The organism is Nonomuraea sp. NPDC050153, from assembly GCF_044460125.1.
In the GTDB taxonomy this organism is placed as follows: domain Bacteria; phylum Actinomycetota; class Actinomycetes; order Streptosporangiales; family Streptosporangiaceae; genus Nonomuraea.
The window spans coordinates 934-113,837 of record NZ_JBITJQ010000022.1; the positions used below are offsets into that span (position 1 = coordinate 934).

102 protein-coding genes and 1 pseudogene (1 of these 103 running past the window's edge) are annotated in these 112,904 nt (G+C 71.7%); 52 read left to right on the forward strand and 51 right to left on the reverse strand.

Features of this window, described 5'->3' with window-relative positions:
• Positions 1-133 precede the first annotated feature (133 nt).
• A complete protein-coding gene (locus ACIBQ1_RS39220) occupies positions 134-1,789 on the reverse strand; it encodes an acyl-CoA dehydrogenase family protein (RefSeq protein ID WP_397284975.1) in 1,656 nt (551 codons plus the stop codon).
• Between the two features lie 31 nt (positions 1,790-1,820).
• On the opposite strand from ACIBQ1_RS39220, the gene ACIBQ1_RS39225 reads away from it, so the two are divergent.
• Positions 1,821-2,537, forward strand: a complete 717-nt coding sequence (locus ACIBQ1_RS39225) for a PaaX family transcriptional regulator C-terminal domain-containing protein (RefSeq protein WP_397284977.1) — start codon at positions 1,821-1,823, stop codon at positions 2,535-2,537.
• Positions 2,538-2,555: 18 nt separating this feature from the next.
• Here the strand turns inward: ACIBQ1_RS39225 and ACIBQ1_RS39230 are convergent, their stop codons facing one another.
• On the reverse strand, positions 2,556-3,569 hold the full coding sequence (locus ACIBQ1_RS39230) for a hypothetical protein (protein WP_397284980.1): 1,014 nt from the start codon (positions 3,567-3,569) through the stop codon (positions 2,556-2,558).
• Between the two features lie 90 nt (positions 3,570-3,659).
• Between ACIBQ1_RS39230 and ACIBQ1_RS39235 the strand changes: the two genes are divergently transcribed.
• Together ACIBQ1_RS39235 and ACIBQ1_RS39240 are read left to right on the forward strand one after the other, a co-directional pair.
• A complete protein-coding gene (locus ACIBQ1_RS39235; RefSeq protein ID WP_397284982.1) occupies positions 3,660-3,929 on the forward strand; it encodes a hypothetical protein in 270 nt (89 codons plus the stop codon).
• Position 3,930: 1 nt separating this feature from the next.
• The gene (locus tag ACIBQ1_RS39240) at positions 3,931-4,977 is read left to right on the forward strand and encodes a zinc-dependent alcohol dehydrogenase family protein (RefSeq protein WP_397284984.1); all 1,047 of its coding nucleotides are present in this window, start codon (positions 3,931-3,933) and stop codon (positions 4,975-4,977) included.
• Here the strand turns inward: ACIBQ1_RS39240 and ACIBQ1_RS39245 are convergent.
• On the reverse strand, positions 4,946-5,434 hold the full coding sequence (locus ACIBQ1_RS39245; protein ID WP_397284986.1) for a carboxymuconolactone decarboxylase family protein: 489 nt from the start codon (positions 5,432-5,434) through the stop codon (positions 4,946-4,948). The two genes, ACIBQ1_RS39240 and ACIBQ1_RS39245, sit on opposite strands and share 32 nt — an antisense overlap.
• A 128-nt stretch (positions 5,435-5,562) precedes the next feature.
• On the opposite strand from ACIBQ1_RS39245, the gene ACIBQ1_RS39250 reads away from it, so the two are divergent.
• A complete protein-coding gene (locus ACIBQ1_RS39250) occupies positions 5,563-6,171 on the forward strand; it encodes a DNA-binding response regulator (protein WP_397284988.1) in 609 nt (202 codons plus the stop codon).
• Here ACIBQ1_RS39250 and ACIBQ1_RS39255 read toward each other — a convergent pair.
• From ACIBQ1_RS39255 to ACIBQ1_RS39280, 6 genes are all read right to left on the reverse strand, one after another.
• Positions 6,157-8,166, reverse strand: coding sequence for a prolyl oligopeptidase family protein (locus ACIBQ1_RS39255; RefSeq protein WP_397284990.1), 2,010 nt, complete (start codon positions 8,164-8,166; stop codon positions 6,157-6,159). The genes ACIBQ1_RS39250 and ACIBQ1_RS39255 overlap by 15 nt on opposite strands.
• Positions 8,163-9,971 carry an ATP-binding cassette domain-containing protein gene (locus ACIBQ1_RS39260; RefSeq protein WP_397284992.1) on the reverse strand — a complete coding sequence of 603 codons (1,809 nt, stop codon included), beginning with the start codon at positions 9,969-9,971 and terminating at the stop codon, positions 8,163-8,165. The genes ACIBQ1_RS39255 and ACIBQ1_RS39260 overlap by 4 nt, the downstream gene beginning before the upstream one ends.
• Entirely contained in the window at positions 9,968-11,629 is a 1,662-nt protein-coding gene (locus ACIBQ1_RS39265) for an ABC transporter ATP-binding protein (RefSeq protein ID WP_397284994.1), read from the reverse strand. Before ACIBQ1_RS39265 ends, ACIBQ1_RS39260 begins: the two co-directional genes overlap by 4 nt.
• A 78-nt stretch (positions 11,630-11,707) precedes the next feature.
• Complete coding sequence (locus tag ACIBQ1_RS39270; protein ID WP_090929771.1) at positions 11,708-11,839, reverse strand: SapB/AmfS family lanthipeptide; 132 nt, start codon at positions 11,837-11,839, stop codon at positions 11,708-11,710.
• 3 nt (positions 11,840-11,842) lie between these two features.
• A complete protein-coding gene (lanKC, locus tag ACIBQ1_RS39275) occupies positions 11,843-14,356 on the reverse strand; it encodes a class III lanthionine synthetase LanKC (RefSeq protein WP_397284996.1) in 2,514 nt (837 codons plus the stop codon).
• 124 nt (positions 14,357-14,480) lie between these two features.
• Entirely contained in the window at positions 14,481-15,578 is a 1,098-nt protein-coding gene (locus tag ACIBQ1_RS39280) for a sensor histidine kinase (protein WP_397284998.1), read from the reverse strand.
• 244 nt (positions 15,579-15,822) lie between these two features.
• On the opposite strand from ACIBQ1_RS39280, the gene ACIBQ1_RS39285 reads away from it, so the two are divergent.
• The 5 genes from ACIBQ1_RS39285 to ACIBQ1_RS39305 all read left to right on the forward strand — a co-directional run bounded on the left by ACIBQ1_RS39285 (position 15,823) and on the right by ACIBQ1_RS39305 (position 22,656).
• Positions 15,823-16,791: an aldo/keto reductase gene (locus ACIBQ1_RS39285; RefSeq protein ID WP_397285000.1), complete on the forward strand. Its 969-nt coding sequence runs from the start codon at positions 15,823-15,825 to the stop codon at positions 16,789-16,791.
• A gap of 39 nt (positions 16,792-16,830) precedes the next feature.
• Complete coding sequence (gene polX, locus ACIBQ1_RS39290; protein WP_397285002.1) at positions 16,831-18,510, forward strand: DNA polymerase/3'-5' exonuclease PolX; 1,680 nt, start codon at positions 16,831-16,833, stop codon at positions 18,508-18,510.
• A gap of 78 nt (positions 18,511-18,588) precedes the next feature.
• A complete protein-coding gene (locus tag ACIBQ1_RS39295; RefSeq protein WP_397285004.1) occupies positions 18,589-19,710 on the forward strand; it encodes a serine hydrolase domain-containing protein in 1,122 nt (373 codons plus the stop codon).
• A 158-nt stretch (positions 19,711-19,868) separates the two neighbouring features.
• Positions 19,869-20,915 carry a sulfite oxidase gene (locus ACIBQ1_RS39300; protein ID WP_397285006.1) on the forward strand — a complete coding sequence of 349 codons (1,047 nt, stop codon included), beginning with the start codon at positions 19,869-19,871 and terminating at the stop codon, positions 20,913-20,915.
• A gap of 142 nt (positions 20,916-21,057) precedes the next feature.
• A complete protein-coding gene (locus ACIBQ1_RS39305) occupies positions 21,058-22,656 on the forward strand; it encodes a wax ester/triacylglycerol synthase family O-acyltransferase (RefSeq protein ID WP_397285008.1) in 1,599 nt (532 codons plus the stop codon).
• Here the strand turns inward: ACIBQ1_RS39305 and ACIBQ1_RS39310 are convergent.
• Positions 22,594-23,139: a TetR/AcrR family transcriptional regulator gene (locus ACIBQ1_RS39310; protein WP_355370415.1), complete on the reverse strand. Its 546-nt coding sequence runs from the start codon at positions 23,137-23,139 to the stop codon at positions 22,594-22,596. The genes ACIBQ1_RS39305 and ACIBQ1_RS39310 overlap by 63 nt on opposite strands.
• Before the next feature lie 126 nt (positions 23,140-23,265).
• Between ACIBQ1_RS39310 and ACIBQ1_RS39315 the strand changes: the two genes are divergently transcribed.
• Positions 23,266-24,195: an aldo/keto reductase gene (locus ACIBQ1_RS39315; RefSeq protein WP_397285010.1), complete on the forward strand. Its 930-nt coding sequence runs from the start codon at positions 23,266-23,268 to the stop codon at positions 24,193-24,195.
• Between the two features lie 96 nt (positions 24,196-24,291).
• Here ACIBQ1_RS39315 and ACIBQ1_RS39320 read toward each other — a convergent pair whose 3' ends face one another.
• On the reverse strand, positions 24,292-25,194 hold the full coding sequence (locus ACIBQ1_RS39320) for a polyprenyl synthetase family protein (protein ID WP_397285012.1): 903 nt from the start codon (positions 25,192-25,194) through the stop codon (positions 24,292-24,294).
• Positions 25,195-25,439: 245 nt separating this feature from the next.
• Between ACIBQ1_RS39320 and ACIBQ1_RS39325 the strand changes: the two genes are divergently transcribed.
• From ACIBQ1_RS39325 to ACIBQ1_RS39355, 7 genes are all read left to right on the forward strand, one after another.
• Positions 25,440-26,771: a cytochrome P450 gene (locus tag ACIBQ1_RS39325; protein ID WP_397285291.1), complete on the forward strand. Its 1,332-nt coding sequence runs from the start codon at positions 25,440-25,442 to the stop codon at positions 26,769-26,771.
• Positions 26,768-27,607, forward strand: a complete 840-nt coding sequence (locus tag ACIBQ1_RS39330) for a terpene synthase family protein (protein WP_397285014.1) — start codon at positions 26,768-26,770, stop codon at positions 27,605-27,607. Before ACIBQ1_RS39325 ends, ACIBQ1_RS39330 begins: the two co-directional genes overlap by 4 nt.
• Complete coding sequence (locus tag ACIBQ1_RS39335) at positions 27,604-29,100, forward strand: prenyltransferase/squalene oxidase repeat-containing protein (RefSeq protein WP_397285016.1); 1,497 nt, start codon at positions 27,604-27,606, stop codon at positions 29,098-29,100. Before ACIBQ1_RS39330 ends, ACIBQ1_RS39335 begins: the two co-directional genes overlap by 4 nt.
• Before the next feature lie 134 nt (positions 29,101-29,234).
• Positions 29,235-31,550 (forward strand): nitrate- and nitrite sensing domain-containing protein, encoded by a 2,316-nt coding sequence (locus tag ACIBQ1_RS39340; RefSeq protein WP_397285018.1) that lies wholly within the window; start codon positions 29,235-29,237, stop codon positions 31,548-31,550.
• A complete protein-coding gene (locus tag ACIBQ1_RS39345) occupies positions 31,547-31,966 on the forward strand; it encodes a roadblock/LC7 domain-containing protein (protein WP_397285020.1) in 420 nt (139 codons plus the stop codon). The genes ACIBQ1_RS39340 and ACIBQ1_RS39345 overlap by 4 nt, the downstream gene beginning before the upstream one ends.
• Positions 31,963-32,340: a DUF742 domain-containing protein gene (locus ACIBQ1_RS39350; protein ID WP_355370435.1), complete on the forward strand. Its 378-nt coding sequence runs from the start codon at positions 31,963-31,965 to the stop codon at positions 32,338-32,340. The genes ACIBQ1_RS39345 and ACIBQ1_RS39350 overlap by 4 nt, the downstream gene beginning before the upstream one ends.
• A complete protein-coding gene (locus ACIBQ1_RS39355; RefSeq protein WP_355370437.1) occupies positions 32,321-32,908 on the forward strand; it encodes an ATP/GTP-binding protein in 588 nt (195 codons plus the stop codon). The genes ACIBQ1_RS39350 and ACIBQ1_RS39355 overlap by 20 nt, the downstream gene beginning before the upstream one ends.
• A gap of 40 nt (positions 32,909-32,948) precedes the next feature.
• Here the strand turns inward: ACIBQ1_RS39355 and pip are convergent, their stop codons facing one another.
• Positions 32,949-33,881: a prolyl aminopeptidase gene (gene pip / locus ACIBQ1_RS39360; RefSeq protein WP_397285023.1), complete on the reverse strand. Its 933-nt coding sequence runs from the start codon at positions 33,879-33,881 to the stop codon at positions 32,949-32,951.
• A 244-nt stretch (positions 33,882-34,125) separates the two neighbouring features.
• Positions 34,126-34,446 carry a hypothetical protein gene (locus ACIBQ1_RS39365; RefSeq protein ID WP_397285025.1) on the reverse strand — a complete coding sequence of 107 codons (321 nt, stop codon included), beginning with the start codon at positions 34,444-34,446 and terminating at the stop codon, positions 34,126-34,128.
• Between the two features lie 307 nt (positions 34,447-34,753).
• Here ACIBQ1_RS39365 and ACIBQ1_RS39370 point away from each other — a divergent pair, with 307 nt between their 5' ends.
• Positions 34,754-36,130 (forward strand): hypothetical protein, encoded by a 1,377-nt coding sequence (locus ACIBQ1_RS39370; RefSeq protein ID WP_397285026.1) that lies wholly within the window; start codon positions 34,754-34,756, stop codon positions 36,128-36,130.
• On the opposite strand, the gene ACIBQ1_RS39375 is transcribed toward ACIBQ1_RS39370, so the two are convergent.
• From ACIBQ1_RS39375 to ACIBQ1_RS39390, 4 genes are all read right to left on the reverse strand, one after another.
• Positions 36,025-36,492, reverse strand: coding sequence for a hypothetical protein (locus ACIBQ1_RS39375; protein ID WP_397285028.1), 468 nt, complete (start codon positions 36,490-36,492; stop codon positions 36,025-36,027). The two genes, ACIBQ1_RS39370 and ACIBQ1_RS39375, sit on opposite strands and share 106 nt — an antisense overlap.
• Positions 36,493-36,685: 193 nt before the next feature.
• The gene (locus tag ACIBQ1_RS39380) at positions 36,686-39,181 is read right to left on the reverse strand and encodes a polysaccharide lyase family 8 super-sandwich domain-containing protein (protein WP_397285293.1); all 2,496 of its coding nucleotides are present in this window, start codon (positions 39,179-39,181) and stop codon (positions 36,686-36,688) included.
• 43 nt (positions 39,182-39,224) lie between these two features.
• Entirely contained in the window at positions 39,225-39,488 is a 264-nt protein-coding gene (locus ACIBQ1_RS39385) for a hypothetical protein (protein WP_397285030.1), read from the reverse strand.
• A gap of 171 nt (positions 39,489-39,659) precedes the next feature.
• The gene (locus ACIBQ1_RS39390; RefSeq protein ID WP_397285032.1) at positions 39,660-40,610 is read right to left on the reverse strand and encodes a LysR family transcriptional regulator; all 951 of its coding nucleotides are present in this window, start codon (positions 40,608-40,610) and stop codon (positions 39,660-39,662) included.
• Between the two features lie 88 nt (positions 40,611-40,698).
• Here ACIBQ1_RS39390 and ACIBQ1_RS39395 point away from each other — a divergent pair, with 88 nt between their 5' ends.
• The 3 genes and pseudogenes from ACIBQ1_RS39395 to ACIBQ1_RS39405 form a co-directional block, all read left to right on the forward strand.
• Positions 40,699-41,622 carry a zinc-binding dehydrogenase gene (locus ACIBQ1_RS39395; protein ID WP_397285034.1) on the forward strand — a complete coding sequence of 308 codons (924 nt, stop codon included), beginning with the start codon at positions 40,699-40,701 and terminating at the stop codon, positions 41,620-41,622.
• A complete protein-coding gene (locus ACIBQ1_RS39400; RefSeq protein WP_397285036.1) occupies positions 41,619-42,599 on the forward strand; it encodes an alpha/beta hydrolase family protein in 981 nt (326 codons plus the stop codon). The genes ACIBQ1_RS39395 and ACIBQ1_RS39400 overlap by 4 nt, the downstream gene beginning before the upstream one ends.
• Positions 42,596-42,802 (forward strand): annotated as a pseudogene (locus ACIBQ1_RS39405) (SDR family NAD(P)-dependent oxidoreductase); the annotation flags it as partial. The gene ACIBQ1_RS39400 and the pseudogene ACIBQ1_RS39405, both read left to right, overlap by 4 nt.
• Before the next feature lie 153 nt (positions 42,803-42,955).
• Here ACIBQ1_RS39405 and ACIBQ1_RS39410 read toward each other — a convergent pair.
• Positions 42,956-44,008, reverse strand: a complete 1,053-nt coding sequence (locus ACIBQ1_RS39410; RefSeq protein ID WP_397285038.1) for a saccharopine dehydrogenase family protein — start codon at positions 44,006-44,008, stop codon at positions 42,956-42,958.
• 82 nt (positions 44,009-44,090) lie between these two features.
• Here ACIBQ1_RS39410 and ACIBQ1_RS39415 point away from each other — a divergent pair, with 82 nt between their 5' ends.
• The 5 genes from ACIBQ1_RS39415 (at position 44,091) to ACIBQ1_RS39435 (ending at position 47,013) form a co-directional block, all read left to right on the forward strand.
• A complete protein-coding gene (locus ACIBQ1_RS39415) occupies positions 44,091-45,077 on the forward strand; it encodes an AraC family transcriptional regulator (RefSeq protein WP_397285040.1) in 987 nt (328 codons plus the stop codon).
• Between the two features lie 318 nt (positions 45,078-45,395).
• On the forward strand, positions 45,396-45,737 hold the full coding sequence (locus ACIBQ1_RS39420; RefSeq protein ID WP_397285042.1) for a hypothetical protein: 342 nt from the start codon (positions 45,396-45,398) through the stop codon (positions 45,735-45,737).
• A 109-nt stretch (positions 45,738-45,846) separates the two neighbouring features.
• Positions 45,847-46,170: a rhodanese-like domain-containing protein gene (locus ACIBQ1_RS39425; RefSeq protein WP_397285044.1), complete on the forward strand. Its 324-nt coding sequence runs from the start codon at positions 45,847-45,849 to the stop codon at positions 46,168-46,170.
• Positions 46,167-46,640: a MerR family transcriptional regulator gene (locus tag ACIBQ1_RS39430; RefSeq protein ID WP_397285046.1), complete on the forward strand. Its 474-nt coding sequence runs from the start codon at positions 46,167-46,169 to the stop codon at positions 46,638-46,640. The genes ACIBQ1_RS39425 and ACIBQ1_RS39430 overlap by 4 nt, the downstream gene beginning before the upstream one ends.
• A gap of 4 nt (positions 46,641-46,644) precedes the next feature.
• Positions 46,645-47,013, forward strand: a complete 369-nt coding sequence (locus ACIBQ1_RS39435; RefSeq protein WP_397285047.1) for a hypothetical protein — start codon at positions 46,645-46,647, stop codon at positions 47,011-47,013.
• 109 nt (positions 47,014-47,122) lie between these two features.
• Here ACIBQ1_RS39435 and ACIBQ1_RS39440 read toward each other — a convergent pair whose 3' ends face one another.
• The 4 genes from ACIBQ1_RS39440 to ACIBQ1_RS39455 all read right to left on the reverse strand — a co-directional run bounded on the left by ACIBQ1_RS39440 (position 47,123) and on the right by ACIBQ1_RS39455 (position 49,823).
• Complete coding sequence (locus ACIBQ1_RS39440) at positions 47,123-48,130, reverse strand: arsenic resistance protein (protein ID WP_397285295.1); 1,008 nt, start codon at positions 48,128-48,130, stop codon at positions 47,123-47,125.
• Between the two features lie 2 nt (positions 48,131-48,132).
• Positions 48,133-48,579, reverse strand: coding sequence for a MerR family transcriptional regulator (locus ACIBQ1_RS39445; protein ID WP_397285049.1), 447 nt, complete (start codon positions 48,577-48,579; stop codon positions 48,133-48,135).
• Between the two features lie 237 nt (positions 48,580-48,816).
• Positions 48,817-49,080 (reverse strand): hypothetical protein, encoded by a 264-nt coding sequence (locus tag ACIBQ1_RS39450; RefSeq protein WP_397285051.1) that lies wholly within the window; start codon positions 49,078-49,080, stop codon positions 48,817-48,819.
• A gap of 17 nt (positions 49,081-49,097) precedes the next feature.
• Entirely contained in the window at positions 49,098-49,823 is a 726-nt protein-coding gene (locus tag ACIBQ1_RS39455; protein ID WP_397285053.1) for a TetR/AcrR family transcriptional regulator, read from the reverse strand.
• A gap of 95 nt (positions 49,824-49,918) precedes the next feature.
• Here ACIBQ1_RS39455 and ACIBQ1_RS39460 point away from each other — a divergent pair, with 95 nt between their 5' ends.
• Genes ACIBQ1_RS39460 through ACIBQ1_RS39470 form a run of 3 tightly spaced genes read left to right on the forward strand, consistent with a single transcriptional unit; the run spans position 49,919 to position 52,458 of the window.
• A complete protein-coding gene (locus ACIBQ1_RS39460; protein WP_397285055.1) occupies positions 49,919-51,325 on the forward strand; it encodes an MFS transporter in 1,407 nt (468 codons plus the stop codon).
• Positions 51,322-51,669 carry a nuclear transport factor 2 family protein gene (locus ACIBQ1_RS39465; RefSeq protein WP_397285057.1) on the forward strand — a complete coding sequence of 116 codons (348 nt, stop codon included), beginning with the start codon at positions 51,322-51,324 and terminating at the stop codon, positions 51,667-51,669. Before ACIBQ1_RS39460 ends, ACIBQ1_RS39465 begins: the two co-directional genes overlap by 4 nt.
• Before the next feature lie 54 nt (positions 51,670-51,723).
• Positions 51,724-52,458 carry a DUF998 domain-containing protein gene (locus ACIBQ1_RS39470; RefSeq protein ID WP_397285059.1) on the forward strand — a complete coding sequence of 245 codons (735 nt, stop codon included), beginning with the start codon at positions 51,724-51,726 and terminating at the stop codon, positions 52,456-52,458.
• On the opposite strand, the gene ACIBQ1_RS39475 is transcribed toward ACIBQ1_RS39470, so the two are convergent.
• A complete protein-coding gene (locus ACIBQ1_RS39475; protein ID WP_397285061.1) occupies positions 52,400-53,389 on the reverse strand; it encodes a hypothetical protein in 990 nt (329 codons plus the stop codon). The two genes, ACIBQ1_RS39470 and ACIBQ1_RS39475, sit on opposite strands and share 59 nt — an antisense overlap.
• Before the next feature lie 131 nt (positions 53,390-53,520).
• Here ACIBQ1_RS39475 and ACIBQ1_RS39480 point away from each other — a divergent pair, with 131 nt between their 5' ends.
• Both ACIBQ1_RS39480 and ACIBQ1_RS39485 read left to right on the forward strand, forming a co-directional pair.
• Positions 53,521-54,582, forward strand: a complete 1,062-nt coding sequence (locus ACIBQ1_RS39480; protein WP_397285063.1) for a beta-galactosidase — start codon at positions 53,521-53,523, stop codon at positions 54,580-54,582.
• A 57-nt stretch (positions 54,583-54,639) separates the two neighbouring features.
• A complete protein-coding gene (locus tag ACIBQ1_RS39485; RefSeq protein WP_397285065.1) occupies positions 54,640-56,121 on the forward strand; it encodes an APC family permease in 1,482 nt (493 codons plus the stop codon).
• Positions 56,122-56,220: 99 nt separating this feature from the next.
• Here the strand turns inward: ACIBQ1_RS39485 and ACIBQ1_RS39490 are convergent, their stop codons facing one another.
• The 7 genes from ACIBQ1_RS39490 to ACIBQ1_RS39520 all read right to left on the reverse strand — a co-directional run bounded on the left by ACIBQ1_RS39490 (position 56,221) and on the right by ACIBQ1_RS39520 (position 65,469).
• The gene (locus ACIBQ1_RS39490; protein ID WP_397285297.1) at positions 56,221-57,840 is read right to left on the reverse strand and encodes a cation acetate symporter; all 1,620 of its coding nucleotides are present in this window, start codon (positions 57,838-57,840) and stop codon (positions 56,221-56,223) included.
• Positions 57,841-57,857: 17 nt separating this feature from the next.
• Complete coding sequence (locus ACIBQ1_RS39495) at positions 57,858-58,187, reverse strand: DUF485 domain-containing protein (RefSeq protein WP_350722185.1); 330 nt, start codon at positions 58,185-58,187, stop codon at positions 57,858-57,860.
• 165 nt (positions 58,188-58,352) lie between these two features.
• Positions 58,353-61,220 carry a glycosyl hydrolase family 95 catalytic domain-containing protein gene (locus tag ACIBQ1_RS39500; RefSeq protein WP_397285067.1) on the reverse strand — a complete coding sequence of 956 codons (2,868 nt, stop codon included), beginning with the start codon at positions 61,218-61,220 and terminating at the stop codon, positions 58,353-58,355.
• A 94-nt stretch (positions 61,221-61,314) separates the two neighbouring features.
• Entirely contained in the window at positions 61,315-62,139 is an 825-nt protein-coding gene (locus ACIBQ1_RS39505; RefSeq protein WP_397285069.1) for a carbohydrate ABC transporter permease, read from the reverse strand.
• Complete coding sequence (locus ACIBQ1_RS39510) at positions 62,136-63,020, reverse strand: carbohydrate ABC transporter permease (protein ID WP_397285071.1); 885 nt, start codon at positions 63,018-63,020, stop codon at positions 62,136-62,138. The genes ACIBQ1_RS39505 and ACIBQ1_RS39510 overlap by 4 nt, the downstream gene beginning before the upstream one ends.
• Positions 63,017-64,273, reverse strand: coding sequence for an ABC transporter substrate-binding protein (locus tag ACIBQ1_RS39515; RefSeq protein ID WP_397285073.1), 1,257 nt, complete (start codon positions 64,271-64,273; stop codon positions 63,017-63,019). Before ACIBQ1_RS39515 ends, ACIBQ1_RS39510 begins: the two co-directional genes overlap by 4 nt.
• A 32-nt stretch (positions 64,274-64,305) precedes the next feature.
• A complete protein-coding gene (locus ACIBQ1_RS39520) occupies positions 64,306-65,469 on the reverse strand; it encodes a trans-sulfuration enzyme family protein (RefSeq protein WP_397285075.1) in 1,164 nt (387 codons plus the stop codon).
• 11 nt (positions 65,470-65,480) lie between these two features.
• On the opposite strand from ACIBQ1_RS39520, the gene ACIBQ1_RS39525 reads away from it, so the two are divergent.
• Positions 65,481-66,515: a LacI family DNA-binding transcriptional regulator gene (locus ACIBQ1_RS39525; RefSeq protein WP_397285077.1), complete on the forward strand. Its 1,035-nt coding sequence runs from the start codon at positions 65,481-65,483 to the stop codon at positions 66,513-66,515.
• Positions 66,516-66,556: 41 nt separating this feature from the next.
• Positions 66,557-68,707, forward strand: a complete 2,151-nt coding sequence (locus tag ACIBQ1_RS39530) for a helicase-associated domain-containing protein (protein WP_397285078.1) — start codon at positions 66,557-66,559, stop codon at positions 68,705-68,707.
• 12 nt (positions 68,708-68,719) lie between these two features.
• Here the strand turns inward: ACIBQ1_RS39530 and ACIBQ1_RS39535 are convergent, their stop codons facing one another.
• From ACIBQ1_RS39535 to ACIBQ1_RS39580, 10 genes are all read right to left on the reverse strand, one after another.
• Positions 68,720-70,207 (reverse strand): cation acetate symporter, encoded by a 1,488-nt coding sequence (locus ACIBQ1_RS39535; RefSeq protein WP_397285080.1) that lies wholly within the window; start codon positions 70,205-70,207, stop codon positions 68,720-68,722.
• A 31-nt stretch (positions 70,208-70,238) separates the two neighbouring features.
• Positions 70,239-70,616, reverse strand: coding sequence for a hypothetical protein (locus ACIBQ1_RS39540; RefSeq protein ID WP_397285082.1), 378 nt, complete (start codon positions 70,614-70,616; stop codon positions 70,239-70,241).
• Positions 70,613-71,362: a LytR/AlgR family response regulator transcription factor gene (locus ACIBQ1_RS39545; protein ID WP_397285084.1), complete on the reverse strand. Its 750-nt coding sequence runs from the start codon at positions 71,360-71,362 to the stop codon at positions 70,613-70,615. The genes ACIBQ1_RS39540 and ACIBQ1_RS39545 overlap by 4 nt, the downstream gene beginning before the upstream one ends.
• A 33-nt stretch (positions 71,363-71,395) precedes the next feature.
• Positions 71,396-72,574 carry a sensor histidine kinase gene (locus ACIBQ1_RS39550; protein ID WP_397285086.1) on the reverse strand — a complete coding sequence of 393 codons (1,179 nt, stop codon included), beginning with the start codon at positions 72,572-72,574 and terminating at the stop codon, positions 71,396-71,398.
• Positions 72,575-72,602: 28 nt separating this feature from the next.
• Entirely contained in the window at positions 72,603-73,007 is a 405-nt protein-coding gene (locus ACIBQ1_RS39555; RefSeq protein WP_397285087.1) for an HIT family protein, read from the reverse strand.
• Between the two features lie 18 nt (positions 73,008-73,025).
• Positions 73,026-73,742, reverse strand: coding sequence for a DUF1838 family protein (locus ACIBQ1_RS39560; protein ID WP_397285089.1), 717 nt, complete (start codon positions 73,740-73,742; stop codon positions 73,026-73,028).
• Between the two features lie 39 nt (positions 73,743-73,781).
• Positions 73,782-74,207, reverse strand: coding sequence for a protease inhibitor I42 family protein (locus tag ACIBQ1_RS39565; RefSeq protein ID WP_397285091.1), 426 nt, complete (start codon positions 74,205-74,207; stop codon positions 73,782-73,784).
• Between the two features lie 47 nt (positions 74,208-74,254).
• On the reverse strand, positions 74,255-74,917 hold the full coding sequence (locus ACIBQ1_RS39570) for a DUF3618 domain-containing protein (RefSeq protein WP_397285093.1): 663 nt from the start codon (positions 74,915-74,917) through the stop codon (positions 74,255-74,257).
• Entirely contained in the window at positions 74,914-75,294 is a 381-nt protein-coding gene (locus ACIBQ1_RS39575; protein WP_397285095.1) for a phage holin family protein, read from the reverse strand. The genes ACIBQ1_RS39570 and ACIBQ1_RS39575 overlap by 4 nt, the downstream gene beginning before the upstream one ends.
• 257 nt (positions 75,295-75,551) lie before the next feature.
• Complete coding sequence (locus tag ACIBQ1_RS39580) at positions 75,552-76,313, reverse strand: methyltransferase domain-containing protein (RefSeq protein WP_397285098.1); 762 nt, start codon at positions 76,311-76,313, stop codon at positions 75,552-75,554.
• A gap of 53 nt (positions 76,314-76,366) precedes the next feature.
• Here ACIBQ1_RS39580 and ACIBQ1_RS39585 point away from each other — a divergent pair, with 53 nt between their 5' ends.
• Both ACIBQ1_RS39585 and ACIBQ1_RS39590 read left to right on the forward strand, forming a co-directional pair.
• The gene (locus tag ACIBQ1_RS39585) at positions 76,367-79,429 is read left to right on the forward strand and encodes an SNF2-related protein (RefSeq protein WP_397285100.1); all 3,063 of its coding nucleotides are present in this window, start codon (positions 76,367-76,369) and stop codon (positions 79,427-79,429) included.
• A gap of 2 nt (positions 79,430-79,431) precedes the next feature.
• On the forward strand, positions 79,432-80,196 hold the full coding sequence (locus tag ACIBQ1_RS39590; RefSeq protein WP_397285102.1) for an SWIM zinc finger family protein: 765 nt from the start codon (positions 79,432-79,434) through the stop codon (positions 80,194-80,196).
• A gap of 21 nt (positions 80,197-80,217) precedes the next feature.
• Here the strand turns inward: ACIBQ1_RS39590 and ACIBQ1_RS39595 are convergent, their stop codons facing one another.
• From ACIBQ1_RS39595 to ctaD, 8 genes are all read right to left on the reverse strand, one after another.
• A complete protein-coding gene (locus ACIBQ1_RS39595) occupies positions 80,218-81,156 on the reverse strand; it encodes a diacylglycerol/lipid kinase family protein (RefSeq protein WP_397285104.1) in 939 nt (312 codons plus the stop codon).
• An 85-nt stretch (positions 81,157-81,241) separates the two neighbouring features.
• On the reverse strand, positions 81,242-83,986 hold the full coding sequence (locus tag ACIBQ1_RS39600; protein ID WP_397285106.1) for an immune inhibitor A domain-containing protein: 2,745 nt from the start codon (positions 83,984-83,986) through the stop codon (positions 81,242-81,244).
• A gap of 146 nt (positions 83,987-84,132) precedes the next feature.
• Complete coding sequence (frdD, locus tag ACIBQ1_RS39605) at positions 84,133-84,474, reverse strand: fumarate reductase subunit FrdD (RefSeq protein ID WP_355370535.1); 342 nt, start codon at positions 84,472-84,474, stop codon at positions 84,133-84,135.
• Positions 84,471-84,854 carry a hypothetical protein gene (locus tag ACIBQ1_RS39610; RefSeq protein ID WP_397285109.1) on the reverse strand — a complete coding sequence of 128 codons (384 nt, stop codon included), beginning with the start codon at positions 84,852-84,854 and terminating at the stop codon, positions 84,471-84,473. The genes frdD and ACIBQ1_RS39610 overlap by 4 nt, the downstream gene beginning before the upstream one ends.
• The gene (gene sdhB, locus ACIBQ1_RS39615; protein ID WP_397285111.1) at positions 84,851-85,585 is read right to left on the reverse strand and encodes a succinate dehydrogenase iron-sulfur subunit; all 735 of its coding nucleotides are present in this window, start codon (positions 85,583-85,585) and stop codon (positions 84,851-84,853) included. The genes ACIBQ1_RS39610 and sdhB overlap by 4 nt, the downstream gene beginning before the upstream one ends.
• On the reverse strand, positions 85,578-87,311 hold the full coding sequence (gene frdA, locus ACIBQ1_RS39620) for a fumarate reductase (quinol) flavoprotein subunit (RefSeq protein ID WP_397285113.1): 1,734 nt from the start codon (positions 87,309-87,311) through the stop codon (positions 85,578-85,580). Before frdA ends, sdhB begins: the two co-directional genes overlap by 8 nt.
• 5 nt (positions 87,312-87,316) lie before the next feature.
• The gene (locus ACIBQ1_RS39625) at positions 87,317-87,550 is read right to left on the reverse strand and encodes a hypothetical protein (RefSeq protein ID WP_397285115.1); all 234 of its coding nucleotides are present in this window, start codon (positions 87,548-87,550) and stop codon (positions 87,317-87,319) included.
• Between the two features lie 33 nt (positions 87,551-87,583).
• Positions 87,584-89,251, reverse strand: coding sequence for a cytochrome c oxidase subunit I (gene ctaD, locus ACIBQ1_RS39630; protein ID WP_397285299.1), 1,668 nt, complete (start codon positions 89,249-89,251; stop codon positions 87,584-87,586).
• 360 nt (positions 89,252-89,611) lie between these two features.
• On the opposite strand from ctaD, the gene ACIBQ1_RS39635 reads away from it, so the two are divergent.
• Together ACIBQ1_RS39635 and ACIBQ1_RS39640 are read left to right on the forward strand one after the other, a co-directional pair.
• Complete coding sequence (locus ACIBQ1_RS39635; RefSeq protein ID WP_397285117.1) at positions 89,612-90,421, forward strand: TIGR03619 family F420-dependent LLM class oxidoreductase; 810 nt, start codon at positions 89,612-89,614, stop codon at positions 90,419-90,421.
• Between the two features lie 95 nt (positions 90,422-90,516).
• Positions 90,517-91,722 (forward strand): aminotransferase class I/II-fold pyridoxal phosphate-dependent enzyme, encoded by a 1,206-nt coding sequence (locus ACIBQ1_RS39640; RefSeq protein WP_397285118.1) that lies wholly within the window; start codon positions 90,517-90,519, stop codon positions 91,720-91,722.
• Position 91,723: 1 nt separating this feature from the next.
• On the opposite strand, the gene ACIBQ1_RS39645 is transcribed toward ACIBQ1_RS39640, so the two are convergent.
• Entirely contained in the window at positions 91,724-92,275 is a 552-nt protein-coding gene (locus tag ACIBQ1_RS39645; protein WP_397285120.1) for a hypothetical protein, read from the reverse strand.
• 119 nt (positions 92,276-92,394) lie between these two features.
• Between ACIBQ1_RS39645 and ACIBQ1_RS39650 the strand changes: the two genes are divergently transcribed.
• From ACIBQ1_RS39650 to ACIBQ1_RS39680, 7 genes are all read left to right on the forward strand, one after another.
• A complete protein-coding gene (locus ACIBQ1_RS39650) occupies positions 92,395-93,756 on the forward strand; it encodes an FAD-binding oxidoreductase (RefSeq protein WP_397285122.1) in 1,362 nt (453 codons plus the stop codon).
• 206 nt (positions 93,757-93,962) lie between these two features.
• Positions 93,963-96,272 carry a protein kinase gene (locus ACIBQ1_RS39655; protein WP_397285124.1) on the forward strand — a complete coding sequence of 770 codons (2,310 nt, stop codon included), beginning with the start codon at positions 93,963-93,965 and terminating at the stop codon, positions 96,270-96,272.
• A gap of 66 nt (positions 96,273-96,338) precedes the next feature.
• Positions 96,339-96,977, forward strand: coding sequence for a TetR/AcrR family transcriptional regulator (locus tag ACIBQ1_RS39660; protein WP_397285126.1), 639 nt, complete (start codon positions 96,339-96,341; stop codon positions 96,975-96,977).
• A 53-nt stretch (positions 96,978-97,030) separates the two neighbouring features.
• A complete protein-coding gene (locus ACIBQ1_RS39665; RefSeq protein ID WP_397285301.1) occupies positions 97,031-98,563 on the forward strand; it encodes an acyl-CoA carboxylase subunit beta in 1,533 nt (510 codons plus the stop codon).
• Positions 98,560-100,488: a biotin carboxylase N-terminal domain-containing protein gene (locus ACIBQ1_RS39670; protein ID WP_397285128.1), complete on the forward strand. Its 1,929-nt coding sequence runs from the start codon at positions 98,560-98,562 to the stop codon at positions 100,486-100,488. The genes ACIBQ1_RS39665 and ACIBQ1_RS39670 overlap by 4 nt, the downstream gene beginning before the upstream one ends.
• Positions 100,485-101,246, forward strand: coding sequence for an enoyl-CoA hydratase-related protein (locus tag ACIBQ1_RS39675; RefSeq protein WP_397285130.1), 762 nt, complete (start codon positions 100,485-100,487; stop codon positions 101,244-101,246). The genes ACIBQ1_RS39670 and ACIBQ1_RS39675 overlap by 4 nt, the downstream gene beginning before the upstream one ends.
• A complete protein-coding gene (locus ACIBQ1_RS39680) occupies positions 101,243-103,039 on the forward strand; it encodes an acyclic terpene utilization AtuA family protein (RefSeq protein ID WP_397285303.1) in 1,797 nt (598 codons plus the stop codon). Before ACIBQ1_RS39675 ends, ACIBQ1_RS39680 begins: the two co-directional genes overlap by 4 nt.
• On the opposite strand, the gene ACIBQ1_RS39685 is transcribed toward ACIBQ1_RS39680, so the two are convergent.
• Positions 103,028-103,891, reverse strand: coding sequence for an ROK family protein (locus ACIBQ1_RS39685; protein WP_397285132.1), 864 nt, complete (start codon positions 103,889-103,891; stop codon positions 103,028-103,030). The two genes, ACIBQ1_RS39680 and ACIBQ1_RS39685, sit on opposite strands and share 12 nt — an antisense overlap.
• 27 nt (positions 103,892-103,918) lie before the next feature.
• On the opposite strand from ACIBQ1_RS39685, the gene ACIBQ1_RS39690 reads away from it, so the two are divergent.
• The 5 genes from ACIBQ1_RS39690 to ACIBQ1_RS39710 all read left to right on the forward strand — a co-directional run bounded on the left by ACIBQ1_RS39690 (position 103,919) and on the right by ACIBQ1_RS39710 (position 107,445).
• Positions 103,919-104,725, forward strand: a complete 807-nt coding sequence (locus tag ACIBQ1_RS39690) for a GNAT family N-acetyltransferase (protein WP_397285134.1) — start codon at positions 103,919-103,921, stop codon at positions 104,723-104,725.
• A gap of 120 nt (positions 104,726-104,845) precedes the next feature.
• Positions 104,846-105,859, forward strand: a complete 1,014-nt coding sequence (locus ACIBQ1_RS39695) for a phosphotransferase family protein (protein WP_397285136.1) — start codon at positions 104,846-104,848, stop codon at positions 105,857-105,859.
• Positions 105,860-105,945: 86 nt separating this feature from the next.
• Positions 105,946-106,200 carry a hypothetical protein gene (locus ACIBQ1_RS39700; protein WP_397285138.1) on the forward strand — a complete coding sequence of 85 codons (255 nt, stop codon included), beginning with the start codon at positions 105,946-105,948 and terminating at the stop codon, positions 106,198-106,200.
• Positions 106,201-106,257: 57 nt separating this feature from the next.
• The gene (locus ACIBQ1_RS39705; RefSeq protein WP_397285140.1) at positions 106,258-107,109 is read left to right on the forward strand and encodes a helix-turn-helix domain-containing protein; all 852 of its coding nucleotides are present in this window, start codon (positions 106,258-106,260) and stop codon (positions 107,107-107,109) included.
• A 69-nt stretch (positions 107,110-107,178) separates the two neighbouring features.
• Positions 107,179-107,445, forward strand: coding sequence for a hypothetical protein (locus ACIBQ1_RS39710; RefSeq protein WP_355370593.1), 267 nt, complete (start codon positions 107,179-107,181; stop codon positions 107,443-107,445).
• A 103-nt stretch (positions 107,446-107,548) separates the two neighbouring features.
• Here ACIBQ1_RS39710 and ACIBQ1_RS39715 read toward each other — a convergent pair whose 3' ends face one another.
• On the reverse strand, positions 107,549-109,933 hold the full coding sequence (locus tag ACIBQ1_RS39715) for a GMC family oxidoreductase (RefSeq protein WP_397285142.1): 2,385 nt from the start codon (positions 109,931-109,933) through the stop codon (positions 107,549-107,551).
• 196 nt (positions 109,934-110,129) lie between these two features.
• On the opposite strand from ACIBQ1_RS39715, the gene ACIBQ1_RS39720 reads away from it, so the two are divergent.
• From ACIBQ1_RS39720 to ACIBQ1_RS39730, 3 genes are all read left to right on the forward strand, one after another.
• Positions 110,130-111,191 carry a hypothetical protein gene (locus tag ACIBQ1_RS39720; protein ID WP_397285144.1) on the forward strand — a complete coding sequence of 354 codons (1,062 nt, stop codon included), beginning with the start codon at positions 110,130-110,132 and terminating at the stop codon, positions 111,189-111,191.
• Positions 111,188-112,105 carry an acetoacetate decarboxylase family protein gene (locus ACIBQ1_RS39725; protein WP_397285146.1) on the forward strand — a complete coding sequence of 306 codons (918 nt, stop codon included), beginning with the start codon at positions 111,188-111,190 and terminating at the stop codon, positions 112,103-112,105. Before ACIBQ1_RS39720 ends, ACIBQ1_RS39725 begins: the two co-directional genes overlap by 4 nt.
• A 105-nt stretch (positions 112,106-112,210) precedes the next feature.
• Positions 112,211-112,904, forward strand: the 5' portion of a protein-coding gene (locus ACIBQ1_RS39730) for a peroxidase family protein (protein ID WP_397285148.1). 1,247 nt of this gene lie beyond the right edge of the window; only the first 694 of its 1,941 coding nucleotides appear in the window; its start codon is at positions 112,211-112,213; its stop codon lies off the right edge, out of view.

Genomic DNA, 112,904 nt, shown 5'->3' on the forward strand with positions numbered 1-112,904 from the left:
TGGGCGGGGGGGGCGCGTGTGTGGGGGGGGCCCCCCCGCCCCGGCCCCCAACTCCTCCCCCGTTTTGTTTTATCCCCCCGCCGCGGGGGGGGCGGGGGGGGGGGGGGGCCCCCCCCCCCCCACCACAGGTTCGTCAGAGGGTGACCGCTCCCGTCAGGAGATCCTCGAAGTGGTCGGCGGCGGGGGCGTCGATGCCGCGCAGCGGGCCGTGGTCCACGAGGTGGGCCTCGGCGTAGAGCCGGGCGACCAGCGCCTTGCGCCCCTCGTCGAGCCCCCAGGTGGCCTGGTCCTCCAGCAGGGCGGCGGCGTACACGTCGGCCATGAACTGCGCCAGCGGATACAGCCGCTCCTCCGCCACCGCGGGCTCCAGCGCGGCCCACGCCGAGACGGCCTTGGCGAGGTCGTCGATGCGGGCCTGCACCAGGTCGGAGGTGGCCAGGTCGCGCAGGCGGTCGAGGAAGGGCACGTGGGCCTGCTCCTTCACCATGGCCCGCCGCACGTCGAGGCAGAGGATGTTGTCGCCGCCCTCCCAGATGGGGTTGACCTGGGCGTCGCGCAGGAGGCGGGCCACCGGCCACTGCTCGATGTAGCCGTTGCCGCCGTGCACCTCGATCGCGTCGCTGGCCGCCGTCACCCCGAGGCGGGCGGCGCGCAGCTTGATCAGGGCGGGGGCGAGGCGCAGGCGGGGGCCCACGAGGCCGTCGAAGACGAGCGCCTGGGCGGCCTCGACCTCGACGATCAGCTCGCCCAGCTTGCGGCGCATGAGCGGCTGGTCGATGAGCGGCCGCCCGAACGCCTCGCGCGCCCTGGCGTAGCAGATCGACTCCACCAGCGCGCGCCTGGCCGCGCCGACGCCCATCATGGCCACGCCGAGCCTGGAGGCGTTGGTGAGCTTCATCATGGTCCCGAGCCCGGAGCCGGTGCCCTCTCCGAAGAGCGGAAACGCCTCCGCGCCGGTGAACTCGATCTCCGCCGACGCGACCGACCTGGTGCCGAGCTTGTCCTTGAGCCGCCTGATCCGCAGCCCGTTGCGGCTACCGTCCCGCTGCTCCCGCAGCACGAGGAACGGCGCCACGTTCCCGTCGGGGCGCCTGGCCAGCACCACGAACGCGGATCCGTTGGCGTTGGAGGCGAACCACTTGAAGCCGGTCAGCAGCCACGCGTCGCCGGCGGGCACCGCCGTGGCCTCCAGCGCGGCCAGGTCCGAGCCGCCCGTCCGCTCGGTGAACATCTGAGCGGCCTCGCCGGAGTAGTAGCCGTTGGCGAAGATCTCCCGTACCCGATCGCGTACGTCCTCGGGCGCGTGCTTCTCGGCGAGGGAGACCACCATGTCCCCGCCGGTGCCGAGCGCGCAGCCCATCCCGATGTCGGCCTGATCGAGCAGGTACGTCCAGGCGGCGGCGAGCGCGGCCGGGTTCGCCCCGTGCGCGCGGGCCTCGGCGGCGAAGGACGGCGAGGTGAAGTTGTCCTCCATGAGCGCCCGCCGGGCCGCGTGGAACGACGCCGGCATGACGACCTCGCTGACGTCCCTGCCCCACTTGTCGTACTTCTCCAGCCGCGGCGGGTTGCGGTCGGTCTCCTCTGCGCACTCGGCCACGAGCCCGCCCATCAGCGCGCCCAGCCGGTGAAGGTGCGGCTCCGCCCAGGCGAAGCCCTCGCCCAGGCGGCGCCGCATGAGCAGGCGCAGCGTGGGATCGCAGGTCCACCAGTTGCGCCCGGCGGCGCCCTGGTAGCGCTCGGTGGCGTAACGGTCGCTGCGGTCGAAAGGTTCGATGAGATAGCGCCCCATACTCGCGAGTGTTACATATACTCGACACGCGATGGAAGAGCGTAACAATCTGAGCGCCAGATCGGCCGTGCTGAGCGCGCTGCTGGGCAGCCACCCGCCGCGGCTGCCGGCCCGGCATCTGGTGCGCATCGGCGCGCTCTTCGGCATCGCCGAGGGCACCGTCCGGGTGGCGCTGTCACGCATGGTGGCGGCCGGCGACCTGCTCCAGGACGACCGCTTCTACACGCTGTCGGAGCGGCTGGTCGAGCGCCAGGCCAGGCAGGACGAGAGCCGCGACCCGCACACCAGGCCGTGGGACGGCACGTGGGAGGTGGCCGTGGTCACCGCCGAGCGACGCGCGCCCGCCGACCGGGCCGCGTTCCGGGCCACGATGACGGCGCTGCGCCTGGCCGAGCTGCGCGAGGGCACCTGGATGCGGCCCGCCAACCTGGTGCGCGCGTGGCCCGAGGCCGTCACGGCGCAGTGCACGCTGATCGACGGCCGGCCGCACGCCGACCCCACTGCCCTGCTGTGGGACCTGGACGGCTGGGCGGCCGAGGCCCACCGGCTGGAGCGGTCTCTCGAAAGGGCCGGGGGGCTGGCCGAGGGCTTCCTGGTCTCGGCCGCCGTGCTGCGCCACCTCCTGGCCGACCCGCTGCTCCCGGACGAGCTGCTGCCGGCCGGCTGGCCGGGCGCGGAGCTGCGGGCCCGCTACGACGACTTCGACCGCCACTACCGCGAGGTGCTCTACCGGCACCTCCGGGACTGAGCGGCCTTGCAGCGTCCCCTACAGGGGCACGCCGAAGATGATCCGCCGGTTCCTGAACTCGGTGACGCTCCACAGCTTGCCGCCCTGCACCGTCAGGTCCTCGGGCCCGACGGGGAGCTGCCGCGTCTGCAGCTTGCCGTCGGCGTGGACGAGCAGCTTGCCGTTGGCGTTGGCGCCGGCCGCCTGGCTCAGGTACCACTTGCCGCCCCACGAGATGGCGCCCTGGATCCTGGGCTGTCCCATCACGAAGGCGTCCTCGGGCTCGCCGCCGGACAGGCCCAGGCTCCAGCGGCCCACCCAGCCGCCCGGGTCGTTCTCGCGGTACTCGCCGGTGACCAGCCGCGGCGTGCCGCCGCTGCGGTCGATCGAGACGAACGAGAAGAGCGGCCCCGGCTTCGCGATCTTCCAGAAGTCGGTCTGCGGCATCACGTACCGGTAGCCGAACGCGTGGAACTTGCCGCCGTGCCGCCCGACCTGCTTGGGGTCGCCCAGGTCGTTCTGGGCGGTGCGCAGGTCGAGCACGCGCGTCAGGTCGAAGACGCGCAGCCCTCTCTTGGTGTCGGCGACGTAGACCAGGTCGCCGTCGCACGCGACGCCGCCCGCGTGGATGTTGATCGGCCCGTACGAGCCATCCGGCTTCGCCTCGACCAGCAACGCATGCTGATATTTCAGGGTCTTGGGGCTGAGAAAGGACAGCCTGATGCCCCGCTCGCCCGCCTCCGGCTTGAAGTACCAGGTCGCCAGGAACGCCGGCACCCCGATGGAGCCCGACTCGTCGGAGCAGGTCAGCCCCTGCGGGTACCAGTCGACCGTGTCCTGGTCCTTGTCGTCGAAGGCGTACCACTCGGGCGGTCGCGGGCTCATCGCCCCGAGCGCGCTCGACGCCCCCTTGCGCACCGCGAGCCGGTTGGCCTGCGCCAGCACCGCCTCGACGCCGACGCTGTCGATCTCCCCCGCCAGCTTGGCCGCCCCTTCGGCCAGGTCGCCCGTCTCCCGGCGCAAGGCGAAGGGCGCCTTGTCCGTCGGTGCCATCCCCGTTGCCGCCATAACTCCCTCGCTTTGCCGTCCCTTGACCTAGTTTGACGGAAAGAGTGCGACGGAAGTTTGCGTTCAGGGCCACAAATGCACCGGAAGTCCCGAGAGGGCAGGCTCGCGGTAGCGCCGTACAAGTGCCCGCACTTCGCCGAGCTGTGGGCCAGGTACGGGGTCGAGATCCGCAGGGAGCAGCGCAAACAGGTCACGCACCCGGTGGTCGGCACCATCGACGCGATCTGCCAGGTCATGCCCGTGCCCGACCGCGACGATCTCCGCCTCGTCCGCTACACCACCGAACCCGGTTCGCCCTCCCACCAGGCCTTGCGCGACCTGCGGCAACTGACCCTAAGCTCATGAGATGCGAGCCGTTGCGTTTGACATTTTCGGTGGTGAGCTCGACGTGCGCGAGCTGCCCGACCCGTCCCCTGCCGTGCACGGAGCGGTGATCAGGGTCGAGGCGACGGGGCTGTGCCGGTCCGACTGGCACGGCTGGCAGGGGCACGACCCCGACATCAAGGTCCTGCCCCACGTGCCGGGCCACGAGCTGGCGGGGGTGGTCGAGGCGGTCGGCTCCGACGTGCGCGGCTGGCGGCCGGGGGCGCGCGTGACGGTCCCGTTCATCTGCGCCTGCGGCTCGTGCCCGTCCTGCGCCACCGGCGACCAGCAGGTGTGCGAGCGGCAGACGCAGCCCGGCTTCACCCACTGGGGCTCGTTCGCCGAGTACGTGGCCATCGACCACGCCGACGTCAACCTGATCGCGATCCCCGAGGACATGGCCTACGCCACGGCGGCCGGGCTCGGCTGCCGCTTCGCCACCGCGTTCCGCGCCGTGGCGCAGGTCGGCGAGGTGCGGCCGGGCGAGTGGGTGGCGGTGCACGGGTGCGGCGGCGTGGGCCTGTCCGCCGTGATGATCGCGACGGCGGCCGGGGCCCGCGTGGTGGCCGTGGACATCAGCACCGACGCCCTGCACCTGGCCGAGCAGGCCGGGGCCACGCACTTCGTCAACGGTTCGGCCGGTGACGCGGCGGCCCAGGTCAGGGAGCTGACCAGGGGCGGCGCCCACGTGTCGATCGACGCGCTGGGCAGCCCGCAGACCTGCGCCGCCTCCATCGAGAGCCTGCGCCGCAAGGGCCGCCACGTGCAGGTGGGGCTGCTGCCGGGCGGGCCGACGCCGGTGCCGATGGCCCGCGTGATCGGCCACGAGCTGCGGCTGCTGGGCAGCCATGGCATGGCCGCGCACGCCTACCCGCCGATGCTGGAGATGATCAGGGCCGGGATCCTGCACCCCGACCAGCTCATCACCCGCACGATCGGGCTGGCCGACGCCGGCAAGGCGCTGGCCTCGATCGGCTCGGTGCCGGGCGTCACGATGATCACTCCTCGATCTCCACTCGGAGGGTCCTGAGCACGATCGCCAGCATCGTGTAGTGGGCCACGAGCACGACCAGCTCGATCCTGTCCGGCTCGTCGTAGCGGTCGCAGAGCGCCGTCCAGGTGGCGTCGGTCAGGTCGCCTGCGTAGTGGAGGTCGTCGGCGACCTGGAGCACGAGCTGGTCCTCGACCGGCCAGAGGGCGTCGGGGTGGCTGACCGACGCGATCTCCAGGTCGGTGAGCCCGGCCTCGCTGCCCAGGCGGGCGTGGTGGGCCCACACGTAGGCGCTGCCGGTGTGGTAGGCGGTGCGCAGGATGGCCAGCTCCCGGTCGCGGGCGGGCAGCGTGCCGTCCAGCAGGACGCCGCCGAAGCCCAGCCACTCCTTGTAGAGCGCGGGGTGGCGGGCCAGCGTGGTGAACACGTTGTGCGGGTTGGCCTTCGTGAAATCGTCCCATTCTTCGGGCGGGAGGGGGCGGACGCGTGGTTCCATGTCGTTGACCATTCCCCAAAAGCGCAGGTTTGGTCTGACGGTTATTTGGCAGGACTTTTCACATCGGGGTCAATAAGTCAGGATTAGGGAGCCCGCAGACGTTGCAAGCCGGCCGACCGCAAGGACGCATGGTGATTCGAACGTTGCTCGCTGAGGACATGAACTTGGTACGCGGGGCGATCGTGGCGCTGCTGGCTTATGAGGAAGACATCGAGGTCGTGGCCGAGGTCTCCAGGGGGGATCGCATCCTGGCCGCGGCCAGGGCGACCCGGCCGGACGTCGCCGTGATCGACATCGCGTTACCCGGCAAGGACGGGCTCACCGCCGCCGGCGAGCTGCACGCGAAGCTGCCCGAGTGCGGGGTGCTCATCCTGACCGGCGTGGGCACGCCGGGCCTGCTCAAGCGGGCGCTCGAGGTGCACGTACGGGGCTTCATGGCCAAGGACGCCCCGCCGGACCGGCTGGCGGACGGGATCCGGCGGGTGGCCGAGGGAGAGCGGGTCATCGACTCGGAGCTGGCCATCGCGGCCATGCGGCCCGCCGAGGCGCCGCTGACGCCGCGCGAGCTGGACGTCATCGGGGCCGCGGCGGACGGGGCGTCGATCGGGGAGATCGCCGCGTCGCTGTTCCTGTCGGAGGGCACGGTGCGCAACTACCTGTCCAAGACGTCGGCCAAGCTGGGCGCCCGCAGCAGGATCGACGCCATCCGCATCGCCAGGGAGTCAGGCTGGATCTAGGCCCCATACATCCAGGCCCGTGTGCGCGGCCAGGAAGGCGAGGGCGTCGGCCGCCAGGGCCACCGACCTGCCGGCCGCCCGCGCGCCGTGGCCCACGTCCGGCTCGTGTCGGAGCAGGATCGGCCGGTCTCCGCCCGCCGCCCACTGCAGCGCGGCGCACATCTTGCGCGCGTGCATCGGGTCGACCCGCGTGTCGCCCGCCGAGACCGTGAACAGCGTCGGCGGGTAGTCCGTACCCTTCCTGACGTGGTGGTAGGGCGAGTAGGCGAGCAGCCACGCCAGCTGCTCGGGGTCGTCGGGGTCGCCGTACTCACCGGTCCAGGAGGGGCCGAGGCCGCCGAGGTGGTAGCGGGCCATGTCGAGCAGGCCCGCCGAGCACACCGCCGCCGCGAACAGGCCGGGCCGCTGGGTGAGGGCCGCGCCGACGAGGAGCCCGCCGTTCGACTCGCCCCAGATGCCGAGCCGGTCCGGGGTCGTCCAGCCGTCGGCGATGAGCTTGTCCGCGGCGGCGGCGAAGTCGTCGAACACGTTCTGCTTGCGCTCCAGCATGCCGTCCCTGTGCCACTGCTCGCCTTCCTCGCCGCCGCCCCTGAGGTTGGCGACGGCCAGCACGCCGCCCGCCTCGACCCAGGCCAGGGAGTCGGCGGCGTAGCCGGGCAGGAGGGGGATGCCGAAGCCGCCGTACCCGGTGAGGATCGTGGGGCGGGGGCCGCCCGTCGGCGGGCCGGCCACCACGACCATGCGGACGCTGGTGCCGTCGGCGGAGGCGTACTCGATGTGGTGGCTGCGCACGTCGGGCCGGCTCACGCGGCCCGGCGCGGCCGACCAGAGGGTGGTGGCGCCGGTGCGCACGTCGTGGCGCCAGACCTCGGGGGGCGTGACGGCGTCGGTGTAGGCGAACCAGGCCTCCGGGCCGCCGCCGGGGCGCGAGGTCAGCGAGGTGACCGTGCCGCTGCCGGGCAGCGGCACGGAGCCCAGCCGCTCCCCCGTGCGGGCGTGGTGCACGGCGATCTCGGCCACGGCGTGCCGGGTCCTGGCGACGAGCAGCCTGTCGCCGTCGAGCACGGTGAACGCGCCCAGCACCGCCTCCGGGTCCTCGGGGATCAGCTCCCGCCACGCGCCGGGCACCCCGGGGTCGGCCACGCAGAGCCTGCGCCGCGGCGCGTCCCGGTCGGTGACCAGGTAGAGACGACCGTCGCAGGCCACCGCCGCCGCCAGAGCGCCGGGTATGGGACGGGGCTCGCTCAGGCCGCCCGGTTCGGACTCACCCTGAGCGACCGACTCGAGCTCGCCCTGGCCGCCCGGCTCGGCGAGCCAGAGCGAGCCGCCCGCCGAGATCGTCAGCCAGCGGCCGTCGGCGCTGATCTGCACGCCGTAGCGGACCGGCCCTCTCGTGAAGACGGGTACGTCCGCCGCGTCGCCGATCCTGTGCAGGTAGACGCCCTCGTGGAAGCGCACGTAGTAGAACGCCGCGCCGCCCGGCAGCCAGGCGACCGCCGAGTAGCGGCAGCCGCCGACGGGCCCGTCCACGACGGCCCCGGTGTCCACGTCCCTGACGTACAGGTCCGCCTTCTCGTCGCCCCTGCGCGAGATCTGGTACGCCAGCAGGCGCCCTTCCAGGTCGGGCTGCCAGTCGTCCAGCGTCGTGAGCCCTGTGGGGTCGAGTTCCATGGGGTCGAGGACGACGCGGTCGCCGCAGTAGAGGACCGGGTGCTCCTGGGAGGTGGTCTGGCGCAGGTGGAAGCTCCGCTCGCCGCGCCAGAGCGGCGGGGTGACCAGGCCCGCCTCCCTGAGCTCGGTGAGCCGGGCGCGGAACCGCTCGCGGTGGGGCAGGCGGGCGGCGCCGTCGCGCCACAGCCGGTCCTGCTCCGCCAGCCAGGCCCTGGTGGCGGGGGCGTCGGGGTCTTCGAGCCAGCGGTACGGGTCGTCGATCCCGCCCGGCGTCGAGCTGCCGGGGAGGCGTTCGGCGTGCGGGTATTTGTCCAGAAATTTCATAACACGGGCTCCGGGTGCCAGTGGCCGGCCAGGTCGGCGTAGAGCGGAGAGGTCCTGATCAGCTCGTCGTGGGTGCCGATGGTCACCCGCGTCCCGTCCATGAGGAGGATGCGGCGGGCGCGCAGGGCGGAGGTGAGGCGGTGGGCGACGACGACGAGCGTGCCGCCGCGCCGCGCGAACGCGGTCTCCGCGCGGGCCTCGGCGGCGGGGTCGAGGTGGCAGGTGGCCTCGTCGAGGATGACGAGGGGGGCGGGGGTGAGGTAGGCGCGGGCGAGCGCGATGAGCTGGCGCTGCCCGGCCGACAGCGCCGCCGGGTCGAGCCGGGCCCCGTAACCGCCCAGCTCGTCGACCAGCTCGCGCGCCCCGACGGCCGCGACGGCCTCGTCCAGCCTCGCGACGAGCTCGGAGCGCGCCCCCTGGGCGGCGTCGGCCACCCATCGCGGGGGTGCCTCAGGGTCACCCGCCGTTCGCGGGGTGGCGTCGGCGGTTGCGCCGAGTGCGGTGAGGTTCTCCAGAAGGGTGCCGCGGAAGACGTACGCCTCCTGGGGGATCAGCGCGCGGACGGCGGGGTCGACCTCGTCGGCGGGGACGCCGCCGACCAGGACCTCGCCCGTGCCGGGCCGGAGCAGGCCGCTGACCAGGGCCGCCAGCGTGGACTTGCCGGCCCCGCTGGGGCCCACGATCGCCAGGTGGTCGCCCTCGGGGATGGCGAGGTCCAGGCGGTCGACGACGGGGGCGGAGTGCGGGCCGTACGCGAAGGTGACGGCGGCGAGCCGTACGTCGCAGGCGTCGGGACGAATCCTTGGCCGGGGCGGCGCGGCGGGCGGGGCGGAGGCGGCGATGCGGCCGAGCGTGGCGGCCAGCCGGATGCCGCTGACGCCGAGCCCCTGCACGAGGCCGCCGAGCGCGGGGGCCAGGGACTGCGTGACGTACGCGAGCGTGCCGGCGATCACGCCGGGGCCGAGGCCGCCGTCCAGCAGCCATGGGGTGCCGGCCAGCACGAGGACGACCGGCAGCCAGCCGCCCACGGCCAGGGCCGCGGTGCGGGCGGCGGTCACCCCGGCGAGCGCGCGGGCGGCGGCGGCCTGCGCGCCGACCTGGCGTTCCAGCCGCCCGGCCACGAGTTCGCGCAGGCCGCACGCCTCGATGTCGCGCAGCCCGCCCGCCATGGCCGTCATCTCGTCGGCCAGCCGTTCGTCGGCCAGCAGGAACGCCCGCTGCCTGCGTGCGAGGGCAGGCAGCGAGGCCAGGAACAGCCCGAGCCCGGCGGCGAACGGCGGGAGCACGAGGGCGAGCGTCTGCGGGGCCAGCGTCACCAGCCCCAGCACCACGCCGGCCACCGTGAACACGAACCCCCTGACGGTAGTGACGACGGCCGCGAAGGCGTCCCTGGCCAGCTCGACCTGGAGCGTCGCCCGGGCCACCGCGGCGCTGTCGCGGCTCGTGGCCCGGCTCAGGGTCCCCTCGACGACGTGCGTCAGGAGGTCGTCCCTGAACGGCTCCGCCACCGCCGCGACGCCCAGCACGACCTGCCGGGCGGCCACCGCCCCGACCAGCCACGCGACGCCGAGCGCGGCCAGCCACGCCAGCCCGGTCACGGGCTCGGCCCTGGCGAACCCGTCCTCGATGGCCCGGGCGACGGCGTGCCCGATGAGGAACGCGGGCGCCGCCTCCAGCACGGACCAGAACCCGATCCTGGCCAGCCGCCGCGGCTCGCGCCCCAACGCCCGCCAGAAACCGACCCGCCCCGGCCCGCCGCTGTCCTTGGCCCGCGCCGCGTGCCGCCGTCGGCCGGGGGCCGTCATGGCGTCGCTCCCTGGAAGACGGCCCGGTAGGCCGGATCCTGCCACAGCACGTGGTGCGGCCCCCGGGCCCGCACCCTCCCGCCCTCCAGCCAGACGACCTGGTCGGCGCGGGCGGCCGTGGCCAGCCGGTGGGCCGCGATCAGCCGGGTGCGGCCCCGCCGGCCGGTGGTGAGCGCCCGCCCGACCTCGCGCTCCGTCACGGTGTCGAGGCTCGAGGTGGCGTCGTCGAGCACCAGCAGCCGCTCCCCCCGCGCGAACGCCCTGGCCAGGCCGATCCGCTGCCGCTCGCCGCCGGACATCGGGGCCTCGCGCAGGGGTGTGCCGTAGCCGAGCGGCAGCCGCCGGATGAACGTGTCCGCGCGCGCCGCCTCGGCCGCCTCGGCCGCGGAGGGCCCGGCGGCCGTCGTGATGGCCTCCCCCACGGTCTCGCCCACCAGGACCGGGCGTTCGAAGGCGTACCCGATGGCGCTGCGCAGTTCCTCCCTCGGCAGTTCGGGCAGCGGGACCCCGTCGAGCAGGACGGCGCCGCGCTCCGGGTCGGTCAGGCGGCCCGCCAGGGCGGCCAGCAGGGACTTGCCCGACCCGGACCGTCCGACCACGGCGGTCACCGAGCCTCCCGGAAGCGTGAGGTCCCCGACGGTCAGGCCGTCCACCGCCACGTCGCGGAACTCGACCGTGCCCGGCCCGGCCGGGAGCGTCCGCGTGCCATGCGTGACAGGAGGGAGTTCGAGGACCTCGGCCACCCGTCCGGCGGCCGCCCGTGCCCGGGCCAGCCCGCCGACGAAGCCCAGGGAGGTGCTGAGGGAAGCCCCGAGCACGGCGTAGCGGGCGGCGGCGTACAGCTCTCCGACGGTGAGGCGGCCGGAGGCGAGCATGAACCCGCCGACGATCAGCACCGCGACCTCCAGCAGCGGCACCACGAGCCCCGACTGGACCGCGGCCCCGGCGTTGGCCCGCCACAGCGACATGCCGTGGGCCCGCAGCCGGGGCAGCGGCTCCAGCACGCGCCGCGCTTCCTGGGCGGCGCTCCCCGCCGCGGCGATCGTGCGCGCCCCCTCCATGGCGTCCACGAGCCGGGCGGCGATGTCGCCCTGCACCTCCTGGTACCCGCCCGAGATCACCGTCGTCGCGCGGAGGAAGGCACGCAGCACGAGCAGGATGGCCACGATGCCCGCCCCGAGCGTCAGCGTCAGGACGGGCGCGATGAGTGTGAGCGCGACCAGCGCGCCTGCCGTGGGCACGAGCAGCGCGAGCGCGCCGGTCACCGTCTCGGGGGCCCGGCCCGCCTCCTCGGCGTTCAGCCCGGCCCGGGTGACCAGCTCGCCTTCGGGGAAACGCCGGGTGGCCGCCGGCCCGGCGCCGAGCACGTGGCGCAGGACCCCGAGGCGCAGCCTGGCCGCGGCGAACGCGCCGCAGGCGCCGCGGGCCCAGACGCCGAGGCTCTCGCACAGCACGACGGCGGCGACGGCGCAGGCGCAGAGGATCAGCCAGAAGGTGCCGTCCGGCCGGCGCAGGACGAAGGTGTCCACGGTGCGGCCGACGAGGTACGGGACCGCGAGCTCACCGGCCGCGCCGACGACCGCCGTGACGGCCAGGACGGCGGGCCAGGGGCCGCCGCGCCGTACCGTGCCGATCACCAGCCGGTCTCCCGCTCGCACCCGATGCCTCCCCTTGCCGTCGGCTTGATGTCGGTATCCCCGCGCCGTCCAGGACGGCGCGGGGACCGATATCGCGGATCAGTGGCAAAGTGCGACACTGAGGTTGCTGGGCTTGCCTGAGTGACACGAGAGAACCGTCAGCGTGCTGCCACCGCTGGCGACATCGCCGGCCGCGGGGGCCTCGAGACCCTGCAGGTCGAGAAGTACCATTCGTTACACCTCCTTCCGGGACTCGTCGGGGGCGGGCCGCTCGGGGGCGGCCGCCAGGAACGGCAGGTGGCCAGGCTGGTCGCCCAGGGCCGTGCCGAGGGCGAAGAGCACGCCCGCCGTTCCGGTCGCGAAATCCATGGAGAGGCGCAGCAGCTGGTCGCCGGGGAACGCGAGCCCCCCGCCGTACGGCAGCGCGTGCCATCTCAAGCCCTTGACGTGCTCGCGCGGGTCGCCCGCGCCGGCCGCGAGCAGGCCCGCGCGCCCGGTGAACAGCCCCGACTGGACGAAGAAGCCGGCGTGCCCGGTCAGCCGCAGCTCGGCCAGCGCCGTCGCGAGCTCCTCGTCGTGCTGGTGCGCGAGATAGCGCTCCAGCACGAGGGCGATCCCGGCCGACCCCTCGTCCAGGTACGGCAGCAGCCGCCAGCCCTGGTTCACCTGGAGGGAGCCGTCCACGGAGTGGCGGCAGCGCCGCAGGTCCTGCCGGAGCGCGGTCGCCGCCAGGTCGAGCAGGGCCCGGTCCCCGGTGTGCTCGTACGCGTGCAGGAACAGCAGCGCGGGCCCCGACGAGCCGTACATGAGCCCGGCCCTCGGATGGGAGCCGCCGCTGAGCTCGGGGACGGGTCCGGCGAGCCGCTCCGCGCAGATGTCCGCGGCGCGCAGGGCGAGGTCGGCGCGGCCGAAGCCGAGGAGGTTCAGGCCGATGCCGGACAGGCCGGAGAACAGGGCCGACTCCAGCCGCTCCCATTTCTCGCGCAGGCAGACGTCGACCAGTTCGTGCGCGGGCTCGTGGTGCCCGAGGAGGCCGAGCACGTACGCGATGCCGTGCAGCCCGTCGTACAGGCCGAGCCCGGAGCCCTGGACGGGGCGGAGAGCGCGGTCGCGTAGCCAGCGCTCGTACTCGGGGAACGGCCCGAGGCCGGCGCGGTGCAGCGCGAAGAGCACGCCGGCCGCGCCGTGGGCCAGGTTGAGCCCGCCGCCCGGCCGGAACTGGGCCACGTCGCCGGGGAACAGCCGGTCGTCGCGCGCGGGCGTGGCGCTGGCCACGATGGCCCGGCACATCGCGTCCCGCAGTTCGGGCCAGGCGCCGGGCATATTCACGGGGTCGCCGTCGGCGCCGATGGTCGCGACGGCCGCGTCCACCGTCTCCGGCGGCACGGGGAACGTCTCCTTGACGATCTCCCCCAGGTCGGCGGCCTTCGCCCGGTGCAGCGGCAGCATGATCGTGCACTGCGGGGCGAACAGGCCGAGCCGCAGACAGGCCAGCGCGTACCGGTCCACGTCCACGCCGTGGCGGTCGGCGGGCGCGATGAAGGCGGGGTGGGCCAGCGCGGCGCGGGCCCCGTCCGCGGTGAGGGTGGCGACCTCGTAGTCGATCAGCGCCACCCGGCCGTCGGCGGTCAGCAGGATGTTGTCCGGGTGCAGGTCGCCGAAGACCACCCCGCGCTCGTGCAGCGACTCGACGGCCCGCTCCACGCTCTCCAGCGTCTCGACCGCCCACGCCGTGTAGTCGGCCAGGTCCGGCTCGGTGCGGTCGGCGCGGGTCAGCGGGTAGCGCTGCACGAGCCGCCGCTGGAGCGGCGTCCCGTCCACGAACTCCTGCACGAGGAAGTCGTGCTCGCCCAGGGTGAAGTAGTCGCGCAGCGCGGGCGCGGCGGGCAGGCCGGACAGGCGCCGGAGGATGTCGCGCTCGTGCCGGAGCCGGGTGACGGCGTCGCGTCCGGCCGCGTCGAGCCCGGCGTGCGGCCGGGCCTCCTTGAGCACGACCCGCTCGTCCGTACGCGTGTCCCGCGCGAGGTAGACGCCGCCGCCGTTGGAGAAGTGCAGCACGCTCTCGACCCGGTACGGCAGCCCGGCCGTCGTCACGGCGTTGCGCGCGGCCAGATGCGGCTCCAGGAACCCGGGCAGCGTGGTCCACGGCGGCACCGAGAACGTCGCGCCGCGCACGTCGGGCACCAGCCGCCCGTCCCCGTCCTCGACGGCCAGCACGCGCTCGCCCGAGCCGGACAGGCAGTGCCGCTCGGCGAACCCGCCGTACCTGACGAACAGCGGGCCGGCGCCGTAGCGCAGGTCGCTGAGGATGTACGGGCCCTCGACGTCGCGCAGCAGCTCGTCGAGCTCCTTCAGGACGAGCTCCAGCTGGTCCTCGTCCCGCGGGTAGACGGTGATCAGCTTGCCGCTGGACGCCCGGGAGGCGGCCTTGGAGTTGACCATGACGAGCACGGGGGCGCCGCGCAGGAACTTGAACGCGATCCGGCGCGGCACGCAGTAGTCCCACACGGCGGCGATGGCCTGCTCGGCGTCCTCCACGCGGGCGGACACGTGGATCTTCCAGCCCTGGGCGGGCAGGGGCGGCTCGTTGCCGGGGGCGAAATAGCACCAGGTGTCGGTCAGGGCGGTCGACCAGCCGGCGGGCATGGGTTCGCGCAGAAGGGGAAAGTCGGCGTCTTCCGCCGTGCCGTGTTCGAGCGAGTCGTAGAAACACGGGTCCACAAGGCAGTACAGCTCGTACTTGTCCATCTGGCGCCGACCTCCAAGGCGTTGTCCCTTAGAGATTGCCGCCGGGGGGCGATTCGGTCTAGTTACACATAACAACACCAAAATATGGTTATTGAAATTGCATTTGTGTGTTTTTCACAATTGGCTATTTCTTTCGTGGGACGTAGGCGCTGAAGGTGAACTGCCCGGTCCTGGAGGACGTGGCCTCCAGCCAGCCGCCGAGGTCGGAGACGCGTTCGGCCAGGTTCAGCAGGCCCTGCCCCGCGTCTCCGGGGCGGCGCCGCGGGCGCACCCCGTCGTTCCTGATCGTCAGGCGGACGAGCTGGTCGCGTTCGAGGAGCTGGATGGAGCACTGGCGGGCCTCGGCGTGCCTGAGGACGTTCGTCACGCCTTCGCGCAGGGCGTGCGTGAGCGCCTCCTCCACATCGCCCGGGAGGTCGCGGCAGGACATCTTGACCTGGCAGCGGACCCGTCCGGACTCCAGGAGCGAGCGCGCGGAGCCCAGCTCCGCCGCCAGGGAGGAGCTGCGCAGGCCGTGGGCGACGGCCCGGACGTCGGCGGACAGGCCGCGCAGCAGCTCCAGCGTCTCGGACGCCTCGCCGTGCGCCCGCTTGTCGCCCTCGGCCACGAGCCGCTCCAGGAGCTGCGCCTTCAGCACCAGGGCGGTGAGCCGGTGGCCGACCAGGTCGTGCAGGTCACGGGTGAAGCGGCGGCGCTCCAGGGCGACGGCCTCGCGCATGACCCCGGTACGCGCCGCGGTCAGCCGGGTGACCCGCTTGGCCAGCGTCGCCAGCGCGTACTCGACGACGCCGATCAGCGGGGCGGCGAGCGCCCAGGCGGGGTCGACCATCGTCCGCTCCGGCGCGGCCAGCATCACCGGGCCGCAGGCCAGCGCCAGCGCCACCAGCACGATCGAGCGGATCCGGCCCGCCGTCACCAGCAGCGCGCCCGACAGCAGGGCGCACACCGGGGTCCACGCCGCCCCGAACACCGTCAGCGGCAGGTACGTCAGCCATGCCTGCACGGCCACGATCCACCACGCGCCCGCCCGGCGTACCGGGGTCTCCATGACGAACTTGACGTGCAGCGTCAGCAGGACGAACAGCGTCACCCCGCCGGCGACCCCCGTCCCCGACCGCACCAGCCCGAGCTGGACCGGCACCGTCACGCCGACCATCGCCGCCGCCAGCCCGAGCGCTCCCAGCCGGCCGGGGTTCTTCAGTTTGGAACGTGCCCACGACACGAGTGCACGGTGTGTGCCCACCTCACCCCCGGTATGCGGTTGGATGGCCCGGTCCGGCCGTGTCGCGAGCGCGCCCGCCGTCGTCCCGCGTCTCCCTAATCGACCCGATCGGGCTCGTCCCTGTAAAGGTCGGTGCCGCTTTTGGACACCCATGACTTCCCGTCGGGCCGCCGGTTAACCAGACCGATCCGTTTCCTCCCACCCGGGGCCCGGACCACCGCAAGACCGACTCTATGGTGGGCGTATGGATTACACCCGACTTGGCGACACAGGTTTGAAGGTCTCGAGGATCTGCCTGGGGATGATGAGCTACGGCGACCCCGCCAGGCAGGAATGGGCGCTGGCACGCGACGAGGCCGAGCCGATCATCCGCAGGGCGGCCGACGCGGGTGTGACCTTCTTCGACACGGCGGACGTCTACAGCCAGGGCGCGAGCGAGACCGTGACCGGCGAGGCGCTGCGCGCGATCTTCCCCCGCCGCGAGGACTACGTGCTGGCCACCAAGGTCTACTTCCCCATGGGCAGGGGCGCCAACGACCGGGGCCTGTCGCGCAAGCACATCCACGCGGCCGTCGACGCCTCGCTCCGGCGGCTCGGCACCGACCACGTGGACCTCTACCAGATCCACCGGTGGGACGACGAGACGCCCGTCGAGGAGACCATGGAGGCGCTGCACGACGTGGTCAAGGCGGGCAAGGCCCGCTACATCGGCGCGTCGAGCATGTGGGCCTGGCAGTTCTCGAAGGCGCAGCACGTGGCCGAGCGGAACGGGTGGACGAAGTTCGTCTCGATGCAGAACCACTACAACCTCCTCTACCGGGAGGAGGAGCGGGAGATGCTGCCGCTCTGCGCCGACCAGGGCGTGGGCGTGATCCCGTGGAGCCCGCTGGCGCGCGGCGTGCTGGCCAGGGCCGGCTCGTCCGCGACGACCGCGCGGACGGGGTCCGACGGGCGCATCGACTTCCTGTACGACCCGGAGAACGACAAGGCGATCCTCGACCGGGTGGCGCAGGTGGCCGGGGAGCGCGGCCTGCCGTCCGCCCAGGTGGCGCTGGCCTGGCTGCTCCACCAGCCGGCCGTGACCGCGCCGATCGTGGGGGCCACGAAGGACCGGCACGTCGACGACGCGGTGGCGGCCGTGTCGGTGTCGCTCTCGGAGTCGGAGCTGGCCTTCCTCGGCGAGCCGTACCGCCCCCGTGAGGTGCGCTTCTGACCGTCCTGGATTGTCGGGGCCGACCTTTAGGGTTGTGCCATGCGGGCAAATGAGGAGGCGGCGTCGGCGCTGCAGGAATACGCGGAGTTGTTCGCGCTCTGCGGCGGCGACGCCTTCCGGGTGCGGAGCTACCAGAAGGCGGCCAAGGCCATCGCCGGGTTCCCCGAGGACATCTCGGTGGTCGACGTGCGCAGCGTCCCCGGGGTCGGCGAGGCCATCGCCAAGAAGATGGAGGAGTTCCTGCAGCGCGGGAGCTTCCGGCAGCTCGATGACCTGCGCGGCCGGGTGCCCGAGGGCGTGCGCGCGCTGACGCGGGTGCCGACGCTGGGGCCCAAGACGGCGATCATGCTGTTCGAGGACTTCGGCATCGACTCCACGGTGGCCCTGCGCGAGGCGATCACCTCCGGCCGCCTCGACGGCGTCAAGGGCCTCGGCCCCAAGACCCTGGCAAACCTGCTCAAGGGCATCGAGCAGCTGGAGCAGTCGAGCCGCCGCGTCCACGTGGGCGTCGCCATGTCGCTGGCCGAGCAGGTGATGGCCTCGCTGGAGGCCGAGCGCATCGCGTACGCGGGGTCGCTGCGGCGGATGAAGGACACGATCGGCGACATCGACATCCTCGCGGTCGCGCCCGAGTCCATCATGTCCGGCTTCCGCGCCCAGCCCTATGTCGCCGAGGTCATCGCGGCGGGCGACAAGAAGACCTCGATCCGCACCACGTCCGGCATCCAGGTCGACCTGCGGGTGGTGCCCGCCGAGTCGTGGGGCGCGGCGATGCAGTACTTCACGGGCTCCAAGGAGCACAACGTCGCCATCCGGGAGATGGCGGTGAAGAAGGGCTGGAAGCTCTCCGAGTACGGGCTGTTCGAGGGCGAGCGGGTGATCGCCGCCGCCGAGGAGGAGGACATCTACGCCGCGCTCGGCATGCAGTACGTGCCGCCGCCGATGCGCGAGGACGGCGGCGAGGTCAAGGCGGCCCTGCGGGGCGAGCTGCCGGAGCTGGTGGAGCTGGGCGACCTGAAGGGCGACCTGCACACCCACACCGACCTGACGGACGGCATCGCGTCGCTGGAGGACATGGTGGCGGCCGGGCACGCCCGCGGCTACGCCTACTACGCGGTCACCGACCACGCCCCCGACCTGGCGATGCAGCGGATGACGCTGGACAAGGCGCTGGAGCAGCGGGGGCAGGTGGCCGCGCTGCAGCAGAAATATCCCGACATGCGGATCCTGCACGGCACGGAGCTCAATATCGCGCCCGACGGGTCGGTCGACTGGCCCGGGGAGGTGCTCGCCGGGTTCGACGTGTGCGTGGCCTCGGTGCACTCGCATTTCGGGATATCGCGCGAGGAGATGACCCGGCGCTTCATCGCCGCCTGCGAAAACCCGTACGTGGACATCATCGGGCACCCGACGACCCGCAAGATCGGCAAGCGTCCGTCGGTGGACGCCGACTGGGACGCGATCTTCCGGGTGGCCGCCCGCACCGGGACCGCCATGGAGATCGACTCCTTCCCCGACCGGTCCGACCTGCCGTCCGACCTGGTGCGGCTGGCCAGGCATCACGGGGTGAAGTTCTCGATCGACAGCGACTCGCACGCGATCCCGCACCTGGCCAACCAGCGGTTCGGGGTGGGGCTCGCGCAGCGGGCCTGGCTGACCACGGACGACGTCATCAACACCTGGCCGCTGGACCGGCTCCTGGCCTTCCTGGGGCGCTGAGCCGCGCCGCCGGCGGAAACAGCCAGGAAACGCCTGCCGCCCTACAAATGATCCCGGACGCAACGAAGGGATCATCACATGAACCACGCCACAAAGGCACGCCTGGCCTGCGCGGTGCTGGCGTTGGCCACCACCGCCGCACTCGCCGCCCCGCCCGCGACCGCGACCGCCGCCACCTCGGAGGCGGGGGACGTGCAGCGGGCCCTCGACGCGCTCGCCCGGACCGGCGGGGTGGTGGGGACCATCGGGGAGCTCTACGTGGACGGCAGGCGCGTCGGCCGGGGCTCGGCGGGTTCGCGGCTCCTCGACGGCGTGGGCGGGCGGGTCCCCGCCGGCTCCCGCTACCGGATCGGGTCGCAGACCAAGCGGCTGACGGCCACGGTGGTGCTCCAGCTGGTCAAGGAGGGCAGGCTGGGGCTGGAGGACAAGCTGAGCGACCTCCTGCCGGAGGTGGCGAGCCAGGACGCCGTGGAGCGGGCCGGCGAGATCACGGTACGGCAGCTGATCCGGCACATGTCCGGCATCCCGAACTGGTTCACCCCCGATCTTGTCGACATATACGACTTCACCACCTATTACCCGCCGATGGAGCTGGTGAAGAAGTCCCGCAGCCGGCCGCGCACCGGGGAGCCGGGCGAGAAGTACTTCTACTCCAACACCAACTACATGCTGCTCGGCATGATCATCGAGAAGGTGACCGGCCGCTCGCTGGCCGCCGAGTTCGCCCGCCGGTTCTTCGTGCCGCTCGGAATGAGCCGTACGTACCTGCCGGTCAGGCCGCCGGAGGGCATCAAGGGCCCGCACGGGCACGGCTACAGCACCGACGCCGAAGGCACAGTGCGCGACATGCACCGGCTCAACGCCAGCTTCGGGTACGCCGCCGGCGGCGTGATCTCCACCGCCCGCGACATGAGCACGTTCCATCGCGCCTTCTACCAGGGCAAGCTGCTCCCGCCGGCCCTGCAGAAGCTGATCACCGACCCGCCCGAGAACACCCCGACCCTGCCGCCCCTGTGCGGAGGCGACCCCGAGCTGCGGGCGAACGCGGGCGGCACCGCCGGCTTCACCGCCGTCACCTTCAGCTCCACCGACGGGCGCATCCAGTTCGCGACGTCCACCACGACGAGCGATCAGGACCCGGCCGCCATCAGCCGGGCCATCAACCAGGCGGCGGAGGCCGTCCTCTGCCCCGGAAAGTAGGGCCGGGCCCCCGGTTGTGCGAGCGCAGGCTGGGGGTAAGGAGTTTTGGAACGTTCCCGTACCGGTTGGACAGATTTTGGCAAGGGGGGCGCCACAGGACGGCCTGAAGAGATTAAATGGTTTCCAGGTAGGAAATAGCTCTTACGGAGGCGGTGTCCATGGAGCAAGCACTGGCGACAATCGTGAAGCCGCTGCCCGACCACCTGTTCAGGGTGCACGGCGCGAGCGCGGAGATGCGCTGGGAAGCCATGGCGGGGCAGGGATACCACACTCCGAACGATCGGTTCTTCGTGCGGAACCACACCTCCACACCGCTCATCGACGCCACGACCTGGCGGCTCCGGGTGCACGGGGCGAGCGTGCGGTATCCGCGCGAGTTCGGCTACGACGAGCTGCGGGCCATGCCGTCCCGCACGTTCGACCTGGCGATCGAGTGCGCCGGCAACGGCCGGCGCTTCTACGGCACGCAGCAGCACGACGCCGCGCCCGGCACACAGTGGGGGCTCGGGGCGATCGGCGTCGCGCGGTGGCGCGGGGTGCCGCTGAGATACCTGCTCAAGGCCGTCGGGGTGCTTCCGGGCGCGGTGGACGTGCTGGCCACGGGGCTGGATGCGCCGTTCGAGGGTTACGGGCACGTACGCAGGCCGCTGCCGATCGACAAGGCCATGGACGACGTGCTCGTCGCCTACGAAATGAACGGCGAGCGGCTGCCGCCCGACCATGGATTTCCGGTGCGGCTGGTGGTGCCGGGATGGGTGGGAATAGCGTCGATCAAATGGCTGGGTGAAATTGAAGTTTCACCGGCGCAGATTTTCACGCCGTGGAACACGGTCTTTTACCCGGACGCCACGGCGCAACCGGTGAAGAGCGCGTTCGAACTCACCTGGAATGCGCGCCTGCCCGTCTCCGGCCCGCACATCGTGCACGGACGGTCATGGTCCGGGCGGGGCCGGATCGTCCGGGTCGAGGTCAGCTTCGACGCCGGACTGAGCTGGCGGCCGGCCGAACACCGCGGACAGCACCTGGTCAGCGCATGGCTGCCATGGCACATTTCATGGGCCCCCCGGCGCACTGGGGCGCGCGTGCTCATGGCGCGCGCCACCGACGAGACCGGGGCCACGCAACCCCTGGTCACGCCGCGACACCCGTTCGGGTACCACTTCGACGCGGTCGTGCGACATCCCATTGACGTGGTCAATGGATAGGTAATTGTCACCGACCGGGGCTGAGCTGGACATTCGCTAAAAGCCGGTGCGGCGCACCTGAATTCATCTGAAAGACTCTCGCGGAAACCTTCCGGAAATCCCGTCGTGTGATGCTGCACAGATCACGGGAAAAGGAGAGCAGATGCGCCAGCTGACCGCACTCGACGCCCAGTTCCTCAATGTCGAGACCGCGACCACGGCCGCGCACGTGGCCGGGCTGGCGATCCTCGACTCGGCCGACGGCGCGGTCAACCGGGGCGCGCTCGCGGTGCTGCTCCTCGAACGGCTCCACCTGTCGCCCGCGCTCAGCCTCCGCCTCGCCGAGGTGCCGCTCGGGCTGGACCATCCGTACTGGGCCGAGGACCCCGAGTTCGACCTCGGCAACCACCTGTTCGAGCTGACGCTGCCGGCTCCGGGGGACGACTGGCAGCTCGCGGACGCGGTGGCGGAGATCCACGCGCGGCGGCTGGACCGGGCGCACCCGCTCTGGGAGATGCACCTGATCAACGGGCTGGCGGACGGGAGGGTGGCCGTCTACACCAAGGTCCACCACGCGGCCATCGACGGCGTCTCGGGCGCGGAGACGCTCGCCACCCTGCTCGACCTCACCCCGGACGGCCACCTCAAGCGGCGGGGCATCCCGACCGCGAACGCCGACCGCCCCCGCCGCCGTACGACCAACGCCGCCGTCCATCTCGCGAACGGCGGCGGCCATGCCTCGGACGGCGGCCCCGCGCAGGCCCTGGCGCGGCGCATTCCCGGGCTGCCCGCACAGGACGTCCCCAGCGTGGCCGGGATGCTGGCCGGGGCGGCCAGGCGGACGGCGACCCACCCCGTGCGGGCCGTCCAGTCGGTCGTCAGGGCGGCCGAGGACCTCGACGCCATCCCGCTCGCGGCGGGCCTCCCGGGCGCCAGGCTGATCGCCAAGGCCGCGCGGATGGTCTCCGGCGACCGGCACGACCGCCCCGAGCTGCCCAGCCTCGCCGTCCCCCGCACCCCGTTCAACGGCCCGATCAGTGCCCGCCGCCGCCTCTCTTTCGGCTCGCTGTCGCTCAAGGACGTCAAGAACGTCGCCAAGGCCCACGGCATGAGCGTCAACGACGTCGTCATGGCCCTGTGCACCTCGGCACTGCGGTCCTGGCTGCGCGAGCGCGACGCGCTGCCGGAGGCGCCGCTGATCGTCGCCGTCCCCGTGGCGGTCCGTACGGCCGCGGCCAAGGAGCGGGTCGGCAACCAGATCTCCGCCATGGTCGCCCCCATGCCCACGAACGTCCCCGACCCCAGGGAGCGGCTCCAGGCCGTCGGCGCCGTCATGGGCCGGGCCAAGCGGCGGTTCGCGCTGGCCCCGGCGACGTGGCTGAGCGAGCTGTGCTCGGTGCTGCCCGCCCCGCTCACCAGCCTGGCCACCCCGGCGATCTTCCGGCTGGCGGGCCTGGCCTGCCCGCCCGTCAACCTCATCATCAGCAACGTGCCGGGCCCGCAGTTCCCGCTGTACCTGTGCGGCGGCAGGGTGCTGTCGTACTACCCGATGTCCGTGCTGACCGACATGAGCGGCGGCCTCAACATCACCTGCTTCTCGTACGACGGCATGCTCGACTTCGGCGTCGTGGCCTGCCCCGAGCGCATGGACGACGTGTGGGGGCTGGTCAGCCACCTGCGCAAGGCGCTCGACGAGTTGCTAGACGAGCGAGTGGGCGATGAGTTCCGCGACGGCGTCGGGATCGATCTGGTGACCGGTTAGCTGGCAGAGGTTCTCCTGGTAGAGCAGGACGGCGGCGAACGTGGCCGCCGCCACCTCCAGCCTGGCCGCGTCGCCGCGCGCCCCGGGCAGCGCCAGCTCCAGCGCGAACCTGGCACGACTGATCAGCTCGCCGTTCAGCCGCCCGAGCCGTTCCTTGACGGAGCCGTGCGTGTCGGCCTCCCTGAACAGGATGCGCCGCATCGCCGGCGAGGCCCGCAGCGGGAGGCCGCGGGCGAGCTTGGACAGCGTCCGCGCCGGATCGCCCGGCACGGCGTCCACCTCCCGCCCCTCCTCGACCAGCGTGCGCTCGTCGACCAGGGCCACCAGGACGTCGATCTTGCGCGGGAAGTAGTGGAAGATCAGCCCTTTGGGCACTTTCGCCAGCCGCGCGATCACCGCGGTCGGGGTGGCCTCGTAGCCGCCGCCCGCGAACAGCTCCTCGGCCGCGTCCAGGATGCGCGTGCGCGCGTCACCGATCACCACAGCTCGCACCATAGCGGCAGCCGTGACTTCACCGCCATCCCGCGGAAGCGAGACCCCCCTGTCCACCCGCCGCCGATCGAGGGGGTGCCATCGGGCCTGTTCAGGGGAGGTGCGGATAATGGCGGAATGAGATCGATAGGCACGACGGAACTGTCCGTTTTCCCGATATCGCTTGGTACGAATGTCTTCGGCTGGACCGCCGACAAGGAGTCCGCTTTCGCCGTCCTGGACGCGTACGTCGAGGGCGGCGGCAACTTCATCGACACGGCCGACGTCTACCCGTACTGGGTGACCGGCGAGTCCACGTCAGAAATGATCATCGGCGAGTGGCTGCACGTCCGCCGCAACCGCGACTCGATCGTGCTCGCCACCAAGGTCGGCATGCTGGAGGGCCTGACCGGGCTGGCCCCGGCGACCATCCGGGCGGGGGTCGAGGACTCGCTGCGCCGGCTCCGTACCGACTACATCGACCTCTACTGGGCACACGTGGACGACCGCGACACGCCGCTGGTGGAGTCGCTGGCGACGTTCGACGCGCTGGTCCGCGAGGGCAAGGTCCGTTATGTGGGGGCGTCCAACTACGGCGCGGACCGGCTGGGCGAGGCCCTCAAGGTCTCCGACGACGAGGGGCTGACCCGGTACGTGGCGTTGCAGCAGCAGTACAACCTGGTCGAACGCGGCTACGAGGGCGAGCTGCGGGACGTGGTGGCCCGGGAGGGGCTGTCCAGCACGCCGTACTTCGGGCTGGCGCGCGGCTTCCTGACCGGCAAGTACACGCCGGGGGTGACGATCGACAGCCCGCGGGCCGGGCTGGCGGCCGAGTACCTGCAGAAGGAGCACGGGCGCCGGGCGCTGGAGGCGCTGCTCAAGGTGGCGGCCGAGCAGGAGGCGGCCCCGGCCACGGTGGCGCTGGCCTGGCTGGCGGCCCAGCCGACGATCACCGCCCCGATCGCCAGCGCGAGGGACGTGGCGCAGCTCCAGCCGCTGCTTGCGGCCGCCGAGCTGACGCTGACGGACGAGGAGATCGCCCTCCTGAACGAGGCCTCCCGCATCTGAGGCACCGGCTCCGGCGTTCGCCGGGAGATCGGGCCGCCCCGCCCGCCGTTCGTCCCCATGGGCGGCGCGGGGCCACCGGGCCGCACTCGCGCGCTGTCAGCGGGCGCGGTCCGACAGGGACAGGCACAGGGCGCGCAGGTCGGTGGCGTCCGGCAGGTGCTCGTCCATCACCGCCACCGCCGCCGCCACGTACCGCTCGGCCAGGGCCTGGGCGGCGGCCCGGCCGCCGGCCTCCTCGATGAGGCGGGCGGTGTGCCGTACGGAGTCCTCGTCGGAGACCCCGGCCGAGAGGAGGTCGGAGAGTTCGCGGGCGGCGGGGTGGTCGGCGGCCAGGGCCGCGAGGACGGGAAACGTCTTCTTGTCGCGCCGCAGGTCGGAGTGGACGGGCTTGCCCGTGACGCGCGGGTCGCCCCAGATGCCCAGCATGTCGTCGACGATCTGGAAGGCCACCCCCAGATCGCGCCCGACCGCCCACATGCGGTCGGCGAGCTCGGGAGCGCCGCCCAGGGCCACCCCGGCGGCCGCGGCGGCCCCCAGCAGGCTGCCCGTCTTGCCCGCGACCATCTCGGTGTACTCGGCGATCGTGACCGCGTTGGGCCCGCGCCACGGCCGGTTCTCGAAGGCCATGTCCGCGGTCTGCCCGTTGACGAGCTCGACCAGCGCCGCCGACAGGTGCCTCATCGCCTCGGGCCGGCCCGCGAGCTGGTTGACGGCCAGGGCCAGGAGCGCGTCCCCGGTCAGGAGCGCCGGCCCCACCCCGTACGCCTTCCAGAGCGCCTCCCGGTGCCGCCGCCGCTCGTCGTGGTCGATGATGTCGTCGTGCGCCAGCGAGAAGGCGTGCACGAGCTCCACCGCCACCGCGGCCGGGAGCGCCGACTCGGCGGTGCCGCCCACGGCCTCGGCGCTGAGCATCGCGATGGCGGGCCGCACACCCTTGCCGCCGTCCCCGTGATACGGCCTCCCGTCGGCATCCGACCAGCCCAGAGCGAACGCGGCCATCCGGGCGCTCCATGGATGCAGGCCCGATACCGCCTCGCGGAGGGCCGGCTCGAGCAGGCGCCGACAGCGTGCCTCGGCGGTGTCGCCTGGGTAATCACTCAGATTCAAACGGTACTCCAACCCCGGTACGATCTTGAATCTACATGCACGAGCATGTGATACTCCACCCCGATAGTTGACGTTTGTCAGGAAATGTCCGTCGTTTGAGATGGGCATCATGGAGGTTCGCAGTGTCGCTGGGCGGCGTGTCGTCGCATAAAGCCAGAACCCTTCCCTTCCTCCGATCGTTGGCCAAGTACTCGCGAACACCCGTTCACGCTTTCGAAGAAGCGAGCGACCGCGCGGGTGGCGCGCTCGTCCGGCTGAACATGGGACCCTTCCGGCCGTACCTCGTCACCCACCCGGATCACGTCCAGCACGTCCTGAAAAGCAACCAGCCCAACTACGTCCGGGCCGGCATGTTCTGGGACCCGCTGGCACCGCTGCTCGGCCAGGGCATCCTGTCGGAGGGCGCGGGCTGGGCGGCGAGCAGGAAGATCCTTCAGCCGGTGTTCACCGCCAGGTACGTCAACTCGCTCACCTCGCGCATGGCGCAGATCATCACCGGGCTCATCGACGCCACCGTGGTCCCCGGCCGGCGCTTCGACGTCGCCGAGGTCGTCTCGGCCCTCATCCACCCCACGATCGTCCGGCTGTTCCTGGGCGCGACGATCTCCGACGACGACATCGACCGGCTGGCCCCCGCCTACGACACGGGCGTCACGGCCAGGTCGATCAGGCTGCTGCTCCCGTCCGTGCCGGAGCGCTTCCCGCTCCTCGGCGACCGGGCGTTCAGGCAGGCGATCAAGACCATCGACGAGGTCGTCTACCCCCGCATCCGCTACGCCAAGGCGCGCGGCGGGGCGGAGGCCGACCTGGTCTCACGGCTGGTCAGCGCCCGCCAGGACGAGCCGGACGCGGACCGGCTGATCAGGGACGACATGGTGGCCATCCACGGCGCCGCCACGGAGACCTCCGTCACCGCGCTCACCTGGGTCTGGCCGGTGCTGGACGCGCATCCGAAGATCGCCGCCAGAGTGTACGAAGAGGTGGACCGAGTGGTCGGGCGAGGGCCGGTGACGGTCTCGCACCTGCCCGAGCTCACCTATTTGAAAATGTTCATGGACGAACTTGTTCGTCTCTACCCTCCGGGCTGGATCCTGCCCCGGACGGCGGCGGGGGCCGATCGCATCGACGGCGTCGAGATCCCGGCCGGGGCCACGATGGTGCTCAGCCCCTACCTGACACACCGGCTGCCGGAGTTCTGGGATCGGCCCCTCGAGTTCGACCCGGAACGGTTCGCGCCGGGGAACGACCGCGCGCGGCACCGGTACGCGTACTTCCCGTTCGCAGCGGGGCCGCACGTCTGCCTGGGACCGCACCTGTTCATGATGGAGGCGCTGCTGCTGATCGCCGGGATCCTGTGCAAGTACCGTCCGGTGTTGCACACGACCGGGCCGATCACCCCCCGCCTCGCCTCGACGCTACGACCCCCCACCGGGCTGTCGATGACGCTCGTCCCGGCGGGGCCCGCGTGAACGGCCTCGACGTGGCGGGCGACCTGGGCAGGACCAGCGCGCTGGCGGTCGAGTGCGCCCGCCGCCTCGCCGTGCACGCCGCCGAGCATCCGGAGCTCTTCCCGGCCAGGCCGTTCGACGCGGGCTTCTTCCACTCTCTGGGACTGGTCGGCGCCTTCGGCTCTCCCTGGGCCGCGGCGGAGGAGTTGTGGGCGGTCAACCGCGCCGCGCTGTGGGTGTTCGCGGTGGACCTGCGCGTCGATCACGTGGCCACCTCACGCGACGAGGTGGCCGCGCTGGTCGTGGAATGCCTGGCGGTGGCGGACGGGCAGGCGCCGCGCAGCGCGCTCACCCGGGTGCTCGCCGAGCTCCGCGACGGCTTGGGGCGCGATCCTCGCTGGCGCGACCAGCTCCAACGCATGCTGACCGCCATGCTCAAGGAGTGGGAGTGGCGCGAGTCGAAGGCCCGGCCCACCCTGGAGATCTACGTCGCCAACGCCGACAGTTGCGGCTCCTCGTTCGTCAACCTCTCGCACTGGCTCCACACCGGCGACGCGTGGACCCTGGCCCATCTCGACCTGGTCCGCCAGGCGGGTGACGAGGTGCAGCGTTACCTACGGCTGCTGAACGACCTGGCCACGTACGACAGGGAAGCCCGCTGGGGCGACGCCAACGCGCTGACGCTGGGCGCCGGGCGTGACGAGGTGGCCCGGCGCATGGCGCGGCACGCGCGTACGGCGGCCGGGCTGATCGCCCCGATCAACGAGATCAGCCCGAGGACCGCGCTCTATCTGGAGCGCCAGATCGGCTTCAACGCCGGCTTCTACGGCGTTTCGGATTACTGGGGAGAGCTGTGAACATCGCCCAGGAGGCGGACGCGCTGATCGCCACGCTGATGGCCACGCCGTGGGGTCAGGTGTCCGCCTCGATCTACGAGACGGGGCGGCTGGTCACGCTGGCCCCGTGGCTGGCCGGGCATGACGAACGCATCGACTATCTCGTACGGACCCAACGACCGGACGGGGCATGGGGCGCGCCGGACGGTTACGGCGTGGTGCCGACGCTGAGCGCCACGGAGGCCCTGCTGACCGCCGGGGCCACTGAACCGGCCCGCAAGGGGCTGGCCGCGCTGCGCCGGGAGCTTCCGCGGGCGGCGGACCTGCCCGACATGCCGGCCGCCGACCTGATCGTCCCGGCGCTGATCGCCCTCATCAACGCTCACGGCGTGGGCGAGCCGCTGCCGCTGCCTCCCGGCCTGGACTCATCCCGGATCGAACGCGTCCGGCGCGCGGTGTCCTCCGGTGCCAGGCCACCGGAGAAACTGCTGCACGCGCTCGAGGTGGCGGGCCTGGCCTCGGGCGGCCGGCACTCCATCCGGCCGACGGCGATCGGCACGGTCGGCGCCTCCCCCGCCGCGACCGCCGCCTGGCTCGGCAGTGGCGCCCTCCTCGACGCCGACTCGGCCAGGCGGCATCTGGAGGCGGTCGTCACCAGATACGGCGGGCCGGTCCCCGTCGGGCTGCCCATCACCGTGTTCGAACGCGGCTGGGTGCTGAGCTGGCTGGCCCGCGCGAACGTGCCCGTCGAGGTGCCCCCGGAGATGGTGGCGGACCTCAGGGCGGCGATCGGCCCCAGCGGCACGCCGGCGGGACCGGGGCTGCCCGCGGACGCCGACACGACCTCCGTCGCGCTGCACGCGCTGGCACTGCACGGCATGGCGCGCGATCCGGAGAGCCTGCTGGCGTTCGACGCAGGAGGGCACTTCTGCACGTGGCAGGGCGAGGACGGCTTCTCCATCAGCGTGAACGCCCACGTGCTCGACGCGTTCGGCGCTTACGCGGCCTCCCGGCCGGACCGGGCGGAGGCGTACGCGGAGGCGCGGGAGAGGCTGGCGCGCCTGCTGGCCGAACGGCAGCGGCAGGACGGAAGCTGGGATGATCGCTGGCATGCCTCGCCGTATTACGCCACACTGAGTTGCGTGCTGTCGCTGAGCGAATACGCCGGCCCCGGCTTCGCCCCCGCCGTGGCCAGGGCCCAGGCGTGGGTGCTGGCGACGCAGCGCCCCGACGGGTCGTGGGGCCGCTGGTCGGGCACGCCCGAGGAGACCGCGTACGCGATGCAGCTGTTGCTGCTGCCCGAGGTGATGCGCGGTCGCGAGGTCGAGGAGGAGCACAGGCAGGCCGCCACCCGCGGCTACGCGTATTTGCAGCAGGCAGGCGAAATGTCGGATTACCCGTCTCTATGGCATGACAAGGACCTTTACACGCCACTGGCAGTAGTTCGAGCGGCGATCCTGGCGGCCCAGCATGTCTATACGAGCCTAGCGCTAACAGGACAGATCCGGATGTAATACCACCGATCGGGATTTCCCCGCCTTGAGCGGGGTTTGAGGCATTGCTAAGGTATCCCGGTGCCGAATCTAAGAAATGGCCTCATATGCCTTGACATCTGGCTTAACGTAACCCCCGACCTGGACGGCTAAATATGCGTTTGCGCAACTTCGGCGTGCGGACAAAGGTGACAGCGCTGCTGGTGTCGCTCGTCTCGTTGTGGGCATTCGCCGCCTGGGTCACCCTGCGCGAAGGGGTGAACCTGCTCGGCGCCACGACCGTCGACAGCGGTGCGGTGCAACCCAGCGAGCGCCTGCTCGCCGAACTGCAGCGCGAGCGCCGGCTCACGGTGGTGTCCCTGGGCGCCGGCGAGCGCGGGCCCGACAAGTTGATGCGCGATCAGCGCGCCAAGACCGACGCGGCGCACAAGGAGCTCGTGGAGTCGGCGACCAGCGCCACCGTCCAGTTCGCGGCCGACGCCCCACTGGCGCGCCGCATCGACGAGGCGCTGAAGACCGCCGAGGGAATCGACGCCGTCAGGAAAGGGATCGACGGCGGGCGTTCCGACCGCGGCCGGGCGGCCGAGTCCTACAACCAGCTCATCGACTCGCTCTACCGCATGTTCGACTCGGTAGCCGCGCTTGACGACAAGGAGATCGCCAGGGACGCCCGCACCATGCTCGCCATCAGCCGGGCGAGCGAATATCTGGCCCGCGCGGACGCGCTGGCCGCCGGCGCGCTGGCCAGGGGAGGGTTCACCCCGTCGGAACACGTCGAGTTCGTGGAGTTGACGGGCTTCTACCACACCTCACTCGACCAGTCCGCGGTCCAGCTCCCGGCCGAGGACGCGGCCGCCTACAGCGCCTGGGCGAAGAGCCGTCCCGTGGCCCAGCTACGCACGCTGGAACAGCGGCTCGCGAGGGAGTCCGACGGCTTGGCGCCGACGGTGACCGCCGCGGAGTGGCGCACGGTCACCGAGTCGGCCCGCAGCGCGCTGGAGAAATTCATCACCGACGGCGGTGACCGCCTCGTCGACCGGGCCGTGCCCGGTGCCGTCGGTGTCATCCTCCGCCTCGTGCTGGCCGGAGGTCTCGGCCTGATCGCGGTCGTCGCCTCGATCGTGCTGTCGGTCACCACCACCAGGCAGCTGCTCTCCCAGTTGCAGAAGCTGCGTGACTCCGCGCACGAGCTGTCCGACGACCGGCTGCCCGGCGTCGTCGAGCGCATCGGCCGCGGCGAGGACGTCGACCTGGCCAAAGAGGCACCCGACCTGGACTTCGGTGACGACGAGATCGGCCAGGTGGGCCAGGCGTTCAACACGGTGCAGCGCACCGCCATCAGCGTCGCCGCCGAGCAGGCCGAGCTGCGCCGCAGTATCCGCGACATCCTGCTGAGCCTGGCCCGCAGGACGCAGGGCCTGGTCCACCGGCAGCTCACCGTGCTCGACGTCATGGAGCGCCGCGAGACCGACCCCGAGGAGCTGAAGGAGCTCTTCCGGCTCGACCACCTCGCCATCCGCATGCGCCGCAACGCGGAGAACCTGATCGTCCTGTCCGGCTCGGCCCCCGCCCGTACGTGGCGCCGCTCGGTCCCCATGGTGGACGTCGTCCGCGGCGCGCTGGCCGAGGTCGAGGACTACACCCGCGTCACGCTCATGCCCATGGGCGACGTCGTGCTCGTCGGCCGCGCCGTCGGTGACGTCATCCACCTGCTCGCCGAGCTGATCGAGAACGCCGTGTCGTTCTCGCCGCCGTACACGAACGTGCAGGTCAGCGGCCAGCTCGTGGCCAACGGGTACGTGATCGAGATCGAGGACCGGGGCCTGGGCATGAAGCCCGAGGACCTGGAGTCCGCGAACGAGCGCATCGCGGACCCGCCCGAGTTCCGCATCACCGGCACCGCCCGGCTGGGCCTGTACGTGGTCAGCCAGCTGGCCAGGCGCCACGAGATCCAGGTGGTGCTCAAGCCGTCGCCGTACGGCGGGACGACGGTCGTGGTGCTGCTGCCGCAGGAGCTCGTACAGCTCGATCCCACGCCCGAGCCGCAGGACGGCGACCGGCGCGAGCGGCTGCCGCGCAGGACGCCCGCCGTGGCCACCGCGGTGCGGCCGGTCACCGGGGAGAACGTGCGCACGCTCAAGCCCGCGCGCCCGGTCCCGGTCCCGGCACCCGTCCCCCAGCCTTCCCCCCCGGTCACCGCTGTGGAGACACAACCCGAAACGCCAGCCGAACCGGAGCAGAGGCCTGTGACCGAGTTCACGTCCAACGGGCTGCCCCTCCGGGTGCCCCAGGCCAACCTGGCGCCAGCGCTGCGGGACGACACGCCCACGCAGCCCGACTTCGAGGAGGACGATGACGAGCGCTCGCCGGAGGAGATCCGCGCGATGATGGGATCTCTGCAGTCAGGCACCCGTCTTGGCCGCACCGAAGCCGCCAAGATGCTGGATGAGCAGTCTGGAGATGAGGCATGACCCCCACCTCCGGCACCGACCTGAACTGGCTGCTCGACGACCTCGTCGGCCGTATCAAGGAGGTCGAGCACGCCATCGTGCTGTCGTCCGACGGTCTGCTGATGGCCTCGTCCGCCGCGTTGCAGCGGACCGACGGAGAGCACCTGTCCGCCGTCGCCTCCGGGCTGCAGAGCCTGGCGAAAGGCGTCTCGGACCACGTTTCCGGCGGCGCCGTGCGGCAGACGGTCGTGGAGTGGAAGAACCAGTTCCTCATCGTGACCATGGCGGGCGAGCGCGCCTGCCTGGCCGTGCTGTGCGCGCAGAACGCCGACATCGGGCTGGTCGCGTACGAGATGGCGATGATGGTGGCCCGCGTCGGCCAGTACCTCACCTCAGGCGCCCGCAACGCCGAGGCAGTCGCCAGGAGCGACCGGTGAGAGGCGCGGACGAACCGACGGATGAGCACTGGGTGGATCCGGAGATCATCCGGCCCTACGTGGTCACCCGTGGCCGCACGCAGCCCGCGCACGGACGGTTCGACCTGATCTCCATGGCCCTGGCGGTGGGCCCGCCGCCGGGCCCCGACGCCGGGCTCGATCCGGAGCACCTGCGCATCCTCCAGCTCTGCCGCGAACCGAAGTCGGTCGCCGAGATCGCGGCATACCTCAACCTGCCGGCCGGCACGATCCGGGTGCTGCTCGGCGACCTGTTCGACCGCGAACTCGTCTCTGCCCAGGAACCACAATCCGAGGTGGACATGCACGACATGAAGATGTACAGGGCGGTGCTCGATGGCCTTCGTTCGCTCTGAACGTCCGCGCCTGCCGACGGCGATCAAGATCCTGATCGCGGGCGGCTTCGGCGCGGGCAAGACGACGATGGTGGGCGCTGTCTCCGAGACCCGGCCGCTGCGCACCGAGGAAGTCCTGACCGACCGCGGGATAGGGGTGGACGACCTCACGTCGGTGGAGGCCAAACGCACCACCACCGTGGCGATGGACTTCGGCCGGATCACGCTGGGCAACGACTACGTCCTGTACCTGTTCGGCACACCCGGCCAGGAACGCTTCTGGTTCGTGTGGGACGAGCTCGCGGAGGGGTCGCTGGGGGCCGTCATCCTGGCGGACACGCGGCGCCTGGCCGACTGCTTCCCGTCGGTCGACTACTTCGAGCGGCGGGGGACGCCGTTCGTGGTGGCCGTCAACTGCTTCGAGGGATCGCCCTCGTTCGAGCTGGACGAGGTACGGCTGGCGCTCCAGCTCAGCCCCTCCGTCCCCATCATCCTGTGCGACGCCCGCAAGCGGGACTCCTCCCGCGAGGTCCTGATCGCCCTGGTCAAGCACTCGGCCCGGCTGCGCGCCGAACCGGTCGGCAGCTAGCGCGAACCCTGGGAGGCGCCGGACCGCCTCCCAGGGCCTTTCAGCGGAACCGGTCCGTCGCGGCGATCATCTCCGACAACATGTCGCTCCCGCCGTGCCCCTCGTCGATGACCACGAGCTCGCTGCCGGGCCAGTTCTTGTGCAGCTCCCAGGCGGTCTCCGGGGGCCCGCTCACGTCGAGCCTGCCGTGGATGAGCACGCCCGGGACCCCCTCCAGCAGGTGGGCCTGCTCCACCAGGTCGCCCTTCTCCGGCAGGAAGCAGTCGTTGCCCCAGTAGTGGGTGACCAGCCGCGCGAACGTCATCCGGAAGGCGGGGTCCTCGAAGTGCGGGTTCGGCTGGTACCGCGGGTCGAGGCTCACGTGCGTGTCCTCCCATGCGCACCAGTCGCGGGCGGCCTGCTCGCATGTGCTCGGGTCGTCCAGGAGCCTGGCGTAGGCCGCGGCCAGGTTCCCGTCGCGGTCCTGCTCGGGCACCCCGTCGCGGAAGCGCTCCCACTCCCGGGGGAAGACCCGTCCCACGTCCCGGGTGATCCACTCGATCTCCTTGCGGCGCCCCGCCGTGACCGCGAGCAGGATCACCTCGCTCACCCGCTCCGGGTGCCGCTGCGCGTAGGCCAGGCTCAGCGTCGAGCCCCACGAGGCCCCGACCAGCTGCCACCTCTCGATGCCCAGGTGCTCGCGCAGGAGCTCCATGTCGGCGATGAGGTGCTCGGTGGTGTTGACCGACAGGTCGGTCTCCGGCAGCCCCGCGTCCGGCGTGCTGCGACCGCACCCCCGCTGGTGGAACTGGACGATCCGGTACGCCTCGGGGTCGTGGAAGCGCCGCCAGTTCGCAGAGAAGGCGGCCCCGGGACCGCCGTGCACGGTCAGCGCCGGCTTGCCCGCCGGGTCGCCGCTGACCTCCCAGTAGATCTGGTTGCCGTCGCCCACGTCGAGCATGCCCTGGTCGTACGCCTCGATCGGAGAATACATAGGCGCAAAGGTAACGCCCTTCCGGCCGGACCGATCACCCGGACGGAGGTCGACGTCATCCGGTCGACCGCGGAGCTGCTGCTCCGCCAGACCCGATCGATGTACGGCGAATCGGACGGCCGGCTCTCGACCTCCAAACCCATCCGCGTCATTCCCCCTCGCCCCGTCCGGCGCCGCTGCGGGTCCATCGACGGTAACACCCGCCGCGCCTCGAAGCCCTCACGTGGCGGAGCTCCGGGCGTCGCTAGCCGAAGTTGTTGGTCTGTTCGTTGTGGTCGCCGATCTGGACGCCCTTTCCCTCGCGGATGTGCACCACGCCGGGCGTCCCCGGCGGCTCCGTCCGCGCCCCGGGCTCGCCCTGCGCGGGTGTCTGCCGCTGCCTGGCCCAGCCGGTGACGGCGAGCGTGACGGCGACCAGCTCGCAGAACGCGGCGATCACCCCGGCCGGTCCGGCCGCCTTGTCCACGCCGGCGACCGCGACGTACGCGCCCAGCCCCACCGCGATGACCGCCCCGGCCGCCGCGGCGCTCCACATCAGCACCCGCCACTTCATATCTCGCATCATTCGCCCGCATCATGATCGATGCCTATATGGGGTTGGTTGTTAAGACCTTTCCGATACGTGGCGGGCGGGGTTATCGGCTTGACGGCGGGCGCCGGGCGAGAGAAATGTGGAATGCCGCGGGCGGGCGTCATGACGACGTCCGGGGCGGCGACCGGCGGAGGGGCCAGGGGGACGGGTCGACGTGGGCGCGTACAGGGGATATTCCAGGGAGCCGGAGTCACGCTCGGCGAGGTCGGCCCAGCAGGCGGCTCGGTCGCGGCCCGCTGAGTCCGAGGCCGCTCCGCTGTGGCACGGCACGTCGGCTGACATGGCGGCGGCACAACGCTCCAAGAAGCCGCAGGAGCGGGTCGCCGACCGGCTCGACCGGCTGACGGAGGAGGCGGACAGGCTGGAGAAGCACGCGCCGACGGCCCATCGGTCCGGGCAGGCGCAGGAGCTCCTGGGCAAGATCAGGAGCCTGGAGACGGAGCTGCGGCGACAGCCGCGGCGGCACTCGCTCACGACCATCTTCGAGCCGAAGGACACGCCTTCGGCGGAGCTGCTGGCGAGGACGTCCGGCCTGGCGAGCCGGGTGGAGGCGCTCATCCCCCGGGCGCCGGGCTCGCGGCCAGAGAGCGGGCGGAGGCTACGTTGGTGGGAACTGGCCGATACGCGGCCGCAGCCTGCGGACCCGCAGCCGGCCCCAAGCCCGCGACGGGCCCGGCGGCCGCAGCCCACGGGGCCGGAACCGGTCCCCAGCGCGCGACCGGCCCCGGGCCCGCGATCCGGACGGGGCGAGGTGATACCGCCGAAGGGGGCGGGTTCCGCGACCGCCGTCGGGTCGGAGACCGTGCTGACCGTCGGGCGGCAGTCGTCGGCCGGTGTCACCGTCAAGGAGACCCTGCTGGGCGAGCGAACGCGCAAGGTGGACATCCGCGGCTCCTGCGGCGTCGTGGTCGGCTCCGGCAACCGGCAGCACAATCACTTCCACTACCACCTCGCCGACCGCCCGGTCTCCCTGAAGCAGGTGCTCACCCCGACGCCCGCCCACGAACGCGCCCTGGCCAACCTCATCCGGAACCCCGACAGCGCCCGCGCCAACCACGCCATGCGATCCCTGCTCGGCAAGGAGGCGGCCAAGGTCTTGGCCCGCGGCGACGCCGTCACCACGAAGTCCGCGCCGAAACCCGTACGCCTGTCGGGGGTCCTCGGTCCCGGCGGCGAGATCGCGGTGCGCGGCTCCAAGGGCGTCGTGGTCGGCCGGGGCAACGTCCAGAACAACCACTTCCACTACCGCCTCGAACAACCGGCCGCGCTGCTCTCCCGAGCCCTGGCCGAGAACGCGGGGGCCATGCGGGCCATCGGCCGGATGTACCGGGACCCCGCGAGCCGGATGACCGGCCGGGACCTGAGCACGATGCTGACGCGGCTCGTCACGGCGAAGACGCAGGTGGCCGACGTCGTCCGGGACCGTGGCAGCAGGACGGAGCGCGTGGCGGACGGCCGCGGCGTCATGCTCGGCTCGGACAACGTCCGGACCGACGAGATCCACTCCCCCGATCACCAGGTGTGGAGCAGGATCCTCAAGGGCGCGGTCGATCAGAACGTCCCGACCAGTGCCGACACCACGCCGTCGGTCGACAGGGAACCGGGGCAGAGCCTCCAGTCGCCTTCGTCGCGTGACCTGAGCAGGGACCGGTGGTAGCCGTCGCGCAACACGCCGACGGCTAACTGAGCCCTGCGTACGCCGAAGCTCTTGCCGCGCCGCCACCTGCCGCGGAGAGTCACGACGGCCACCTCGGTCACCAGCACGCATCCGCGTACGTCGTCCGGCCAGGTCACCCGGGCCAGCTCCGTCCTGAGGTCGCCGGGGCCGAGCGGGGTGAGGGGGATGGCCAGGAGGGCGTCCGGCGGAAGCTCGTTCAGCGGGTCCAAGGGGTAGGCGACGTCGAGGTAGGTGTCGCGGTCGGTCAGGGCGTACACGCGGTGCATGCCGTCCCATCCCTCGGCGGCGGCGTCGCGCGCGGCGGCGATCACCGCGGCCATCAACGCATCGTGATCGGCCACGGACGCATCATCCCGCTCGACGGGCCGGAGGGAAAGCGGTTCCTCCCGGCCGTTCCTCGATCCGGTTCAGGGGAAAGGCGGGAAATGCCCCCGATGCGCGGGCGGGCTACAGTCTCCTTCCACGTGGCGCCCGGCCTCGTCGCGTGCGTCCGGGACGAGGAGGAGGAGCGCCGCTCCAAGTCGTGGGTGGGACTCAGCGCAGGGTGGCGGTGAGGGTGCGGCCGTAGGCGTGGCGGGTCGTCGCCTGGATCAGGGTGCCGCCCGGCACGCGCCGCACCGTCACCCCCTCGTCGGCCGTGACGAGCCTGAGGGGCGCGCCGGGCAGGACGACGCTGACGCGGTCGCGGCTCATCGTGGGGTCGGACAGGGCGACGAGCGTGCGCTCGCCGGACCTGACGATGACCGAGGCGGGGCCGTCGACGATCAGGTGACCGGCGTGGCGGGGGCCGTCGGTGAAGACGTTGGCGGCGACGATCCCCAGCGTCTTGTGTCTGACGGCCTGCACGTGCCGGTCGTTCGCCAGGACGGTCAGCGGGCCGGCCGCGTAGCGGCGCAGGCGGGCCTCGGTGGCGTTCGGGACCAGGGCGTAGGCGAGGGCGGGGACGTCGCCGGAGGCGGGGTGGGCGACCGAGGCGGTGAAGACGTTCTTGGTCACGGCGGTGTCGGGGTTGGAGGTACGCACGACTCTGCGGCTGCGGGTCACCGTCTCCAGCCCGGCCGCGACGGGTTGCCTGGTGAGGAAGGCGTAGCCGATCGCGGTGGCGCGGGTGCCGTTGGCGTAGCGCAGCCAGCGCGGCGGCGTGGTGTCGCCCGGCCGCCAGGCCCGGCCGCCCCAGCTCTCGCCGGTGAGCGCGACCGCGTCGCCCGGCGCGGCGATGCGGCTGTCCACGGTGGTCACCGCGTCGCGGCCGCCCTGGCCGGAGACGCCCGCGGCCAGCACCACGATCTCCTCGTCGAACATGAACCAGGACTTGGTCGCGCGGGCGTCGCGGTAGGCGACGAAGTCGTCGGGCAGGGTGCCCGCCTGCTTGGCGGTGTAGGCGACGTCGTCGGACTGGACCATGCCGGCCGCGCCGTACGCGCCGAGCGTCGCGCCGCCCGAGAAGGCGTTCCCGGCGCGGGGGAAGTACACGTAGGTGTTCTGGGACTCCGAGGAGGAGGTGAAGTTCAGCGGGTGCCCCGGGTTCTCGTACCAGAACCGGCCGTACAGGTCGGGCACCGTCCGCCGCTCCTCCACCGGCGCGGTGACCCCGGCCAGCCGGTACGGCGAGACGGCCGTGTAGTAGTCGACGCCGAAGACCTCGCGCTGGTCCTCGCCCGCGAGGTAGAGGTAGTGCGCGCCGTCGCCCTGGAACCAGGGCATGAGGTTCTCGCCGTTCATGTACTCGTACTTGCTGATCCGCTCGGAGCTGCGCGCCAGCGCGAAAGCGTAGCCGGGGCGGCGGTGGACGGTCCTGTCCATGGAGTTGAACGCCACGCAGCGCTCGGCCGGGTTCAGGTCGGCGCCCGCGATGGCGGAGTCGGCGCGGATGGCCGCGTAGCGGGCGACGCTGACCGGGGAGACGAAGGCGGCCGTGTCGGCGGCCGGCAGGAACCTGACGTACTTCTTCAGCGCGAGCGCCTCTGCGCTCCCGACGTGGTCGGCCAGGTCGGCGATGGCCTCCACGACCACCCCGACGTCGGCGTAGCCGGTGGTGGTGCGCGAGACCGCCCGTCCCTTGACGATCTCCATCATCCACCCCTCGAAGATCAGCGGGGCGAAGCCGTCGGCGACCCAGCGGTAGACCACGCCGGCCAGGTCCGAGGCGCCGCCGCTCGTCGCGCCTTCGAGCGTCTTGAGGGTCTGGACGACGCGGGTGAGCAGGGCCTTCCCGTACGAGCCGGTGTAGGCGACCGAGTGATGCTGGATGAAGGAGCCGTCGCGGTAGTAGCCGTCGGTGTTCCCGTGCTGGAGGTCGTACGGGTCGATCGTGGCGAAGACGGTGGCCTGGTCGGAGATGGCCTTGCCGACCCGGGCGTCGTCGCCGGTGAGCGCGCCCTGCAGGATCCGGTTGGCGGTGAGGTCGGCCAGGTTCGCCCCGGTGTGGAAGCGCGAGTCGAGGTCGACGTCGCCGTTCTTGCCGTTGCGCAGGTAGGCGTCCATCGAGGCGAGGTACGTCGCCGTCAGGTCGGGCCGCTCCTCCCGCACCCGTTCGGCCAGCAGGGCCAGGGTCCTGCTCACGTGGGTGGGGATGCCGATCTCCCAGTTGTGCCAGTTGCCGTAGTAGCCCGCCGCCTGGTCGCCGAAGTAGCGCTCGTGCAACCACTGCAGGCCGTCGAGGACCCGCCGCTGGGCGGCGGCGTCAGCGTCGAACTGGCCGCCCGGCGTGCGGGTCGCGAGCGCGATCTCGTACAGGTACTGGTAGGCCAGCCGCAGGTTGGCGTCGTCGGTGCCGAGCCTCAGGCCGGAGAACAGCTCTCCGGCGCCCGCCTGGTCCATCGCGGTCAGCCGCTGCCGGGCGGTCCCGGTGATCGAGGCGAGCTTGGCGGCGACCTCGGGCCGGGCGTTGACGTCGGGGGTGCCCGCGAGGATCGCCACCGTGTTGGCGATCAGCCGCGCGTGATCGATCCCGGCGGCGGCGCGAGAGGGGGTGGCCGCGGCGAGCAGACCGGCGGCGGGGAGCAGGGAGAGAACCTGGCGGCGGGACATGTGCGGCACGGCGAGCTCCAGGCCGTTGGGGGATATGCCGGGCTCACCTTACATGATCTCTTTCGTCCGTCCGGGGAACGCGGGTAGACCACGCCCACCGGTCCCCCGCCTTGGCCAGCTCGTCGGTGGTGAGCTTGTCGCCCTCGCCGCGGGCCTGGACCAGGCCGGCGGTGAGGTCGTCGCCCGGTTCGCGCTGCCTGCGCTCCACCAGCTCGTGCAGGAAGGCCTGGAGTTCGTTCTGCGTCGCGAACGCCACCTCCGGCGGCGGCGACCCGGTCGTGCTGACCCGGCGCGGCCCGGGCCGCAACAAGGCGCTCGCAGGGTGAGGTGCCTGATCGGCTCGTCGGCTGCACCGCGGGCCCGCTGTTCCGCGTCTCGATCAACGGCCGCGGCGGACCATTGTCGTACGACGCCGCTCACCACCGGAGCGGCTGCGTCGCCGCCGACGTTCGAGCGGCCCGTTGGCCGGCCAGGCTCCTCATGATGTGGTCAATGCGCTGGCGTCCGTGCTGTGGCGCTCGGGTAGCCAATCGCGGGCGGGATCGTGTTCCAGCCACCGATTGCGCTCGGCCTCCGTCACGAAGGCGCTGGTCAAGGTGTCCAGCAGTGGGTGGCCGCCGTTGCCGCGCCAGAGCAGTGACCAGGCGTACAGCGGTGTGGGGTCGATCAGCGGGACCGAGCGGATCGCCGGGTGCGGCGGGAGGGGCAGGTCTGCGGGCAGCAGGCTGAAGCGGCGCGGGGCGACTGCCAGGTCGGCCAGCAGGCGGTCCAGTCCCAGGTTCGTGCCTTCGGCGTGCTCGTGGATGCCGAAGGCCATGGCGAAGCGGTGCAGGAAGTCCAGCCGGTGAAGCGCGCCGGGGGTCCACAGCACGCCGTCGCGCAACTGCGCCGGACGGATCGCGGGCGCGTTCGCCAGCGGATGATCGGCGTGGAGGATGGCGTCCACGGGTTCCAGCCGTACCAGGCGATGGGTCAGCCCGGTGGGCAGCGGCGCGTGGACGCGGCCGAAGGCGGCGTCGATGTCGCCGTGCAGCAGCGCGTTGATCACCGAGGGCAGGTCGCGGCCGTGCCCGAGTTCCCATCGCAGCGGCTCGCCGGTCGCCACCTGGGCCAGGGTGCGCATGGGCGCGTACAGGTGGCCCCACACGTCGATCCGTAGCGGGCGGTGCGTGTCCAGCGCAGCCGCCACGGCCAGGTCGGCGGCGGCCAGCGCCTGCCGGGCGGGCTCCAGGAAACGCTGTCCGGCCTCGGTGAGGCGCACCCCCTGGCCACCGCGGTCGAGCAGGCGCCTGCCGAGCGTGGACTCCAGCCGTGCGATCCTTTTGGACAGTGCCTGCTGGGAGATCGACAATTCCTCGGCCGCGTGGCCGAAGTGAAGTTCGTCAGCCGCCCGTACGAACGCGCGCACCTGCGCCAGGTCGAAGTCCACGGCTGTCACCATAGGCGACAACCCATGGTTGTCGGCTCCTCGCGTTCGTTGTTGGCTCAGGCGATCCGCTCGCCGGTTTCATAGCCGCATGCGTAGATTGATCCCTACGGGAGATGCCTCGCGGCCGGTGGAGTTCGCCCAGGCCGCTCAACCTGTGCCCGCCCCGGACGAGGTGCTGATCAAGGTTGAGGCGTTCTCCCCGAATCGCGGGGAGACGTTCCTGCTGGAGGAGCCGGAGCCCGGTCTGCTGCCGGGCAAGGACGTAGCAGGGCTGGTCGTGCAGGCCGCCGCCGACGGCTCCGGCCCGCCGGCCGGCAGCCGGGTGGTGGGCCATCCGCCCATGGGCGGCTGGGCCGAGTACGCGACCGTGCCGACCCACTCGATCGCCGTGCTGCCCGACAGGCTCACCACCGTGCAGGCGGCCGCCCTGCCACTGGCCGGGATCACCGCGCTCCGGCTGCTTCGCACGGCCGGCGCCGTGACGGGCAGGCGGGTGCTGCTGACGGGCGCCTCCGGCGGAGTGGGGCACTACCTGACCGAGCTCGCCGCCGCGGCCGGGGCGGAGGTGACCGTGGTGACCGCCACAGCAGAGCGCGGCGCGCGCCTGCGCGCGCTGGGTGCGGCCGCGATCGTGCACGACGTGGACGAGACGGACGGGCCGTTCGACGTGGTGCTGGAGTCCACCGGCGGCAACGCGCTCCCTGCCGGGCTGGCCCGGCTGGTGCCGGATGGCCTGCTGGTGTGGTTCGGGCAGGCCAGCCGTACCCCTGCGACGGTGAATTTCTTCGATCTGCTGGCTGGGGCGCAGAACGCCGTGATCCGGCACTTCCACTACGCGGGCGCGCCGTACGGTCCTGACCTGGCCACCTTGGTACGTCTGGCGGCCGGCGGGCGGCTGCACCCCGAGATCGGCCGCACCGCCGACTGGAGCCGGACCGCCGACGTCCTGGTCGACCTGCGGGAACGCCGGATCCGCGGCAAGGCCGTACTGACGATCGGAGCATCGCGATGAGCGCCGCGGACTTCGCCGCCGCCAACCTGTCACGCGCCACCGGAGCCGGGCTGGACCCGCACGAGTACCTGCGCGTCACCGGCGAACTGACGGACCTGGACCAGTGGGGCGAGGCCTTCATGCGCGCCGCACGCGAGCACGTGGCGCGCGCCGTGCAGGCGGCCACGGCGATCTCAACGGGCGAGCACCTCCGGGCGGCGGCGCGCTGGTTCCACTTCGCCACCCTGGGACCGAACCTCCAGAGCGCGCTCGCGGCGGCCGAGGCCGACACCACCATGGGACGCGCGCTGGAGGTGCTGGAACCGCAGGCTCGCCGGATCGAAGGGCCGGGCTTCACCGGCTGGTTGCGCGGCCCCGCCGATGCCGCCGCGACGGTCGTGGTAGTGCCCGGGCTGGACTCCGGCAAGGAGGAGTTCCACGACGTCGTCACCGCTCTGCTGCGCCGGGACCTGGCCGTGTTCGCCATGGACGGGCCGGGACAGGGCGCGCTCGCCTCCACCAGCACCGTCCGCGCCGACTACCACCACGTGATCGGCCAGGTCATCGACACACTCCGCCCGCGGAACGTGGGACTCGTCGGGCTCAGCCTCGGCGGCTACTACGTCGCCGAAAGCGCCGCCCGGGAGAGCCGCGTCGCGGCCGCCGTCACCGTCAGTGGCCCCTTCCGGCTGCACTGGGGCCTCCTGCCACCTCCCGTACGGGATCTCCTCATCCAGCGGGCCGGTGGCGAAGAAGCGGCCCGCCGCTTCGCCGGCCAGGTGGACCTGTCCGCCCTCGCCCCGCAGATCACCTGCCCGCTGCTGGTCATCGACGGCGGCCAGGACGTCATCCCCGGCGTGACCAACGGCGAGCCGCTGGCCCGCCTGGCACCGCACGGGCGCTACCTGTCCCTGCCACATGGCGACCACCTGCTCGGCAACGCCCGCCCCGACTGGCTGGCCACGGCCGCCGACTGGGTCTCCGGAGCACTCGCATGACACGCTTCATCGACAAGACCGCCCTGATCACCGGCGGCACGAGCGGCATGGGACTGGCCGCCGCACACCGCCTCATCGCCGAGGGCGCCCACGTGATCGTCACCGGCCGCACCCGGCAGCGCGTGGACCAGGCCACCGCCGTGCTCGGCCCGCGCGCTCTCGGCGTGGTGGCGGACACAGCCGACCTCAAGGCTCTGGACGCCCTGATGAACACCCGCAGCCGAGCAGCAAGATCCCTCCGGTTCCCGCGAACCCAAGGGTCAGAACCGTCCATAGAGCTGGGCCTGATCGGGATCCGACGATCCTGCCCAGACGATCACACACCGTGGCTGATCGTTACCGGAGAAGGCTCATTGTCAGGTTGCCGGCGCGTCCTCGATGATCCACTGGATCCCATGCGGGATGAGAAAGTCGAGGAAGGCGGTCGGGTGGTAGGCCTGGGCGGGTGCGAGTACTCCCGGCTTGGCAGGGTCGGCGATGAGACGGCGGGCGCTTTCGACGGCGATCACCGCGGTCGTGCCGTAGGTGTCAGGGCCCTGGACGATGCCGCGGGCCCGGCGGCCGTCGGTACTGGTGGCGTCGAGTACGTAGGTGAAGTGCTGGGTGCGGCGGCTGCCCTCATCGGGTCCTTCCGGCAGGCTTTCGATGATCTCCGCTGTGAGCGGGGTGTTCAGCTGGTCACCCAACGCCGCCTCGGTCAGGCCCTCGACATGCCGGACGCGGATGTGGCGGGGAATGGTCACCACCTCAGGCACCGGGAAGGCCATCACCGGGGTTGCGTTCGACTGTCCGGGCAGACTGATCGCGGTGTGGCGGGCAGGCATGCCGGGGCGCCAGTCGCCGTCGTAGTAGGTCATACCTCCCGCCTTGATGGCGTCGATCGTTTCGAGCAGCGAGCGCAGCGAGCCGCGCGACATGCCGCCGCCCCCGACGATCACGTGGGTGGTGATGATCTCTTCGACCGATTCAAGGTGGTCGGCCAGGATGTGGGCCATGAGGTCCACCGGGACGCAGCCGTCGTTGGCGGCGGGTACGACGGTGACCCCGGCGTTCTCCGCCTCCGTGGTGAAGGTGTCGAAGATCTTCTTGATGTAGAGCTGCTCGCCTGAGGTGTCGACGTAGTGACAGCCGGCGGCGATCGCGGCGCGGACCACGGCTTCACCTGAGGAGGTGAAGGGTCCGGCGCAGTTGATGACGCCGTCGCAGCCGCGGAATGCGCGCGCCAGCGCCTCATGGTCGCTGGTGTCGGCCACGCGTCGTTCCGCGTCGGGGAGGCCGACCGCTGAGGCGGCCTCCTCCAGGCGCGCGAGATTGCGTCCGGCCAGGACTGTCTCGATGTCGCGTCGTGCCAGTTCGGTGAGCACGAGCTTTCCCTGGTATCCACTCGCGCCATAAACGGCGATCTTCATGTCGTCTCCTCATGATGGGAGCTGCGCGGTTGCTCAGCCCATCAGCACAGTAAGGCGCTGATACAAGACGATTGAATGCGTGATGCGCTCTGGAGTTTGCGTCATCGTCTTCGCCGAGGTCGTCGTTGGTTACACTGGCTGCGTGGATGTTCTGTCTGATGTGGTGAGTGCGGCGCGTACCGGTCGACCCCACTCGGGCCGGGTGACCAAATCCGCTCCCTTCGCCGAGCGGTTTCCGGCGGTGCCGTCCGCCGGGTTCCACATCGTTCTCCAGGGAACGTGCTGGTTTCTCCCCTCGCAGGGTGAGCCGATCGCGCTCGGGCCGGGCGACGTGGCGTTCCTGCCGCGCGGATCCGCACACGGTCTGGCCGACGAACCGTCCACCCCGGTGAGCGAGCCGCCCACAACGCTCACCGGAGTCCATGGTGGCCGAAACGACGAGACGTCAGCCGACCGGCCGCCGACGGTGGTCATGCTCTGCGGCGCCTACCTCCTGGACGGATCCTGGCCACATCCGCTCCTGAACGACCTGCCCGAGGTCATCCACCTGCCGACGCGGGTAGGGCGCCACAGGGAACTCCGCGCCGCGGTCGAACTCCTCGGCGTGGAACTGGACAGCGATGCCCGCCCAGGCTCCGACACCATCCTGCTCACCCTGCTGGATCTTCTCCTGCTCTACATCCTGCGCGCGTGGTTCGAAGAACAGCGCGTCTCCGGCCACTCCGCCACCGGCTGGGCCGCGGCCCTGCACGACCCCGCCGTCGCCGCCGCCCTCCGCGCCATCCACGCAGACCCCAGCCGGCAATGGACCGTCGAGGAGCTGGGCGCGCAGGCACGCCTGTCCCGCGCCGCCTTCGCCCGGCGGTTCACACATCTGGTCGGCCAGCCACCGCTCACCTACCTGACATGGTGGCGGATGACCACCGCCGCCCGGCTCCTGCGCACCTCCGACGCCCCCGTCAACACGATCGCCCAGCAGGTCGGCTACAGCTCGCAGTACACCTTCACCCATGCCTTCAAACGCCAGTACGGGTCACCCCCCGGCAGCTACCGGCACCACGCCGGCTGAAGCACAACACCCGACTCCTGCGCCGCACCTCGCCTCCGCGCGGCCAGACCCGATCAAGTACGCGACGGCGCTGCGGCTGCGGACGGCCGAAACCGAGCAGGTGCTGCGCCGTTTCATGAAGGGGAACGGTCCCAAGCATCCGGTGTACCTGTCCCTGGAGGAACTCGGCCGGGTCGTTCGGAGGTGTTCATTAATACCCAGCTCCCTCAAGCCGTGCTGCGAGATCCGCAGTGGGCCGGCAAGCTCACGGAGGAAGACCGGAACAGGCCGGCCACAGGACTTGCATCCGGTACCTAGGTACAGGTTTACCGTCGAGGTATGACACAGAACGTCGCCCCTGACCTGGGATGGGCTCCCTCAGCGTGCACCCTGCCCACCGCCGAGCAGCCGCTGCGGGTGGCCGAGTTCGACGCCTTGTTCGCCGACGCGGTCCAGGCGGTGCAGCGCCCCGAGCAGACGCGGCTGCGGCTGGAGCTCGTCTTCAGCCCGGACCACGCCGCCCGGGCCGCCGAACTGGCCGCGCGGGAGAACGGCTGCTGCTCCTTCTTCACCTTCACCCTCACCATCGCCGACGGCAGCCTGGCGCTGGAGGTGGCGGTGCCGACCGAGCACATCGAGGTGCTGGACGCGCTGACCGAACGCGCCGGCGCCCGTTCGTGAGGCGCGGCGGGTATCGGTCGCGTTCCGCGGCTGGGAAAGGAGGCTGGTGATGGAGGGCGTCACGCGTGAGGACCTGCTCGCGCTGATGAAGAGCGGGGATGTGTAACTGGTGGAGGCGCTGCCGGTCGACGCCTTCGCCGCCGAGCACCTGCCCGGCGCGCGCAATGTGCCCGATCAGATGTCCGCCGAGCTGGCCGAGAAGGTCGCGCCCGACCGGGCGGCCCCGGTGGTGGTCTACTGCTCGGGTCCGTACCGCAACCGCTCGAAAATCGCCGCCGCGGCGTTCGCCCGGCTCGGGTACGCCGACGTACGCGTCTACGCGGGCGGCAAGGAGGACTGGGCGCAGGCCGGGCCGGCCTTCGAGGGCAGCCGCGCGAGCACCGCCGGCGGCGCCCTCATCGGTGGGGCCGCCGGGGCGGGACGGCCGTCATGAGGCAGGACATCGTGCTGCGGGGCGGCCCGGAGCCGTACCTGCGCAGCGGGCAGGTGGCCGAGCAGGCCGGGGTCAACCTGCAGACGCTGCGCTACTACGAACGCCGCGGCCTGATCGCCGAACCGCAGCGCAGCCCCGGCGGGCACCGCACCTACCCGCCGGAGACCGTCACCCTGCTCACGGTGATCAAGGCCGCGCAGCGGCTCGGCTTCACCCTGGAGGAGGTGGCCGAGCTCCTCGACACCGGCCGGCGTGGCCACCCCACCCCCGACCTACGCGAGCGCGCCCGAGCCAAGATCGCCGAGGTTGAGGCGAAGATCACCGACCTGACCACCATCCGGACCGCGCTGCAGCAGGTGGTCCAGGCGGGCTGCGACAGCCTGACCCACTGCACCTGCCCCGACTGTCCCCTGCCGTTCGCCGGCCTGGCCGAAGGCAGCCGTGCCCCCAACACTCCCGAGGAGAGCTGACGACGTGAGCACCCACGACGACCACCGCGCGTCCACCGGACCCGTCACAGCGCCCGTCACGGTACCGCTCACCGCACGCGGCAGCGAGCCGGGCGAGCGCGCCCCTGAGGGTGGCGGGCCGCCGCTGCGCAGCAAGGTCACCGCCGCCCTGGCCGTGCTGGCGTGCGCGGCGTGCTGCGCGCTGCCGGTGCTGATCGGCGTCGGCCTGCTGACCGGTGCGGGCGCCGCGCTGGCCGAACAGACGCTGCTGGCCGTGGCCGGGCTGCTGATCGCCGCCGCGGCGGGCATGTGGTGGCTGCACCGCCGCCGGGCCTCGCGCACGGCCGTCGGCGCGGACAGTTGTGGCTGCGGCGCGCGTGGCTGTGGATGCTGACCTCTTCCGCACGACACCAACCCACCTTGGGGAGCATCATCCCGCGGCAGAGGCAGGCCCGGCCTGAAGCGGCGTTCGCCAGGGGCAGGCAGGGCAGAGGGGGAGATGGTCAGCGACCGGCTTGCAGCGTCGCCGCCTCCTCCCGTCCGGTCGCGCGGGGATCGCGTGCGAGCCTGGGGACGAGGCGGACCAGGACGACCATCGCCACCAGTTCGACCATCGTCTGGGTGACCACCGCCAGCGGGGCGATGTCGAGCGCGGACGGCAGGGCCAGAGCGAGCGGCAGCACGACCAGGGAGTTGCGGGTGGCCACGGAGAACATCACCGCCCGCGTGCCCGGAGCATCCAGGCGCGCCGTACGACCGGCGAGCCTGCCCACGGCCACCGCGAGCACCACGAAGGCGGCATACAGCGGGACCACCCGCACCAGGGCCAGTGCCTGGGATCCGACCGCGGCGATCTGGGAGCCGATGACGACGGCGAGGGTGGCCATCATCAGCGGCACCATGGCACCGGCCATGACCTCCTCGACGATCCGACCGGCCCGGTGCCGACGGGCGATCGGCTGCACGCTCGCCGCGGCGGCCAGCGGGGCGGCGATGAGCACGCCGAACGCCTCCAGGAACGGGGTGATCTCGACCACGGCGAGCACGTCCGAGCCCGCGAAGGCCAGCAGATAGACGGGCAGCATCATCATCTGCACGAGCATCAGCAGCGGCGCGGCCGCGAGCAGGCGCGCGCGGGCTCCGCCGGCCAGGCCGGTGAACACGATCACGTAGTCGATGCACGGGGTCAGCAGCACCAGCAGTACCCCGAGCAACAGGCCGCGGTCATCGGCGACGAACCGGGACAGGCCGTAGGCGAGCGCCGGCACGATGACGAAGTTGGCCACCAGCACCGTGCCGAGGAAGCGCACGTCCCGAAACGCCCTCCCGACCTCGACCAGCGGCACGGCGAGGAACGTCGCGAACAGCAGCAGCGCCAGCACCGGGTTGATCGCGTGCTCCAGCGCCGGAGCGGCCTGGGGGGCGGCCGGCCCGGCGAGCGCGCCGGCGACGATCGCGGCCAGGTACAGGGGGATCTGGTGCTTGTCCCACCACGCCACCACGTGACGCATGCTCACTGTGCTCCTTGTGTCGTCTCATCCGGGGTCAGGCAGCCGCGTCCCCGCTGGTCCAGCAGCATGCATTCGCTGCGGCAGGAGACCCCGCTGTCCGGGCAGGCCGCGACCCGGCGGGTCGCCGCCACGAGCCGGTTGCGCAGCAGGCGCAGGTTGGCCAGGTGGGCGTCGACCTCGCGCAGCCGCTCGGTCAGCTTGGGATGCAGCGCCTCGCGCACCTGCGTGCAGGTGTCACCTTCGACGACCACCAGCAGCTGCGCAATCTCCGGCAGCGACAGGCCGAGCCGTTGGGCGGCCTCGATGAACGACAGCCGCTCCAGCACGCTCTCGTCGTAGGCGCGGTAGCCGTTGGATTGCCGGTGGGCGTTGATCAGCCCGATCGTGTCGTAGTAACGCAGTGTGGTCGCGGGAACGCCGGACCGGGCTGCGACCTCGGAAATGCGCACGTCGCCAAGGCTAAACGTTCGAGTCGACTCGAAGGTCCAGCGCGCCGCCCATGCCGTGCGTGATCGCATTGCCGTGTGCGATGCCCACGGTGAACCGGCGCCTTGGTCCGAGCGTGGTTCAGACAACCTCAGCCATGTACGTGATAATCGCCTCTTCGATGAGCGATCATGGCCGCCCGCCGATCAGGAGAATCTCCCGCCGGGGCGGTGCGCGACTCCCGCACGTTATCCGGTACATCATCCGGGCCGGTGCGACGAGCGCCGCCGGGTGGCCGGCATGAGCGCGGCGCCGAAGGTCGCCGCCCTGCGCGGCGGGCACGTCACCAACCGCGTGCAGGCCGTGACCGCGCTGCCGGCCGCGCTGCCGTCCGCGCTGCCGTCCGCGCTGCTCGCCCCCACTCCGCCCCGGAGGCGGCTGAAGCACCGGCGTGCCACGACGGGCAGGCCGGAGCAGCGGACCCTGCGGCCATGGTGGCGAAAGCGCGGGTCGGCGACGCGCACGAAGAATCCGGCGGACGTCAGGCGGGTGGGGTCAGGCCGAGGGACGCGATCAGGGCGATCATCTCGTCGTGGTAGATCGCGGCCGGGTCGAGGGTGAGCGTGCGCAGGTGGCCGTAGATCTCCAGCGCGACCAGGCCGTGCATGCGGCCCCACACCCGTAGCGTGAGGGCCACCGCGTCCGGCGGCAGGCCCGGGAAACCGGCCTGGATGTCCGCCGCCAGGCCGGGGTCGAAGTCGGACCACCCGTAGGAACCGGAGCCCGAGCCCGCGCCCGAGCCCGAGCCGGGCCCGGTCCAGGCGGCCGCGACCAGGCCCGTGAGCCCCCGGCACGCCCGGTGCTCGGCCTCCTTCGCCGGACCGTCCTCGGGGGGCTGGTAGCCGGGGACCGGGTCGCCGTAGATGAGGCGGAAGCCCTGCGGGTTGGCCAGGGCCCACTCGCGCACGGTCTGCGCCCAAGCCAGGACGCGGCCGCCCGGATCGCCGGCGGGAACGGCGTCGCGAGCGGCCTCCGCCCTGTCCACCAGGGCCGTGTAGAGGTCGGCGATGAGCGTGGTGACCAGGTCGTCGCGGGTGGCGAAGTAACTGTAGATCGCGCCGGCCGTCATGCCCATCTCGCGGGCGATGGCGCGGAGCGAGATGGCGTCGGGGCCGCCGTCCGCCATGAGCTTGAGCGCGATCTCCTTGATCTCCGCCGTGGTCTCCGCGCGCAACCGCTCGCGCCTGCTCATCGTCTGATCACCCACGCTTGACAGTCTACAGCGTTGGGCTACTGTTCCCCGTGTATAAATTGAACGGCGTGTAGTAACTTCTCGCCGTGCACAAGAAGGGGACCTCCCAAGTGACACGTGCCGCCTCTCGCGGGCCGACCGACGCGGGCCGTTCCGGGCCCAGGCTGGCGCTTCTGGCGTTCACCCAGCTCATCGTGGCTCTCGACTACAACATCGTTTACGTGGCGCTGCCCGACATCGGGGCGGCGCTGGGATTCAGCGCGCGGTCCGTGCAGTGGGTGGTGAGCGCGTACGCCATCGGGCTCGGCGGGCTGCTGCTGCTCGGCGGCCGGGCCGTGGACAAACTCGGGGCCCGGCGCACGTTCGTGCTCGGGCTCGCGCTGTACGGCGTGGCCTCCCTGGCCGGCGGGCTGGCCCCCGGCTCCGGCGTGCTGATCGCCGCCCGCGCGGTTCAGGGCGTCGGCGGGGCGCTGCTCACCCCGGCCACGCTCGCGCTGATCTACCGGGGGTTCGAGGAGGGGCCCGCGCGCAACCGGGCGCTGGGGGCCTGGGGCATGGCGGGCAGCGCCGGGCTGGCCGCCGGGTCGCTGCTGGGCGGCGTGCTCACCAGCTCCCTGGGCTGGGAGTGGGTGTTCTTCGTGAACGTCCCGCTGGCCGCCGGCGCCGCCCTCGCCGCGCCCCGGCTGCTCGGCTCCGACGGCCGGCCCGCCTCCGGGCTGCGCGGGTTCGACGTGCCGGGCGCGCTGCTGGCGACGGCGGGGTCGACGCTGGTGGTGTTCGGCCTGGCGAGCGGACCGGAGGCCGGATGGGGGTCGGTGCGCGGCGCCGGGTCGCTGGTCGCGGGCCTGGCGCTGCTGGGGCTGCTGGTCCTGGTCGAGGCCCGTGGCCGGGACCCGCTGATCCCGCTGCGGCTGGTCCGCCGGCGCGGCCCGGCCACCACGATGGTGGTGATCGCCCTGTTCCAGGGCACGCTGGGCGGCGCCTACTACGTGCTCACCTCGTACCTGCAGCCGGTCCTCGGCTACAGCGCCCTGGCCGCGGGGCTGACGTTCCTGCCGCTCACCCTCGTCTGCATGGCCGCCGCGCTGAAGGCCGCGCCGGTGATGCTCGGCAAGTGGGGCATCCGTACGACGCTCAGCGCCGGGATGCTCGGCGCCGGAGCCGGGATCGCCGTGCTGACCGCGGGCATGCCCGCCGGCGGCGGCTTCTGGACGCTGATGCCGGGCAGCCTCCTCTGGGGATTCTCCGGCGGCGTGGCCTTCGTCGCACTGTTCGCGGCGGCCGGCGCCGGGGTGGCGCCGGCGGAACAGGGCGTCGCGTCGGGCCTGGCCAGCACGGCGAAGGAGGTCGGCGGCGCGATGGGGCTGGCGGTCTTCGTGGCCGTCGCCACCGCCTCCACCGACGTACTGGGCGGGCTGCACGCGGCCGGCTGGGCCGCGGCGGCCGCCGCCGGCCTGGGCGGCCTCGCCGCCCTGGCACTCGAACCGAACCGAACCACTGAAGGAATCACGTCATGATCGACGACCTCATCGGCAAGTACCTGGACGTCTGGAACGAGCGCGACGCCGGCGCCCGGGACCTCCTGATCAAGACGGTGTTCACCGACGACTCCGTCTACTCCGACCCCGACCACGCCGGGCTGCGCGGGCACGCGGAGCTGTCCGCGGCCATCGGCCGCGCCCAGGAGAACTTCGGCGACCTGGTGTTCACCCTCGGCACGCTGATCGGCGCCCACCACGACATGGCGCTGTTCACCTGGCGGCTCGGCGCGCCGGGCGCGGACACGCCGGTGGCCACCGGCTATGACGTCGTGGAGTTCGCGGGCGACCGCATCAGCCGCGTGGTCGGTTTCTTCGAATGAACTCCTGTCAGGCTGGATTGACATCAGCTCGCTTGTCAGTCTAGCTTGACAGGCATGCGAACTCTCACACCTGCGGGCCCCGCCCCCGTCGCGGGGCCCGGCGACCCGACGCCCAGGCGGCTGCTGCTGTGCGGGGTGGTCGCCGGCCCGCTGTTCACCCTCGCGTTCCTGGTCCAGGGCGCCCTCCGCCCCCATTACGACCCGCTGCGGCACCCGGTCAGCTCGCTCGCGCTGGGCCCGTCCGGCTGGGTGCAGGCGGTCAACTTCGTCGTGGCCGGCCTGCTCACGCTCGCCTTCGCCGCCGGGCTGCGGCGGACGCTCCGCAAGGTCTGGGGCCCGGTCCTGGTGGGGATCTGGGCGGCCGGGCTCATCGGCGCCGGGGTGTTCACCGCCGACCCGGTGAGCGGCTATCCGCCGGGCACTCCCGGCCTGCTGCCGGAGTACGGCAGCGGGCACGCGGCGCTGCACGACTACCTCTCGCTGGCGGGATTCGCGGCGCTGGTGGCGGCCTGCCTGGTCTTCGCGGCCGGGTTCGCGCGGGAGCGGGCGCTCGGGTGGGCGGCGTACTCGGTCGCCAGCGCGGCCGGGTTCACGGTGGCGATGGCGGTGGCCACCATCGCCTTCACCCAGAACCCGGCGCTGGTCGCCCACGGCGGGCTCTTCCAGCGCGTCGCGGTGACCATCGGCTGGGCCTGGCTGACCCTGCTGGCGCTCCGGCAGCTCCGGCAGCTCAGGCGGCGACCCGCCGGGCCGCGAACACCAGCAGGACGACCGCGCCGACCGTCATGATCGCGTTGCTGACCAGGTCGGCCGCCGGGCTCGCGGGCACGATCGCCTTCCATGGGAACGAGTGCCATGCGTACGTGAGCACGGCCCCCGCCGCGAGCGCCAGCCGGTGCGAGTCCGACCAGCCGGACCGGTGCGACCACCGCCCCACCAGGACGCCGACCCCGGCGAACAACGCCAGATAGAGCAGCACGCTCAGCCACGCCGGGACCGACAGCCCGGCCAGCCAGGGCGACAGGCCGGTGGGGTCGCACGCGTAGAGGAGCACGAAGAACGCACCGGCCACCAGGGCGAACGCGAACACCGCCCACGGACCGGGCACCGCGCCCTCGGCCGCGGGGGCGCCGCGGCGCAGGCGCAGGCCGAGCACGATGAGCGCCACGACCAGCACACCGGCGCCGACATACTGGACCGGGGACGCGAACCAGCCTTCGAGCATCGCCTTGGCGACGCCGCCCAGCACGAAGAAGAGCACGAAGACCGCCGACACGACCCGCAGGCCGGTCTTCCCCAACCACGGCGTGGTGCCGCGCGATCCGGCGAGCGCCTCCACCACCGCGATCGGGGCGCTGATGCTCCAGATCGTGTGCACGCCCACCATGAACATCAGCCAGGGCACCCCGGTCCCCAGCGCGGGAACGTAACCGTAGTCGAGGATGCGGACGTTCGCCCAGTTCTCGTTCCAGAGCGTCTGGGTGAAGACCGCCTCCTCGAAAATCCCGAACGCCAGCGCCCACGCCAGGATCGACGGCCAGCCGCGCCCGGTCCGCCGGGCGACCTCGCGGATGACCAGCGCGCCGGCGCCGTACATGAAAGTCGTGGAGATCACCGCCACGACGTTGATGACCGGGATGTTCCCCATCAGGAACTCGGCGGTCAGAGGCGCCACGAACCACAGCCCGATCGCGGGCGCCACGCGAACGAGTAAGGGCATCCGGTGAGTTGTTGTCACGACCTCCAGATAACACCACTTCAAGTAAAGTTACAACTGATGTAAATATATCTGTGATGTAACCACCCGGCTGCCGAGCCCATTCAGGTGGTGTGGACGATGGTCGGATACCCGTGCGACACACCCCCTGGGACAGGCCCGAGACCCGGCCCGCCATGGCCGACGCCGAGGACCCGCGCCCCGGCCTGGCCCTGACCAGCCGCTCCCTCTGGCGCGACGGCCGGAGATGGATCCGCGTGACGGGCGAGCTGCACTACAGCCGGGTGTCGCGCGAGCGCTGGCAGGACTCCCTGCGCCTGGTGAAGGCCGGCGGCGTGAACGTCGTCTCCACGTACGTCTTCTGGATCCACCACCAGGAGCACGAGGACCGCGAGCCGGTGTTCGACGGCGGGCTGGACGTGGCCGCGTTCGGCGACCGCCTGGCCGGCATGAACGCCACCATCCCGCCCCAGACGCCGCTGCGCTGGTCCCTGCGCTCGGACGGGCGCGCCGGGTTCGTCTTCGTCAGCAACCACCAGCCGTACGAGCCGCTGCCGGCCCGGAGGGACGTGGTCTTCGACCTCGAACTCGACGGTGCCCAGGTGCGGTTCCCGCACCGCCCGGTGGACGTCCCGAGCGGCGCGTTCTTCTGCTGGCCGGTCAACCTGGAGGTCTGCGGCGTCACGATCAACTGGGCGACCCTCGGCCTCCTGACCGTCGTGGAGGGTCCGGTCCTGGTCCTGACGAAGACGGACGGGGTGCCCGCCCACCTGTCGCTGCCGGCGGGCACGTCCGTCAGCGGCCATCCGGTCCTGGAGCGGGACGGCGAGGTGATCCTGGAGGACCTGCCGGGCGGCCGCGTGCCCGTCACCGTGGAGACCCCGGACGGGTCGCGGCTGCGCCTGCTCGTCCTGGACGCGGCCGACGCCCTGCGCGCCTGGACGCCGGGCGGCCGGCTGGTCCTGTCCGACGCGGACATCGTGGAGGCGGACGGCGCGCTGACCGCCGTCACCACCGGCCCCGCCACCGTGGAGATCTTCAAGGACGGCGCCTTCGAGCGCCACGACCTCGACCACCCGCGGGCGGGCGCCCCCGCTCGACGCCGGTACCCCGGCGTGGCTGCCCGAGGCCGCGCGGGGATCGGGCGCGCGCATCCTGTCCGCCACGGTGATCGACCACCGGGCGCACGTGCTTGACGCCGGCCGCGGCCCGGCGGATCTTTGCAGGTAGGAGATCCGCCGGGAGGTCGCGCCATGGCCGAGAACGAGCTGCTGTCCGAGCGGGTGGCCGGAGGGATCCTGCCGCGGGTGCTGACCACCTTCGACATGGTGGCGATCTTCGTGTCGATCGTGCTGTTCATCACGAACGCCGCCGTCATCCAGTCCGCGGGCCCGGCCGCGTTCGGGTGGTGGATCATCGCGTTCGCGCTGTTCCTCGTCCCGTGCGCGATCGTCACCGGCCAGCTCGGCGCCATGTTCCCCGGCGAGGGCTCCATCTACCTCTGGACGACCAAGGCGTTCGGGCCGTTCTGGGGGTTCTTCGCCGGGTTCTGCGCCTGGTGGCCGGGCGTGCTGGTGATGGTGGCGACCGGGACGCTGACGATCTCGTTCCTCGGCTACGTCTTCCCCGGGCTCGGGGCGCTGCCGGTGCCGGCCCAGGGCGGGCTGATCGTGGTGATCCTGCTGCTCGCGGCCGTGCTGGCGGTCCTGCGCTTCCGGCTGACGCAGAACGTGGTGAACGTCGTCTTCCTGGCGTACGGGCTGGCGATCCTGCTCATGTTCGTGGCCGGGATCGCGCGCCTGGCCGCGGGGCACCCGGCGGCCACCGACCCGTGGGACTTCGCGGCCTGGAGCCCGTCGGCCGAGCACGGACTCAACTTCGCGAACTGGAGCTTCTTCGGCCTGGCCGTGCTGGCGCTGCTCGGCGTCGAGGTGCCGCTGAACATGGGGGTGGAGATCAGGCAGGAGCGGGCCGTGACCCGCTACCTGCTGTGGGGGTCGCTGGCCGTCATGGTCGCCTACCTGGTCGCCACCTGGGGCGTGATGGTGTCGGTGCCCGCCGGGGAGGCGGCGAACATCACCTCCGTGGCCGAGGCGGTGGGGATCGGGCTGGGCGACTGGGCGGGCAAGCTGGTCGCGCTCGTGCTGGCGGCCATGTTCTTCATCATCACCGTCGTCTACAACTACTCCTTCGCCCGGCTGATCTTCGTGTCCGGGCTGGACCGGCGGCTGCCGAAGGCGGTCAGCCACGTCAACGCGCACAAGGTGCCGGACGTGGCGGTCTGGATCCAGACCGCGCTGGCCGGGATCTTCACGGTGGTGGCGTTCATGGTGGTGCCCTTCACCGCCGCCAGACCCGCCGACGCGCAGACCGAGGTCTACAACGTCCTGCAGGCCGCGGTCACCGTGATCTGGTGCCTGTCGATCGTGGTGCTGTTCGTGGACGTGCTGATCATCCTGCGGCGCTACCGCGACCAGTTCGAAGCGCGGCGGCTGGCCTCGCCCGCGGTGTTCTGGGTGGCCTCCGTCGTGGGGGCGCTGGCCTCGCTCGTGGGCGTGGTGGCCACGCTCTCCGGGTCGTGGACGCCGCTGATCTCCAACGACGCGGGCAAGGTCACGCTGTTCGGGGCCGAGATCGCGTACGGGATGTGGTTCTGGCTGGTCGGCGGGATCGCGCTGGCGTCCTTGCTGGTGGGCGCCCTGCTCTACCTGGTCGGGCGCCGGGCGCCCGCCTGAGCCGGTTCCGCACGGCGAAGGGCCCGGCCTCGCGGGAGGCCGGGCCCTCGGGTGCAGGCGCCTTCGGGGGCAGGGGTGGAGGCGCCTTCAGGGGGAACGTCAGTGCTGGGTCGCCTTCTCCGCGCCGACGCCGGTGAGGGAGCGGACCTCCATCTCGGCGTACTTCGCCGCGTTGTACTCCTTGCTGAGGATCGTGCCGAGCCACCCGCACAGGAAGCCGATCGGGATCGACAGGATGCCGGGGTTGCTCAGCGGGAACCAGTGGAAGTCCACGCCGACGATCAGCGCGGTCGGCTTGACGCCGGCCGGGGGCGCGGGCGCCGAGACCACCGGCGAGAAGATGACCAGGACCAGGGCCGAGATCAGGCCGCCGTAGATGGCCGAGACCGCGCCCGTCGTGTTGAACCGCTTCCAGAACAGGCTGTAGAGGATCGCGGGCAGGTTGGCGGAGGCCGCGACGGCGAAGGCCAGGGCGACCAGGAAGGCCACGTTCTGGCCCTGGGCCAGGATGCCCAGGCCGATCGCGACGGCACCGATGACCAGGGCGGAGACGCGGGCCACCACGACCTCCTGGCGCTCGCTGGCCTGGCCGCGCTTGAAGACGTGCGCGTACAGGTCGTGCGAGAAGCTGGAGGAGGAGGCCAGCGTGAGGCCCGCCACGACGGCGAGGATCGTGGCGAAGGCGACGGCTCCGATGAGCGCCAGCAGGATCGTGCCGCCGACCGAGCCGAAGATCTCCTGGCCGATGCGCTCTGCCAGCATCGGCGCGGCCGTGTTGCCCGCCGCGTCACCGGCGACGATCGCGGTCTTGCCGACCAGGGCCGCGGCGCCGAAGCCGAGGACGAGGGTCAGCAGGTAGAACACGCCGATGATGCCGATGCCCCACAGGACGGACTTGCGGGCGTCCTTGGCGGTGGGGACGGTGTAGAAGCGGATGAGGATGTGCGGCAGGCCCGCGGTGCCGAGCACCAGGGCCAGGCCCAGGCTGATCAGGTCGATCTTGCCGGCCAGCCCCTGGGCCTCCGTGCCGTACTTCAGCCCGGGGATCAGGAAGTTGCCGGGGTTCGCCTTGGGGCCGCTGGTGGTGGCGGCCTGGCCGAGCAGGGCCGACAGGTTGAAGCCGAACTTGCCCAGCACCAGCACCGTCACCAGCGCGGCGCCGCCCATCAGCAGCACGGCCTTGACAATCTGCACCCAGGTGGTGCCCTTCATGCCGCCGAAGACCACGTAGACGATCATCAGCGCGCCCACGCCGACGATGGTCCACGCCTTGCCCGCCGGGGAGGTGATGCCGAGCAGCAGGCCGACCAGCGCGCCCGCGCCGACCATCTGGGCCAGCAGGTAGAAGATGCTGACCACGATGGTGGACACGCCCGCCGCCGTGCGCACGGGGCGCGGGCTCATCCTGAAGGCCAGCACGTCGGCCATGGTGAACTTGCCCGAGTTCCGCATCAGCTCGGCGACCAGCAGCAGCGCGACCAGCCACGCCACCAGGAACCCGATCGAGTACAGGAACCCGTCGTAGCCGGACAGCGCGATGATGCCGGCGATGCCGAGGAAGGAGGCGGCCGACATGTAGTCGCCGCCGATGGCCAGGCCGTTCTGCACGCCGGTGAACGACCGGCCGCCGGCGTAGTAGTCGGCGGCCGTCTTGGTCTGGCGGCTGGCCCAGAACGTGATCCCCAGGGTGGCCGCGACGAAGGCGAGGAAGAGGATCATCCCCAGGGTGTGGGAGCTCACTTGGTCTTCTCCTCAACCTCATGACGGAGCTTGTCGGCGATCGGGTCGAGCTTCTTCTCGGCGTGCCTGGCGTACGCCCACGCGATCAGGAACGTCGAGACGAACTGGAGCAAACCGAAGACGAGGCCGACGTTGATCTCGCCGAGCAGCTTGATCCCCATGAAGCCGCGCGCCCAGCCGGACAGCACCACGTAGAGCAGGTACCACGCGAGGAACGCCACGGTCATCGGGAACGTCCAGGCGCGGAATCGCCGTTTCAGATCCTGGAACTCACTGCTCTCCTGAACTTCCTCATAGACCGATGCGTCATGTTCTTTAGTCGTCACGAGACCTCCACTGTGATGCGGATCACGCCCAACGTAAGAGCGCAACCTACCCGTCGTGGAGGCCCCTAGTGACGTTGTTCGGCGAGTCGCTGAGGTCCGGCGATTAGTTGGAGATGGCTTGCGATGAAAGGTCCGTTGCGTGCGACGAGCGGTCGGCCGTTCCTTTCATCGGGGTTCTTCCAAGGAGAGCCCGAACAGGTGGAGCTGGGGCCGGGTGAGCGCGGGCAGGGTGAGCGAGCGCAGCTCCCTGGCCGGGTCGAGCGTCGCCGGCACCTCGAACAGCCCGACCCGCAGCGAGTTGACGCCCGTGCGGCCGTGGCGGTGGGTGCAGCGCAGCACCTCCGAGGACCCCGCCCCGGGCTGGCCGCCCCAGTCGGGCAGGACGAACGGCACCTGGGCGGTGGTCCCGTCGGCGTACGTCGCGGTCAGCGTGGAGGTGACGGCCCCCGAGCTCGCCGCGCCCAGGAGCCGGACCTTGGCGTACCTGCCGGACGGCACGGTGATCGTCTGTCCCTGGCCGGTGACGTTGTTCCTGGCGCCGTCCCCGTACGCGGGGAAGACGAAGCTCAGGCCGTCGTGGGCGAGCGGCCCGGCGGGCGGCAGCTCCTCGGCCGGATAGGTGTAGCCGGACCCGTCGAAGTCCCCGTCCGTCATCGCCTCGTGCGTGGAGACGCCGTCGTTGTCGGCGTACGCCGAAAGGTCCACCGGCGTGGTGGGCCCGGGAGGCGGGATCGGCGGCAGCCCCCAGGTGTCCCCGGGCTTGCTCACCGGCACAGGTCCGATGACCGGATCGGGCCGCGCGCCCGTGTGGACGAGCACCTCGCTCCCCTTGCGCAGCGCGATCTCGACGACGCCCTCCCCCAGGTCCTTCACCGGAGCCGGCCGCCCGTCGGGGAGCACGGCCGTGACGGGCCCGTCGAGCCCGTGCCTGAGCCGCAGCGGCGCCCCCGCCAGGCTCCTGACCCGGATGAACGAGGTGCGGCCCCCCTTGCGCACCGCCGACACCAGGAACGCGCCCTGCGTCCGGAAGTCGTGGATCGCGACGTCCGCCCACGCGGCGGGCACGGCCGGGAAGACGCGGACGATCCCGCCCCAGCTCTGGCAGAGCATGTCGTGGAGGGACTGGGCGGCCGACAGCGGCGTCTCGATGACCGGCCCGGCCTCGGCGTAGTGGGTGTTGGCCTGGCACGGGTAGCGGCTGGCCGGGTCGAAGAAGCGCTCCAGGTAGGACAGCGCGCTCTCGCCCCGGCCCATCATGGCGTAGAGCGAGGCGGCGCCGGTGAAGCTGTAGCCGCGGTGCGCGCTGGTCAGCGACTGCCAGTGGGCGACCGACTTCTCGATCAGCGCCCGCTGCTCCAGCTGGTCCCAGTTGACCAGGTAGAGGGGGTAGATCATGAGGAGGTGGGAGTAGTGGCGGTGCGACTGGTCGTACGGCGTGCTCCCGCCGATCATGAAGCCGTTGGCGTCGGCCGGGTAGTCGACGAGCGTGTCCAGCACCTCCCGCCACCTCGCCTTGAGCGGGTCGTCGATCCCGAGCCGCTCTGCCGACTCGATCAGCGTCCGGCAGCCCCACCGGATCAGCGCCAGGTCGTAGTTGGTGTCCTGGGGCGGTGTGACGGGATACTCGGGTGAGAGCGTGCTGGGCAGGTGCAGCCTGCCGTCCGCGCCGGCGGCCAGGAAGTGCAGGTAGTAGTTGATCGCCCGCCGCAGCAGCGGGAAGACCGTGTCACGCAGCAGCTTGTCGTCCATGGTGTGCCGGTAGGTCAGCCACACGTTGTGCAGCGCCCACGTGAGGTCGCCCACCTCGGCGCCCGAACCGGGCGTGCCGACGCCCCGGGTGCAGAACATGTCGGAGCTGCGCCCCACCCCGGCCGAGTCGGCGCGGTAGGCGGCGGGCACGTTGGCGACGAGCTGGTCGCGGTTGCGGTCGAGCGTGCTGGTGAGCGAGTCGAGCTCCAGGTGGTTGGAGCCGTGGATGAGCCAGTATTCGAGCTGCACGTTGAGGTTCCACCACACGGCGGGCCACGGGGTGGACTCCAGCCAGGGGCCGGTGGTGGCCATGACCGGGCCGCCCGCGCGGCCGGCGGCGGCGACCTTGTAGAGCTGGATCCAGTAGAAGCTCTGCAGCCGCTGGTCGGGCAGGGAGACGAAGCTCTTGCCGTAGAACTCGTGCCACCAGTCGCGGTGCCGCTTCTTCATGATCCCGTACGGCGGCGCGTTCCGGACCTTGGCGAGCGCGCTCTCCTGGGCCTCGGTCGCGGACGGGAAGCTGTGGCCCACGGCGACCAGGAGCGTCCCGTCCTTGACCCGGTAGGCGGTGGCGGTCTGGCCGCCGCCGGTCAGCGGCTGGAGCACCTGCTCGACGTCGCCGGCGGTCGCGGTGGTCCAGGGCGGGTGCGGCGTGTAGCCGCTGGGCGGGGCCTCGGCGACGGACCGGGGGCTGACGGCGTCCTCGGGGTGGAACGTCCAGCGGACCTGCTCCTCGCCGTCGGCCTGCGCCCTGGCGACGAGCAGCTCGTCGTGGACGAACGCGGAGAAGGACAGCTTTCCCTTGTCCGTGGTGACGGTGCCGGTGACCTCGGCGTCCCACAGGCTGAGCCGCCAGTCGACGGCCGTGATCGCGCCGACCGGGTCGAGGGTGACGTGGCCGACGGGCAGGCGGCAGGTGCCCCAGCCGCTGCCGAACTGGGGCCGGTGGTCCTGGACGCGGCCGTGCTGGACGGTGAAGCGGATCTTGTTCTGGCCGGGCTCCTGGTAGACCATGCTGCCCAGCAGCCCGTCGCCGAGGAACGGGCCCTCGTACCAGGACCTGGGCATCCTGCCCCAGAGCAGGTCCTGGCCCTTCATGAACTCGGCCCAGCGCACGCGCTGCCGGAGCTGCCAGCCCCGGGCCGCCGGTCCGGCCCTGCCTGTTTCGGTGCTGCCGGTTTGGGCGCTGCCGGTTTCCGCGAGCGCCGGGGCGGCGGGGACGAGGGCGAGCCCCAAGCCGCCGATCACGGCGCGGCGGGTCGGGTCGTCGTTGGGGGGTGTCATGCGGGACCTCACAGACGAGACATCGGGTCTTTCGCCTGTATGACACGCAAGATGACCTTAGTCAAGGGCGGTCAACCGAAATACATCGGATGCATCACCCCTTAACGGCGCCCGCGGTGAGCCCTTCCACGATGTAGCGGCGGATGGCGGCGAACAGCACGAGGGTCGGCAGCACCGAGATCACGGTGGCCGCGGCCATCGAGCCCCAGTCGATGTCGTACTGGGTGATGAAGGAGTTCATGGCGACCGGGACGGTCTTGGCGTCCTCGCTGTCGATGAACGTGATCGCCAGGAACAGCTCGTTCCAGCACTGGACGAACGCGAAGATGAACGTGGCCGCGATGCCCGGCAGCATGACGGGGACGACCACCCGCACCATGGCCACCAGCCGCGAGGCGCCGTCCACCTGCGCGGCCTCCTCCAGCGCGACCGGCACCCGCTCGTAGAAGCCGCGCATGATGATCGTGGAGAACGGCACCAGCATGGCCACGTACACCAGCATCAGCCCGGCCAGCCGGTTGAGCAGGTCGAGGTCGGACATCAGCAGGTAGAGCGGGCCGAGCGCGATGAACAGCGGGATCATCTGCGTGACCAGGAACGCCAGCATCAGCGCGCCCCTGCCGGGGAAGGCGAAGCGGGCCAGGGTGTAGCCGCCCAGCACGCCGATCGCGGTCACCACGCCGGCCGCGACGAGCGAGACGAGCAGGCTGTTGAGCAGGTACGCGCCGAAGTCCGCGAACGAGAACAGCTCCTCGTAGTGCTCGAACGTCACGTTGCCCGGCCAGTACCTGAGCGGCATCGAGAAGATCTCGGACTTGGGCTTGAGGGAGGTGACGACGATCCAGTAGAGGGGGAAGAGGGTGATCAGCAGCCAGGCGCCCAGCACGACGACCTTGGCCGCGTTGCCGACATGCTTCATCGTGACTTCTCGAATCTCGTCGCGTTCAGGTAGAAGACGCTGAAGGACAGCAGCAGGCCCAGGATGAGCAGGCCCACCGCGCCCGCCCGGCCGTAGTCGCCGCCGATGACCTGCTGGATGAGGAAGGTCGTGATGATGTCGGTGCCGCCGGCCGGGCCGCCGCCGGTCATCGAGTAGATGAGGTCGGGGAAGTTCAGGATCCAGATGATCCGCAGCAGCACGATGAGGGCGAGCGTGGGCCGGATGTGCGGCAGCGTCACGTGCCAGAACTGCCGCAGCCGCGAGGCCCCGTCCACGTCCGCCGCCTCGTAGAGCTCCTTCGGGACCGACTGCAGCGCGGCCATGATCATGATGGCGAAGAACGTGACGCCGTACCAGATGTTCGCCACGATCACCGACGTCATCGCCCACCCGGGGGTGGCCAGGAAGCCGATGCGCTGGTCGATGAGGCCGGTCCTGAGCAGCAGGTCGTTGAGCACGCCGAACTGCCCGTTGAACATCCACCGCCACAGCAGGCCGATCAGGAACCCCGACATGGCCCAGGGGAAGAACACCCACGCCTGGTAGAGGCCCCGGCCGCGGAATTGCCGGCGCAGCAGCAGCGCCAGCCCGAAGCCGAGGAAGAACTGGAAGAACAGCGACACGGCCACCCACGTGCCGGTGTTGCGCAGCGCCGTCCAGAACCGGTCCTCGGCCAGGACGGCCCGGAAGTTCTCCAGGCCGACGAAGGGCGTCGAGGTGATGTCGAACAGGTTGTAGCGCTGGAAGGCGATCACCGCGCCGCGGATCATCGGGTAGTACGTGAACAGGGTCACGAAGACCACGCCGGGCAGCAGGCACAGGGCGATGAACCTGGCCCGGCGGGCGGTGAAGAGCCTCATGAAACCTTCTTGGCCTGGTCCGTCCAGAAGGCGTCCCACGACTTGAGCACCTCGGCCGTGGTCTTCTTGCCGGTGATCAGGGCCTGCACGTCCCGGTCGGAGTCGACGAGGAACTGGCTCCAGCCCGGGTAGTCGACGGGCCTGATCGTGATCACCTGCTTGGGGTCCTGCTGGGCCTGCAGGTACGCCTTCCACGCGCCCTGGGAGAACTGCGGGTCGCTCTGGGCCTGCTTGGAGATCGGGATGAGCGAGTTGCCCTTGGCGAAGGCGATGCTCTGCTTGGCCTCCGACAGGAACTGGACCAGCTTGACCGCCTCCTTCGGGTGCGTGGTGAAGGAGGTCGCGCCCCATCCGGCGTAGCCGACGGGCTGGAAGGCGTATCCCGAGGGGCCCTTGGGGATGGGGGCCGTCGACCAGGTCGTCATGCCGCTGTCCTGGACCGTCTTGATCACTTCGGGGTCCTGGATGAGCATGCCGGTGACGCCCGAGGTGAAGCCCTGGACCATCTCGGGGTAGCCCCAGGAGACGGAGTCGGGCGGCGACGCCTCCTTGAAGATCTTGACGTAAAGGTCCATGGCCTGGGCGGCCTCGGGGGTGGAGAAGATCGTCCGTTTGTCCTTGAGATAGAACGATTTTTCGGGATTCAGGGCTTCGCCGTTGTACGCGCTGACCATCATGACCGCGTAGTCGGCCCCGCCCTTGCCGCCCCGGAAGGAGTAGCCGAACCGGTCGCCCGAGGTCATCTTCTTGCCGGCCTCGTAGAGCTCCTGCCAGGTGGCCGGCGGCTGGGTCAGGCCCCAGTCCGTACGGTAGAAGAGCGTGCGCTGGTAGAAGCCGTACGGGATCAGGTACGCCTTGCCCCCGACCTCGACCGCCTTCTTCTGGGCCAGCTCGGTCAGGTCCGACCAGCCGGGCCACTCCGTGGTGGGCAGCTCGGCCAGCCAGCCGTTGTTGGAGAAGGACTTGGCCGTGTGGTCGCGTACTTCCAGCACGTCCAGGTCCTTCTTGGTCTGCAGGATCTGGGTGATCTTCTGGTCGGCGCTGTCGAGTGGCGGTGAGATCAGCTCCACCTTGATGCCCGGATTGGCCTTCTCGAAGTCGTTCAGCAGGGTTTTGATGAGCTTGGTGCGTTCGGGACTGGTCAGGCTCTCGATCATGCGGAGCCGTACCTCTCCCGAGGACGACGAGCCGGAGCCGCAACCGGCGAGCAGCAGCGTGGTGGCGGCCGCGGCCGCCAGGAGGGGGGTTCTCATGCTGAGCCTCCAGCTTCAGACAGCGCTGTCAGTCACGCTAGGCGACCGACCCCCTCCAGCGCTAGACCGAGGTCCTTGATCAACGCGTCCGCGGGCTCCAGACCGACCGAGAGGCGCACGAGGCCGACGGGGATGCCCATGGTGGCCCGCACGCTCTCCTCGGTGGACAGGGCGGGGGCGTTCACCAGGCTCTCGAAGCCTCCCCAAGACACCCCAATCCTGAAATGTCGCAACTTATTGAGGAAAAGGCCGACCTCCTGGCGCGACTCCGTGTCCAGCACGAGACTGAACAGGCTGGAGAAGCCCGACATCTGCTGCTTCGCGATGGCGTGCCCGGGATGGGAGGCCAGCCCGGGGTGGTTCACCGCCCGCACGGCCGGATGCCCGGACAGGAACTCGGCCACGGCCAGCCCCCGCTCCTGGTGCGCGGCCATCCGCACGGGCAGCGTGCGCAGCCCCTTGATCACCTTGGCCGCGTCGTGCGGCGACATGGCGGCCCCGTAGAGCTGGTACTCGGTCAGCGCCAGCGGCCTGATCAGCCGGGAGGGGCCCACCACGACGCCGCCCACGAGGTCGCTGTGCCCGCCGATGTACTTCGACAGCGAGTGCACGACGAGATCGACGCCCATGGTCAGCGGCTTCTGGAAGATCGGCGTGGACCAGGTGTTGTCCATCACGCTCACCAGCCCGCGCTCCCGCGCCCACGCCGTGACCTCCTCGATGTCGACCACGGCGTAGGCCATGTAGGAAGGCGACTCGAAGTACAGTAGACGGGTGCTCGCTCTGATAGCGCTGTCACACTCCGCGAGGTCGTTCACGTGCGTATGGGTGATCCCGAACTTCTCCAGGTAACGCAGGAACTGGGTGGTGGGGCCGTACACTGCGCCCAGCACCAGCACGTGGTCCCCGGTCTTGACGAGCGAGGAGATGGTCGCCGAGATGGCTCCCATTCCCGACCCGAAGCACTTGGCGCGCTCTCCCCGCTCGAGCGCGGCGAGCTTACGCTGAGCGAGGTCGACGGTCGGGTTGGTGCCCCGCCAGTAGACGTAGCGCTCGTCCTCGCTCCTGATCGCCTCGCCGAGCTCCTCCGCGGTCGCGAAGGTGAACAGCGAGTTCTCGAACACCGGCGGGTTGACCGCGCCCAACGCCCAGGGCTCGTCCTCGCCCAACCGGCCACAGATCCATTCGTCATCCATGGGGGCAGACTATGACAACCAGGGATCTGGGTGACCGGGCGGCCTCGCAGGGCGAAACCACCCGCAAGCCCACCATGGCCGACGTGGCCCGGCACGCGGGCGTGAGCCTCAAGACCGTCTCCCGCGTGGTCAACCAGGAGCCCCACGTCAGGGCCTCGCTGCAGGAGCGCGTGCAGGCGGCGATCAGCGCGCTCGGCTACCGCCGCAACGAGGCCGCCGCCCGCCTGGCCAGGGGCGCGACGATGCTGACGCTCGGGCTGGTGATGGAGAACATCTCGAACGAGTTCTACTCCCGCCTGGCCGCCGCCGTGGAGTCCGCCGCGGCCCGGCACGAGGCGCTGGTGGTGTTCGGCTCGTACGAGGAGAGCGCCGACAAGGAGCGCATGCTCATCGAGTCGATGTACGCGCGGGGCGTGAACTCCCTGATCGTCGTCCCCTCCGCGGCCGATCACTCGTGGCTGGCCGAGCACGCCTCGCTCACCACGGTGTTCGTGGACCGCGTGCCGCCGGGCCTGGACTCGGCGGACGTGGTGCTGCTGGACGACGTGCGGGGCGGCCGGGCCGCGACCGAGCACCTGCTGGCCCGCGGCCACCGCCGGATCGCGCTGGTCTCGGACGACGAGGGCGTGAGCTCGGTCCACGACCGCGCCACCGGCTACCGCGCGGCCCTGCGCGCGGCAGGGCTGACGGCCGACGACGCGCTGACGGTCCGCGGGCTCTTCGACCCGTGGCGGGTCTCCCACGAGGTGGGCCGCCTCCTGGACCTCCCGGACCCGCCGACGGCCTTCTTCGCCACCAACAACCGCGCCGCGATCGGCATCCTGCAGGCGCTGCGGGAACGGCCGGAGCGGCCCGCGTACGTGGGCTTCGACGACTTCGCCCTCGCGGACGTGTTCAACCCCGGGGTGACGGTGGTCCGCTACGACACGGCCCGCCTGGCCCGCAGCGCGGTGGACCTCCTGCTGAACCCGTCGCCGGCGCCCCGCCGCGTCAAGGTCCCGGTCGAGCTGGTGGCCCGGGGCTCGGGCGAGTTGCCGCCTGGCTGAACACCGTGCGTGCGCGGCGCCGGTCTCGCTAGGGTCGAGGTGTGTCTCTTCCCGCCGCCGACCTGGCCCGCCTCCTTCACAACAGGCCGGAGCTGGCCGCCGCCCCCTCCCCCGAGGCGCTCGAACGCCTGCTGGCGGCACCGGAGCTGGCCGTCCCCGCCCTGCTCGCGCTCGACGCCGACTGCCACCTCGCCAGCCAGGCGCTGCAGGTCCTGGGCGGCGAGGCCAGCCGCGCGGCGCTGGCCGAGCTGGTCCACGACCCCGGTGACCGGCTCGGCGAAACGCTCGAAACCCTGGCCGCCTGGGGCCTCGTGGTGCTCGACGGGGACGGCGAGGCGGGCACGGTGACCTCGCCGCACCGGCCGGGCCTGTGGGCGAACCCGTTCGGGCTGGGCCGGCCGTTGCGCGAGCTGACCGCTGAAGATCTGAAATCCCTGGTCAAGGGCCTGGGCGGCAAGCCCAGGGGCCGAAGGGCGGAGGTGCTCGCGAAGGCGGCGGACATCGTCCGCGACGGCCCGGCCCTCCGGGCACGCGCCGCCACGTTGCCGCCCGCGGCCGTGAGGCTGCTGGAGTCGATGGCGGGCGGGCAACCGGTCTACCAGCACGCGGTCTGGTACGGCTCCGGCGAGGTGGACCATCCGGTCACACGGCTGGCCGAGGCCGGGTTCGTGGTGCGGGACGGCTGGGCGTACGAGCTGCCCATGGAGGTCGCGCTCGCGCTGCGCGGCGACGGCTGGAGGCCCGAGCTCACGGGCCAGCCGGACGTGCCGTCCGCGGAGCTCGCCGGGCACCCGGACGGGCTCGCCGCCGCGCTGGCCGCCGTGGACCGGACGGAGGCGCTGATCGAGCTGGCGGGGGCGCAGCCCATCGCCGAGCTGAAAGCGGGCGGGGTGGGCGCGCGGGAGCTGAAGCGGACGGCCAAGACGCTCGGCGCTCCCGAGCAGGCGGTCGCGCTCTGGCTCGACCTCGCCTTCGGCACCGAGCTGATCGCCTCCGAGACGGGCGAGAGGCTGGTCAGCACCACCCTGGCCGACACCTGGCTGGGCCTGGACCCGGCCTCGCGGTGGAAGGCCCTGGTGGACACCTGGCTGGCCGTGCCGCAGGCACCCACGTTCCGGGTGACGGGCTGCTGCCCCGAGCACATGACGCCGCAGGCGCCGCCGTACCAGTTCGAGTGCGGGGCCGGCGAGATCCGGCGGGCCACGCTGCGCGTGCTCCAGACGCTTCCTCCCGGGCGGGGATCGACCCCCGAGGGGTTGCTCCCGGCCGTGGAGTGGCGGACGCGGGCGGCCAAGGAGTTCGCGCAGGCCGCCACCGAGTTCGTCGCCGCCGCCCTGCGCGAGGGCGAGCTGCTCGGGATGGTCCACGAGGGAGCCCTGACCGAGCTCGGCCGCGCCCACCTCGACGGCGCCGAGGTGGCCGCCCGCTTCCCCGCGCCGTCCCGCACCGTGACCCTGCAGAACGACCTGACCGCGATCGTCTCGGGGGTGCCCGCGCCCGAGCTGACCGCGTTCCTGAACGGCTGCGCCGACCTGGAGTCACGCGACCGGGCCAGCGTGTGGCGTTTCTCGCAGAAGAGCGTGCGCCGGGCCCTGGACGCCGGGACGACGGCCGACGCTCTGCTGGAGGAGCTGGCCCGCGTCTCCGCCAAGGCCGTGCCCCAGCCGCTGAGTTACCTCGTCGGCGACGTCGCCCGCAGGCACGGCGCGGTCCGCGTCACCTCCGCCGCCTCCGTGCTGACCGCGGAGGACCCGGCGCTCATCACCGAGCTGTGCGGCACCAAGGCCCTGCGCAAACTGGCGCTGCGGCCCATCGCCCCCACGGTCGCCCTGAGCGCCCTGCCTCCCGACGAGACCCTCCAGCTGCTGCGGGAGAGCGGCCACGCCCCGGTCGGCCTGGCCCCGGACGGCACCATCAAGGCGGAGCCTCCCCAGCGCCGCCGCCTGCCCGTGGAGTCCGAACCGGTGCTGGAGGCCACCGCGATCCTCCGCGGCGGCGACCCCGCCACGCCCGCCGAGGCCCTCGCCGTGGCCTCCGTCACCGGCGAGCCGATCGTCGTCGTCTGGCAGCGGCGCGAGCACTACATGGAGGACATCGAGCTCACCCGTGGCACGGTGTCCGGCTACTGCCACGACTGCGGCACCGACCACACCTTCCAGCGCGCCCGGATCAAGGAGGCGTACCTGCCCTGATCGCCGGCGGGATCACGACGAGCGGGGGCGCCAGTCGCCGCGGTCGAGGTCGAGGTCCTCCGGGGTGTGCAGCCTGACCATGGTCCTGGCAACCCCGGGCGGCACGCGGTGCGGGGTCAGGAACGACACCGACACCATCACCGCGAACGCGATCGGCACCGTCCACGCCGCCGGCTGGCCCAGCAAAGCCCCCGCGAGCCCGTCGTACGGACCGGCGACGATCGTGACGAGCACGGCCGCGCACGCCAGCCCGCCGCCCACGAACAGCCCGGCCAGCGCCCCGATGGTCGACAGGCGGCGCCACCAGATGCCCAGCACGAGCAGCGGGCAGAACGACGAGGCCGCCACCGCGAACGCCAGCCCCACCACGTCCGCCACCGGCAGCGCCCGCGCCCACAGCGCCAGGGCCAGCGGCACCGCCACCGCCATCAGCGTGGCGATCCTGAACGAGCGCACGCTGCCCTTGAGCAGGTCCTGCGCGATCACCCCCGCCACGGACACGGTCAGCCCCGACGAGGTGGACAGGAACGCGGCGAACGCCCCCGCCGTCACCAGCGCCGTCAGCAGGTCGCCCAGCGTGCCGCCGACCATCCGCTCGGGCAGCGTCAGCACGACCGTGTCCGTGCGGACCAGGTCGGGCGCGTAGAGGCGGCCGAGCCAGCCGTACACGGCGGGCAGCAGGTAGAAGGCCCCGAGCAGCGACAGCACGACCAGCGTCGTGCGGCGCGCGGCCCGCCCGTCCGGGTTGGTGTAGAAGCGCACCAGCACGTGCGGCAGCCCCATGGTGCCCAGGAACGTGGCCAGGATCAGCGAGTACGTCGAGTACAGCCCGTATTCCTTGCCCCCGGCCAGCGGCACCTGCCAGGTGGCCGCGTCCTGCGGGCTGACCGAGGGCGCGCCGTCGGCCTTCCACGCCATCAGCAGGAACACCAGCGGCAGCGCCAGCGCCGTCAGCTTGAGCCAGTACTGGAACGCCTGCACGAACGTGATCGACCGCATGCCGCCGGACAGCACGTTCACCGCCACGACGACGGCGACCAGCAGCCCGCCCACCCACACCGGCGCGCCGGTGATCTCCCGCAGCACCAGGCCCGCGCTCTGGAACTGCGGCATCAGGTAGAACCAGCCGATCAGCACGACGAGCACGCTCGCGGTGCGCCGCACGGCCATCGACTCCAGCCGGGCCTCGGCGAAGTCCGGCAGCGTGTACGCGCCCGAGCGCCGCAGCGGGGCCGACACCAGCACGAGCAGCACCAGGTACCCGCCGGTCCAGCCGACGGGCAGCCAGAGCATGTCCACGCCGAACGACAGGATGAGCCCGGCGATGCCCAGGAACGAGGCCGCCGACAGGTACTCGCCGCCGATGGCCGAGGCGTTCCAGAGCGGGCTGACGGTGCGGGAGGCGACGTAGAAGTCGGAGGTGGTGCGGGAGACCCTGATCCCGAACGCGCCGATCAGCACGGCCGCCACCACGACGACCAGCACCGCCGCGAGGCTCATGGGCCCGGCTCCGCCGCTCGCGCGCGCCCGATCATGGACGCTTGACCAGTTCGGCGAAGTGGCGTTCGTTGCGCTCGGCCTGGCGCACGTACAGCCAGGCGCCGATGACGAAGGCGGGGTAGATGAGCCCGGCGAGCACCGCCCACGGGAGCGGGACGCCGAGCAGGTGCACCGAGCGCAGCTCGGGGATGAGCAGGAACAGCAGCGGCAGCCCGCCGACCACGCACGCCAGCACCGTGCAGACGAACAGCGCCAGCCGGACCTGGGTGCGCAGGAACGAGCGCATGTAGACCTCGCCGAGCCGGGTCTGCTCGTCGATCTCCCGGGTGCCCGGGTAGCGCGGACGGCGGGCGGCGGCCGTGCGCGGGCTCGTCACGGCCACCCGGCGCCCGGGACGCGGTTGACTCATTGCGACCTCGCCTTCCTGGCTCTGCGCACCAGCAGGTCGCGCAGCTCGCGGGTGTGGCGGCGGCTGACCGGCAGCTCGGTGTCCCCGACCCGCACCGTGCACTTGCCCGAGTCGATGTGCAGCTCCTCGATGTGCTTGACCGCCACCAGATGGCTCCGGTGCACGCGGACGAACCCCGCCGAGGCCCACCGCTCCTCCAGGGCGGCCAGCGGGATCCGCACCAGGTGGCTGCCCGTGGCCGTGTGCAGCCGCGCGTAGTCCCCGTGCGCCTCCACGTAGATCACGTCGGCGCTGGACACGAACCGGGTCACCCCGCCCAGCTCGACCGGGATCGTGTCGGTCTCCCCCACCTCCGCCGGCACGTCGGCCGAGACCGCCACCCGCCGGATCGCCTCCGCCAGCCGCTCCGGGCGTACCGGCTTGAGCAGGTAGTCCTCGGCCTTGATCTCGAACGCGTCCACGGCGTGCTCCTCGTACGCCGTCACGAACACGACTCTGGGCGGGTTCGCGAACTGCGACAGCAGCCGCCCGAGCACCACCCCGTCGAGCCCGCGCATCCGGATGTCGAGGAAGACCGCGTCGATCGGCCGGCCGTCGGCGATGGCACGGTCGAGCAGCCGCAGCGCCGCAGCGCCGTCCCTGGCGGTGGCCACCTCGCCGATGCGGGGGTCGGCACGCAGCAGGTACGAGAGGTCTTCGAGGGCAGGCTGCTCGTCGTCGACCGCGAGGACCCGTAGTTGCGCCATAGACAGTGATAAAACCGACAAGAAAGATCGAGGTCAACGGGCAGAGACGCCTGGGTGATATTTCGGCAACCTGACGTTGACCTTGGTGCCCGCTCCCTGGGCCGTCTCGACCACGAGGCCGTACTCGTCGCCGTAGACCTGGCGCAGCCGCTCGTCCACGTTCGCCAGCCCGACGCCGCCCGAGGCGGGGATGTCACCTGCGAGGATGCGGCGCAGCCGGTCGGGGTCCATGCCGAGCCCGTCGTCCTCGACGCTGATGCGGCACTCGGCCCCGGCGTCCTCGGCGATGATCGTGATGCGGCCGACGCCGTTGCGGCTCTCCAGGCCGTGCCTGACGGCGTTCTCGACGAGCGGCTGCAGGCACAGGAACGGCACCGCGACCGGCAGCACCTCGGGCGCGATCCGGAGCGTCACCTGGAGCTGGTCGCCGAACCTGGCCCGCTCCAGGATCAGGTAGCGGTCGATCGAGCGCAGCTCCTCGGCCAGCGTGGTGAACTCGCCGTGCCGCCGGAAGGAGTAGCGGGTGAAGTCGGCGAACTCCAGCAGCAACTCCCTGGCCCGCTCCGGATCGGTGCGGACGAAGGAGGCGATCGTGGTGAGCGAGTTGTAGATGAAGTGCGGCGAGATCTGCGCCCGCAGCGCGCGTACCTCGGCCTCCATGAGCAGCGTGCGCGAGCGGTCCAGCTCGGCCAGCTCCAGCTGCGAGTCCACCCACCCGGCCACCTCCTGCGCGGCCCTGACCAGGCCCGCCGAGGCGTCCTGCCCGTAGGCGGCCAGGGCGCCCACGACCCGGTCGTCGGTGGTGAGCGGCACGACCACGGCCTGGCGGATCGGGCATTCGAGCAGGTCGCAGTCGATGGTCAGCACCTGGGTGCGGCCGTCCTCCAAGGTGGCCGCCGCGTGCTCGAACGCCTGGTCGGCGTGGTGCTCTCCGGCGCCGTCGTACACGAGCAGCCGCTCGCGGTCGGTGATGGCCAGCGCGGCCGAGCCGAGCAGCGCGCGCAGGTGGCGCGAGGCCCGCTCGGCGCCGTCGGCGGTCAGCCCGGCCCGCAGCGGCGGCCCGGCCAGAGAGGCGGTGTGCAGGGTCTCGAACGTGGCCCGCTCCGCCGGGCTGGTGCCCAGCTCGCGGCGGCCCCGCATGACCCGCCAGAGCACGATCGCGGGCACGCTGACGAGCACCGCGACCACGGCGACCCCCACCACGTACTCCACGCCGCCAGAGCCTAGCTCAGGGCTTCGCTCACAGTGCCTTCGCTATCAGGTCGGCGAACGACTCGGCCTCCTCGGCGGACTCGTACGTGGTGCGCGGCCAGAAGAAGCCGCGCAGCCCGTCCTTCTTGTTGCGCGGGACGATGTGCACGTGCAGGTGGGGCACGCTCTGGCTGACGCGATTGTTCATGGCCACGAACGTGCCGGCGACCTGCAGCCCCTCCTCCACCGCCCGGGCCACGGCCTGCACCCGCTCGAAGAACGGCCCCACGTCGGCCAGGTCGGCGAGCGTCTCCACGTGGACCCTCGGCACGACCAGCACGTGCCCCTTGAAGACCGGCCGGACGTCCAGGAACGAGACCGCGACCTCGTCGGAGTGGACCATGGTCGCCGCTCGCTCACCCGCGATGATCTCGCAGAACAGGTCAGTGCTCACCGCCCGACCCTATCCGCCTCATCCGCGGGGCTGTCGTGCCCGCTTCGCGAAGGCCGTCCAGCTCGTCACGTTGGGCGCCGACCACTCGGCGGGGGCGTGCAGGAAGTGCTCGCCCACCCGCTCGCGCAGCCGCTGCGGCACCTCGGCCACCTTGGCGCCCCTGCAGTGGTAGACCAGCCCGCCCCCGCGCTGCCCCATCGCCATCCACGGCAGCCACGGCGAGACCCGGCACCACGAGAACACGCACGGCACGTCCGGCACGCCCGAGTCCAGGTCCTTGGCCGAGGCGAAGAACTGGAACAGCTCCAGCGCCCGGTAGGTGTCGCTCGCCGAGTTGTCGGGGTAGTCGGCGACCTTCAGGGGCGAGGGGTAGGCCAGGCGGATGTCGATGTTGTAGATCACCTGGTCGCCCAGGCGGGTCGTCGGCACGGGGTAGGCGCCGAGCCGCTGGTTGACCGGGTCGTTGAAGACGTGCAGCACCTCGACCGCCCGCTCGGTGAACGGGTTGTCCCAGGTGTCGAGCACCTCCCTCGTCCTCGGGTCGAGGTAGAGGGCGGCCTCCCTGGTCAGCAACTGCCAGCCGCCGTCGGCCTCGACCGCCCTGGCGACGTTCAGGCCCTCGAAGCCGAACAGGTGGTGCGGCCCGCCGTCGTCCTGCCAGCCGTACACGTCGCCGGTCCAATAGGAGATGGTCTCCGCGCCGTCGGAGGAGGCGCGCACCCGGATGAAGTCCATGATCCCCACACTAACCGGCGGCCATCCACGGCGCCGGGCTCACCTGACCGTCACGGTGAAGACGGCCTCGCCCGACTGCCGCCTGCTCTGCTCGTCGGGCGGCGTCGTGGACTGGCCGCACCGCCAGCAGTCGTACAGTTTGATCTCCGTCGTGCCCGGGCGCTTGCTGTTGAACACGAAGTAGGTCGTGCCCCCGGCCCCGACCCCGCCGCCCTCGGTCTTGTGCTCCTCGCTGATGAACGAGGCGACCTTCGGGTCCGGCACGGCCACCAGCGACCAGTCGTCGCCGACGGACGGGTTGTCGGCGACGACCAGCGAGAAGCGCTGGCCGGAGCGCAGCTCGACGGGCACGGTCGTGCCCTTGGCGCCCTTGACCAGCGTGCCGAAGTCGCTCACCGCCGAGCCTCCGCCGCATCCCGTCACCAGCAGGGCGAGGATGGCGGCGGCGGCCGTTCGACGAATCACCACGGCAGGGTATCGGCCCCTGCGGGCGCCGGCCGTACCCGTCCCTCCTATCCGAACGGGCGGCGGCGCCGCATCATGCGCGGGCGACGGTGCCGCCGCAGCATCATCCGGCGGACGACGAAGGCGGTCACGGCGCTCGCCGCGGCGACGAGCAGCACCGGCCCCTTCCGCACCCGCCCGGCGGCGTCCTTGACCTGGTGAGGCGTGCCCTCGCGGACCTTGCCCGCCACTTCCGACGCCTTCTCCTTGACGGACCCGGCCATGCCCGCCGCCATGCCCGCGGCCCTGTCCTTGGCGGCCTCGGCCGCGTGGGCGGCCCTGGCCTTCACGTCGGTCTTGGCGGCCAGCGCCGAGACGGTGTCGCCCAGTTCCCTGCGGGTCTCCTCGATCTCCTTGCGCACGTCGGCCTCTTCCCGGTGTACCGTCGCCCTCTGCGTGCGGCGCGTCCCGCCGCGGTGGTGGCGCGGCGACTCCGCCTCGGCCCACTCGCGTTCCAGTGCCTCGGTACGCTCCTTGTCGAAGGGGGCTTCGGGGGGAAATGTCTCGTGTGCCATGCGCTCCTCCTCCACCCGCCGGGCGTTCTCGGCCGCGCCCGGCCGGGTCGGTGGCACGTTGATGGACTCGCGTTCGGTCGGCGTGCCCACCATTGCCCTGCGGGCGCCGACGTCTCCGGCGTGTTGCTCGCGATGTCCCGGGTCGGTCTCACTCATCGCCGTGCCCTCTCCTTGACCATGTCGAAGTCGGCCCTGACGCTCGCGATGGTCTCCGACGGGATCGGCGATCCGACGCGTCGTACCTGGCCCTTGCCGACCAGGCCGAACAGCGCGGCGATGACGAAGAGCACGCCCGCCACGATGAGGGCGGCCGCCCACGCGGGCAGCACCAGGGCCAGAAGCAGGATGACGGTGGTCACGAGTGCGGCGGCGCCGAAGAACGCGGCCATGCCCGCCGCGCCGAACAGCCCCGCGCCGAAGCCCGCGTGCTTGCCCTTTTCCGCCAGCTCGATCCGCGCCAGGCGGAATTCGTCCCTCACGAGCCTGGAGAATTGCTCGGAGAGGTCGTTGACCAGCTTGTGGGTGTCATTCACGACGCTCGCCTCCTCCGCTGAGGAAGGCGACTACCCAGACAAACGGCCCTCTATCACGCGGTTTTACCGCTTGGCGACCCTCAGTAGGAATCCCAGGGCCGACAGCACCGGATCCTTCTGCGTTTCACACCAGTTGTCCGGCTGCTTGGGCTTGCTCCACGGAGACGGGAGCTCACAAGAGGGAGCCTGCGGCTTGGGCCGCTCGCACCACGATCCGGGAGGGTTCATACCGAACATGCTACAACTTCAGGTGCGGCTTATATAAGCCTTTCCTCACCTTTTGCGCAGATGAGGTGGACCAGCGCGGCCACCCTCCGGTAGGGGTCGGTCCTGCCCGCGCGCTCCTCCGCCGCCAGCACGTCGCCGATGTCCTCGGGGACGGGCGCGTCGTTGGGCGCGGCGTCGCAGAACACCCGCACGCCGTACCACTGCCGCACCTCCAGCCCCTGTACGGCCAGCCGCCGCGTGAGCTCGTCGAGCCGGTCGGCCCTGGCCGGGACGCCGAGCCTGTTGACGTAGCCGGTGCCCTCGAACGCCCGCAGCGCCCGCGCCCAGTCGCCCATGAGCCCGTCGCGCATGGCGAGGGCGTCGCCGTTGCGGACGAGGAGCGACAGGACGCCTCCGGGCGCGAGGAGGCGGGCGAGGTCGGCGAGCAGCGGGTCGGGGTCGGCGAAGTACATCAGCACGCCGTGGCACAGGACGACGTCGAAGCTCCCCGGCCCGAACAGCTCGCGTAGCCGCTCTGCCTCGGCCTGGACCGTCCGGATGCTCATGCCCGGCTGGATCCCGGCCTCCAGGAGGCGGAGGAGGTCGCGGGAGGCGTCGAGGGCGGTGACGTGGTGGCCTCTGGCGGCCATCCTGAGTGCCTGGGTGCCCTGACCGGAGCCCACGTCGAGGATGCGGCAGGAGGTCTTGGGGAGGTGCTCGGCGAGCTGGCGGGTCACGAGGTCCTGCCGGACGACGTCACGCAGCGTCCCCAGCCCGGCCGACCATCTGCCCTCTGCCCCGGAGAACCTCATGTCCAGGATCCTAGGCGGACCCGATCTCGTGCGGGTGGCGGTAACCTGCCGGGGTGCTGGTACACGGGGTCTGGGCGGGCGGCGGGCTCGCCTTCTGGGCGGAGATCGCCGAGGCCGGCGACGCGTCCCCCGGGGCCGCCCCGCGCCGGCAGCAGCGTCAGGCGGGACCCGCGCCCCACCCGTTCGCCGCCCCCGCGTCCGGCGTCGCCGCCGCGCTCGGCCTCGACGACCCGCCGTCGCGGACGCTGGAACTGCTCCTGCCGGGCTCGGCCAAGGAACCGCTGCCCTCGCCCGAGACCGGCCGCCTGCCGGAGACGACCCGGCCGCGCCTGCGCCTCTGGCAGGTCCCCGCCGTGCTGCCGCCCACCGCGGAGGCCCTGCACGTGCCGGCGGGGCACACCGGCACCGCGACCATGCGCCACTGGGCCACCGTGGTGGCCTTCGCCCGCGACCTGGTACGCCGCGGCCGCGTCATCCCGCAGCTCGTCCCCTCCCCCACGAGCCCCGACCGCGCGCCCGACGGCCGGGAGCCCAATGACCGCGAGCCCAATGACCACGGGCCCAATGACCGCGAGCCCAATGACCGTGCGTCCGACGGCCGCGCGCCCGACGATTCCATGGCCATGTGGGCCGTGCCGGAGGCCGGTGCGCGGGCCGTGTGGCGGCCGGTGGTGACCGGGGCCGACGCCGGATACCTCCGGGAGCTGGCGCTGGCCATGCCGCCCGCCTGCCGTACCTCCCGCGTCGAGCGCCCGTCCGCCGGCGTCCTGCGCGAGGCCCTTGAGGCGTTCACCGACGCCCTCGTCCGCCAGGCCCTCACCGAGCCCCTGCTCGCCCGGCCCAGGACGCTCCACGAGCGCTGGCTGGCCGCCCTGACCGGCCCCGCGCCCGAGTGCCCCGACGTGCCCGAGCTGCGCCGGGAGCTGGAGCGCTGGCGCGAGAGCGTCGAGTCGGCGCAGGGCGCGACCCGGGTGTGCTTCCGGCTGCTGGAGCCCGCCGGCACCGAGGACTGGCGGGTCGAGCTGGCGCTGCAGGCCGCCGACGACCCCAGCCTGTACGTCCCGGCCGCCCACGTCTGGAGCGGCGGGGCGGTGACGGGGCTGCCCGGCAGGCCGGAACGCGAGCTGCTGGCCGGGCTGGGACGGGCCGTCAGGCTCTATCCCGAGCTCGACCGCGCCCTGCGCGGGCCCGCGCCGAGCGAGCTGACGCTGGACACGGCCGGCGCGTTCGGGTTCCTGCGCCAGGCGGCGCCCCTGCTGCAGGCGGCCGGGTTCGGGGTGCAGTTGCCGCGCTGGGCCGGGCGTACCCGGCTGGGGCTGAAGCTGACCACCAGGACCAAGGCGCAGACGGCGGCCACCGGCCAGGGGTTCGGCATGCGGGAGCTGGTCGACTTCCGCGTCGACCTGGCGGTGGGCGACGAGACGATCAGCGAGGAAGAGCTGGCCGAGCTGGCCAGGCTGAAGGTGCCGCTGGTCCGGGTGCGCGGCCAGTGGGTGGAGCTGGACGACCGGCAGCTCAAGGCCGCGCTCAGGGCCGTGGAGGGCGCCCGTACGGGTGAGGCGAGCGCCGCCGACCTCCTGCGCCACGTGGTGCGGGAGGACGACGCCGAGCTGCCGCTGCTGGAGATCGACGCCGACGGCGTGCTCGGCGACCTGCTGTCCGGCCAGGCCGAGCGGCGCCTGACGCCCATCGCGACCCCCGCGGGGCTGGAGGCCACGCTGCGGCCCTATCAGGAGCGCGGCCTGGCCTGGCTCAGCTTCCTGTCAGAACTGGGCCTGGGCGGGGTTCTGGCCGACGACATGGGGCTGGGCAAGACGATCACCACGCTGGCCCTGCTCGTCCACGAAGGCGCCGGCGCGCCCACGCTCCTCGTCTGCCCGATGTCCCTGGTCGGCAACTGGCAGCGGGAGGCCGCCAGGTTCGCGCCCGGCCTGCGCGTCCATGTCCACCACGGCAGCGGGCGCGACGCGGGGCTGATCCCCGGCGCCGACCTGGTGATCACCACGTACGGCACCGCCCAGCGCGACCTCGAGACGCTCAAGGGGCACGAGTGGCGCAGGGTCGTGTGCGACGAGGCCCAGGCGATCAAGAACAGCGGCACGCTCCAGGCCCAGGCCGTGCGGTCGATCCCCGCGGGCGGCCGGCTCGCCCTCACGGGAACCCCGGTCGAGAACCACCTGGCCGAGCTCTGGTCGATCATGGAGTTCGCCAACCCGGGGCTGCTGGGGCCGCGCTCGCGGTTCAGGACCCGCTTCCAGGAGCCCATCGAGGCCCGCCAGGACGAGCAGGCCGCGCGGGCGCTGAAGCGGGCGACCGGCCCGTTCATCCTGCGCCGCGTCAAGACCGACAAGTCGATCATCTCCGACCTGCCGGAGAAGCTGGAGGTCAAGGAGTGGTGCCCGCTCACCACGGAGCAGGCCACGCTCTACCAGGCGGTCGTGGACGACATGCTGGCCAAGATCGACGACAGCGAGGGCATCGAGCGGCGCGGCCTGGTGCTGGCCGCCATGGCCAAGCTGAAGCAGGTCTGCAACCATCCGGCCCACCTGCTCAAGGACGGCTCCCGCCTGGCGGGCAGGTCCGGCAAGCTCATCCGGCTGGAGCAGCTGTCCGAGGAAATCCTGGCCGAAGGCGAAAAGGCCCTGCTTTTCACGCAATACGCCGAGTTCGGCACCATGCTGCAGCCGTACCTCGCCCAGCGGCTCGACACCACGGTCCTGTGGCTGCACGGCGGCCTGCCGAAGAAGACCCGCGACCGCCTGGTCGACCGGTTCCAGAACGACGAGGAGCCGATGCTGTTCGTGCTGTCGCTCAAGGCGGCCGGGGTCGGGCTCAACCTGACCGCCGCCAACCACGTCGTCCACGTCGACCGCTGGTGGAACCCGGCCGTCGAGGACCAGGCCACCGACCGGGCGTTCCGCATCGGGCAGCGCAAGAACGTGCAGGTGCGCAAGCTCATCTGCGCGGGCACCCTCGAAGAGCGCGTCGACCGGATGATCGAGCGCAAGAAGGCCCTGGCCGAGCGGGTGGTCGGCACCGGCGAAGACTGGCTGACGGACCTGTCGACCGAGGAGCTGCGCGAGGTGTTCAGGCTCACGGCGGAGGGGGTGGGCTGAGGATGCCGGACTGGTTCCAGGCCACCGGGCCGATCAAGGTCGAGGGCGGCATCAGGGCCCGCACGCGGCGCGGCACCATCGGGTCCACGTGGTGGTCCAGGCGCTTCATCGACATCCTGGAGCGCATCTGCGACAAGGGCCGGCTCTCGCGGGGCCGCGCCTACGCCCGCCAGGGCCAGGTCCTGTCGATCGACCTGTCCCCGGGCGAGGTCAGGGCCGCCGTCCAGGGCTCGCGGCCCGAGCCGTACGAGGTCGTGATCAGGGTCGAGGCGTACGGCGAGCGACGCTGGGCCGCCATCGAGGAGTCGATCGCCGAGCAGGCCGTCTACCGGGCCAGGCTGCTGGCGGGAGAGATGCCGGCGGAGATCGAGGAGCTGTTCGCGGCGCTCGGGATCGACCTGTTCCCGCGCGATCTCGACATGGACTGCTCGTGCCCCGACTGGGGGTTCCCGTGCAAGCACCTGTCGGCGGCGCTCTACCTGCTGGCCGAGTCGTTCGACGACGACCCGTTCCTGGTGCTGGCCTGGCGCGGCCGGACCCGGGAGCAGCTGCTGGGGTCGCTGGCGGAGGACGCCCCCGGGCCGGAGGTGCGCGACGTGCCGTTCGCCGACCGGCTGGCCGACTTCTACGCCCCCGGCGCCACGGCGCACCGCCCCGAGCGCCGCCCGGCGGCCGTCGCGCCGGACCTCCTCCTGCGCGTCTTCCCGCCGCCCGCGGGCCTGGCCCGCCCGCTCAGCCCGGCCTACCGGCGGCTCGCCGACTCCTGACCTCGCCCCGCCGGCGGGTGGTCAGCGGTCCTCGAAGGAGGCGGGCACCATCACGCGCACGCCGTTGGGGACCACGCGGAGCCGGATCGGGGTGCGCAGCCGCACCTCGCCGTCCACGTCGGCGGCCATCGGCGGGTCGGTCTCCAGCAGCATCTCCCGCGCCACCACGAACGGCCCGCCGGCCATGCTGCGCCATCGCCCGGTGGTCGCCCTGATCAGGGTCTCGCCGAGCAGGCGCAGCTTCTTGCCCGAGCCGAGCTGGTAGGCCACCAGCATGCCGTTGTCGATGCTGATGTCCTTGGCCACCTGCCAGCCGCCGTGGAAGCGGCCGTTGGCGATGTTGAGCTGGTGGGTGAGCAGCTCGTGGCGCTGCCCCTCGACCGTGATGTACGCGCGGAACGGCGTGTGCCCCGGCAGGATCGTCAGAGCGGTCAGCGGGTAGGCCGGGCGCCCCACGATGCGCTTGAGCCACGGCTTGACCTTGCCCGCCACCTCGACGGACACCCCGAAGCTGGCCAGGTTGGCGAAGGGCCGGTCGTCCGCCATCCCCAGGTCGATGTCGGCCACCTTGCCCTCGGCGAACACCCTGATCGCCCCCGCCAGGTCCAGCGGCAGGCCGAGGCTGCGGGCGAAGTTGTTGGTGGTGCCGAGCGGCAGCACCCCGAGCGCCACGTCGCGGTGGGCCACATGGCGGACGGCCGAGGAGAGCGTGCCGTCGCCGCCGCCCACGACGAGCAGGTCGGGCTTGGTGGCCAGGGCGGCGTCGAGCAGCTCGCGCAGCCGCTTGGGGTTGTAGACCGACAGCTCCACCAGCGGCTCGAAGCCGAGGTTGTGGATCTGCTCGATCACCTCGAAGTAGTGGCGGCGGCCACGGCGCGAGCGAGTGTTCACCACCACTGCCACCTTGCGATCCCTCCGGATCGCCTCGGTGTGCTCGTCCTTGGTGCGCAATTCGCTCATGGTCACCAATGGTAGGCGCAGACCGCGCCACCTATGGCCGGACTAGGAGGGCCGCCGGGACACATCCCGGCGGCCCTCGTGATCGTTACTTCTTCGGCGGGACGACCTGGACGATGGCGCCCAGGTTGCCCGGCAACGGGCTCACCAGCTTGAACTGGACGCCCAGTGCCTTGCCCTCGTCACCGGGGTTGCCGGTGCCGAGCACCGAGCCGGCGGCCACCTGGCCGTACAGCTCGGTGGCGGGGGTGCCGTCCTGGTGCACCACCCGGCTGCTGTAGGTCTGGTCGCCCTTCGACGGCACGACCGCCGAGGCGTCGAAGTCACGGTAGTAGAGACCGGTGCCGATCACCTCGAGGCCCGGGAACCAGGTCTTCGCGTCGGTGAAGGCCGGGACGCCCTTCTGCGCGGGCAGGTCCGTGCAGTACGCGCTGAACGGCTCGTCGGCCGCCTCGATGCACTCCTTGAACGGGTACGTCTTGCCGAACCCGAACGCGGCGTTGGACGACTGGACGCGCCCCTGGAGGTTCTTCTGCAGCGTCGGGTCCTTCTCGGCCGCGGTCCCGGTGCGGCGCAGCGGGTCGAAGTGCGAGTCCACGACCAGCAGGCTGCCCTTGGGACCGAGGCTCGGCGGGAGCCGCAGGGTGTTGCCGATGTTGTTGTTGATGAACGTCGAGTCGCGGTACCACACCAGCAGGCCCGGCGCGTTGTACTTCAGCTTCTGCACCTTCCACGCCCCGTCGCGGAGGTAGTCGGTGTCGTAGGTGTACTGCAGGCCCTTGTCGAAGCCGTCGAAGTTGCGCCACTCGGCCAGGTAGAACCGGGAGATCTCGCGACTGCCGTTGTTGCGGGTCCAGCCCTGGCCGCTGGTGTTGGTGAACGTGCCGCCGACGGCCTTCCACCCGTTGTCGCCGTTCTCGACGTCGTCGCTCCAGACGGCCGTGCCGCCGTTGGTGAGCTGGAAGTCGTCGGCGTGCCAGCCGCGCTCCTGGAAGGCGGCGTCGGTGTTGTACGTCAGCCGCAGCTTGATCGTCTTCCCGGCGAACGGCGTCAGGTTGACGTAGTCGTGCCGCCAGCCGCCGCTGTCGCCGGTGAGGCCGTACTTCTTCTCGCCGAAGGCGTGCAGGTTCTTGTTCGGGTCCGGGTAGTCGTCAGGCGTGCTGACCTCGGCGCCGGCCTCGTCGAAGATCTTCTGCTGGGCCCAGGTCTGGCCGCCGTCGGTCGAGACCTCGACGAAGCCGTAGTCCCAGTCCTGCTCGATCACATAGTTGTTCCACATCCAGAGCTTGAGATCGGTCCCGGCGGGGACGGGCAGGTCGCGGGTCACCGTGAGGTTGGCCCAGTCCTGGTCCAGGCCGCTCCACCAGGCGTTCGAGCCGCTGTGGACGTCGATCATCTTGAGCGGTGTGGAGGCCAGGTTGACCCGGACGCCGTCCTCGGTGAACTTGGGCGTGCGCGAGGACTGTCCGACCGTGACGAGCTTGGAGGCGTCGCCCGGGTCGAACGTCTTCGGGTTCGCCCAGCCGAGCACCCACTTGTCCCACAGGCCCATGTGGGACGGCATCGACTGGAAGATCGGGCCGGAGTGGGAGCCGCTGGACATCAGGTCCCAGAAGTCCACCGCCGAGCTGGCCTGGCCCGAGGTGTCGTAGAGGTCGGGCAGGCCCAGGTCGTGGCCGTACTCGTGGGCGAAGACGCCGACGCCGGAGTCCTCGGGCTGCACGATGTAGTTGGAGATCCTCTTGTCGGTGCCGGGGACCTTGTAGCCGCCGGCGACCGCGCTGGAGTGGGCCCAGATCGCGTACGTGCCCTCGGCGCCGCCGTCGGAGGACTTGTCCTTGCCGGCGTGCACCAGCACCAGGTGGTCGATCACGCCGTCGGGCTCGTTGAAGTTGCCGTCACCGTCGGCGTCGGCGACGTCCTCGACGTCGTAGTCGGCCCACGGGAAGGCCGGCTGGGCCTTGACCAGGCTCTCCACCACGTCGATCGGCAGCTGCTGGGCGCCGCGCGGGTTGTCGGGGTGGCCGGACATGTCCTGCGGAGGACCGCCGCAGGCCGCGGCGCCGTACCAGGCCTCGGAGTGCGGGACCTTGATCCAGCCGACCGCCGAGCCGGTGACGGAGTAGGCGCCCTTGGACATCTCCTCGTACATCTTCTTCATCGTGTAGCCGGAGATGTCGATGCCGGGCTTGCCGTCGCGCGGGTCCTTCAGGTCGGGGCGGACGCGCTCGGTGATGCCCTTGTCGGTGTAGAGCATCTTGTTGAAGTGCGCGGGGCTGAAGTCCTTGACCCAGAAGGAGTTGTTGTCCTTGTGCGGCAGCGCGGCCGGGTCGGGGATGTTGTTGTGCAGCGGCCCGTTCTTGAGCGTGCCGGGCGGCTCCACCACGCAGTCGTTCGACTCGCTGTTGGTCGTGCGCAGCCGGTTGAAGCCCGAGAAGTCGTCGTTGGCCTGCTCGTTGAACTCGACGAGGATCGTCAGGAGCTTGGCCGTGCGGGTCTGCTTGGAGTTCTTGAAAATCCATTCAGCGGGATTGCGGCCGGTCCTGATGGCCTGGTTCTCGCGGGCCGCGAGAATGCGGCCGGCGGCCGGATTTCCACTGGTGAACTTTCGGTCGAACTTCTGTGCCGGAGTGAGCGAGCGCTGGTTCTTGTCGTTGACCGACGGCTCCTGCGGGTCCTTCTCGACCGCCGGAGGAGCGTAGTTGATGTACTGGTCCGCGGCCGTGGGCTCGTAGTTCGCGGCAGAAGCCGCTTGAGCCGTGGGCGCGGACAGGGCGGCGCCGAGAAGGGCGACCACCGGGAAAGCTGCTAATAAGCGCTTCGTGCTGGGCACCAGGAACCCTCTCTGCCCGGGATGGCCGGGCGCATGGCCATAGGGGTGTGCAATGCCGGACGCTAGAGGGTAGGTCAACGAATCGTAAAGTGCGTTGTTGAAACGTGATCAAAGGGGGACATTTAGCACATCGTTGACGCAGGGGATCAGAACAATATGAGACCGGCCGCAATCCCGCCCGCGACGGCGCCCCCGTAGCAGATCACCGCTATGACCAGGTCGAACCTGGCGATGCCGAGCACCTCCTCGCTGGTGAACCTGATCCGGTGCGCGGCGTGGAAAAGGCACAGCACGGCGACCCCGAGCAGGGCGAGCCGCACGAGGACGTGGCCGAGCAGCGCGCCCAGGTGCTCGGCGGAGGGCCAGTCGACCACTCCGAGCGGCATGAGCACCCCGAAGAGCAGCACGAGCACCGGCAGCACGAGCGCCGCCACCACTCCCCCGCCGCTGAAGAGCAGCCACAGGTACGGCTCCAGGGTGCGTCTCATGGCGACCTCAGGACGAAGAAGGCGATCAGGGCGGAGATCACCACCCAGGCCGAGTGGTTGCCGCCCTGGATCATCCAGGCGGGCACCCGCCAGCCGTCCAGGCGGACGACCGTGGCCTTGGGGGCGAGGTTGAGGAACGTGATCGTGTGGAAGACGGTCGCGGCCAGCGCGAGCACGTTGATCGCGATCATCCACGGCCGGGCGGCCAGGGCCGCGAACTCCTGGAGGCTCCCGGTCCGCACCGCGTCGACGAACATCAGCAGGAAGACGATCGACCAGGCCACGAAGACGCTGGTCAGCTCGCGCAGCACGAAAACGCCGTAGTGGCGGGTGCGGACGAACCACAGGCCGTCGCGCGGCGGGCGGTAGGCGGTCGTCATCGCCTGCTCCACGGCAGGACCGAACGCAGGGCGGCGGTCAGCTTGTAGCGCTGGATGGCCTCTGCCGGGTCCACGTGCTTGGGGCAGACCCGCGTGCACTCGCCGACGAACGTGCACCCCCAGACGGCGTCGTCCTGGTTGAGCACGTCGAACCGGTCGCCCATGTCGCGCGAGTCCAGGTTGTAGCGCTGGGCGAGCGCGATGGCGGCCGGGCCGAGGAAGTCGGGGTCGAGCACGTAGACGGGGCAGGCCGAGTAGCAGAGCAGGCAGTTGATGCACATGCTGTACTGCTTGTACGCCTCCAGCTGCTCGGGCGTCTGGGCGTACTCGGCGGTCAGCGGCAGCTCCTCGCCCTCCCTGATCAGCCAGGGCCGCACGGACGACAGCTTGGCCAGGAACCCCTCGATGTCCACGACCAGGTCCCTGATGACCGGGAAGCCCTTCAGCGGCTCGATCCTGATCGGGCCCCCGCCGTACTCGGTGAGGAAGGTGCCGCAGGTCAGCCTGGGCTCGCCGTTGACGGTCATGCCGCACGAGCCGCACACGCCCATCCGGCACGACCAGCGGTACGACAGGCTGCCGTCGAGCTGGTCCTTGATGTAGTTCAGGCCGTCGAGGACCGCCCAGTCGGCCATGAGCGGCACGTCGTACCCCTGGAGCACCGGCTCCTCGTCCTGGCCGGGCCGGAAGCGCGCCACCTCCACCCTGATCGTCGGCGTCACGTCAGTCACGGCCGTACACCCTTTCTCCCGGAGGCCAGCGGGTGATCGTCACGGGGAGCAGCCCGACGGACGGGGTGCCGTCGGGCGCGCGGTGGACCAGCGAGTGCGCGAGGTAGGCGGCGTCGTCCCTGGCCGGGAAGTCGGTGCGCTGGTGCGCGCCGCGCGACTCCTGCCGGTTGAGCGCGCAGGCCACGATGGTCTGCGCGACCTCCAGCATGGTGTGCAGCTCCTGCAGGTTGATCAGCTCGGTGTTGAACGCGGTGCTCGTGTCGTCGATGCGGACCTCCTCGGCGCGCTCGCGCAGCTCCGCGAGCGTGTCGACGGCCTTGGTGAGCACGTCGCCCGTGCGGTAGATGCCGGCGGCCCCTTCAAGGGCGTGCTGCATCTCCTCGCGCAGGTCGGCGATCCGCTCACCGGTGCTGCTGCCCTCCCTCGCGCGTTCCAACCGGCGCCGCTCGTCGGCCCCCTGGCTCCGCACGGCGGACGGCTCGCCGCCCCGGTGCGACCTGGCGAACTCGGCGGCGGCGAGCCCGGCCCGGCGGCCGAAGACCAGGCACTCCGGCAGCGAGTTGGAGCCGAGCCGGTTGGCGCCGTTGATGCTCACGCAGGCGGTCTCCCCGGCCGCGAACAGCCCGGCGACCGGGGTGGCGCCGTCGATGTCGGTGTGGACGCCGCCCATCATGTAGTGCACGACCGGGCGCACCGGGATGAGCTCGGTGGCCGGGTCGAGGTTCTGGTAGCTGCGGCACAGCTCGCGCACGAACGGGATGCGGGCGTCGATCTTGCCCTCGCCCAGGTGGCGCAGGTCCAGGTAGACGACCGGGCCGTACGGGGTGTCCACCGTGCGGCCCTTCTCCTGCTCGTGCACGAACGCCTGCGAGAGCCGGTCGCGCGGGCCCAGCTCCATGCTGCGCAGCTTCGGGGTGGGCGTGGGCTTGCCGAGGTCGTAGTCCTGCAGGTAGCGGTAGCCGTCCTTGTTGATCAGCCAGCCGCCCTCGGCCCTGGCCGCCTCGGTGATGAGGATCCCGGTGAACGGCAGGCCGGTCGGGTGGTACTGGACGAACTCCATGTCCTTCAGCGGCGCCCCCGCCCGGTAGGCCAGGGCCATGCCGTCGCCGGTCTTGATGGCGGCGTTCGTGGTGAAGGGGAAGACGCGGCCGCAACCGCCGGTGGCCAGGATGACCGTCCTGGCGGCGATGGTCTCGATGCGGCCGGTCCTGATCTCGACGGCCACGACGCCGTGGACGCGGCCGTCGTCGACGACGAGCTTGGTGACGTACCACTCGTCGTACCGCAACACGTCCTGATATTTCAGAGTTGTTTGGAACAAGGTGTGCAGGAGGTGGAAGCCCGTCTTGTCGGCCGCGTACCACGTGCGCATCTTCTTCATGCCGCCGAACGGGCGGACCGCCACCCGCCCGTCGCTCTCCCGGCTCCACGGGCAGCCCCAGTGCTCCAGCTGGATCAGCTCCTTGGGCGCCTCGGCCACGAACGCCTCGACGGCGTCCTGGTCGCAGAGCCAGTCACCGCCGGAGATCGTGTCGTAGCAGTGCTCGTCCAGCGTGTCGCCGACGCCGATCACCGCGGCGGCGCCGCCTTCGGCGGAGACGGTGTGGCTGCGCATCGGATAGACCTTCGAGACGACCGCCACCTTCAGGGACGGATCGCTGTCGGCGACCGCGACGGCCGCCCGCAGGCCCGCTCCGCCTCCTCCGACGATGAGCACGTCGATCATTTACGTCACTTCCCGTGGTCGGGCTGTATCGGGTCCTTCACCCGTTTGCCGTCGTGCCGGATGGCGGACAGGTGGATGCTGCCGTCGTGGTACTCGTGCCGGATCCGGCGGCAGCCGCAGTCGAAGAGCTGGTCACGGATCACCAGGCCGTAGCCGTCGTCGTCGACGAGGCGTTCACCGCCGGACTGTTTCCCGCAGGGGGCCGTCTCGGGGGTGAAGGGGATTCGCGTGCCTGTCATCGCCGATCTCCCTAGATAGGCGAAATTTCATGATCAGTCGGAGTTCTCCGGGCGGGGCTCGGCCCCGGAGGCTTCGTCGTGCCCAGGGTTGTGCCCAGAGTTGTGCTCGGCCTCCTCCTCGACCGCAGAGGGGAGCTCCGCCTGCTCACGGGGGTAGTGCAGGTCGAAGGCGGGGCGCTCGGAGCGGATCGGGGGCATGCTGACGAAGTTGTGGCGCGGCGGCGGGCAACTGGTGGCCCATTCGAGGGAGCTGCAGTACCCCCACGGGTCGTCGAGGGTGACCTTGGGCGCGTGCCTGGCCGTCTTCCAGACGTTGTAGAGGAACGGCAGCGTCGAGGCCCCGAGGAGGAACGCCCCGACGGAGGAGATCTCGTTGAGCGTGGTGAAGCCGTCGCCCGGGCCGTAGTCGGCGTAGCGCCTGGGCATGCCGAGCTGGCCGAGCCAGTGCTGCACCAGGAACGTGGTGTGGAAGCCGATGAACAGCGTCCAGAAGTGCACCTTGCCGAGGCGGTCGTCGAGCATCCGGCCGGTCATCTTCGGCCACCAGAAGTAGAAGCCGGAGAACATGGCGAACACGACCGTGCCGAAGACGACGTAATGGAAGTGCGCGACCACGAAGTACGTGTCGCTGATGTGGAAGTCGAGCGGAGGCGAGGCCAGGATGACCCCGGTGAGCCCGCCGAGCAGGAACGTCACCAGGAACCCCACGGCGAAGAGCATCGGCGTCTCGAAGCTCAGATGGCCCCGCCACATCGTGCCGATCCAGTTGAAGAACTTCACCCCGGTCGGCACCGCGATGAGGAACGTCATGAACGAGAAGAACGGCAGCAGCACCTGGCCGGTCGGGAACATGTGGTGCGCCCACACGGTCATCGACAGCCCGGCGATGGTGATGGTCGCGCCGACCAGCCCCAGGTAGCCGAACAGCGGCTTGCGGCTGAAGACGGGGACCACCTCGGAGATGATCCCGAAGAACGGCAGCGCGATGATGTAGACCTCGGGGTGGCCGAAGAACCAGAACAGGTGCTGCCAGAGCAGCGCGCCGCCGTTCTCGCTGTGGAAGACCTGCGTGCCCAGCTTGCGGTCCGACTCCAGCACCAGCAGCGCCGCGGCCAGCACGGGGAACGCCATCAGCACGAGCATGCTGGTCAGCAGCACGTTCCAGGTGAACAGCGGCATCCTGAACATCGTCATGCCGGGCGCCCGCATGCCGATGATCGTGGTGATGAAGTTGACCGAGCCGAGGATCGTACCCAGACCCGACAGCACCAGGCCCATGATCCACAGATCGCCGCCGATCTGCGGCGAGTACATCGCCGTCGACAGCGGCGCGTAGGCGAACCAGCCGAAGTCCGCGGCCCCGCCCGGCGTGAAGAACCCGGCCACCACCATCAGCCCGCCGAACAGGAACAGCCAGTACGCGACCGCGTTCAGCCGGGGGAAGGCCACGTCGGGCGCGCCGATCTGCAGCGGCATGACCACGTTCGCGAACCCGGCGAACAGCGGGGTGGCGAACAGCAGCAGCATCACCGTGCCGTGGATGGTGAAGAGCTCGTTGTAGCGCTGCTGGCTGACCAGCTGCATGCCGGGGGCGACGAGCTCGGCCCTGATGATCATGGCCATGACGCCGGCCACGAGGAAGAACCCGAACGAGGTGATCAGGTAGAGGTACCCGATGACCTTGTGGTCGGTCGTCGACATCCAGGCGGCGAGTACGGTCCCGGTGCGGCGACGCCTGACCCGCTCGATCGAGGTCTCGCGAACAGTCGTCACGGCTGCTCCCTCCAGTAGAGGAGTGCTACCTGCGACGGACCGCTGGACGCCGCCCGCCTCAGGCGCGATTCGGCTACCTGCGGCGGACCGCCGGATGCGGCCCACCATGGCCTGCCCCGATCTACCCATTCCACGCCAAGCAGCGCCGCTCGGGAAGGAGTTCTTTAACATTTCGCCCGGAAGGTTTGCCATGCGGCCGGGGCATGCGACCCATGCGTGATCGTCGCTGGTGGATCGCTTGAATCCGGCCTAGCGTTTCCAGGCGTGCCGATGACGCTCGGATTTCACATGCCCAACGGTTATGCCGGCGCCGACCGCCGGGGCGCCGCCAGGATCGCGGCGCTGGCGGAGGAGCTGGGCTACGACTCGCTGTGGACGGCCGACCACGTCGTCCTGCCCAGCCCGCGGGTCGATCCCGCGCCGCTCGACCCCGGGGCGCCGCTGCTGGACGCCGTGGTCTCGCTGGCGTTCCTGGCCGCGCGCACCGAACGGATCCTGCTGGCCACCGGCTGCGTGGTGCTGCCGCAGCGCGACCCGCTCGTGCTGGCCAAGCAGCTGGCGAGCGTGGACGTGCTCAGCGGCGGGCGGCTGGTGTTCGGGGCCGTGGCCGGCTACCTGGAGCCGGAGTTGCGCGCGCTCGGCGTGCCCCTGGAGGGCCGCGGCGAGCGCACGGCCGAGTACCTGCGGGCGATGCGCGCGCTGTGGGAGGAGGACGAGCCCGCCTTCCACGGCCGGTACGTGTCGTTCGAGGGCGTCGACGCCCACCCGCGCCCGCTCGGGCGCGTGCCGGTCGTCATGGGCGGCCACACGCGCGCCGCGCACCGGCGGGCCGCTGAGCTGGCCGACGGCTGGTACGGCTGGATGCTGGGCCTGCGGGCGGCGGCGAGCCAGGTGGAGTCCGTACGCGCCGAGGCCGCGGCGGCGGGCAGGACCCTGCACGTCTCGGTCACCCCGGCCCGCCCGCTCGACCCCGGGACCGCGCGCGCCTACGCGGACGCGGGGGTGGACCGGCTCATCCTGCCCCACCCGCCCGGGCTGTCCCTGGCGGAGCTGGAGGACCTACTGCGCCGCAACGCCCCCGGCCGCCTGCTCGTCTGACCCGCCGTGTGTCCCACATTGCGGATATTCGCAGGCTCACCTGGTGAGGTCTTCTATCCTTCGTACCCGGACCCGACTTCGAAGGAGAAGATCTCGTGACCGCTCAGGCTGACTATGCCGCCCTCGTCCAGCGAGGGCTCTCGCTCGACCTCACCAGGGGCAAGCCGTCGCCGCGCCAGCTCGATCTCTCCGACGACCTGCTCCGGCTGCCCACGTCGTACCGGGCGGCCGACGGCACCGACGGCCGCAACTACGGCAACCTGCAGGGCCTGACCGAGCTGCGCGAGCTGTTCGCGCCGCTGGTCCAGGTGCCCGCCGGCCAGCTCGTCGTCGGCGGCAACTCCAGCCTGGCCCTCATGCACGACACGATCGTGCACGCGCTGCTGACCAAGGTGCCGGGCGCCGCGCGGCGGTGGGTGGAGGAGCCGGCGGTCACGTTCCTGTGCCCGGTCCCCGGCTACGACCGGCACTTCACGATCACCGAGCGGTTCGGGATCAAGATGGTGCCCGTCCCCATGAACGCCGAGGGCCCCGACATGGACGTGGTCGAGCGCCTGGTGGCCGCCGACGCGAGCGTCAAGGGCATCTGGTGCGTGCCGAAGTACAGCAACCCCTCCGGCGTCACCTACAGCGACGAGACGGTCCGCAGGCTGGCCGCCATGCCGGCCGCCGCGCCCGACTTCCGGATCTTCTGGGACAACGCGTACGCGGTGCACCACCTCACCGACAGCCCGGCCGAGCTGGCCGACCTGCTGGCGCTGGCCGCCGGGCACGGCAACGCCGACCGCGTCTTCGTCTACGCCTCCACCTCCAAGGTGACGCTGGCGGGCTCCGGCGTGTCGTTCTTCGGCTCCTCGCCCGCGAACGTCGAGTGGTTCCTGCACAACACGGGCAAGCAGTCCATCGGCCCCGACAAGATCAACCAGCTCCGCCACGTCGAGTTCCTGCGCGACCCGGCGGGCGTGGCCGCGCACATGCGGCGGCACGCGGAGCTGATCGGGCCGAAGTTCGAGCTGGTCGACAAGGTGCTGACCGAGCGGCTCGGCGACCTCGGCACCTGGACGAGCCCCGCGGGCGGCTACTTCGTCAGCCTGGAGGTGCCGCACGCCGCCGAGGTGGTGGCCAGGGCCAAGGCCGCGGGCATCGCGCTGACGCCCGCGGGCGCGACGCACCCGTACGGCAAGGACGAGGCCGACCGCACGATCCGGATCGCCCCCACCTTCCCCGAGCCGGACGAGCTGGAGCAGGCCATCGAGGGCCTGACCGTCTGCGCCCGCGCGGTGGCGGAGGAGCTGGGCTGACCTAGCGGCCGCCCCTGAAGCCGAAGATGTACTCGCGCGTCTCGCTCGGATGGAACGAGACGCCGACCCCCGGCTCGAACACGACGTTGTCGCGCGCGCAGTAATAGAGGCCCTCCCACACGGCCAGGGCTTTCTCCCTGGCCGGGGCCTCGATGTCGTCGCGCCTCCTGGCGCCGTACGAGCCGAGCACGTTCAGCAGCCCGAGCCCCCAGAACAGGCCGGTCAGGCAGAACGGGGCGAGCAGCACCTCGCCCCACTTGGGGTCCTGGCCCATCGCGATGACCAGCGACACGACCAGGTGCACCAGGGCCGCCACGAGGAGCAGGATGTAGCCCTGGTTCCTGGCCCACGGGGTGTAGTGGCGGCTGGGGAACGACAGCCAGACCGCGAGCTGCGTACGGCTCATGACGTGTTTCGAGGCGCCCAGAGCCGCCGCCGTGGGCAGGTCGGCGACCTCGCGCACGCCGGGCAGCCTGACCCTGCCGATCTTGTACGTGGTCCCGGCGGCGACCGCTCCGGGGACCGCGACGACCTGGTCAGCCTCCGAACACACCGGGCACCTGACTTCCACTCGGGCAGTTTGGCCTTAAGTCACGACCTGCGCAAACCGTGAGGCGGAGCGTGAGCGCCCGGCCCTCTCCGGCCGGGCGGTCCACGCCTAAAGTTCATGGTGTGAAGCCTCTTGATGCCCTGGTGAACTCCCTGCCCGAAGGCCGCGTCGTGACCGACCCGGACGTGATCGACTCCTATGCCCGCGACCGGACGTTCGTGGCGCCGGGCAAGCCGCTCGCAGCGGTGCTGGCCGCCTCGCGCGACGACGTGGTGACGACGCTGAAGTGGGCCACCGAGCACCGGGTGCCCGTGGTGCCGCGGGGCGGTGGCACGGGCCTGGCGGGGGCCGCCGTCGCCGGCGACGGCTCGATCGTGCTGTCGCTGGCCAGGATGAACGCGATCAGGGAGCTCTCCCCCGCCGACGAGATCGCCGTCGTCGAGCCCGGCGTCATCACCGCCGACCTGGACCGGGCGGCCAGGGAGCACGGGCTCATGTACGCGCCGGACCCCTCGTCGTACGAGATCTCCACGATCGGCGGCAACCTGGCCACCAACGCGGGCGGGCTGCGGTGCGTGAAGTACGGCGTGACCAGGGACTCGGCGCTGGGGCTTGAGGTGGTGCTGGCCGACGGCCGGGTGATCGACACGGGCCGACGCACGATGAAGGGCGTCACCGGCTACGACCTGACCGGCCTGTTCGTCGGCTCCGAAGGCACGCTCGGCGTCATCACCGCGGCCACGGTCCGGCTCAAGCGGGCGCCCGCGGCGCCGCCGGCCACGTTCGCGGCGGAGTTCGGCTCGCTCCGGGACGCGGGCGCGGCGGTCTCGGCGATCATGGCGGCGGGCTGCCAGCCGTCCCTCATGGAGCTGATCGACCGCGCCTCGCTGGAGGCCCTCGACGACTGGCTGAACATCGGGCTCGAGCCGGGCACCCAGGCCACGCTCATCGGCCAGTCCGACGCCACCGACAGCCAGGCCATGGTCGAGCGCATGGAGCGGCTGTGCGCGGAGAACGGCGCCTCGTTCGTGGCCGTGTCCTCCAGCCCGCAGGAGGCCGAGGAGCTGATCAAGCTGCGCCGGCTGGACTACCAGGCCAAGGAGCGGCTCGGGGCGTGCCTGGTGGAGGACGTGTGCGTGCCCCGGTCCCTGCTGCCCGACATGATCACCGCGATCGAGGAGACGTCCGCGCGGCACGGGGTGAAGATCCTCACGGTGGCGCACGCCGGGGACGGGAACCTGCACCCGGTCTTCATCTTCGACCGCGGCACGGCGGAGCCGCCGGCGGAGGTGTGGGCGGCGGCGGACGAGGTGTTCACGCGCGCGCTGGAGCTCGGCGGCACGCTGACCGGGGAGCACGGGGTGGGCCTGCTGAAGCGGCGCTGGCTCGACCTGGAGACCGGCCCGGTGGTCGCCGAGGTCCAGCAGGGCATCAAGGCGGTCTTCGACCCCCTGGGCATCCTCAACCCGGGCAAGGCGATCTAGCTCTGGCCTGCCGCATCCCGAACCGTGGGCACCTTCACCAAGCCGTGACATTGGGGCCCAATCCCCCTCCGACCTGCGAGAAAGCACTGAGGTTGGCCTGACATTCTTCGTCAGAACATGAAACTTCTGACAGGTCCGGCAGACGCCCCAACCATCACGCTGGTAGCGTTTTGCCCCATCTAGTGGGTTTGTTATGGGGGTTCGACGTGAATCAGTTCCAGCCGCTGGCGGCGGACGATCCGCGGCGGCTGGGGACGTATGAAATCGTCGCCCGGCTCGGCGAGGGCGGCCAAGGCGTTGTCTATTTGGGTAAGAGCGAGTCCGGGGAGCAGGTAGCGGTCAAGCTGCTGCACAACGCCCTGGTGGCCGACGCCGACGCCAGGACGAGGTTCCTGCGCGAGGTGGCGGTGGCGCAGCGGGTGGCCAGGTTCTGCACCGCTCCAGTGCTCCACGCCGACCTCGACGGGAGCCGGCCGTACATCGTGAGCGAGTACGTCCCGGGGCCGTCGCTGCGTGAGATGGTCATCAACGAGGGACCCCGGCGGGGCGCGGCGCTCGAACGGCTCGCGATCAGCACGGCCACGGCGCTCGCGGCCATCCACCGCGCCGGCATCCTGCACCGCGACTTCAAGCCCGCCAACGTGCTGATGGGGCCCGAGGGCCCCGTCGTGATCGACTTCGGCATCGCCCGCGCCCTGGACTCGCCCGGCGCGACGGCCACGGGGATGGCCATGGGCACGCCCTCGTACCTGGCGCCCGAGCAGCTCAGCGGGGCCGCGGTGTCGGAGGCGGCCGACGTGTTCGCGTGGGGCGTCACGATGGTGTTCGCGGCGACGGGCAAGCCCGCCTTCGGCGCCGACTCCATTCCCGTGGTGATGAACCGGATCCTGAACGAGGAGCCGGAGCTCGGGCGGATGGAGGGCGTGCTCGGGGAACTGGTCGGCCTCTGCCTCTCGAAGGACCCCTCGCAGCGGCCCAGCGCGGACGAGCTCATCGTCCGCCTCACCGGCCAGCCGGCCCCGAAGTCAGCCATCGAGCCCGTGACGGGCCAGCAACTCGTCGGCGGCGCCGCGGCAGCCGCCGCCGGAGCCCAGGCGAGCGCGGAGGGCGCCCCCGCCTCGGGCCAGGACGTCTACCCGGGCCCCTGGACCCAGCCCACCGGCCCCGTCCCGGCTCCCCCGCAGACGGGTCCGTACGGCCGCCCCGCCGCCGCCCAGGCCGCGGCTCCCCTGCCGGGCGGCCCGCAGCCGGGCGCCCCCGTCAACGGCCCGCAGCCGGGTCCCGTCCAGGGCGGCCCCCAGGCGGGAGCCCTTCCTGGCGGGCCTCAGGCAGGAGCCTTCCAAGGCGGCCCCCAGGCGGGAATGCCCGGCACGCCTCAGCCAGGAGGGATGCCCGGGAACGCCGCCGCCATGCCCGGCAACGGCCCGCAGGCGGGAGGACCCCACGGGGCATCCCAGGCAGGCCCGCAGACGCCGCTTCAGGGCGCCCCGCTGGGGATGGCCGCGCCGGGGATGCCGCCGCACGGCCCCGGAACGCCCCAGGGCCAGCCCCCCTTCCAGCCGGGAGCGGCGCGCCCGGGTGGACCGGGCAGGCCCGGACCCCAGGGCGGTCCCACCCGCCCCGGCGGCCCGTCGGGCCCCGGTGACAACGCGCCCGCCAAGCAGCGTCGCACGCTGACGCTCGCCCTGTCCGGAGCCGCGGCCGCCGCCCTCCTCGTGGTCGTCGGCGCCGTGGTGGTGCAGGCGAACAGCAAGGAGGTCCCGGTGGTGGCCGTCGGCAACTCCTCCAACAAGACCAACGGCGACGCCTCGGGCGGCGGCCAGCCCGTCGACCCGCCGCCCGGCGACCAGACCCCGGCACCGATGCCCACGGACAACTCGGTCTCGGTGCCCACCCTGAGCCTGGAGCCGACGGAGTCCAAGAAGGCGAAGCAGCACACCAAGCAGCCGGACCCCATCTCCCAGGTCCCGAACCCGGTCACGCAGCAGCCTCAGCCCCAGACCCGGCCCACGACCAAGCGGCCGGAGCCCACCCCGACCCAGACCAAGCAGAAGAAAAAGTCCTCCGACATGGTCGACCCGGTGGTGGAGCCCACGCTGAGCGACACGACGGCCCAGCCGAATCCCAGCTCCACGGTCTCGGCCCGGCCCAGCAGCAAGCCGACCAAGACCTACGGCCCGCGCAAGCCGAACCCGTACAACGCGGCGTCCGTGTGCGGTTCGGGATACAAGGTCATCGACTCGCGCTCCATTGCCTCCGGCAATGCCACCGTCTATCTTCTGTACAACTCCGGCCAGGGCAAGAACTGCGTGATCACGATGTCGCGCATGCTGTACCCGGAGAAGGCGCAGATGAACGCCATCCTTCAGGTGAAGGGTGGCTCCAGCGCCAGCAACCCCGGCAACTTCACCGCGTACGCGGGTCCGATCCGCCTGCCCGGAAAGAAGAAGTGCGTGATCTGGGGCGGCGCCTGGGGCGGGCAGAGCTGGAAGTCCGGCTGGAGCCACTGCACCTGACCTGACAACGACATCCACCGAAAAGGGCCCCTTGCGCGGGGCCCTTTTTGCGTTAGCGTAGTTGACGTGATCGTCAGGTCTTCGGTGCCGACGTCCAGGGGTAGGCGGACGCGGGCCGCGCTGCTGCAGGCCGGCCGGGAGGCGTTCGAGGAGCACGGGTACGACGCCGTGCGGATCGACGACGTGTGCGGGCGGGCGCGGGTGTCCCATGGCACGTTCTACACCTACTTCGACTCCAAGGAAGCCCTGTTCGGCGAGGTGGCGGCGGCCGTGGTCGGGGAGATGTTCGCGGCGAGCGTCGTCGGCGCGGCGGCGGCGCCCGGTGACCCGTACGCCCGGATCGAGGCGGCCAACCGGCTGTACCTGCGGGCCTGGGCGGCGAACTCGCGGCTGGTGCGGATGGTGGAGCAGGCGGCCACGTCCGAGGAGAGGTTCGGGAGGTTGCTGCTCGAACTGCGGGAGGTGTTCGTGCGGCGGGGCGCGGAGGGGTTGCGGCGGCTGCAGGAGCAGGGGCTGGCCGATCCGGAGCTGGACCCGCGGCTGACCGCCGTCATGCTGGGCGGGATGGTGGAGCACTTCGCCCACGTGTGGCTGGATCTCGGGGAGCGGGCCGACGAGCAGGTGGCGGTCGACCACCTGACGCGGCTGTGGGCGCGGGCGATCGGGTTGACGGGGACGTCAGGTTCGCGGGAGGAGGACGCGTGATCAGGAGCAGGCTCGACACCGAGGGTGACGACTACCGCGGGCGCCGCGAGGCCATGCTCGCCAAGCTGGGCGGGCTCGACGCCGAGCACGCCAAGGCGGTGGCCGGGGGCGGCGAGAAGTACGTCGAACGGCACCGCCGGCGCGGCAAGCTCCTGGCCAGGGAGCGGATCGAGCTGCTGATCGACCCCGACTCGCCCTTCCTGGAGCTGTCGCCGCTGGCCGCCTGGGGCAGCGAGTTCCCGGTCGGGGCCGGAATGGTCTCGGGGATCGGCGTGATCGAGGGCGTCGAGTGCGTGATCACGGCGAACGACCCCACGGTCCGCGGCGGCGCCTCGAACCCGTGGACGCTGAAGAAGTCCCTCCGGGCGGCCGACATCGCGCTGCGGAACCGGCTCCCGTACGTGAACCTGGTCGAGAGCGGCGGCGCGGACCTGCCGACGCAGAAGGAGATCTTCATCCCGGGTGGCCGGATATTTCGGGACCTGACCCGGTTGTCGGCGGCGGGTGTTCCGACCATCGCGTTGGTGTTCGGGAACTCCACGGCAGGCGGCGCTTACGTGCCCGGCATGAGCGACTACGTGGTGATGGTGCGGGAACGAGCGAAAGTGTTCCTGGGCGGCCCGCCCCTCGTGAAGATGGCCACCGGGGAGGAGTCGGACGACGAGTCGCTGGGCGGGGCCGAGATGCACGCCAGGACCAGCGGCCTGGCCGACTATCTCGCCCTGGACGAGCACGACGCGCTGCGGATCGGCCGGCGGATCGTCCGTTCCCTCGGCTGGCACAAGCAGGGCGTGACCCCGCACGCGGCCCGGGAGCCCGCGTACCCGGCCGAGGAGCTGCTGGGGATCGTCCCCGAGGACCTGAAGGTGCCGTTCGACCCACGCGAGGTGATCGCGCGGGTGGTGGACGGGAGCGAGTTCGAGGAGTTCAAGCCGCTGTACGGCGCCTCCCTCGTGACCGGCTGGGCGCGGATCCACGGCTACCCGGTGGGCGTGCTGGCGAACGCGCGCGGCGTGCTGTTCAGCGAGGAGTCGCAGAAGGCCACCCAGTTCATCCAGCTCGCGAACCAGTCGCGCACTCCGCTCCTGTTCCTCCAGAACACGACCGGTTACATGGTCGGCAAGGACTACGAGCAGGGCGGCATCATCAAGCACGGCGCCATGATGATCAACGCGGTGTCCAACTCGACCGTCCCCCACCTCACCGTCGTCATGGGCGCCTCGTACGGGGCGGGGAACTACGGCATGTGCGGGCGCGCCTACGAGCCCCGCTTCCTGTTCAGCTGGCCGAGCGCCAAGTCGGCGGTGATGGGCCCGGCACAGCTCGCCGGGGTGCTGTCCATCGTGGGCCGCGCGTCGGCGCGGGCCAAGGGCCAGGCGTACGACGAGGAGGCCGACGCGGCGATGCGCGCGATGGTGGAGGCCCAGATCGAGTCGGAGTCGCTGCCGTTCTTCCTGTCGGGCCGCCTGTACGACGACGGGGTCATCGACCCGCGCGACACCCGTACCGTCCTGGGCCTGTGCCTGTCGGCCGTCAACAGCGCGCCGGTGCCCGAACCGGCGGGATTCGGGGTGTTCCGGCCATGATCACCCGGCTGCTCGTCGCGAACCGGGGCGAGATCGCCCGCCGCGTCTTCCGCACCTGCCGGCTGCTCGGCATCTCCACGGTCGCCGTCTTCTCCGACCCCGACGCGGACGCGCCGCACGTGGCCGAGGCCGACCTGGCCGTACGGCTGCCGGGCGCCCGCCCGTCCGACACGTACCTGGACATCGGCCGTGTACTGGACGCCTGCCGCGCCTCCGGTGCGGACGCCGTGCATCCCGGATACGGGTTCCTGTCCGAGAACGCGGAGTTCGCGCAGGCCGTGCTGGACGCCGGGCTGGTGTGGGTCGGGCCGCCGCCCGGGGCCATCGCGGCCATGGGGTCCAAGGTCGGGGCGAAGCGGCTGATGGCGGAGGCGGGGGTGCCCGTGCTCCCCTCGCTGGACCCGGAGGCGCCCGGGGAGTTCCCGGTCCTGGTCAAGGCGTCGGCCGGTGGGGGCGGGCGCGGCATGCGGATCGTCCGCGCGGCCGGGGAGCTGGCGCGGGAGGTCGAGTCGGCGCGGCGCGAGTCGGCGGCGGCGTTCGGCGACGGAACCGTGTTCGTGGAGCCGCTGCTGGAGCACGCCAGGCACATCGAGGTGCAGGTGCTGGCCGACCGGCACGCCACCGTGTGGGCGCTGGGCGAGCGCGAGTGCAGCGTGCAGCGGCGGCATCAGAAGGTCGTCGAGGAGTGCCCGTCGCCGGGGATATCGGCCGAGCTGCGGGAGCGGTTGTGCGAGGCGGCGGTCAGGGCCGCCCGGAAGATCGGCTATGTCGGGGCCGGGACGGTGGAGTTCCTGGTCAGGGGGGACCGGGTGGCGTTCCTGGAGATGAACACCCGGCTCCAGGTCGAGCATCCGGTCACCGAGCTGGTCCACGGGGTCGATCTGGTGCGGCTGCAGCTGGAGGTGGCCGAAGGGGCCGCGCTGCCGGCAATGCCACCCGAACCGTCCGGGCATGCCGTGGAGGTGCGGCTTTATGCGGAGGACGAGGATTATCTGCCGCAGAGCGGGGTGCTGCGGCGGTTCGAGGTGTCCGGAGAGGTGCGGGTGGATTCGGGGGTGGGGTCCGGGTCGGTGATCTCGCCGTACTACGACCCGATGCTGGCGAAGGTGATCGGGTACGGGTCGTCGCGGGCGGAGGCGGTGCGGAAGCTGGTCACGGCGCTTCGGCGGGCGAAGCTCCACGGGGTTACGACGAATCGCGATTTGCTTGTAAAAATCCTGACAAATCCGGCTTTTGGGGCTGGCGACACCCACACCGGCTTCCTCGCCCCCGGCGGCCCTCTTCACGGTGGCCCTCTTCACGGCGGGCCCCTTCACGGTGGCCATCCGGACGAGGCCAGCGGTGCGGTCGGCGGGGTAGCCGATGAGCTGCCGGTGCTGGCCGCCGCCCTGGCCATGGCCGCCGCCAACCGCCGCCGGGCCAAGGCGCTGGCGGGCCTCCCGAGCGGCTGGCGCAACGTGCGCTCCCAGCCCCGCCGGGCCCGCTTCGAGGAGGCCGAGGTCGTCTACGACCCGCTCCCTCAAGGCGTCACCGTGATCGGCGCGGAGCCGTACGAGGTGATCCTGGAACGCGACGGCGTCCGGCACACCTTCGAGGTGGCCCGGTACGACGAGGACGGCAAGGTCTACGTCGACCACGTCGGCGGGTGCGCCGAGCTGACCCCGGTCCCCCTCCTGCCCGAGCCGGTCGAGCACGTCGCCCCCGGATCCCTGCTGGCCCCCATGCCGGGCAGCGTGCTCCGGGTCGAGGTGGAGCCCGGCGACCGGGTGACGAAGGGGCAGCCGGTGCTGGTGCTCGAGGCGATGAAGATGGAGCATCGGATCGCGGCGCCGTCCGACGGCGTGGTGTCGGACGTACACGTCGAAAAAGGCCGGCAGGTCGAAGCGGGCGCGGTGCTGGCGATCATCCAGGAGGAGACCTCATGACGAGCCTGGTGCACAAGGATCTGGCGGCGGGCGTCGCGACCGTCACGCTGGACTCGCCGCCCAACCGCAACGCCCTGTCCGTACGGCTCCTCGCCGACCTGGCCGACCGGCTCCGCTGGGCGCTGGCCGAGCCGGAGGCCAGGGTGATCGTGCTGACCGGCACCGGGAACGTGTTCTGCTCGGGCGCCGACCTCAAGGAGCAGAAGGCCTCGGGGGCGGCGGTGACGGCGTCGTTCCCCGACGTCCTCACGCTGCTCTGGGAGAGCCCGAAGCCGGTGATCTGCCGGCTGAACGGCACGGCGCGGGCGGGCGGCCTGGGGCTGGTGGCGGCGTGCGACTTCGCGATCGCGCCGCTGACGGCGTCGTTCGCCTTCTCCGAGGTACGGCTCGGCGTCGTGCCCGCCATGATCTCGGTGCCGGTGCTGCGCAGGGTCGAGCCCCGGGCGGCGGCCGAGTACTTCCTGACCGGGGAGGTGTTCGACGCGGCCCGCGCGGCGGAGATCGGGCTGCTCTCGCGGGCCGTGCCGGAGGACGAACTGGACGCGACGGTCGGGCGCTTCGCCGAGCTGCTGATCAAGGGCGGCCCCGAGGCCCTGGCCATCACGAAGCGGCTGGTGCGGGAGGTGCCCGCGATGCCGTTCGAGGAGGGGCTGCGGCGGATGACCGAGTTGTCCGCCGAGCGCTTCACCTCGGAGGAGGGGCAGGAGGGCATCGCGGCGTTCAGGGAGAAGCGGCCGCCCAAGTGGACCGCGCGATGACGCTGCGCATCGCCAACTGCAGCGGCTTCTACGGCGACCGCCTCTCGGCCGCCAGGGAGATGGTCGAGGGCGGGCCGATCGACGTGCTCACCGGGGACTGGCTGGCCGAGCTGACCATGTTCATCCTCGCCGGGAACCGGCTGAAGGGCCGTCCCGGGTACGCGCCGACGTTCCTCCGCCAGTTGGAGGACGTCCTGGGCCCTTGTCTCGACAGATCCATCAAGATCGTGGCCAACGCCGGTGGCCTGGATCCGGCCGGCTGCGCGGAGGCGGTCCACGACCTGGCCGACCGCCTCGGTCTCTCTCCCACGGTCGCCCACGTCACGGGAGACGACCTCACCGGCCGCTCCCTGGACCTGGCCAACGCCGACACCGGCGAGCCCCTCACCGCCGCTCCCCTGACCGCGAACGCCTATCTCGGCGGCCGCCCGATCGCCGCCGCCCTCGCGGCGGGCGCGGACGTGGTGGTGACCGGCCGCGTGACGGACGCCGCCCTGGTGACCGGCCCCGGCATCTGGCGGTACGGGTGGGGGCCCGGCGACCTGGACCAGCTCGCGGGCTCGGTGGTCGCCGGGCATGTCATCGAGTGCGGCTGCCAGGCGACCGGCGGGAACTACGCGTTCTTCCAGGACGTGCCGGACCTGGCGCACTGCGGCTTCCCCATCGCCGAGCTGAACGCGGACGGCTCCGCCGTGATCACCAAGCACCCCGGCACCGGCGGGCTGGTCTCGGTGGGCACGGTCACGGCGCAGCTCGTGTACGAGCTCGGGAGCCCGCGCTACCTGGGGCCCGACGTCGTGGCCCGCTTCGACACGATCACGCTCACGGACGACGGCCCCGACCGCGTCCTGATCTCGGGCGTCCGAGGAGAGCGGCCGCCCGACACCCTCAAGGTGGCCGTCAACTACCTGGCGGGCTACCGCAACACGATGACCCTGGTGCTGACGGGCCTGGACGTGGAGGCCAAGGCCCGGGCCGCCGAGGACGCCCTCTGGGCCCGCGTCCCCCGGGACTCGTTCGACCGGGTGGACGTGGAGCTGACGGACTCCGGACTGCTGCGGATCACGGTCATGGACGCCGACGAACGCCGGGCGGGACGGGCGTTCTCCTCCGCCGTGGTGGAAACGGGGCTTGCCAGCTACCCGGGCTTCTACGCCCTCACCCCGCCGGGCAACGCCACGCCGTACGGGGTCTACTGGCCCGTCCTCGTCCCGGCCTCGGAGGTCCGCCCCCGGGTCTTCGTGGATGGCCGTGAACTCCCTCCCGCGCCCGGCCCGGCACCCGCACCCCCAGCGAACGCGCCGGTCACGACGGGGCACGCACCCGCAGGCGACCGGCAGGCGACTGAGCACGCGCTTTCGGACGACGCGCAGGCGGCGGGCGCGGCGGGCGGTGGACGCGAGGCCGCCGAGGCGCACCCCGCACCGGCCCTCCTCCCAGCGCCGGGCCGGCGTGAGAGAGGTGGGCGGGTGGCGTTGGGCAGGATCGCCGGGGCGCGGTCCGGGGACAAGGGTGGGAACGCGAACCTGGGCGTGTGGGCCGACACGCAGGAGCGGTACGAATGGCTGGCGGCCCACCTCACCCCCGACACCCTCAAGCGTCTCCTCCCGGCCCTCGCCCGGCACCGCGTCGACCGCCACGAGCTCCCCAACATCAAGGCGCTCAACTTCGTCGTCCACGGCCTCCTGGGCAGGGGTGTGGCGGCGAGTCCGAGGATGGACCCCCAGGCAAAGGCGCTGGGCGAGGAGCTGCGGGCGAAGGAGATGGACATACCGCCGCACCTACGGGACTGAGCGCCAGCCCAGCAGCCCGGCCCCCAGGAGCCCCGCCCGCACCCCGAGCGGCGACGCCGCCACCTCCGGCGCCGGCCGGAACGCCAGCCGCCCCGCCAGCCGCTCCCGCAGCGGCACCAGCAGCGCGTCCCCCGCCAGCGAGACCCCGCCCCCGATGACGATGCGCGCCGGGTCGAGCAGCAAGGTGTACGTCGCCAGCGCCAGGGCGAGCGCGTCCACGGCCGACGACCACACCTCCGCCGCCCGCGCGTCCCCTTCGGAGGCCAGGCGCACGACGTCCGCGGCGGTTCCCGAGCCGTACCGGGCCGCGACGGCCCCGCCCGACGCGTACGCGGAAAGGCAGCCCCGCTGCCCGCACCCGCACTCCAGCCCGCCGGGCCGGACCGGGATGTGCCCGATCTGCCCGGCGAAGCCCCCTGCTCCCCCGTACGGCGAGCCCGACAGGACGACCGCGCCCGCGATACCCGTGCCGATGGGCAGGAACAGCACGTCGTCCCCACCCGCCCCGTAGGCCAGCTCGGCCTCCCCCGCCGAGCGGACGTCGTGCCCGAGCGCCACCGGAAGGTCCACGTCCGCGAACGACGAGACGGGCACGTCCCGCCACCCGAAGGCGGCGGAGTAGACGGCGTGGGTGGGCGTGACCAGCCCCGGCACCGCCAGCCCCACGGCCAGCGGGCGCCGCCCGGCGCGGGGCCGCGCCAGGTCGGCGACGAAGGCGGAGACGGCCGCGATCACCTGGTCGGCGCCACGGGGCGTCGCACGTCGCTCAAAATGCAGAATTGTCCCGTCGCGGGCGACAAATCCGCCTTTGAGGGTGGTACCGCCGACATCGAGTGCAACGACGTAATCCATCGACCCATCGTCCCGTAGGGTGCGTGCATGACCATCCGCCGCCTCACCCAAGACGACCTGGACGCCTGCACCCGCCTGGCCGAGGACCGCGACTGGCTCCCCGAGCGCCACAAGTGGCGCCTGCTGTTCGAGGTCGGCGAGGTGTACGGCATCGACGCCCCCGACGGCGACGGCCTGGCCTCCACGAACGTCCTGACCCGCTACGGCGACGACCAGGCCGTGGTCAGCATGGTCCTCACGGCGTCCAGGTACGCCAGGCAGGGGCTGGCCCGCCGGCTCATGGAGCACGCCATGGAACAGGCCGGCGACCGTACGGTCTCCCTCTTCGCCACCGACAACGGCCGGCCCCTGTACGAGCAGATGGGGTTCCGCGCCATCGGCGGCGTCGTCAAGCACACGGGCGTGTTCGAGGGCGAGCCGTCGGGCCGGACCCGCCCCGCCGCGGAGGCCGACCTGGACGACATCGTGAAGCTGGACGCCGAGCTGTTCGGAACGGACAGGTCGGCGCTGCTGGGGCGGATGTTCGACTTCGGCGAGCGGGTACGGATCGCGGACGGCGGCTTCGGCCACTGCTGGCGCAACGACGACAACACCGTGATCGGGCCGGTCGTGGCGCGGGACGAGGAGAGCGCGCGGGCGCTGATCGGCGACCTGGCGCTGGACGCGGGCGGCGAGGTGCGGATGGACCTGGACGAGGCGATGGACGGCCTGGTCACGTGGGCGGTGGCGCACGGCATGGGCCACCCGTGGCGGACCGCCAGGATGGTGTGCGGCGGCGACCTGCCCGGCGACCGTGCCCGCCAGTTCCTGCCGTTCATGCAGGCGCTGGGCTGACGGGACGGGCAGCCCGGCGAGGCCGCCACAGGGCCGCCACGGGGCCGCCACGGGTTGACCGGGTGCGCGGCGCTCTCGTAGGGTCGGTCGGCCAGAATATGATTCTGCCGAAGGGCGATCATGACCTCCACCCACATCGACGTCAGCGCCATCGACTTCGCCGAGCTCAGCGCGTGGATGGACGCCCAGGGCCTGCCCGGCGGCCCGATCGCGGGCGTGGCGCCGGTCCTGGGCGGCACGCAGAACGTCATGGTCCGCTTCGAGCGCGGCGGCCACCCGTACATCCTGCGCCGGCCTCCCCTGCACGCCCGCGGCAAGAGCAACGAGGTGCTGCGCCGCGAGGCGCGGGTGCTGGCGGCGCTGCGCGACACGGCCGTGCCCGCGCCCAGGCTGGTGGCCGCGCAGACCGCGCGGGAGCCGGTGTTCTACCTGATGGAGCCGGTCGACGGGTTCAACCCCTCGACGGGGCTGCCGGAGCCGCACGCCTCCGACGCCGCGATCAGGCACCGGATGGGGCTGGAGGCCGCCGGCGCGCTGGCCGAGCTGGGGCGGGTCGATCCGGGGGTGCTGCCGGGGTTCGGCAGGCCGGAGGGGTTCCTGGAGCGGCAGGTGCCGCGCTGGCTCAAGGAGCTCGACTCGTACGGCGAGCTGGACGGCTATCCGGGCCCCGACATCCCGGGCCTGCCCGAGACGGCCGGCTGGCTGGAGCGCAACCTGCCCCGGACGTTCGCCCCGGGGATCATGCACGGCGACTACCACTTCGCGAACCTGATGTTCGCCTGCGACGGCCCCCGCGTGGCCGCGATCGTCGACTGGGAGATGTGCACGATCGGCGACCCGCTGCTCGACCTCGGCTGGCTGCTGGCCACCTGGCCCGGCAACAACGGCCACGTCCCCGGGCTGCCGGAGCCGCGCGAGCTGATCGAGTACTACGCGGCGCTGTCCGAGCGCGACCTGTCGGCCGTCGGCTGGTACGCGGTGATGGCCTGCTTCAAGCTCGGCATCGTCCTGGAGGGCTCACACGCTCGGGCGTTCGCGGGCAAGGCACCAAAGGACATAGGGGACGCTCTCCACGCAACCACCCTGGAGCTGTTCGAACGGGCACAAGAGTTTATGGACGGCATTCTCGGCTGATTTCCGGAAAAACGATCACTTCTTAAGCCCCGAGTCGTACAATTGCGCGCAATTGCACCTGTTATCGGGGAAGGATCGTCATGCGAATGCGGTTCCTCGGCTCCACCTCGGAGGCGGGCGCCTGTCCCACCCTGTACGAGACCGACCGCGGCACCATCGTCGTGCAAGGTCTGCAAGTCACCGACGCGGAGGCTCTCGCGGACCTCCGCGACGTGCTCGACGGCGAGACCGCGGTCGAAGTTCCGCGCGAGCTCATCACCGAAATCGCCCGCCGGGTCCTCCCCGACGGCCCGGCAACCGCTTTCCCGACCAGCGGAGGAACACTCTCGGCAACCGGTTGATCACAATTGCGCATGATGCTGGCATGATCCACGCAAGCAGGGCTAGCCTCTTGCGGCGTGACGTCGTTTCAGCAGGCGCGCATCGACCTCGGCGGCCAGCTACGCCAGCTGCGCGAGGGCGCGCATCTGTCGGGCAAGGAGCTGGCCCAGCGGTTGAGCTGGCAGCCGTCCAAGGTCTCCCGCCTGGAGAACGCCCGGCAGACCGCCACGGAGGATGACGTGGTCGTGTGGGCGCAGGCCGTACGCGCCTCGCCCGACACGACCGACGAGCTCATCAGGCAGGCCATCGCGCTGCTCGAACGGCACGACGACTGGAAGCAGCGCCACCGCAGCGGCCTGGCCGCGCTCCAGGAGGACATCCGCGACCTGGAGTCGCGCACGAAGCTGTTCCGCGTGTTCGAACCGGGCATCATCGTGGGCCTGCTGCAGACCTCCGAGTACGCCAGGCACGTCTTCCGCAAGGTCAAGCGCCTCTACAGCGCGGCCGACCAGATCGACGCGGCGGTCCGGGTGCGGATGCAGCGCCAGGAGATCCTCTACGACCGGACGCGCACGTTCAGGTTCGTGGTGACGGAGGCGGCACTGCGCACCGCCCTCGCCCCGCCCGAGGTGATGCGCGGCCAGCTCGACCGATTACTGGCGGTCAGCACGCTGCCGAACGTCGAGTTCGGCGTCATCCCGTTCAGCACGGAGCTGCCGGCGAACCCGATCAACGGCTTCTGGATCTACAACGAGGCCATGGTCGCGGTGGCCACCATGACGAAAGACCTGGTCCTTCGCGATCCCGACGACATCGGCTTCTACGTCCGGGCGTTCGACGACTACGCGAAGGTGGCGGAGTTCGAGGAAGCCGGACGGGAGGTCATCATCGGAATTCTTCACGATTACCGCAAACAAACATCACATTAAACGCAGCAATTGCTTGCCTCCCCACCCAAGATCGTGCAATTCTGTCGCGAGACGTTGCGGAGGTGACGCATGATGCTTGATACCGCGCTGTGCCTCGAGCGGTTCGCCTGGCACGCGGGTCGTCACGCTGACCTGACCGTCCAGAGCCTCGCCCTGTCGAGCGACCCGGCCTACGTGTCGGTCCGCAACCGCTTCTCGGCCACGCTGACGGAGACGGTGACGTGCTCGGACGAGGGCGCGTACATCACGTCGTGGGGCTACCGCCTGGGCACCGCCGAAGACGTCGAGTCCGCCGCCGCCCGCCTCGCCTACCTCCTCGCGGCCCTCCCCGCCTGACCCTCGCCCCACCCGGTCCAAAACACGCCTTACGGCGATCAGTGGTACGGCCATAAGAACATCAAGAAGGCGATTGACATCGTTGTCAAGGCCGCCCGGCCGTCTACGGCACCCGCGCCCCCGCCGCGAGATCGTGGTAGGCGTCCCACAGCTCGCCCAGGAACAACCGGCCGAACCTCGCCAGCCCCGCGGCCCCGTCGGGCCCCCACGTGCGGAACGTCGTCAGCTGGTGCAGGAAGTCCGGCAGGTGGATCCGGATGACGCCCGCGGCGACCACCTCGGCCTCCGAGTCGTCCGCCGGGCGGGTGTGCCCGCGCAGGATCCGGACGTACAGGGTGGAGGTGTCGGGCCAGATGTCCGCCCCGGGGTCGTCGTGCACGTCCTTGAACCCGGTGAGCGTCAGCGGGGCGTCACCGTCGCCGGTGAAGTGGAGGCGGTAGAGCATCCGCCGGCGGGCCGGCTCCTCGCCCGCCACGAACAGGTTGAACGACCCGTCCTCCACCCGCAGGCGACCGCCGCCGACCACGGGGCAGGTCACCCACCCGGCGGCGGACGCCTCGTGCCCGGCGTCGGCCACGAACCGCTCGACGTCGCCGGCGGTGATGGTGAGGTGGACCGCCAGCGGGTGCCCGTTCGCGCGCCCCAGCCGCTCTCCCTCCTCCGGGTCGGCGGAGCCGGGCATGACGTGGCCGCGCATCTCCTCGGTGAAGCTCAGGCCCGACGACGCGGCCCCGCCCTGCCGCGCCGTCCGGGACGCCGTCCGGGGCGCCGTCTCCAGGACGTGCTCGCAGGCCCGGTCCGCGAGAGCGGCGATGGTCAGGGACGGGTTGACGCCGACCGGGCCCGGCATGCACGCGCCGTCCAGGACGTACAGGCCCGGATGCCCGAACACCTCGCCGTACTCGTCCACGACGCCCTCCGCGGGGTGGCGTCCCATCGGGGCGCCACCGAGCGGGTGCACCGTGATCACCCTGCGCGCCAGCCACAGGGGGTTGTCGCGGTAGCCGGCCCGCAGGATCCGTGCCGTGTCCCGCATGACCGAGCGCAGCGTGCCGAAGTACGGCATGGACGTGCTGGTCGTCCAGTCGACGTCCAGGAAGCCGCGGCGCAGGCGCATCACGCCGTCGGGGATGTCGCGGCCCATGCCGAGCAGGGCCAGCGACCCGTCGGACAGGTGACCGTCGCCGAGCAGCGCGGCCAGCTCCGCGTTGATCCGGCTCTGCGGCGAGTGGCCGAGGAGGGCTCCGATCCTGCCCAGCAGGAACCTGCCGGCCCTCCTGGCCTGGCCGCGCGCCCCGGCGAACTCCCCCAGCCACTCGGCGAAGGGCGGATAGCCCGCGTCCTCGACCAGCATGCCCCGGCGGTCCCCCTGCCCCGTGTCGGCCGCGTCCGGCACCCGGATGGCGCTGGTGATCACCGGCCCTCGGCTGCCCTCCAGCGAGCGGTGGCGGCCCGCGCCGTCGCGGGCGTCCAGGATCAAGGTGAGGAGGTCGCCGTTGCCGCTGAAGCGGGCCCCGAGCATGGGGCTCAGGCCGGGGAACTCCGACATGCACGTCAGCAGCAGGTAGGTCGTCCCGAGCGTGCCCGCGGCCAGGACGAGCCGGTCACAGGTGATCGTGCGCTGCTGCAGCCGCCGGGTGTTGACCCGCCGCCGCCCCTCGCGCGGCTCGTGCACCACGTAGCTCACGGCGTAACCGCCGCCCGGAGCGGGGGCCAGCCAGCGCACCTCGTGCAGGGTACGGAGGTCGGCGCCGGCGTGCCGGGCCGCCGACAGGTAGGTGTGGTCGAGGGAGTTCTTGGCCCCGTCGTTGCAGCCGAGGTTGCACTCGCCGCGCAGCCGGCACGTCGTACGCGGCAGGCCGTGCAGGTTGCCGTACTCCGGGTCCGGGATGGGCAGGCCGGGAGCGGGCTGGGCGCCGGGCTCGGGGGCGAAGGCGACGGCCAGCGGCGGCAGCTCCCACTCCAGCCCCAGCCGCCCGGCCGCCTCGCGCATGGCGAGGGTCTTGGCCGTGGTGTCGTACGGACGCTGGCCGAGCGGGTAGCGCTGGGGCTTGAGCATCCGCTCCACCGCGTCGTAGTGCGGGTCGAGGTCGGCCCGCGTGACGGGCCAGTGTTCGTAGCCGCCGCCGGGCAGCGGGCTCTCCTTGACGAACCACCGTTCCGGCTTGCGCAGCAGCACGTTGGCGTAGATGAGGGAGCCGCCGCCGAGCCCGCTGGAGACGACCGCGTCGAGCCCGCGGAAGCTCCACAGGTCGAACAGCCCGAGCAAACCCTCGCTCGGGTCCCACAGGTTGCGGGCCGTCGCGGCGGGCGTCCGCGGGAACGAGCCCGGCGGGTACGGCCGGCCGCGCTCCAGCACGACCACCCGCAGCCCTGCCTCCGCGAACCGGCAGGCCGCCACGGAGCCCCCGAACCCCGAGCCCACCACGACGACGTCGGCGTGCTCACCGGCAGGGCGTCTTGCCAGGTCAGGACCGTTATAGCGCATTGTCTCTCCCTCGTCCGGAAGGGTCCGAAAAGGGGGGAGAGGTAGAATGCAAGAGTAACCGATCGGTGAGCTGAGCACCGGAATCAGGAGTCCAAACCAGGACTGCCGGCCCGCGGCCGGCAGTGCCCAAGATCAGGGCCCGAGATTGGGGCCCCGGGACTGGGCCCCGAGATTGGGGCCCGAAATGGCGATCGGTATGCATGGACGACCCGCTACACACGAACGCGTCGTACCCTTCACCGCCGGAGACGGCAAAAGCCTGCGTCTCGTCAACGTGCGCGGGCACACTCCGCCGGCGAAGGCCCCGGTCATCCTCGTGCACGGCGCGGGGGTCCGGTCCAGGGTGTTCCGCGCGCCGGTGCCCGCCGGCATCGTCGACGTGCTCGTCGCGGAGGGCTACGACGTCTGGCTGGAGGACTGGCGGGCCAGCATCGACCTCCCGCCCAATCCGTGGACGCTGGACCAGGCGGCCAAGCACGACCATCCCGCCGCGGTGCGCAAGATCGTCGAGGAGACCGGGGCGGACCGGATCAAGGCGATCATCCATTGCCAGGGGTCGACCTCGTTCATGATGTCCGCGTGCGCGGGCCTGGTGCCCCAGGTCGACACGATCGTCACGAACGCGGTCTCCCTGCATCCCGTCGTCCCGCGCTGGTCTCGGGCCAAGCTCCGGTACGCGGTGCCGCTCACGCGCAGGTTCCTGCCGTACCTCGATCCCTCCTGGGGCGACCGCCCGCCACCGGGCGTGGCCGCGCTGATCACCCAGCTGGTGAAGGCCGCCCACCCCGAGTGCGGGAGCACGGTGTGCAAGCTGGTCAGCTTCACGTACGGCAGCGGGTCCCCCGCGCTGTGGCGGCACGAGAACCTCGGCGCGGCCACGCACGACCTCTGGCTCCCGCACGAGTTCGGCCCGGTGCCGCTGACCTTCTTCCAGCAGATGGACAAATGCGTGCGCAGCGGCCACCTGGTCGCCTACGAGCACCTCGACGGCCTGCCGGACGACTACACGGCGCAGGAGCCGCGTACCGACGCCCGGATCGTCTTCCTGGCCGGCGAGCTGAACCGCTGCTTCCTCCCGGAGAGCCAGCGCCGCTCCTACGACTTCTTCTCCCGCTTCGCCCCCCACCACTCCCTCCACCTCCTATGCGGATACAGCCATCTGGACGTGTTCTTCGGCGAGCGCGCCCACCGCGACGTCTTTCCGCTGATCATCGAGGAGCTGGCCGGCACGCCGGCCCGGCACAGGGGGGACCGATGACCTTCATCGCAGGACGCCGGCGGGTGGCCGGCCGATTCGCCGACGTGGACGGCATCCCGTTCCGGATGCCGGTGGGGACGCTGGGCAGCCCGGCGCTCATCGCCGCGTACCCGATCGACCCGCGCGGCGCGCGTGAGGCGCTGCCGGAGGAGCTGAGCCCGTACCGGGTGCGCGGCGAGGGGGTGCTGGTGATCGCGGTCGTCGACTACCAGGACACCCCGATCGGCACGTACGTGGAGTTCGTCACCGGGATCCTGTGCACGCCGGGCGGCCGGCCCGCGCCGCCGCTGCTGCCGCTGCTGTTCAGCTCGCTCTTCGGCACCGGCGTCTACATCGCCGACATGCCGGTGAGCACGGAGATCTCCGTCAAGGGCGGCCTCGGCATCTGGGGCCTGCCCAAGCGCCGCGCCTCACTCGACTTCGTGACCGGCGAGTCCACGATCAGCAGCCAGTACGACCTCGACGGGCAGCTGGTCATGCGCGTGGACGTGCCGCGACCGCCGCGGGCGTGGCTGCCGATGCGCTACACCGCCACCGGCTACGCCTCCTTCCGGGGGATGCTCTGGAAGTCGTCCGTCGCGCTCCGCGGCCGGATGGGCCTGACGTGGGGCGGCGGCCCGCAGGACCGGCTCCTCATCGGCGAGCACGAACGCGCGGCGTGGCTGAGGCGGCTGGACATCCGCGACCGGCCGATCCTGACGGCCTACCTCCCGTCCGTGAGCGGGGTGCTCGACGACCACGTGGAGAGCTGGTTCCTGACCTCGGCCACGCCTCCCCCGCCGTCCCGGGACGGGCTGGAGTCCGTGGTCGGGCTGGGGCTCGGGCAGGACCGGCTGCCGCCGCCCAACCGCGCGGCGACGGACCGGCTGCTGAGCCCGTCCCGGCCGCGCGAGTACGTCACGCCCGCACCGTAGCCGATCGAGCGAGTACGTCACGCCCGCGCCGTAGCCGACCGCGCGAGTACGACACGCCCGCACCGTAGCCGACCGCTGACCGCCGACCGCTCACGGGGAGATCCGATGAAGCACCGCCTGCGTATCGCCGCGCGCCTCACGGCCGCCTCCGCCCACGCCACCGCGCCCACGGCCGAGTCCACCCGCGCCGAAGCGCCCGAGCGCGCCCGGCCGCCCACCGGCCGGGAACGGCCCGTCACCGGGGCCGGCTACCGCCGCTCGTGGTTCTGGACCGCCTACGACGCCCTGGCCCACGCACTCGACCGGCGCTTCGGCTGGCACCGGCTGCCCACCCCGCTCGGCCTGGCGGTCCTGGTGGGCGTCCGCAACCGGCTGCGTAAACAGAACCTGTACGACACCGGCCGCCTGCCCGCCCTCGGCCCGCCGCCGCCCGCCCCGGACCCGAAGGGCCACGAGGTACGGCGGACCGCCGACGGCTCGTACAACGACGTGGACCAGCCCGCCATGGGCATGGCCGGCACCCGGTTCGGGCGGAACGTCCCGCTCGACCGCACCTTCGCCGAGCCGCCCGAGCGGGTCATGACGCCGAACCCGCGCACGATCAGCCGGCGGCTCATGACGCGCACCCGGTTCCAGCCCGCGAGCTCCCTCAACGTCCTGGCCGCGACCTGGCTGCAGTTCATGATCAGGGACTGGTTCAGCCACGGGATCAGCCCGTCGGAGGACCCGTGGACCATCCCGCTGGAGCCGGGCGACGACTGGCCCCAGCCCCTGCTGACGATCCCGCGCGTCCCGCCCG

Coding starts and splice junctions, on each gene's coding strand:
- ACIBQ1_RS39220 (WP_397284975.1), bottom strand. CDS start 1,789: ATGGGGCGCTATCTCATCGAACCTTTCGACCGCAGCGACCGTTACGCC.
- ACIBQ1_RS39225 (WP_397284977.1), top strand. CDS start 1,821: ATGGAAGAGCGTAACAATCTGAGCGCCAGATCGGCCGTGCTGAGCGCG.
- ACIBQ1_RS39230 (WP_397284980.1), bottom strand. CDS start 3,569: ATGGCACCGACGGACAAGGCGCCCTTCGCCTTGCGCCGGGAGACGGGC.
- ACIBQ1_RS39235 (WP_397284982.1), top strand. CDS start 3,660: ATGCACCGGAAGTCCCGAGAGGGCAGGCTCGCGGTAGCGCCGTACAAG.
- ACIBQ1_RS39240 (WP_397284984.1), top strand. CDS start 3,931: ATGCGAGCCGTTGCGTTTGACATTTTCGGTGGTGAGCTCGACGTGCGC.
- ACIBQ1_RS39245 (WP_397284986.1), bottom strand. CDS start 5,434: ATGGAACCACGCGTCCGCCCCCTCCCGCCCGAAGAATGGGACGATTTC.
- ACIBQ1_RS39250 (WP_397284988.1), top strand. CDS start 5,563: ATGGTGATTCGAACGTTGCTCGCTGAGGACATGAACTTGGTACGCGGG.
- ACIBQ1_RS39255 (WP_397284990.1), bottom strand. CDS start 8,166: ATGAAATTTCTGGACAAATACCCGCACGCCGAACGCCTCCCCGGCAGC.
- ACIBQ1_RS39260 (WP_397284992.1), bottom strand. CDS start 9,971: ATGACGGCCCCCGGCCGACGGCGGCACGCGGCGCGGGCCAAGGACAGC.
- ACIBQ1_RS39270 (WP_090929771.1), bottom strand. CDS start 11,839: ATGGTACTTCTCGACCTGCAGGGTCTCGAGGCCCCCGCGGCCGGCGAT.
- lanKC (WP_397284996.1), bottom strand. CDS start 14,356: ATGGACAAGTACGAGCTGTACTGCCTTGTGGACCCGTGTTTCTACGAC.
- ACIBQ1_RS39285 (WP_397285000.1), top strand. CDS start 15,823: ATGGATTACACCCGACTTGGCGACACAGGTTTGAAGGTCTCGAGGATC.
- polX (WP_397285002.1), top strand. CDS start 16,831: ATGCGGGCAAATGAGGAGGCGGCGTCGGCGCTGCAGGAATACGCGGAG.
- ACIBQ1_RS39295 (WP_397285004.1), top strand. CDS start 18,589: ATGAACCACGCCACAAAGGCACGCCTGGCCTGCGCGGTGCTGGCGTTG.
- ACIBQ1_RS39300 (WP_397285006.1), top strand. CDS start 19,869: ATGGAGCAAGCACTGGCGACAATCGTGAAGCCGCTGCCCGACCACCTG.
- ACIBQ1_RS39305 (WP_397285008.1), top strand. CDS start 21,058: ATGCGCCAGCTGACCGCACTCGACGCCCAGTTCCTCAATGTCGAGACC.
- ACIBQ1_RS39315 (WP_397285010.1), top strand. CDS start 23,266: ATGAGATCGATAGGCACGACGGAACTGTCCGTTTTCCCGATATCGCTT.
- ACIBQ1_RS39320 (WP_397285012.1), bottom strand. CDS start 25,194: ATGGCCGCGTTCGCTCTGGGCTGGTCGGATGCCGACGGGAGGCCGTAT.
- ACIBQ1_RS39340 (WP_397285018.1), top strand. CDS start 29,235: ATGCGTTTGCGCAACTTCGGCGTGCGGACAAAGGTGACAGCGCTGCTG.
- ACIBQ1_RS39345 (WP_397285020.1), top strand. CDS start 31,547: ATGACCCCCACCTCCGGCACCGACCTGAACTGGCTGCTCGACGACCTC.
- ACIBQ1_RS39355 (WP_355370437.1), top strand. CDS start 32,321: ATGGCCTTCGTTCGCTCTGAACGTCCGCGCCTGCCGACGGCGATCAAG.
- pip (WP_397285023.1), bottom strand. CDS start 33,881: ATGTATTCTCCGATCGAGGCGTACGACCAGGGCATGCTCGACGTGGGC.
- ACIBQ1_RS39365 (WP_397285025.1), bottom strand. CDS start 34,446: ATGATGCGAGATATGAAGTGGCGGGTGCTGATGTGGAGCGCCGCGGCG.
- ACIBQ1_RS39370 (WP_397285026.1), top strand. CDS start 34,754: ATGGCGGCGGCACAACGCTCCAAGAAGCCGCAGGAGCGGGTCGCCGAC.
- ACIBQ1_RS39380 (WP_397285293.1), bottom strand. CDS start 39,181: ATGTCCCGCCGCCAGGTTCTCTCCCTGCTCCCCGCCGCCGGTCTGCTC.
- ACIBQ1_RS39395 (WP_397285034.1), top strand. CDS start 40,699: ATGCGTAGATTGATCCCTACGGGAGATGCCTCGCGGCCGGTGGAGTTC.
- ACIBQ1_RS39400 (WP_397285036.1), top strand. CDS start 41,619: ATGAGCGCCGCGGACTTCGCCGCCGCCAACCTGTCACGCGCCACCGGA.
- ACIBQ1_RS39410 (WP_397285038.1), bottom strand. CDS start 44,008: ATGAAGATCGCCGTTTATGGCGCGAGTGGATACCAGGGAAAGCTCGTG.
- ACIBQ1_RS39415 (WP_397285040.1), top strand. CDS start 44,091: ATGCGCTCTGGAGTTTGCGTCATCGTCTTCGCCGAGGTCGTCGTTGGT.
- ACIBQ1_RS39420 (WP_397285042.1), top strand. CDS start 45,396: ATGACACAGAACGTCGCCCCTGACCTGGGATGGGCTCCCTCAGCGTGC.
- ACIBQ1_RS39430 (WP_397285046.1), top strand. CDS start 46,167: ATGAGGCAGGACATCGTGCTGCGGGGCGGCCCGGAGCCGTACCTGCGC.
- ACIBQ1_RS39440 (WP_397285295.1), bottom strand. CDS start 48,130: ATGCGTCACGTGGTGGCGTGGTGGGACAAGCACCAGATCCCCCTGTAC.
- ACIBQ1_RS39465 (WP_397285057.1), top strand. CDS start 51,322: ATGATCGACGACCTCATCGGCAAGTACCTGGACGTCTGGAACGAGCGC.
- ACIBQ1_RS39470 (WP_397285059.1), top strand. CDS start 51,724: ATGCGAACTCTCACACCTGCGGGCCCCGCCCCCGTCGCGGGGCCCGGC.
- ACIBQ1_RS39475 (WP_397285061.1), bottom strand. CDS start 53,389: ATGCCCTTACTCGTTCGCGTGGCGCCCGCGATCGGGCTGTGGTTCGTG.
- ACIBQ1_RS39485 (WP_397285065.1), top strand. CDS start 54,640: ATGGCCGAGAACGAGCTGCTGTCCGAGCGGGTGGCCGGAGGGATCCTG.
- ACIBQ1_RS39490 (WP_397285297.1), bottom strand. CDS start 57,840: ATGATCCTCTTCCTCGCCTTCGTCGCGGCCACCCTGGGGATCACGTTC.
- ACIBQ1_RS39500 (WP_397285067.1), bottom strand. CDS start 61,220: ATGACACCCCCCAACGACGACCCGACCCGCCGCGCCGTGATCGGCGGC.
- ACIBQ1_RS39505 (WP_397285069.1), bottom strand. CDS start 62,139: ATGAAGCATGTCGGCAACGCGGCCAAGGTCGTCGTGCTGGGCGCCTGG.
- ACIBQ1_RS39510 (WP_397285071.1), bottom strand. CDS start 63,020: ATGAGGCTCTTCACCGCCCGCCGGGCCAGGTTCATCGCCCTGTGCCTG.
- ACIBQ1_RS39515 (WP_397285073.1), bottom strand. CDS start 64,273: ATGAGAACCCCCCTCCTGGCGGCCGCGGCCGCCACCACGCTGCTGCTC.
- ACIBQ1_RS39520 (WP_397285075.1), bottom strand. CDS start 65,469: ATGGATGACGAATGGATCTGTGGCCGGTTGGGCGAGGACGAGCCCTGG.
- ACIBQ1_RS39525 (WP_397285077.1), top strand. CDS start 65,481: ATGACAACCAGGGATCTGGGTGACCGGGCGGCCTCGCAGGGCGAAACC.
- ACIBQ1_RS39535 (WP_397285080.1), bottom strand. CDS start 70,207: ATGAGCCTCGCGGCGGTGCTGGTCGTCGTGGTGGCGGCCGTGCTGATC.
- ACIBQ1_RS39540 (WP_397285082.1), bottom strand. CDS start 70,616: ATGAGTCAACCGCGTCCCGGGCGCCGGGTGGCCGTGACGAGCCCGCGC.
- ACIBQ1_RS39545 (WP_397285084.1), bottom strand. CDS start 71,362: ATGGCGCAACTACGGGTCCTCGCGGTCGACGACGAGCAGCCTGCCCTC.
- ACIBQ1_RS39560 (WP_397285089.1), bottom strand. CDS start 73,742: ATGGACTTCATCCGGGTGCGCGCCTCCTCCGACGGCGCGGAGACCATC.
- ACIBQ1_RS39570 (WP_397285093.1), bottom strand. CDS start 74,917: ATGAGTGAGACCGACCCGGGACATCGCGAGCAACACGCCGGAGACGTC.
- ACIBQ1_RS39580 (WP_397285098.1), bottom strand. CDS start 76,313: ATGAGGTTCTCCGGGGCAGAGGGCAGATGGTCGGCCGGGCTGGGGACG.
- ACIBQ1_RS39590 (WP_397285102.1), top strand. CDS start 79,432: ATGCCGGACTGGTTCCAGGCCACCGGGCCGATCAAGGTCGAGGGCGGC.
- ACIBQ1_RS39595 (WP_397285104.1), bottom strand. CDS start 81,156: ATGAGCGAATTGCGCACCAAGGACGAGCACACCGAGGCGATCCGGAGG.
- frdD (WP_355370535.1), bottom strand. CDS start 84,474: ATGAGACGCACCCTGGAGCCGTACCTGTGGCTGCTCTTCAGCGGCGGG.
- ACIBQ1_RS39610 (WP_397285109.1), bottom strand. CDS start 84,854: ATGACGACCGCCTACCGCCCGCCGCGCGACGGCCTGTGGTTCGTCCGC.
- frdA (WP_397285113.1), bottom strand. CDS start 87,311: ATGATCGACGTGCTCATCGTCGGAGGAGGCGGAGCGGGCCTGCGGGCG.
- ACIBQ1_RS39625 (WP_397285115.1), bottom strand. CDS start 87,550: ATGACAGGCACGCGAATCCCCTTCACCCCCGAGACGGCCCCCTGCGGG.
- ctaD (WP_397285299.1), bottom strand. CDS start 89,251: ATGTCGACGACCGACCACAAGGTCATCGGGTACCTCTACCTGATCACC.
- ACIBQ1_RS39635 (WP_397285117.1), top strand. CDS start 89,612: ATGCCCAACGGTTATGCCGGCGCCGACCGCCGGGGCGCCGCCAGGATC.
- ACIBQ1_RS39665 (WP_397285301.1), top strand. CDS start 97,031: ATGCTCGCCAAGCTGGGCGGGCTCGACGCCGAGCACGCCAAGGCGGTG.
- ACIBQ1_RS39670 (WP_397285128.1), top strand. CDS start 98,560: ATGATCACCCGGCTGCTCGTCGCGAACCGGGGCGAGATCGCCCGCCGC.
- ACIBQ1_RS39675 (WP_397285130.1), top strand. CDS start 100,485: ATGACGAGCCTGGTGCACAAGGATCTGGCGGCGGGCGTCGCGACCGTC.
- ACIBQ1_RS39680 (WP_397285303.1), top strand. CDS start 101,243: ATGACGCTGCGCATCGCCAACTGCAGCGGCTTCTACGGCGACCGCCTC.
- ACIBQ1_RS39685 (WP_397285132.1), bottom strand. CDS start 103,891: ATGGATTACGTCGTTGCACTCGATGTCGGCGGTACCACCCTCAAAGGC.
- ACIBQ1_RS39690 (WP_397285134.1), top strand. CDS start 103,919: ATGACCATCCGCCGCCTCACCCAAGACGACCTGGACGCCTGCACCCGC.
- ACIBQ1_RS39695 (WP_397285136.1), top strand. CDS start 104,846: ATGACCTCCACCCACATCGACGTCAGCGCCATCGACTTCGCCGAGCTC.
- ACIBQ1_RS39700 (WP_397285138.1), top strand. CDS start 105,946: ATGCGGTTCCTCGGCTCCACCTCGGAGGCGGGCGCCTGTCCCACCCTG.
- ACIBQ1_RS39710 (WP_355370593.1), top strand. CDS start 107,179: ATGATGCTTGATACCGCGCTGTGCCTCGAGCGGTTCGCCTGGCACGCG.
- ACIBQ1_RS39715 (WP_397285142.1), bottom strand. CDS start 109,933: ATGCGCTATAACGGTCCTGACCTGGCAAGACGCCCTGCCGGTGAGCAC.
- ACIBQ1_RS39720 (WP_397285144.1), top strand. CDS start 110,130: ATGCATGGACGACCCGCTACACACGAACGCGTCGTACCCTTCACCGCC.
- ACIBQ1_RS39725 (WP_397285146.1), top strand. CDS start 111,188: ATGACCTTCATCGCAGGACGCCGGCGGGTGGCCGGCCGATTCGCCGAC.